We start from the raw sequence: 115,343 nt of genomic DNA on the forward strand, positions 1-115,343 counted from the left end.
GCAGAATAACGGCTACTCTTCGATCATAAGCCCCCTCCTCTCACAACAGGTTATAAATCTCCTTAAATATCACAACGCATATCATGCAAAAGACTAAAAGACAGGCTACATATTCTGTCATTACCATTGCATAAACATCTTACACGCTTTATGCTTTTCCATGAGAGCAAAAGGAAGATGTCAATGTCATCGAAACTAACGCGTAACCAAATATTGGTTTTGAACACTTTAAAGAATGCAAAAGGGCCTTTAAGTGCTTATGCGATTCTTGACCAATTACGCGAAGAAGGTTTTCGCGCACCTCTCCAAGTTTATCGTGCATTAGAAAAACTCGTACAATTAAAGTGTATTCATCGCCTTGAAAGTGTAAATGCCTTTATGGTCTGTTTACATCCTGAGAAATGTCAACATGAACTTACAACTTTTATAATTTGCGAAAACTGTGGCACAGTCAATGAAATACAAAATCAAATGATTGTATCGAGTTTAAAACAAATGGTTCAAGCGATTGACTTCCAAGCACACAAAAGCACCCTAGAAGTACGAGGACTTTGTAAAAAATGCGCAACAAAGTAAGACCTCTAACTTGCAAGCTTAGTATATTTAGTATTATGTATCGAAAATTAACTGATTGTTTGAAAAGCTCTTATCGCCCTTGCATGTATATCACACTACCCCGTAGTGATAGGCTTATTATACGCGTTGGAACATAAATATTGGAAGTATAAATCATGTCCATATCTGAGACAATTTTTTCAACAAAAAACCTCGATAAAACAAAACAAAAAAAAATAATCAAGGCTCTTTTTATCGTCTTTGCACTTTTTGTACTTTGGTTTGGCTATAAGTGGATAACGCATTGGCGTTATATGCTTTCTACTGAAGATGCCTATGTGCAAGGAGATATCGCAGCTATTGCTCCGAAATTAAACGGATATATTGAAAAAATTGCGATTAAAGCCAACCAAATCGTAAAAAAGGACGATATTTTATTTTACTTAGACAATGGTGATTATCAAATCGCCTTGGATCAAACAGAAGCGCGTCTTAACACACAGAAAAAAACACTTCTACGCATTGATGCACAAATCACAGCTGCTCACAGTAGCTTAGATGATGCAAAAGCGCAAAAAGCAGCCGCTTCAGCCATCGCAACCAATGCACAACTCACCTTAAAACGTGTAACAGAACTTAAAGAGAATCGTTATGCTCCCCAATCTGATGTTGATGATGCCAAATCAGCTTATGAACAAGCTATCGCAAATGTTAACCGTGCGGACGCACAAATCGCCGCAGCACGCGCCAATATCCAAGTGCTCGAAGCACAACGAAGTGAAACAGAAAGCCAAACAAAGAGTTTAGAACTTTCTCGTGAAAAAGCACAACGTGATCTTAATTCAACCATTATACGTGCACCATTTGATGGAATTATAGGAAATTTAACAGCAAAAACGGGAGATTTTGTTGTAAATGGCCAACGCCTTGCAGCATTAGTCCCCATCCATGCACTTTATATCGAAGCAAACTATAAAGAAACACAGTTGCAAAATATTCATGCGGGACAAAAGGCTTATATTTCTGTTGATGCCTTCGAAAAGGAGGTCTTTACAGGAACAGTGCTTTCTATTTCACCCGCAACGGGTGCTGTTTTTTCTCTTCTTCCTCCACAAAACGCGACGGGTAACTTTACAAAGATTGTCCAACGTATTCCGGTACGTATTTCTATTCCAGAGGAAATCTTAAAGACCGGACATATTCGAGCAGGAATGAGTGTTTCAGTAGAAGTTGATACACGGACAAAACCACAAGATAAAAGCCTCTTATAATAACAAGTAAATGACCTCATTATTATGACATCTTCGATACCAAAGCCCATACAGTCTCAAGAGCGCATAGAAATCCGTAACATTGTGATTTTCATCGTTATGGCCTTTGGCATGTTTATGGCGATTTTGGATATACAAATCGTTGCCTCCTCTTTAGCAGAAGTTCAAGCTGGTCTTGCTGCAAGCTCTGAAGAAATTTCATGGGTTCAAACCTCCTATCTCATCGCTGAAGTCATCATGTTACCTCTTTCTGGATTTTTAGGAAGATTGCTTTCAACACGCGTTTTCTTCACCATATCAGCAGTCGGGTTTACGATTACTTCTGTTCTTTGTGCAACAGCAACATCTATTGGAGAAATGATTATCTACCGCGCGCTCCAAGGTTTTATTGGTGGTGGAATTATCCCAAGCGTTTTTGTCGCCTCTTATGTTCTTTTTCCTCCTTCCAAACGCCCAGTTGTTACCCCTATTGTTGGACTCGTCGCAACGTTAGCCCCCACTATTGGTCCAACAGTCGGCGGTTATCTCTGCCATCTCTTATCATGGCATTGGCTTTTTCTCATCAATGTGCCTTTTGGGATTATTATTTCGATTCTCGCTTGGAAATTGATTGATTTTGATAAAGCCAATCCATCTCTCATGGCTAAATTTGACTGGTTGGGGCTCATTTCTATGGCTGTTTTTCTGGGAACTTTAGAGTATGTCCTAGAAGAAGGCGCACGTCATGATTGGCTAAATGATCGGCTGATTCGGGACTTATTCATTATCATGATCTTGTCTGCCGCCCTCTTCTTCTGGCGCGCATTTACCGCAAAAGAGCCTATTGTTGATCTTACAACCTTTTCTAATTTTAATTTTTCTGCTGCATCCATTTTTTCCTTTTCTTTGGGAATAGGCCTTTATGGGCTCACATATCTTTATCCTGTCTATTTGGGCCAAATCCGTCATTATGATGCGCTCATGATTGGAGAAACATTGTTCCTTTCAGGATTTGTCATGTTATTAACGGCACCTCTTGCTGGATATCTTTCCGCACGAATGGATGCACGTTTGATGATGGCGATAGGACTTTTGGGCTTTGCAATAGGAACTTGGATGGCGAGTTCTATCACAGATAACTGGGACTTTTGGCAACTCTTTTGGCCACAAGTTTTCCGTGGTGCTTCTGTAATGTTATGTATGGTTCCTGTTAATAACATTGCCTTAGGAACACTGCCGCCAGAACGCATGCAAAATGCTTCTGGACTTTTTAATCTCACACGGAATCTGGGTGGAGCTGTAGGGCTTGCCATTATCAGCACTCTCATGACAAAACGCACAGACTTCCATTACGAACGAATAGCCGAAACGCTGAACTACGCAAACAGACAAGCAACTGAAATGCTTTCAAAGTTTACTTTATTTTTCAAGACAGAAACCTTTGATTCGTATACGCTTGCTCTTTCTCAATTGTCTGGTATGGCACGCATACAAGCAATGATTATGGCTTTTAGTGATATTTTCTTTATTATAACCATTATCTTTGGTCTTTTGACATTTATGACCATTTTTCTCAAAAAAATACCGCCCCTCATTGATTCTCCACCAAATCACTAAACTTAATTAAAATTGAAGAATGCTTTTTATCTTTATCACTTTCTTCGATTTCTTTTCACTTTATCTCTTCTCAATAGACAATATGAATCAACACGTGCTTCTAAGTGATTCTTCTGATAAAAATTTTTTTCAAGATAAACTCTTTATGCACTTTAAAATAACATCTCACATGAAAACTTATTTTAGATGATAACAAACAAAGAGCTTATTTAAACTCTTGCACACCATAAAAACGAAGCAGCTATTTTTATAAGATTTTTGATCTTTCATCATAGAGTGAAAAAAACATTAAAAGAATATTTGTTCCTGCTATTTATTTTGCAGCCTCATTTTACGACCCACTTATAAAAACTATCCTATAAGATTCTTTATGCTTCACTTTTTGTAGCAGACTTTCAGTCAATTCTTGGGATGGAAACTGTTTTGGTTGTTTTTGCACTTTTAAAACTTACAAGAATATTTATATCATCGTTTTCTTTTCTGATTTCCCATGATTGCCTTCTTTTGGAGGAGATTCATAAAAGAGACTCTCGTGATTTTTATTTAGGTCCCCATTTCCCTAATAATAACATACAGGACAAAATTTTTTGATTCTGAATACGAAAATTTGAAATAAGAAAATCATCCTATCTTCGACACTTTCATGCTTATTGCAAAACAGTTTGTTTTTATAGCAAAAAAGTAATAATGGATTTTTTTCAAAAAAGCGGATATCTACACTTTTGATTCTACAGCCGCATTTTTTTCTTTCCTAAGCCACTTCCCTTTCAGCAAGCGCTAAAATGGTATAAAATTTCTTTCTTTTTAAATAAAATTGATCAATGAATGATCACCTTCTATGCCCTACTCTTACCATGGTAAGTCCACAACTGTTGACGACAGCAAAATTTCCCTCACATCTTCAATATAAACGTCCATACACCTATTTAATCCCTCAAAAACGCACATTCGTCCATATCGAATCTACCCCCAAATACCTTAGAAAAGCTTTCGATATCTTTTTCCCGATAGTCAAGTAATCATTTCTGATATGAAAAATTTAAGCGCACAAACGAGAAGCTCTCGCTGTCAGAATACATTGATTTATCATCATAGCTTATCATCGTGCATATTATTGCATATTATAATAAGCAATCTGAATATCGTAAATAGCTTCCTATTTGAAAGCTATTCATGATAAATCAATCAAAACCATACCCTTGTGCATCAAAAACAGGAAAATATAAACTGTCTCGATACAAGATCGACTAATGCGGCCAATGATATTAAAGCTAGAAAATTTTATGATGATAGCTAACGCATCCAAAATCACTCAAGAATTTGGTTCCTTTCAATTGATGATGCGGCTTTCTAAGAACGATTCTAATGATTAAAATTAATCATCCACAACGGAGGCGTTAGTTCATATACAAAAGGTATCATATTGCAAGCGCTCTATTAAAGATATGAAAACTTATCGAAAGGAATGTATGATGCGTATGATCTTTAATCACTCATTTGAATGAGAGAGCCTATAAATGCTTTTCTTTGCTCTCAAACGTATTAATCATAACACCCTCCTTTGTGAGGTGGTTATTTAAAACAAAGCACATCATTAAAATGCTTCTTTTAAAACGTTTCAATATACTAAGATCAAAATTGAATTGAGTGAATTCAAATAACTTACATTCTAAAATCAAAACCTATTAAACAAATCAAAACGCTTTTTAGATTCATCTCAATACAATCAAAAGAAAATGCCTCTTAAACAAATGAAAAAATAATAAGCTTATAATTGTTTATAAAACATCAGTTTCAAACGTTTCTTAAAATCATCTCATTTTATGTTTCAACGTTTAAACGTTCATTTAGAGAGGTTCTCATAAGCGTATTTTCACTTTTCATTAAAACTTAATTTCTTTAAAAATCAACAGCCCCAATTTTGGGGGCATTATCTTAGAATAGAGCATTCTTTAAACAGAGTGGCTTTTTCTAAAAATTTAGAAAAAGCTCATGCCTTATGATGTTACAATGGTTTTCAATTTTACTTGCTTCTCTTTGTCTCAATAGATGTCCCCAAATTTGGGGTGACTAAAATCACTCAGTCCATATTTGGGCTCTGTGCTTTAAATATAACTTTTAAAACGTTTTTTGCTTGCTTGCGTTATGTTACTAAAAGGCTTTTGATTTCATAAGATATAAAATACCTCTTTATCGTTTTCTAAATTTTTAGAAAGCATTTTAAAAGCGATCTTGTCCTTAATCCTTTTATGCAATCTTTATAAATTAAACCTATAAGCTTATAACAGTTTCAAACGATTATTCCTTTGAAGGTTTCGCTCAAAAAAGAGCAAAACTCATACCATTCTTTAAACGTATGCAATTTATGTTACCGATAATTCCAAACAACTAAATTTTTAATAATGCGATTTGTGCCGTGATAAAAAACGTATCATAAGATTTATAAACTGTTATGAATGATAACTGCTTTTCATTTTATTTGAATGCACACATGCGTTATAATATTTACATCATGATTTAATTTTTATGGTCTATTCATACATGGCAGTCCTATATAAAAAATGGTCAAATGAATCACGTATAAATGTGTAGATTCTTAAGTGGATTCATATAAAATAATTTCACGCAAACTATTGAATTTATTGTGTTTTTTTGATATTATATGCCATCATCTGAGAAAAGAACACTACCTCAAAAAAATGAGCTTTAAATATATTCCTACGACCTTAATTGAAACGATCAAAAACAAGAAATAGCTCTATAAAAGAGCCATATAAAATAATCGCAAAGCAACGCCCCCAAACTTTGTACAAACTCTTTACTATCAACCAATATGCTCTCTCTCAATCTAGCACTGTTGAAAAATGAAATAAATACAATCTTCAAGCCACTTTATGATGCTGAAAACGTTTAGAAACTTCTCGTTCTCCACGAGCAACCAAAGTGCCATAACATCCAGAAAGATAGTGTGGTATCAGTTCCAAAGCTTGAAAACGATGCTTTTCGTAAGGACCAGGCATTGCCAAATTTTCTGTTAAGCGATTTGAAAAACCAAAACGTTGATAAAATTCAAAATCTCCTACCAATAAAATAGCGCCATATCCTAATTTTTTGGCTGTTTCAATTGCATGGCGAACTAAAATTGACCCTATTCCCATACCAGCGCATTCAGCTGCAACAGCCAAAGGTCCCAAAAGTAAAGCATGTTGTGTTTCATTTTTTTCTTTTAAAAAAGCAACATGCCAAAGACGAACACTCCCCACAAGTTCTCCAAGTGCATTTTTAACCACAAAAGAAAGCCCTTGAGCCGCTAACCGACCACGACGTAAAGCTTCTGATGATTTACGTTTACGTCCACGCCCCATTGTTGCATCAAGCAAAATTTCTCGATAAGGCTTGTCTGCTTCTTGCTCCAATAAAAGTGTAAAACATGCCCCATTTTTTGTTTGAAAATTAATCATGTTCATCTTAATGATCCATCCTCTTATAGCGCAATGACGAGCATAGCAAAAAATCTAAAAAAACCTATAGTTAAAAGGAAATATCAGATCACATACGATCGTAAAGGTTCAAAACCATTAAAGGCGACAGATGCGTAAGTTGTTGTGTAAGCTCCCGTTCCATGAATCAATATCTTATCTCCAATCGTTAGAGATAAAGGAAGCGGATAAGGTGTTTTTTCATAGAGAACATCTGCCGAATCACATGTTGGTCCAGCCAAAATACAAGGCTCCATAACCTTATCATCATGAGAGGTTTCAATAGGATAACGAATGGCTTCATCCATCGTTTCGGCAAGACCATTAAATTTCCCAATATCAAGATAAACCCATCGGACATTATCATTGTCCGCTTTTTTAGAGATCAGAACAACTTCTGTGCGAATAACACCAGCATTGCCAACCATTGCACGCCCTGGCTCAATAATCGTCTCAGGAATACGATTACCAAAATGCTTTTTTAATGAATCAAAAACTGCCGTACCATAAACTTGTTCTGTAGGAACATCTTTCAAATAACGCGTTGGAAAACCACCACCCATATTCACCAACTTCAATGAAATACCTTCTTGTTCCAAATTTTTAAAAACGATAGCAGCATCCGATAAAGCACGATCCCACGCACTCAGATCAACCTGCTGAGAGCCAACATGAAAAGAAACACCATAAGCTTGCAAACCTAATTGGTGTGCATGTTTTAACACATCAACTGCCATAGCAGGGACACAACCGAATTTGCGTGACAATGGCCACTCTGCCCCTTTTCCATCGGTAAGAACTCGGCAAAAAACACGCGCTCCTGGAGCCGCACGTGCAATTTTTTCCACTTCTTCAATACAATCAACCGCATAAAGTGAAACACCCAATGCATAGGCTTGTGCGATATCACGTTCTTTTTTAATCGTATTCCCAAAAGAAATACGCTCTGGCGTTGCCCCTGCTTTTAAAGCCATTTCAATTTCTGCAACAGAAGCCGCATCAAAAGAAGATCCTAAAGAACTTAGCAAACGCAAGATTTCAGGAGCTGGATTGGCCTTTATTGCGTAAAAAATACGAGACTGCGGCAGAGCTTTTTTAAAATTTAAATAGTTGTCACGAACAACATCAAGATCAACAATTAAGCATGGACCTTCAGAACGATGCGTTGCAAGAAAATCGCGAATACGTTGCGTTGCCATCTGCAATTCTCCTTGAGGGAATGCTCCCCCACTCTATGCTTGGACAGCCAAAACTGCCAAAAGCCAAAGGACAAAAAACACACAACAACCATCCCCATTCTGATCACAAAAAACCAGAAATTAGCATTGCATGCAGCGAAAGAACAGCGCGAAAGCCGCGTCATTCTATATTTATCTGCCTTTTTGATTGGAGTTGAGAAAACCACTTCCGCACTGAAGGCAATGAGGTGTGCCTCTATAGTTATCCCAGCATTTGTATGGCTGGAAGACACCAGAAAGGCCCGCACCGTCGTTGCTTCAAGATGTCCTCATTCTTACAATTGGCTGTAAGAATGACTGGAGCGGTTAGTTCCAGGTACCGTACCGGTTGACCTCACCATTTGAGAACCAGCGGACACCCACAGGCACGTGCGACTTTGGGCAAGAATTCCTATAAAACGAATCCTTTCTCATTTCAATGATTTTTTTAATTTTAAGCATTTTTTAATTCTTAAAGAAAATATGATGCGAAAAAGCAACATTCCCCTCCACCAGATAAAGCCATCCAACCACTTTCATAGGATCATTCCCCTACACCATCTGCGCAACATAAATTACTGTCTTTCTTTAAAAGTGCCTCTTTTTTCAGCTTCCCTATGCAGTTTTCAAACATCATCCATGTCCATGGAAAATACCGTACTCACCTCATTAATTTATAATTTGATAATTTTGCCCCTAAACAAGAATCCCAGCGTAAAATGCTTTTATTTCCCCCTCTCTTATAATGAATCAATCAAAATCATATCTCTTGCACATCACAAGTATAAAACAGCATAACGGTTGAAAAAAGAGTAGAATACCTCTTATAAATCCTTTCAAAAGTAAGGAATACCAACATTAGAATCTAAGAATATCCTGACTGAAGCAGCTTCATCTTTAAAAATAATGATATCCTTGCCCCCAAACAAAGTACTATTATCTTGCTCATTGATATCCTAAAAAAACATCCGTGTTTCCAACGTCCATTTCACCGCATCCTTAAGCAAGATACCATGCAAAATCCCCCGCAGCTGGTATGGTATAACTCAACTGCATATTCATCTTCTTTATATTTATGAAATTATAAACAAACGCCCCCATTCTATCTGCTAACGCCTACTATTTCAGAAACACCGACATTGAGATGTACCATATTATCTTAAATGTTTTTCGCCACACATCACTCCCGCATGTAGTGTACAAATGAATGGGATTAATATGATTCGCCAGCATCCAGTCTGAAAGAAGTAAATTTCACAATATTCAAATATTTTAAAAAACTAAATTATCATTATAAATCAATATAATATATTTAAATTCTGAAATTATAATCACCTATCATCATTCTATTTCTCTTAAACCTTACAGCTGCTTTTTCATCTTCTCTTAAGTGAGTCATTTATTCATTCACACGCTTTTCCCTTAAGCTACAGATCTGCCTCCACTATAATGAAACGAAGAGACAGCCTAATTTGGGAAGAGTATGAAATTTCAAACCCTGTAGCCATTTTTACCATCATTTTTTCATTCAGCTTTACGGTTTTCAAAAGCATCTAAAGCAATGCCTTTTAAATCACGAAAATTAAGCATTACCTCACGCTTTTGTTTATCGCTTCTTTAATGGAATCACGTCCCTCATACAAAACAGAATACCCCAAACGGAATAGGCTTGGCTTGTATCTTCACGTGCTTTCTTTAAAGAAACTTTTCTTAAAGTGCTAGAATCCATTTCACACCAGCAAACGTAAATGATATAATGGTCCCCCCATAGCATAATATAAAATCTATTGGCCCCCACCATCTCTAGGCTTCATAAAAGAGCAAGCCGATCATCATCACACACTTAGCCTCCAATGTTGCGACAGCCCTTGATATTTGAGACGCCTCATAAAAGACATGTCTTTCTTGTATCGTTTTACGCCACGCGACTTTCCCCGCTATCATGTGGAAAAGATATGGTTTTGATTGATTCAATCACAAAAACAGACCTGGAATGAGAGAATCTTCACGATATTGAGATCTCTTATTCAACATGTAAACAGTCAATTATTATAAATCAATGTGCTAAACTGGTAGTAAACGACTTTTCCATTTTAAAATGAAAGTATTTGCACTACTCAATCCCATAAAATTTAAGAAGAGCGAACGATTATAATGATTACTTATAAATCAAATAATTTAACGTAAACAAAAAGACCGAACAATATCCGGTCTTATAAAACTTTTTCTAAGAGATCAAAAACCTCTTCTCTCTTCAATTTAAGAAAAAAACGCTAAAATTTAAAGCCCTAGACGACGATATTCTTACGTCCCTTGATGAGAATCAATTGCACGTAACTTCAACAATTGGAACTGCCTATGACGCTCACGAAAACGCTCTCTATCAGCTTCACTACGTGTGTTATAACAAGCCTCACAGGAAACACCTTCCTCATAATGAGGTGACAATTTGCTTTCAGCATTCAGAGGAGAACGACACGCACGACAGAGTTCGCGTCCACATTCTTCAAGACCATGTTGAACAGAAACACGCTCATCAAAAACAAAGCATTCTCCCCACCATAAACTTTCCTCTTTTGGAATTTTTTCTAAATATTTTAAAATCCCTCCTTTTAAATGGTACACTTGCTCATAACCAAGTTCACGAACATAAGCTGTTGATTTTTCACACCGAATACCGCCTGTACAAAACATAGCAATTTTCTTTTTTCTCTTTAAATCAGCTTCATGTTGACGCACCCATTCAGGAAATTCGCGAAATGTTTTAATCTGCGGATCAATCGCTCCTTGAAAACTCCCAATGGCATATTCATAATCATTCCGTGTATCGATCAAAATTGTCTCTTCATCTTGAATAAGAGCATTCCAATCTTCAGGGTCCACATAAGTACCAACAACTTTTAGCGGATCAACCCCTTCAACCCCCATTGTTACAATTTCTTTTTTCAACCGTACTTTCATGCGATGAAAAGGCATTTTTGATGCCCATGAATATTTAATCTCCGGTGTTTGAAACGCTGGCTCAGCCGTAATAAAATCCACCAACGCCTCAATCGCTTCACAAGAACCAGCAACAGTTCCATTAATTCCCTCTTGTGCTAAAAGCAGGGTCCCTTTGATATCCTTTGCTTGACATAAATCCTGCAAAGGCTTTTGTAATTGACGATAATGCTTCAAATCTGCAAAGCAATAAAGTGCAGCAACTTTAAAATTCTTTTCCATGTATTTTGCCATAACGCGCGTTTCATTCAATTTCAAGATCTATTCACGTACTCTTTAACATATTGTGCTTAATCAAACGATATAAACAATATCATTTCCAAAAAGAAAGAATATCATGTGTCAAAAAAGAGAAAAGCTTTTATTATATCTCCAAGGACAAACTGTGATACCTGTTTTGCTCATTGACAATATACAAAGTGCTATACCCTTAGCACGTGCCCTTGTCAAAGGTGGATTAAAAACAATTGAGATCACCTTGCGAACACCAAACGCCCTCCAAGCAATTAAGGCAATTACACAAGAAGTCCCTGAAGCAATTGTTGGAGCCGGAACAATTCTCAACACAACACACTACGAACAAGCTGAACAAGCTGGAGCAAAATTTATTGTAAGCCCCGGATTATCCAATGAAGTAATCAATTGTGCAAAAAATAGTGAAATTCCCCTTCTTCCTGGTGCAATGACCCCAAGCGAACTCATGCAAGCATTAGATAAAGGCTATTCATATCTTAAATTTTTCCCAGCTGAAGCCGCTGGAAGCCTTGCCTTCATCCAATCCTTAGCATCTCCTTTCTCTGAAATCTTCTTTTGCCCTACAGGTGGTATAACACAAAAAAGTTCTATACAATGGCTCCAACTTCCTAATGTCTTTTGCGTTGGCGGTTCTTGGATAGCGCCTCAACAGCTCATTGCAACAAAGGATTGGGATTCGATTAGTGCATTAGCGCATACTGCATCACAACTTTCCTCTCTCAAAAAAAGCGCACTCGACAACTTGAAGTTGCGGAAACATTATTAGTCCCTTCAACAAGACCAAAACCTTCACACATCCTTGTGCAATCTTTTAACACCTGCCATGGAACCACAAATCATCACCCACTCTCCATAGCAATCGTAATACGCCCCATATGCTCGGGGGGGGGCACGAGTCGTCATAGGGTAAAATTTCAACTGTTGTGCATATGTCCCAATAAGTGGATCTTGTTGCAAAGAACAAACAAGATCTTTTGCATAAGTCAACTCATTCTTTTCACGTGTTGTTTGAATAAGAATAACTTCTAAAAATTTCTCATAAGTGTCAGGATCACGAATAAGGCTTGCAAAAGGAGCAATCCTCGTACCGGTTGGAAGAAGATTAGGTCAGTTGTTGCAAAAAAACCAACCCCCACCATCACTCTACAAAAGCACGCTCTACGACATAAGTTGCGGGAGCATTATTGGCCCCTTCAACAAGACCAAAGCTTTCACACATCCTTGCACAATCTTTTAACATGGCCATGGAACCACAAATCATCACCCGATCTTCATCAGGATGAATTTTGGGCAGACCGGTTGTTTCAAAAAAGCAGCCACTCTCCATAACAGTCGTAATACGTCCCATATGCTCAGAAGATTCACGAGTGGTCATAGGGTAAAATTTCAACTGTTGTGCATATGTCCCAATAAGTGGATCTTGTTGCAAAGAACAAACAAGATCTTTTGCATAAGTCAACTCATTCTTTTCACGTGTTGTTTGAATAAGAATAACTTCTGAAAATTTCTCATAAGTGTCAGGATCACGAATAAGGCTTGCAAAAGGAGCAACTCCTGTACCAGTTGAAAGAAGATAAAGGCGTTTCCCAGGAATAAGAGCATCAAGAACCAGCGTTCCTGTAGATTTTTTACGCATGAGAACTGTATCACCGATTTTAATTTTTTGCAGATGCTCGGTTAATGGCCCGCCTGGAACTTTTATCGAAAAAAACTCAAGCTGTTCATCCCAAAAGGGGCTTGCAATCGAATAAGCACGATAAATCGGCTTTTCTGCATTTGGCAAACCAATCATAACAAATTCACCTGAACGAAAACGAAAACTTTCTGGACGATTCAAGCGAAATTTAAATAACCGATCGGTATAGTGACAAACCTCTTGAACAGTAAGAGCGAATACATTCGCAGGAATCGGAAAATCTGCAACGCTGCTGATGTTTGACGGAACATTGGTAGCAGACGTATTCATACTCTTCCCCATATCTTTATTGAACGTTAAATTTAGAATCCCTAATGTGGTATAGTCCTTGTATAATCATCTGCCAACAATTTTCTTAAATCAAAAGCCTTAAGATTAACACCTTTGTGTCAAATTTAATCCAATGAGAAAAATACGAATACACCTCAACCCCAAAGAAAAATAAAAACATTGGATATTAAACAATCACCACACTCTTTTCTGCTTTAACACATAATGCAATATGAGACATTATAATGCGACAGCACTCTTTCTCTTTGCAAAAATTATAACCGAAAACCTTAAAATTAAGAGAGAAAAAACTTCTGTGGATTGAACGACAAGCGCACAACTCCCCAACAAAATTTCCAGCATTACATCTATTTGTTTTCCTTACTAACCTTTTCTCACAATGTTCTTTCAGTCAATAAATGAGTCTAATGCTCTCTATGATCGATAAAATTAATTTCAATGAGAACCAACCAAAAGATAGAAAGCCAATATTGAATACCCAATCCATCTTGAAAACAAATAATATCCAAATCCACGGCTTTTAATGGATCAGCAAGTGTTTACATACTCTTTACCCATTTGATAAAAATAACTTTAAGTGCATGAGATAACGCTCCAAATTGCACATACGAGTGATCGCTCACCTCCGTGGAAAAAGGCTTGTAAGCCATTGCTTATAATTTATTACTTGAGAGTAGACAATTTATCATTTTGCATTCTCTTGCAATAAATAAGCCATGTCTGTTTATGAGCCCTCCCACAATAACAGCATGATATTGCGCTCTTCAAAAGAATACAATAAATTATGCTTTATTTTTTTAATATGCCTTAACAAGAGAAAATAAGTAAAAATCAAAAGTCTATGTTTCACAAGTTATCAGAAAATACCGTGTTGCTAACAACACAAATAAAACTAAAATATCTCTTAGATCCAAAGTACCATTTTAGATAAAAAATGGCTTTCATGGTACATAATTCAGTATGAGAAGCTTATGATTTTGACCGCAGCAAACAGTATCTTTTCCTATATCATAAGAAACCTCTGTGAAATAACTAAAGAAAAAAGCCATACTCACGAACCAAGATAAGATTTTAAAATGAACAAATCCGTTAATGATGAAATAAAGACATCACTCTATACAGCTGTAGCCACCATTGATGTCAGTGCCATTGTTGCCAATTATATCACTTTAGCCAAACGTGTAGCGCCAACAGAATGTTCAGCCGTTGTAAAAGCAAATGCCTATGGGCTAGGAGCGCACAAAATTGCTCCGGCCCTTTATCAAGCGGGGTGTCGTACTTTTTTTGTCGCCCAAATCAGAGAAGCATTGCACTTAAAAAGCATTTTACCATCCAATGTCATGATTGCTCTTCTTAACGGGCTTCCACACTTAGCAGAAGAGTTTGTTGCACAGTCTGGTATTGTGCCTGTTCTGAACTCTTGGAATGCCATTGAAAATTGGCAAAAAATTTGTCAAAAAAAAGATAAAAAATTTCCCGCAATTGTTCAAATCGATACCCATATGAATCGATTGGGACTTGATCAAAAAGAATTACAAAAACTCATCAAACGCCCTACAATTTTTGAAAACGCAAACATAAAATATATTCTCAGTCACCTTGCTAACGGAGAAGATAATACCCACCCATCAAATGATGCCCAATTAACCTCTTTCAAAACAATCCTTGCGCAACTGCCGCCTTGTAGAGCTTCCTTTGCCAATTCTGGAGGTATTTTTTTAGGCTCGGATTTTTATTTTGATCTTGTTCGCCCCGGTATTGCACTGTACGGAAGCGACCCTTCAGGAAAACACGCATCCCTTCTAAAACCTGTTTTAAGACTTGAAGCCCAAGTTCTTCAAAACCGTGTTGTTGATATAGGCACACCTGTTGGTTATGGAGAAACTTTTATTACCAGCAGACCAAGCACTCTTGCAACCATTTCTATTGGCTATGCAGATGGTTGGCTGCGTGCTCTTTCGAATAAGGGAACCGTTTATTTCAATGGATATAAACTTCCCATGGTTGGGCGCGTTTCTATGGATTCTATTATTGTAGATACAACCGATCTTGATCAAAAACCTCAAACAGGTGACTGGATTGAACTCATTGGACCCCATCAAACACTTGAAAAGGTGGCTACAGACGCCAACACCCTTCCCAATGAAATTCTAACATCTCTTGGATCACGCTATAGATACATTTACACATGAAAGACTTTTTAAACAAATAAACTGATAAAAATCATTATCTTAAAAAATCAGAAAGCTTTACCGAAAGATTTTACAACAATTAATCGCATAAAATGATCATGAGACACCGCATATTCACAAGTTCCCCCAATAGACAAGTTGATAGGCTATTTTATAAAAGTGGACTTCACCCAAAACACAAAAATTAAACCTCTTTTTCACATAAATTAACGGAAAAGAATTCATTGCCAAGTTTTTAAAATGAATGCCCAATTTGGTCAAAATATTCATTCTCTACATATGGAACAAAACAGCCAATCTCGTAAGTTTCTCTCGTTTTTAGCCTTTTTCCCTCGTTCATCGTGAAGCAATCAAAGTTATTTGCTTGCATGCCGTAAACTAGACTGTATAAAAATCGTTTAATAAGGAAATAAATACTTCTTATAAATCATCCCAAATCCCAAGGGTTTTATACCATTAAGCACTCTCGCGAAGTGTGTGAAAGCAGTATATGATGATGCCGGATTACGCCTTCACAAGCATAAAGATGGGATACCCAATAGATTTGTACGATATACCCTTCACGAACCGCCGTCGCAAAATAAGATTGGAAGCGAAAGGTCTCTTTAAAACAAAGTGGATTAACAACCCAAATATATTCTGTTTGGGGCATTCTATTTTACATGAGGGTCGTGACCTCATTAAAGAACACAATAAACAAAAGCATGAGGCAATGTGGAAGCTCCATTATTAAAAAACATTATTTTAGATGCTTTTGAAATCTGTAAAGCTAAATTAAAAGGAGATGACGAACTGGAGATTGATTTTTACCTTTACAGCTTTTACATTTTTCCAAAATGAAATTGTCTTCTAGTTTTAAAGATTACGCCAACAGAGAGACGCAATCCCCTCGCCCTCATCTGGCATAAAAAAGCTGGAACTTGCTCATAAAGCTCTTTTTCTCTTCAATCTCTGGCTCAAATATGCTGCTGTGTTAGATTTGGATGTGGATTGATAGGCAACAGCTAAAGCATACGCACTCTCAGGAAAATAATGCCATAAAGTCAAAAAATAACCTGCAATGAACTGGAAAGATATCCCGTTGTTTTACAAGAGGCTCTGTAAAAAGCAACCATGATAGCATTTGGCTTTGCGTTTACCTATTCTTACAGGGTTTCGTACATATTTTTGCGTCATATTCATAAAGAGCAGATTGAAGAGAAATATTGAGACAATTCTTGGCTCGAAATCTTAGCTCGAAAATATGAAAGACTGACGAGATGCGACAACAGGATTTCGCCTGCCTTTCTTATCAAAAGCACTCAAATTGATTTTATTCTTTCTGCAATGGGTCATGTGGGCTCCTTGGTAAGAGTAGTATCACAACCAACGCAATAAACTGGCCCCTGTCCCCATAAGTTTCGCTTTCGTTTATGTGGATTGTCTGACTAGAAACAACTGATGTGCCTCATCACTAAAACTAAATCATACGATAAAAGACAAAGGAGAGCATAGCTATCGCCTATATACCACAGCTTTTTTATCAACTTTTTCGATTTTGCTCATGTTATAAAAATAAGGGAAAATTCTAGAAAACAGATAAATAGCGCTAGAGTAACATGATCAATAAGTACAAAACCCACACAAAATGTGTGGGCTTTTTTTACGCAAATAAACAAATTGAATATATATTTTTATTTAATAGCTATTCCCCAATGGTGGACACGAACAAATAAGCATTCTGTCTCCTGCAACATTATCAATACGTGATACAGGAGGCCAATATTTATTGGCTGGATCAAGGGAGCTATTGGGAAAAGCAGCTTCTTGTCGCGAATAGGGTCGCGCCCAAGCATCATCTAAAGTATCTGCGACTGTATGAGGGGCATTCACCAATGGATTATTGTCTTTTGGCCAAACCCCGTTCCCAACCTTTTTGGCTTCTTCAGCAATAGAGAGTAATGCATCACAAAGTCGATCAATCTCTGCTTTTGGTTCTGATTCCGTTGGCTCAATCATCAAAGTTCCCGGAACAGGAAACGACATTGTTGGCGCATGGAATCCATAATCAATGAGACGTTTTGCAATATCATCAACACTCACCCCATACTGATCTTTCAACACACGTGTATCCACAATACATTCATGAGCAACACGTCCATGTTTGCCTCGATAAAGAATAGAATAAGCCGATGAAAGACGTGCAGCAATATAATTAGCATTTAAAATGGCTATTTGTGTTGCATACTTTAAGCCATCAGCACCCATCATTCGAATATACATCCACGTAATTGCGAGAATAGAGGCACTTCCATAAGGAGCAGCCGACACCGCATGGGTTGTGCCATCTTGTTCATGCCCTGGTAAAAAGGACGTAAGATGCGCTGCAACGCCAATTGGCCCCATACCAGGACCACCCCCTCCATGAGGAATAGCAAATGTTTTATGAAGATTCATATGACAAACATCAGCACCAATATCGGCGGGACGCGCAAGCCCCACAAGTGCATTGAGATTAGCACCATCAAAATAAACTTGTCCGCCATTTTCATGAATAATAGAACAAATCTCCTTAATGCTTTCCTCATAAACACCATGGGTTGAAGGATAAGTAATCATGAGAGCAGCCAATTTATCCTTATGCAATTGCGCTTTCATTTTGAGATCATCCACATCAACATCGCCATCGCTTAAACATTTTACGACAACGACTTCCATTCCTGCCATATGCGCCGAAGCTGGATTGGTACCGTGTGCAGACGCTGGAATAAGACAAACTGTCCGTTGATGTTCACCCCGTGAGTGGTAATAGCGTCGGATAGCCAAAAGCCCCGCATATTCACCTTGAGCACCAGAATTTGGTTGAAAAGAGACTTGCGCAAATCCTGTAATTTCACACAACCACGCATTTAATTGATTGATCATCTCCAAATAACCCGCCGCATCCTCTTGTGAAACAAACGGGTGTATATTGGCCATGCTCGCCCAACTCACAGGCATCAATTCAGCCGCTGCATTAAGCTTCATGGTACAAGAACCAAGAGGGATCATCGCCCGATCCAGCGCCAAATCTTTGTCTGCCAAACGACGCAAAAAGCGCATCATATCTGTCTCTGAATGAACCGCATGAAAAAAGGGCTGAGAAAGAAAAGCAGCATCCCGTTCTTTGCCAAAGAGTCGTGGAGAAACCTGATCAACCAGTTGTGCCCCCAAAAGCTTTGCTAAAGCACAAGCATCTTCTTCTGTCGACAATTCATCAAAATTGATTGCAATGGTGTCATCATCAAAAATACGAACAAGGCGTCCATTCATCTTGGCTTGACGCGCAATCTCTTGCGCTTTTCCCTTTACAACCACGCTGACACAATCAAAAAAAGACTCTGCTTCACAAGAAACACCTGCCGCCTCTAAACCAGCAACAAAACGACATGTTAAATGATGAATCCGCTGCGCAATTTCTTGTAAACCCTTTGGCCCATGCCAAACCGCATAAGCGGTTGCCATATTAGCCAACAAAGCCTGCGCTGTACAAATATTTGAGGTCGCTTTATCGCGCCGAATATGTTGTTCACGTGTTTGCAAAGCTAAACGAAAACCAACACGCCCTTCTGTATCCACAGATTGACCAACAATACGCCCTGGAATAAGACGCGTGAGTGCCTCACTAACCGCAAGGTAACCAGCATGCGGACCACCAAACCCCATTGGGACGCCATAACGCTGCATAGAACCAACAACAATATCCGCCCCCCATTTTGCCGGTGCTTCCATAAGAGTAAGCGCTAAAGGATCAGCCACAACAATAACCAGTGCTCCGTTTGACTTTGCTTCTTTTATGATCTCACTGTAATCATGAAAAGAACCTTTTGTATCGGGCCAAGAGAGAACAATTGCCGCTGTATCAGAACAAATTTCCCTCTCACGGCTAATTCGAATGCCTTGTGTTTCAGCACGCGTTTGCACAACACTCAAAGTCTGAGGATGCAAAAGACTCTGGAGAGAAATTTTTGTTTTTTTCTCACGGAAAAAGCGAAAAGCAAGAGCATTGGCTTCCGCTAAAGCGGTTGCTTCATCAAGAAGGGAAGCAGCAGCAACAGGCAAACCTGTTAGTTCACTAATCAAAGTCTGAAAATAAAACAGAAGCTCTAAACGACCTTGACTAATTTCTGCTTGATAAGGCGTATAAGCGGTATACCAAGCTGGATTTTCAAACAGATTTCGTAAAATAACCGGAGGCACATAAGTTCCATGATATCCTTGCCCAATAAAACTTTTATGCACACAATTACGCTCCATCATTTTGGAGAGTTCTTCTAAGGCTTGGTTTTCACTTGCAGCCTTGGGAAGGTTTAGTGAACGTCCCAAATGGATAGAGCTTGGAACCGCTTGAGAAATGAGAGTGTCAACACAATCAAGCTCTAAAACATCAAGCATTTTTTGTGTTTCATCAGGACGAGGCCCAATATGTCGAGAAGAAAAAGAACGCTCGATCATCACACTCATCCAATCAAAGCCTTATAAGCATCTTCATCCAACAACTCTTCCAGTTGTGTTTCATCCTGCAATGTCATTTTCCATAACCAGCCTTCTGTTTCGGCTTTTTGGTTTACCAGTTCAGGATTATCAGTGAGTGCCTCATTGATTTCGACCACTTCACCATCAAGAGGAGAATAAACATCTGAAGCTGCTTTAACGGATTCCACAACAGCCGCCGCCTCCCCTTTGGAAAGTTTTGTCCCACTTTGTGGTAAATCAACAAAAACCAAATCGCCTAATTGCTCTTGCGCATAATGTGTAACCCCAACAGTCACCATTTGTCCGTCAACGCTAAGCCATTCGTGGTCTTGTGTAAAATAAGTTTTAGACATAAAAAATCATCCTTTAAAATAACGTTGTTCAACAAAGGGAAGTGAATGAACTGAGAGTGCAATCTTTTTTCCTCGCAGTTCTGTAAAAACTTCTGTTCCTTCAACTTTATACGCGATAGGGACGTACCCCATCGCAACAGGACCATCAAAAGAAGGACCAAAACCGCCTGACGTTACCACGCCAATCTCCTTGCCCTGATCATCGAGAAGCACCGCACCGGCACGAATAGGTTGGCGCGTTTGCGGTTTTAATCCAACACGACAACGCGCAGGTCCTTTTTGCAGGGCTTCAAGAAAAGCCTTTGCACCGTAAAATTGTGCTTTTTCTCGAACACCTTTAGGAACAGCCCATGTTAGAGCCGCATCAATAGGCGTCGTATCAGGGGTAATATCATTTCCATGCAAACACAACCCTGCTTCCAACCGTAAGCTATCGCGTGCGGCAAGTCCAATCCACTCAACACGAGAATCACTCAGTAATTTTTCAGCCAACGCATGCGCATGCCCTATGGGGACAGCAATTTCAAAACCATCCTCTCCCGTATACCCAGAACGCGTTATAAACCAATCTTGTTGTGGTTCGAATCCCTGCATAAAGAACAATTCATTTCCTGGTAAATCCGCATCAGCAAGAACAGCAGCCGCTTCAGGACCTTGAAGAGCAAGCAATACCCTTTCAAGAGCAATCACGTGACATTCAAAATCAACAGCACGCTTTTCCAATTCTACAAAATCAGCCTGAGCATTCCCCGCATTGGCGACCAACATAAAACGGTCCTCTTCCAAACGTGTAATGATAAGGTCATCAAGAATACCCGCCTGCTCATTAAGCAAATAATTATACCGTGATTGCCCAATCTTTAAAGCTGCTGCATCAATAGGAAAAGCATAGGATAAAAATTCCACGGCTTGTGCCCCTTCAACGGCAATCAATTTCATATGAGAAATATCAAAAAGTCCTGCATATGCACGCGTATGAAGATGCTCTTTCAAAACGCCAAGAGGATAAGTTAAAGGCATATTCCACCCTGCAAAAGCACCAAATTTTGCTCCTGCCTTTTCATGCAGATCATATAAAGGAAGTGTTTTTAAAAAAGATGTTTCTTGTTCTGTGCCCATAATAACTCCAAAGCTGCGCTAACACCCACACAATATGGACGTCTCTGCACCCCTCTGTCATCAACCTGAGAGACTCGCGAAAAGACCTTTCGCTTACACCTTCGGCGCGGGCTCTCCCGACTTTCCAGATCTGCCTTCTTCCTTTTACGGTCCTTAAAGCCTGAGAGATTATGGGCTATTTCCCCTTCGGCGGCACTGCGAAAATTTGCAATCTGCACTCTCCCGCAAAAGAATGAAAGAAACGATAACGCTCTTTCCAGCATGATTTAATCTATAACCTATCTTTATCGCACTGTCATTAGTAAAGTGATAAACAGGCTCTCATTTTAAAACTTGCATAAGCTGCTTCAAAAGATTTATAATAGTATCCTTTTGAAGCTTACAAAAATTGTAAGAAACACATTTTAAAAAATTTAAGACAAAAATCAAAGGCTATAGACAAAAATGCCCCTTGAAAATCATGCAAAACGTCACACACTAAAAAGATCGCAAAGCAATGTTCTTTTTTGTGCAATTCAACCTTAACGATAGGGTTTCATATTCTTTTAAGAATAAGGAGTTCAAGTATTTTATAGGTATGATTTTAATGCACAAGAAGTGGATTTTTTGCTTTCTCAATAGTGTCATAAAATGCAATGATTGACAGACTAAAATTACCGAATAAAGGTCACAACATACTCATGAAAGCTGGTAATATCTCCTATAACTGCGAAAATGATCTTCCAAAACAAATTGCTCTTTTCCCTTTAGAAGGTGCACTTTTGCTGCCCGGTGGTTTTTTATCCCTCAACATTTTTGAACCAGAATCGCTTGAAATGGTTGAAAATGTTATGGTATCGGACCGTCTATTGGGTATTATTCAACCCCTTTCATCCGGTGCGGACCGCTTTTCTAAACAACTTTATAAAACAGGCTGTATAGGGCGCATTACAAACTACAGTGAAACAGGCAATGGACAATTGTTCATTATATTACAAGGTGTTTGCCGTTTCACCTTAAAACAAGAATTGACAAATACAAAGTCCTATCGAACAGCTCTCATCCAATCAAACATAAAAGACTTACAAGAACTCGATATTGAAGAAAGCATTAATCGAGAAAGCTTACTCGACGTTGTTGAGAAATATCTGACCATACATGAAATGGAATATAATTGGAGCAGTATCATAGAAGCCCCTACACCTATATTGGTGAATGCTTTTTCAGCTCTTATCCCCTTTACACCAGCAGAAAAACAAGCTCTCCTTGAAGCTCCAGATATCAAAAGCCGAGCCCAAACTCTTCTTGCATTAACAGAACGCTCACTGATGAAACAAACAGGAACAGATTACCGTTTAAACTAATGAACGTAAAAACATGAAAAAAATGACGACAGATCCCAAAATGCTCGAATTGCTTGTCTGCCCAATGACAAAAGGCACGCTCTCTTTCAACCGCAAAACACAAGAGCTTATTTCTCTCAAAGCCAAACTCGCCTATCCTATTCGTGATGGCGTTCCCATTATGCTTGCTTCAGAAGCACGCCCTTTGCAAAACGATGAAAAAATAACGCATAAAAAATAAAAAATCCTCGTTCATTTTTTCTGGAACAAGCTATTAGCAATCACTGCTTTATGAAAAGCTCTCTTGTGCTCATGCAATCTTTTAAAAAACTGATCCATGCCACGCCAGGACCAACATTCTCTCTTTACCAACACCCAATATTATCGTTACGCTAAAAAGTCTTTTTGCTTTTGCAAGCCGAAAACAAGCTTCCGTTTCTATACAAAAGAGATGGATAATGGATAAAAGTCATAGAGTTACAATTTAAAATATCCCCCATAATAATCACCAAGAAATTATCCAAAATCCCATCAAAATAAAAAGAGGCATTGCAACAGTTGCATGTAAATTTTGCAAAAAGCAATCAAAACAACTTCTATAGCTCTGGTTGACGATTAAAAGCAATTGCCTTATGAATAAAGCTTGTGTTTTTGGTCATATACGCGACGATTAATAGGGCTTGAAAGCCCTAAAATCATGTATAAAATGAACCCGCTTTGCGGACATCTCTGAGTTCCGGGGATTCTTGTTATGTCCAAGTACTTTAAGCACTAAAAGCAAGAGGCTGACTCGGTTTCAGCACTTCCAGATCCCGGAATGCCAATGCGAGGGCGCTCGCGACCAGTGGAAACATAAGTACAAACTAAACATCCACATTTTCATGACATTTCCATAGGTTAAAAAATGCGCTTTATTTGCTTGGAATAAGCAATTTGAATTTCGATTGACGATTGAAAATAATTCTCTTATGAATAAAACTTGTGTTTTTGGTCGTGTACGCGACGATCAATAGGGCCTGGAAGCCCTAACATCGAACGCAGAACAAATCTGCTTTGCGGATATCCCGGAGTTTCCGGGGGCTCTTGTTATGTCCAAGTGCTTTCAGCACTAAAAGCAAGAGGCTGATTCGATGTCAGCACTTCCAGACCCCGGATACTAATGCGAGGGCGCTCGCACCCATTGGGGGCTTTAAGTGCAAAAAGTGCAAACTAAAAATCCACATTTTTACGATATTTCTTTGGGCAAGAAAATTCGCTTCAAAAGAAAAATCATGGGGATTTCTCAAAAACAATTGGGAAATCATTTGGGGGTAACATTCCAACAAATACAAAAATATGAAAAAGGTTTAAATCGCGTAAGTGCAAGATGTTTGCAGGAAATTGCTGATAGACTCGATGTTCCCATTTCCTTCTTTTATGCCGATAGCGCACAAAAAGAAAATAGCCTCTGTTATTATGATGACCAAATATCGAGTAAAGAAGAGTATTTACTTTTGAAAAACTTCAGAATCCTTACTCGTAAAAAACAAAAGGCAATCTTGCAATTGATTTCTGATGAAAAAAACAGCCTCTTATTTTCATGAATTTACGGAAAAGAAATCAATGTGTTGAATAACATTGAAAAGCATTTTCAACTGTCTCCCCTAAAGGACAAAAATTTCTATCTGATCTGGAAACAGCCTGAGTAGAAATCTTTGTCTTTGGAGAGGGAGGGAAGAGATCAAATAATTGAACACTGAACAAATAAAAGATAAAAAATCTTCCAACGCGATGCATCATACCATCTTTTAAAAATTAAAGAACGTGAAGAGAAACAATTGACAGAAGATAAAAAATTCACTTAAGTGCACTCTCAAAGAGATGAAGACTTCGCATAAAATATTCAATTTTTTCAATTCTGAAAGATTAAAAAAGACCGAATTATTTGAAATAAAACTAATTTATTGTGCGAACGATTATGATTGATGTGCAAAAAATGAGATTGTTGAAGATATAATTTAATGATGTTCCTTGACCAACTCACTCTCTCCTGAGTATAGCGCGGGGAATAAACGTGGAGAGACACGAAGGAGTATAGAAAATGAGTTTTAAAGTTGCAATTGTCGGCGCAACAGGAAATGTCGGTCGTGAAATGCTCACAATTTTAGAAGAGCGTGGTTTTCCTGCACACGAAATTGTCCCTCTGGCTTCACGACGCTCATTAGGGCAAGAAGTCTCTTATGGGGATAAAACTTTAAAAGTAAAAGCACTGGATACTTATGATTTCTCTGACACAGATTTGTGTCTTATGTCTGCGGGGGGAAGCATTTCCAAAGAATATGCCCCTAAAATCGCTGCTGCCGGCTGTGTCGTTATCGACAATTCCTCCACGTGGCGCTATGATGCCAATGTTCCGTTGATTGTCCCTGAAGTCAATGCACAAGCTGTAACTGCCTTTTCTAAGCGTAATATTATAGCCAATCCCAATTGTTCAACCATTCAACTGGTCTTAGCTTTAAAACCTCTCCATGATGCTGCCACCATTAAACGGGTTGTTGTCTCTACATATCAATCGGTTTCTGGAGCTGGTAAAGAGGGAATGGACGAACTGTTCGAACAATCACGCGCAGTGTTTGTTGCAGATCCAATTACATCAAAAAAATTCACAAAGCGCATTGCCTTTAATGTCATTCCCCATATCGATATTTTCATGGAAGATGGTTATACAAAAGAAGAATGGAAAATGACGGCTGAAACGAAAAAAATTCTTGATCCCAAAATTAAATTAACAGCTACTGCGGTTCGGGTTCCTGTCTTTATCAGTCATGCAGAAGCGGTCCATGTTGAATTTGAAAAACCACTCAGCGTATCTGAAGCACAAGAGCTTCTCCGCGATGCCCCCGGTTGTCAGCTTATCGATAAACACGAAGATGGTGGCTATACCACACCTTATGAATGTACGGGAGAAGATGACACCTTTATTAGCCGCGTTCGTGAAGATATCACCGTTGAAAATGGTTTAGCTTTCTGGGTTGTCGCTGATAATTTAAGAAAAGGAGCCGCATTAAATGCCGTTCAAATTGCTGAATTGCTCATTTCTCTTAATTTGATAAAGCCTAAATCGGCAAATTAACCATTTCTCTATCCGAAAGAATGAACAGCTAAAGAGCCGGTCTGTCAAAAAGTCTGGCTTCTCTTCAAAAAAAATCTTCCCCTACTGTGGATTTATATCATCACCCTAAAGGACAGATTCAGGACATTGATAAATTCTACTCGTTAAATATCCTTGAATACCTTGCCACCTTAAAGAACGCAGATCTCTATCTACACTGCTCTTGTACACAATCGCACTTTGTTAACGCGTTTGCACCAATCACCGCCTTGATGCCGCCTTACGACACAACAGTAACAAGGAAAAAAAGCCCTGGCCAGTCTACAAAAAATACCGCTTTTCTTAAGCAAATTCCATCAAACATTATCCTAAAGGACAGTATCTCGAGGCGTTGATAAACTGGATTTGACCCTGAATATTCTTAACTCTCGCCACCTTAAGTTAACCCTCGCCGCCTTGATACCATTTTACAGTACAATAGGATCAGCAGCATAAAGCATTTTCTTCTTTATGCTGCCATTTTTTTGTCATCTCTCTTTTTTGTCATCCCTCTCGTGAGATTGACTTTATCCTTATCGAGCAGGATAGGTCACAACGCGGTAACGCGTTTCATTGCGTTCAAAATTTTTGTCATTAACCTTATCCGGAAAGAAGGGATTATAAGCATTGACGTGCTTTACAGAAACGCCTTGTGCTTTTGGAGATGGATTTAAAATTGTCCGTTCATCCCTTTTTTTGACACCTGTGGCATCGATAATCACATCGGTTCTGTACAGTTTTTGCATGTTTTTGCGTGTTTTTTGCATCACCGGAAGCGCCTTAAAGTCAGAAACAGCCTGTTTTACTTTTTCTTTTGGCGATTTTATTTCTTTTGGCGATTTTATAATGGCGTTTGATTTTGCAGACATCTTCTTCAAAGAATTTACGGGCATCTTTTTAAAAGCAACGGTGGGAACATTGTTGACATTGACATAACGTGCAGATGCCCAGCCAATTTTTCCACTATAACCAAGCGAACACCAAGTTTTATTGGATAGACAGCCATAAATTTGTACTTTTGCTCCCATTGGAACCATTGCGATCACTTTATAAGCTGTCGCAGGGCCTGTGCGTAAAGACACCTGACCTGATGCAACACGGGCAACTGTTCCAGCAATGGTTCCAGCTTGTGCATGAAAAGCAGTCATTGCCACCCCTGACGCTCCTAAAGCCCATAAAGTCATCATTGTTGATAAAAATCTCTTTCTTAACATTATTTTTTCCTCTCTAACATGTGAAGGGCAAAATATTCGCCTTTGCAAAATTTGCCGCGTTTAAATCTAATACTCACCGATCTTTCTTTTCCCCCAAAGCCCCTAATCCCATTGCAACAAAATCTCTCTTTGTTCCCTCCACCCCTCTACACGAACACGGTCTTTTGATCTTGATTGCACAGTCTATTCCTTATGAATTAACAGCGAAAACATTATCCGATTGCTTGACTCTTCAATCAATCGCCTCTTAAAGAAGTTTTTAAAGTGTCATTGGTTCCCTCAACAAAGGATGATATTTCTCCAAAACTGCCGAAAATGGAGAGAAAAAGAATACTCTTTTTTTAAATAAAAGTGATTGAATATTCTCTAAAGCTTGTATAGGCTCAGATTTTCTTAAAAAAATACAGAGTATATTGAAGATTCCCTCAAAAAATCTCTTATAAAAGAAAGTTAAGAGCACATGACATTAAATTTTTTTTCTCGTAGTCGTCTTAGAGGATTATTTCTCTCTCTCTTGGCACTTTTTTTGTCTACTGCTTTTTCCATGGCTGCAGACAAAACAAAAATCAAACTCGGTATTATGGAGGGACGGGATGCGATTATCTGGAAAGTTGCTGCTGAACAAGCTAAAAAAAATGGTTTAGATATTGAACTTGTTTATTTTTCTGATTACGCTTTGCCCAACGACGCAGTTAACGCAGGAGAGATCGATGCCAATGCTTTTCAGCACGCCCCTTATCTTAATGAACAAATGAAACAACGTGGCTATAAACTTTCAATTGTCGGCTATACATTTATTGCTCCAATCGGTATTTATTCACACAAAATCAAAGACTTAAAAGATCTGCATGATGGTGCACATGTTGGTATTCCTAATGACCCATCAAATGGTGGGAGAGCCTTACTTCTTCTCAATTCTTTAGGTCTCATTAAATTAAAAGATCCTCATAATATTCTCGCATCTCCCCTTGATATTATTGAAAATCCTAAAAACCTGCAAATTCGTGAACTCGATGCCGGTATGTTAGGCCGTGCAATTGACGATTTTGATATTGCAATTGTAAACACAAACTGGGCTATTGTTTCTGGATTAAACTTCGAAAAAGATGTAGTTGCATGGGAGAGCGCAAAAAATAATCCTTATGATAATATCATCGTTGTACGCACGAGCGAAAAAGATAAACCATGGGTAAAAAAATTAGTTGCCGCTTACAACAATGAACTTATCCGTGCAAAAATCAAAGAGGTTTTTGGTACAACAGCCCAAACATCTTGGTAATTATGCCAAACATCCCGGTAATCGTGAATGGAAAAACCTACTCTTATCTCCTTAAAAAACATCAGCCGTTGTTTTAACAAAACGGCTGGTGTTCCGGTGATTAATAATCTCTCTTTAAATATCCATGCTGGTGAAATCCTTGGCATTATCGGGCGCAGTGGAGCAGGAAAATCAACACTTATTCGCTGTTTAAATGGGTTAGAGAAAATTGATGCAGGGTCAATTTTTTTTGAAGGTGTTGATATTTCAAATCTATCAGAGATAGAATGGGCGCCTTATCGACAACGGATTGGAATGATTTTTCAACATTTCAATCTTCTCTCATCACAAAATATTCTTGATAACATTGCATTGCCCCTTAAATTAAGTGGTGTCAGTAAAAAACAACGCCACAAACGCGCCCTTGAACTGATTGAATTGGTTGGGTTATATGGGAAAGAATATTGTTATCCGGCACAATTATCCGGAGGGCAAAAACAAAGGGTTGGCATTGCCCGTGCTCTAGCCGCTAATCCTAAAATATTGTTATCCGATGAAGCAACTTCTGCTCTTGATCCTGAAACAACACAATCTATTCTAGAGCTCCTTGCGAATATTAACAAACACCTCAATCTCACGATTGTGCTCATTACCCATGAAATGGAAGTTGTACGCACCATAGCGCATCGCGTCGTTGTTCTTAATCAAGGACAGATTGTAGAAGAAGGACGTGTGAAAGACATTTTTACATCACCGCAAGATGATACAACTATCGCCATGCTCAAGCTTGTCACGCCACAACTTCCTGAAAAATTTGCAAAAAATCTCAAACCAATCGGGCGAGAAGCTGTCATTGAAATCAATATCGCTGGTGAAATTGCCCAGCAACCTTTTCTTCATCTGCTAGAAAATGAGAGTGGTTTAAAAGCACGTATTTTGCATGGTGGTATTGATACCGTTCAAGATGAAACCATTGGGCGACTCTTCTTGGCTCTTCCTGGAGAAGATAAAGAAGCTTTAGACAAAGCTGTTCAATGGTTAACGAAAAAAGGACGATATTGTGAGGTACTAGGTTATGTTTAATGTTCTCACGCATGAACTTCCCCAAGCTGTTATTGATACAATATTGATGGCACTTAGTGCATCTTTTATGGCATTTATTATAGGGCTTCCCCTTGGTCTTCTTCTTCATACAACAGCACGTGGAGGGATTTTTGCCTCATCTCTCATCAATCGCCCTTTAAGCATGATCATTGACAGTATTCGTGCTATTCCCTTTATTATTCTTGCATTTTATCTTCTTCCCGTTACGCGTATCGTTGTAGGAAAAGGAATAGGAATGCCTGCTGTAATTTTTATACTGACCATTTCAGCCATTCCTTTTTATGCACGCATGGCCGAACTCTCTTTTAAAACCGTTGAAAACGGCCTCATTGAAGCTATCCGCTCTATGGGTGCAAGCCGTCTTCAAATTATCAGACATGTTCTTATTCCTGAAGCTCTCCCTAGCCTAATTACAGGTTTTACAGTCATGGTCATTTCTCTCATAGGCGCCACCTCACTTGCCGGATATCTTGGTGGAGGCGGTTTAGGAGACATGGCAATCCGCTATGGCTATCAACGTTATAATACCTTCATCATGACCGTCGTCATTATCCTTTTGATTGTGCTCAATATTACAACCCAATGGATTTCCGATAAAATCGTACAAAAACTTGATAAAACAAAGCACTAAAAGACTTAGAATTTCACGAGCTTGCATTATCATTCTCTTTGCCACTTCCAAAGTGCAACACCTCGCAAGTGAAACACCCCTTGGTAATCGAAAACGCTCATAAGAGATTAGGAGCTTTTTTCTTAAACAGTTTTTATCTTTCTCCATCCGTCTGTAACCAAGCAAATAGTTTTAATGACTTCACTGTAAAAACGAGATGAAATGAGAGATCTTACAGCATTCAAAACTCTCTCTCCATAAAACGATAAATTATCATGTTAAATCACTCTCTTGATCATGATCTGATCGCAACTTAGACAAGATATTGATTTATAGTGATAATATAGCGTTATTCATATTGAATGAGAACACCGAATATCGTCAGATCTTTCATTTCAAAGCTCTCCATGTTGAATCAATCAAAATCGCCTGCACATTACAAATGGGATTAGCGTGTGGATAAAAAACTATTAAGAAAGGACTAAAAATGGCTCTTATGAACCGTCTTAAGAAAAGTCTGTCGCAATGGGAGCTGGCAAATATAACGATGGTACCGACTTGTTACTTCATAAACGTAAAGATGGGGGCTCAATGGCTTTATCGTTATACCATTCACGGGCACCGTCACGAAATGGGCTTGGATGCCTTGAGAAATGTTTCTTTTAAAAAAGCCAGTGAACGAGCAACCCAATAGCGTTCTGTTTTGCATGAGAGGCGTGACTCCATTAGCAACACCCCATCAAAACAATCGAACAGACAAAACAATCTGCTATCGCTATCAAGGCTATAACACCTCCACCATAATTATGATTGATCACTCTTAATGTATGATTGTTGTCTCCCAAAGTGTTTGATCAAAAATAGCAATCTCTTGCCAATCCATTGCTGGTCTATTAATGGTTTTATGACGTTGTTTTATTTTTTAAACAAAGTTTGTTCTTTAACTTTCTACTTATAAATCAAAATCTAAACCAAATACAACAGCCTATTTTAGAGACATATTGAGTTGGATAAAAGCTTTAAACACTGTTCCTTCTTTTATATGCCAAAGTGCAAGAGAACTTATTGCATATCTATCAAGCATAATTTCTAAAATGGGAAAACTGCCTAATTTTGGAAAAATATTAAAGGCGTAAAGGTGCAAACCAATTTTCATCTTTACCATCATTCTTTAGTTCGGCATGAAGGTTTTCAAAAGCGTCTAAAGCCATATTCTTTAAATAATGGAGATTACGCATTGCCTCACACTTTTTGTTTATCACGTTCTTTAAATGGGGCCCCCCTGCTTGTAAAAACAGAATGTCCCAAACGAAATAGACCTCGCGTCGCATATTCATGCGCTTATTTTAAAGAGGCATCAAAGCCCTCAAGCTCATTTCGCGATAGTATCCGTGAATGGTATAATATTCAATTCATTGAGACGCCATCTTTACACTTCATAAAAACGTAAACCGGCACATCATACACTTTGCCAAATCCCAGTGTTGTAAACCACCCCTTAACACTCGAGACAGTTCGGTATACCTTTCTTGTACAGCTTCACTCCATACAGATTTGACCGCTTTTAAACATGCAAATGAGTGGTTTTAATTATTTCAACATGAAAATAAATTTAGAATGAAAGCATCTTACGATATTCTAGCCTCGCATTCCGGATGAATGACACGATAAAACAATACATTCTCAATGCTATATCGAAGAAAATTCTAATAAAATTGTAGGAAAATCCTTATAAAATAAAGTACTCAAATAATTTTAAAGGTTGGAAAATTTTTCGCCCAGCACAGCAACAATAAGCCATTGAGCCGTAAGGGCTGGTTTTTTTAATTTTTCTACCTCCACTGTCACCCCATAATGGAAAACCACGCGACCAGAAGGGCGAATTTCGGCATCATCTAACAAAAAACGCGCACGCACCCGAGCTCCCGTTTTCACAGGACTCATAAAACGTACTTTATCGAAACCATAATTAATTCCCATTGCAGCTCCTTCTAACTCTGGAAGAGCTTCATAAGCAAGTGTAGACAAAAGCGATAATGTTAAAAAGCCATGAGCAATCGTTCCCCTAAAAGGTGTCTTTTTGGCTTTTTCCTCATCAACGTGTATCCATTGATGATCATCCGTAGCGCCTGCAAATTGATTAATCATATCCTGTGTAACAAGACGCCACTCCGATAATCCTATTTCTTTTCCAATAAAAGTAGCAACATCTTGTACTGCGATTTTTTGCTGCATAACGCTATTCCCATTTTATTTGATAAAAACAACCACCCCTCTTGCTTTTATAAAACCCATTGATTAGAGCATCAAGAATAAAAGATTAATTAATTGTCTTAAAAACAAATACACCGTATGAATAAGAAACCTTTTTTAACAGAATAGTTTTCAAATGGGAAAAAAGAATGGCAAGCAATGTGAACCTAACAGGTTTAGCGCATGATTTGAAGCAACGTGCAGAAAACCATCCCCCCATTCGTATTGGACTGATTGGTTGTGGTGAAATGGGCACAGATTTATTATCAAGTATTGCGCATATGGAGGGGATAACAGTCGCCGCCGTCGCCACGAGAACACCGTCACGTATTTTTGATGCTGCAACACTTGCCTATGGCGAAGAAGGACATGTCTGTGAAGTTGAAAATGCGCATGCCCTCACACAAAGCATTGAAAAAGGTTTGATTGCAGCAACAGACGATATTGACCTTGTTTTGCGCCATGAACAAATTGATATTATCGTTGATGCAACTGGTTATCCTGAAGCAGGAGCAGAAATTGGCTTTAAAGCGCTTGAAAACAACAAACATCTTGTCATGATGAATGTTGAAGCCGATGTTACGATTGGCGCGTATCTGAAACATGAAGCAGAAAAAAGAGGCCTTATTTATACCCTTGGTGCTGGTGATGAACCGACTTCCTGCATGGAACTCATCGAATTTGTTTCAGCTCTTGGGCATAAAATTGTTGCAGCGGGGAAGGGAAAAAATAATCCTCTCCTCTTTGATGCCACACCCGATGCTTACGAAGAAGAAGCACTCCGCCGTAATATGAATGTGCGCATGTTGGTTGAATTTATTGATGGTTCCAAAACAATGGTTGAAATGGCAGCAATTGCCAATGCCACTGGACTTCTCCCCGATTGCCCAGGAATGCACGGCCCCCAAGCAGCACTGCAAGATTTAAACAAAGTCCTTATCCCAAAACAAGATGGAGGCATCTTGCAACAATATGGTGTGGTGGATTATTCAATAGGTCAAGGTGTTTCCCCAGGGGTCTTTGTCATTGCAGAAATAGCACACCCACGTTTACGCGAGCGTATGGAAGATTTAAAAATTGGTCAGGGACCTTATTTCACCTTTCACCGCCCCTATCATTTAACAGCCATGGAAGTTCCCCTCACCTGCGCACGCGTTATGCTGTATGGCAAAAAAGATATGGTTCCCCTTAGCCATCCCGTAGTAGAAGTCTGTGCTGTTGCTAAAAAAGATTTACACCCAGGTGATCAGTTAGACTTCATCGGTCTTTATAGTTATCGCGCTTGGATCATGAATATTGCAGAAGCACGCGCTCACCACGCCATTCCTTGTGGTCTTTTAGAAAAAGCAACAGTAACAGCTGCAATTAAAAAAAATGAACTCATTACAGTGCATAATACGGCTATTCGTGAAGATCAATGGATTGCGCGTCTTCGTGCCAAACAAGACCTTTTACTTCATTGCCCTTCTCTCGGCTGATCTATAAATATCCTCTTCTTATCCTAAAAAATTCATTGCTTTACAAGACAACGCATTGATTTATAATGATAATCTATCATTATTCATATTGAATGAGAATCCCAAATAACGTAAGATTCTCTCATTTAAAATCTTCTTATCTTGAATCAATCAAAACCATTCACTTGCACATTACAAGCGGAGCTGGTGTGTGGATAAAAATCGTATAAGAAAAGACTAAAAATGGCTCTTATGAACCGCCTTAAGTGCTAAAGACTGTCACACATTAGAGGCTGGCAAAGTGTGTGATGGTGCCAGCTTGTTATTTCATAAGCGTAAAGATGGAGGTGCTCAATGGATTGCCGTTATACCTATTCATGATCACCACCATGCAATGAAATCGGCTGCCTTAAGAGATGTTTCTTTAAGGAACAATATTCCTTTTCTATATGAAAGTAACGCATAAAAAATAAACGCATTCTGGATTAAGAATACTTCCTTCGTGAAGATTCCGTGAATTGCAAATCTTTATATCAAACAAGACCTTATACTTGCCCTCTCCCTCATCTATCCCCTCCTTATCACCTTACTTAACAGCATCCTTTCCTTAGGCAACAGAACAACCCAGAATGTACTTGTATTGCAAATTCAAGTGTCTGTTTTAATAAAAATATTTTCCAACGCCGCGCATCAGCACCTCTCTCTCACAAGAAAGCCTGTAAATACTATAAAACCTCTCCATGAAATAATATTAAGATTTATTATATATCTCTATCTTTACGCCATAAAGATAAAAACCGGCATCATCGTTTTATTTTCCCATTCCCAATATACGATAGCCCTTGAGCCTTAGAAATAATTCATGAGAGAATTTTTACTTTTTTCTTAAAGAGTTGTTACCCATACAAGAATGCACCTTGTGATAGGAAAAAAATTCTTTTGATGGATTCAACATGAACAGACTTGCAATGATAAATATTTATAAAGCAATAAATTTATTTTTAATTTAATATATTAATTTATAATGATAATTTATCATAAACTACTTGTTAGAAGAGAAAATACAGAACTTTTGTTTTATCTCTTCTTGTTTTTTATTTTACAATATAAGAAATATTTTAAAAAGGATACATATAGCTTTGATGAATAACCTTTATATAAAAGTAGCAAAACAATATGAAAAGGCTGATAAAGAGGATGAAAATACTAGCCTTACAACAAGAAAATGGCCATAAACTGTAAAAAGTCAGGTTACCCCATTTTGAAAATGAAAAACATTAATTGCAAGGTGTTGAACTTTAATAACATCAACAAAAGATACGTTTAGTATTAATAATAGTGATTTTTTTCATTCAATACAGTATAAATAACTTCAAATAGTGATTTTTTCAAAATAATGAAGTGAACGAAAAACGCATCGACAAATTCAATGAATCTTCTACTAAGATCAGTATTCTCCTAAAGTGTACATAACATTCCTAAAATAGAGACAACAGCACCAACTATATCGCCACAACATAAAGAAGCAAGAAGTGATACAATACCTATCCCACCCCAAAAAGCTGAACCTGAATATGCAGAAACTTTTTCAGCCCTTCCAAAAGCAACGCTATCTTGTTCCTCAACACCGTAAATGATAGCGCTATCCACCACTTTAATAACTACATTGTTTTCTGCTGTAGAAACAATAACTGCCGTACTTTCTTGAAATTGATTTTTCACAAAACTTGCATTCCCCTCTATAATCTGTACAAAAAAAAGAATAAGTAGTGTAAAAGTAAATGAACATACACGATTTTTAAATATTTTAAACATAGCTTTCTTTGCTCCTCTTTTTCTTTGCAGAAAAAGTTAAATAATATTCATATATATAAAAATAAATAACACAATATGATATATTGTCTTTAGTTGCAAGACAATATATAATACATTATGTATTACATGTAAAGTGAAAAATATAATTTAAATTAAAAAAAATAAACACTGATGAATTAAAAATAATAATAGAAGTTTTTTTTAATATCATACTTGAGAAAAGTTATTTGAAAATAACTATAAATCCTAGCGAAAACAATTGCGTATAGTCTCATATTATGAATAATAATTTTATTAAAGTTATAATATATCAATAGTCTCTATATTCCATTATCACTATTTAAAGGTTTAAAAATTTGTTAAAATAAAAGATAGATTGTTATTTTTTCATAATAATAATTTATCAAATTCTGTATAAAAATAAATTTTAAAACGGTATAATATTAAAAATATGAAAATATAATAATACTTGTCGAGATACGAGAATGATGGAATAGTGTCTTGAAGATCCTTTATTACATCACTCATCGAATCTGCAAAGTTTTCTATCGGACACATCAAGAATAAAATTGGCTATCAAGTAAAAATAGCGATCTAAAACAAATATATCATCATAAATACGTCTCTTAAAATGGAGGACTATTTTTAAAACAATTACAAATTGTCAAAGAGCTATGAAAATCTCTATTTTCAAACAGAAAATACATTAACAAAATGAGTTTCACTTTTTATTAATATATAAAACATCTCATAGCACCTTTACAAAGATCATATAGCTCCCCCTATTTCGTATAGTATAAAACATTGAAAATTTTGATTTTCAAAATTAACAAAACGCACTTATAAAATAAATTGACCTCTCAGATTTACAAAAATATTATAAGAAAAATTGGAGTGATAAAAAACTACCTAAAACCAAATACAAAAATAGTCATAAAAAATGAGAGCATTCCCCAAAATAATGAAAAAAAACTTTCTTGCTTAACTTTCATAAAAGTTATTTTATTTGTTTCTATAGTAGTATAAATCAAATTCATATCTATATTTTTATTAAATATATTTTCTTTTTGATGATTAAAAAATATTTTACTTTGAAATAAATCTTTATCAAGATTTATATGACTCTCTGCAGTTTGTGCAAAAAAAAGAATGAATGCTATAAAAATATAGAAATAAAACTTATTTTTAAATATTTTAAACATAAATTTATGTTACAATATTATTTTTTTAAATAAAAGAGTAAAATAATAATAAAATTTGAAAAATTAAAAAAACATTATTTTATAGTTATTATTATACTTTAAAATTATATATTATTATTTAATGAAAGTATCATTAAAACTTGAATAAAAATTGATCAAATATTTTCAGTAAAATTGATAAAGAAAACTATTAGAAAGTCGTATTTTGAAGAACAAGCTTCAAGATAAGTATATTGAAAATATAGCTCTTGAAACCTGATATTAAATAATAAATTGATCAACCACTCATCTTAAAAGCGAGGGACTGATTGATAATCATAATATATCGTTTTATATGTTGAATACAAAGCCTGACGATTATAATTTTCTCTTAATTTAAACGCTGTTTATTTGAATCAATAAAATTTATTTGCTTGCAGATGACAAACGAAAGTGGTGTGTAGGTAAAAAACTTGAAGAAAAAATATAACTTTTGAGGTATTTTAAGAACCAAATGCTGTTGTAAAAATGCGAGTTGATAAAACGTACGATGGCGCCCCCCTTTTACCTCAATAAGTATAAGGATGATCGTGTAGAATGGTTTTGTTATGTATGTAGATTTACCATTATACCATTCACGAACAGCATAGACAAATAGGCTTGGATACCTGATGTTTCTTTAAAACAAGCGATGTCCAACACAAAATGGGGTTCTGTTTATCATGGTTTCAACGGTTTTTCTTTTTTATCATCTTATAAGCTCTTCAAGCTCTCTGTAATTTTGCAACGATGCCTATGAATAGCATAAGAGTAAATTCATTGAGCACCACCATCTTTACGCTTAATAAAAGAGCAAGCAGGCAGCACCATCACACACTTTGCCATTACCCAATGTTGCAAACCAACCCGTAGTACTTGATAAGGGTCATAAGAGGCATACCTTTCTTGCATAGTTTCACGCCATACAGCTAATCCGCCCACATAACTAATCCATTTGTGCTGTGCAAGAGGCATGTTTTTATTGACTCAACATGGAACAGATTTAAGATAAGAAAAATTTTATGATATTTGAGACTCTCATTCAAAACACTCTTTACAAATCAATATATTGTCATTATGCGATTTTACCTCACATAAATTCTTCTCATTATATTCATGTTTCTCATGAATACTAAAATGTGTTAAACCCCTGTTCAAAGTAAAATGAGTGAACAAACATTTCTATTCTTTTATAGATGTTTATGTAAACTTGAATTAAAAACGTAAGAATCCTAATTGAAACCAAAGTCTGTGTCCTCGTAGCCTTTGCTACAACACAAATGCTTTGGTTATCCTCGCTCCATAACAGAAAGAAGAATATTAAACTTCATCTAAACTTACCTTTTAAGACACAATGAAAAAAATATTTTTCATTCCATGATGTGTAAGTATTTAAACTTCCTAAATATTGGCTTATCAAAAATAAAAAGACGCATCAAAAACGCTTACAAAAGAGACCTATCTTTAGAAGGGGCACCGCATATTACATCAAAAACTGTGTTAGCTTCCCTTAATAAAACCTTCACTATTTTTCATAAAGCTCTCATTTTTAGAACATCCCCAAAAACACCTATTTGCGTTTCTCTTATAGATAGATTAATAGTGATAGCACCTTTGATCACTTTGTCTGTGTTAACTTCTCTTTTGGGCAATAATTTATGGTATCTAACACGCCTTTTCTCGCTCTTTTACCTTTGGGAGCGCACGAATATCACGGAGAGCACCTTCCCTTTGAAACCGACTGGATTATTGCTGAAGCTTTTTCAAAAGCCCTCATTTTACAAACAAAAGAACAATTTCATATCGCCCTTTTACCGGTTGAAAAAATTGGCTATTCTGTAGAACATATGGATGTTATAGGCACACAAACTCTTACCTTTTCTGATGCGATTAAGCGCTGGATAAAGATTGGTGAAAACTGCTATCACAAAGGGATCAAACGTCTTCTTCTTCTCAATGCTCACGGAGGCAATTCACCTTTAATGAACATTGTTATCACCGAATTGAGAAGGCGCCTTTCCATGCTCGCTGTCGCAACAAGCTGGAGCCGTTTTGGTTTGCCACAAGGTCTGATAGAGCCTGCTCAACAGCATCTTGATATCCATGGAGGTTTTATTGAAACCTCTCTCATGCTCTATTTAGCGCCAGAAAAAGTCCATATGGAAAAGGCAGCAAACTTTCATAATAAACAAGCCGATATGATTGCCAATTATCGCTATTTACGCGCTTATGGTCCCCATGCCTTTGGCTGGACAATGCGAGATCTCAACACGCACGGTGCAGCAGGAAATGCAAGCAAAGCAACACCACAAGCCGGTGAAGCAATCTTTTCTCATGTTCTGTCTCAGCTTCGTGATTTACTTGATGATATCAATCGATTTAACATAAACACATGGCGATAAAGAACAATAAAAGGTCCCCTCATGGAAACGACACCTCCCCAAAAACTTCCTGTTACAGTTCTCACGGGCTATCTTGGTGCAGGGAAAACCACCCTTCTCAACCGCATTCTCAGTGAAAATCATGGTAAACGTTATGCCGTCATTGTCAATGAATTTGGTGAAATTGGAATTGATAATGACCTGATCATTGAATCCGATGAAGAAATTTATGAAATGAATAACGGCTGTGTTTGCTGCACCGTGCGCGGTGATCTCATTCGCATTCTGGAAAGTCTGATGCAACGCTCCCATCGATTTGATGCAATTATTATAGAAACAACAGGGCTTGCTGACCCCATTCCTGTTGCACAAACCTTTTTCATGGATGATACTGTCCATGAAAAAACAGCTCTCGACAGTGTCATAGCGGTCGTTGATGCAAAACATTTTCCCTCTCAACTGAAAAAAAGTCGTGAAGTTGAAGAGCAAATTGCTTTCGCAGACATTATTCTTTTAAATAAGATTGATCTCGTCACAGCACAAGAACGTGCCCATGCTGAATCTCTTATTCTTGCCATTAATCCTCGCGCCATACTCTATACAACACAGCGCACCAATATTCCTCTTGATAAACTCCTCAATTGTGGTTTCTTTGATCTCCAACGCGCTTTAGACCATGAGCCTCATTTTCTTGATCACGAGCATACAGATCAACATGGAGATCATGTGTGTGATCCCGATTGCCATCATGACCATCATCATCACACATCGAGCATTCATGATATTACCGTCACTTCTATAAGTTTAAAAACAGGAGCCCTGCAACCAGAAAAGTTTTTCCCTTGGATCCAACAGGTTACGCAGCAACAAGGACCAGATATCTTGCGTCTTAAAGGCATTATTGCCTTTCAAGGAGATGATGATCGTTATGTCATTCAAGGCATTCATATGTTTCTTGAGGGACAACATCAACGCCCATGGCGTGAAGATGAAAAACGAGAAAGCCGCCTTGTTTTTATCGGACGCTGTCTTGATGCTGAAAAGTTAAAAACTGGTTTTGAAAATTGCGCATAAGCATAAAATGAGTGACAATGCCAAACATTATCCATTATGATCTCCAAAGTTACTGCCTTTCCTGTGGTTTTATAGGCAACAAACCAGCCTTTGTTTCCGTAGAAGGTTTGATTGTTTTTTTAACCCCAACCCCACAAACCTTTGAAGTTCACAAAGGAATAATTTCAAGTCATTTTTCCCATGACAATACCGCGATCATCACAGGAGGAGAAGATGGAAAAGTCTGTCAAACAAGAGCTGATGGTCACACAGAACTTCTCAGTCAAAAAGAACGCAAATGGATAAATAACGTTGCTTTTGGTCCCCAAAAAGCTTTTGCCTTTTCCGCCTCACGTCTCACATTTGTACATGTTGGAAAAGAACGACAAGAGTTTACGTATGAGCGCAGTATAGAAGGATTGGCTTTTGCCCCAAAAGGTTTACGACTTGCGGTTGCCCATTACAATGGCGTTACGCTTCATTGGCTCTCAACGCAAACATCTCCCACCACATTGGTATGGAAAGGCGCTCATTGTGGCGTCACCTTTTCACCAGACAACCGCTATGTCATTTCCACGATGCAAGAAAACGCCTTGCACGGCTGGCGTCTTACCGATCATCAACATTTACGCATGAGTGGTTACCCAAGCAAAGTCAAAAGTTGGTCTTGGAGTGCAAAAGGAAAATGGCTCGCAACATCAGGTGCTTCTGCAGCAATTGTTTGGCCCTTTCATACAAAAGACGGCCCCATGGGAAAAACACCCTTAGAACTTGGAACACGAGCAAATGCACTTGTTAGCACCGTTTCATGCCATCCAAGCAAAGAAATTGTAGCGATAGGCTTCAATGATGGAATGATTTTAGCGGCACATTTTCGTGATGGAAAAGAAGTCATTCTAAAAGGTTATGGGAAAAGCGCTATCTCAGCACTCAGCTGGGATCAAACAGGGCAAAACCTCACCTTCGGCAGCGAAAATGGTGAATGTGGTGTGATCAATATCACTGATTAAACCAAGTACCAACAAGTACAACCATCACCGATAAACACACACAATCTTCTAGAAATCTCAGCCCCGCACATCTCTAGAGCTTGCAGAAATCCTAAACACCTTCCCCAAAAATCTCTCAAAAAGTCTCTAAAATTTTTATAATCATGAAGTCTTCCATCTTCCTAATCTCCCCGCTTTAGACAAGAAAAGACCTTAAACATGTTTTAACCTCTTGGTATCATTCCTCCGTACAAAAATACTATACCTATAAGACCGCACCACCCCATTGCCTATAAAGCCCCCTCCCTCTATAATAATCTATGCTATGAGTTGCACACACCCATAAAAACACTTTTCTTAGAATTTGAGCAAAATATAGCTTACATTATTATCGAAAAAACTTATTTATTCCTACGATCAGAAGAAGGGAACTCAACATTATTTTTTTAAATAAAAATTTTTGACCTCCACCCCACACCTCAAGGGACGGAATTCTCAACTAATTCTGATTTACAATTCGACTTCTTGTCTCAACATATCCAGTTGATTTATAAAGAATATTCATTGTTTTACATATCGAATGAAAGCCCTTCAAATTGTAAAATTCTCTTATTTCAAATCTGTTTATATTGAATGAACAGAAACCTTTTGCTTGCACATTGCAAACAGGGAAACCGTATCAATACAAAACATTGAAAAAATGACTAAAAATACTTCTTACGAACACTTTTGAGAGCTAAAGTCACCGCAATATTGAAGCTGGAAAATAGAATGATGATACCCACTTATTACAGCAATAAAAATAATCTATATAAAATTACTCTTGGCATCTATCATTTGTAAAAAAAACACTCCTAAAAACACGATAAAGCCTTCTTTACTTTTTATGATAATCTGACCTCAAGTGCTCTCTGTCTTTTCTAAAAAAAACAAGTATCTCTCTAAAATTCTCAAGTAAATTTCCTAAAAAAGAAAACAAAAATATGCATATTGATGGATATAAACGTGAATGCAGTTTATATTTTTGTATAAAATTATATTTTTATCTAAAATAAAATTCAAAAGATACATAAAGATCATAAGCCTTAAACTTGCGATCTATAAAAAGTAATAAAGCAACGAACAAACATAACCATAAAAACTCTTAAAAAAATACCTAAAAACCAGCTCTCTTCAACTTTATATTAACAAAGCAACCATCAATACCGCCTCTTTTGAGAGATTAGTCCACAAGCATTCAAGCCTCTCACATTCACTATAAAATCTGTTTTTCATCTCATAACATCAAAAATTTTAGAAAAACTCTTCATCACAGATGAAGAAAGTCTATAACGAGCATTTTCAATCTATAAATCAAAAAAATCATTTATTGTAACCTTTTATATCAAAAAATAACTATATTGATGAAGCAAAATGAATTTTAACATAGTAAAAGGCAGTAAAACTTCTGCCTTTCATCATAGTTTATGTATAGCTAAAAAAGATGACGCAATCCGGCAGAGAAATGCGCTCCGGAAAAACCAACTTTCTTCAACCTATGTTGATAAGTAACATCTCCATGAAGAGAAAGTTTTGAAGAAAGACGCGCATCAAACCCAAGCCCTGCCTCCAAAGAAGAGCCAAAAGAACCTAACTGGAAATCGTTTTTAAAAGAAACAAATTGCTTATCTTCAAAACTATGCAAATAAGAAAGCTTACTATAAAAAGAAACCTCACGTCCCTTTTCGGAAATACCTAGCGTCTTGCTTAAACGCCCACCAACACGCCCCATCCATTGATGAAATTTTCCTAAATCAACATCAAGATTATCAACATCAAGCGCTTGATGAAATTGAAGATACTGATAAACAATCTGAACCTGCGGATCAAAAACAACGCCTTTATCGCCTATTGCAAACGTTCTACCACTCGTTAAAGAACCACTAAACTGTTTCCCCTTTAATGCAACAACTTTGCCTCGTGCAAGGGTCAAAACATCACCCTTAAAAAGGCCATACGATAACACCCCATCCATATAAAAACCGGTATCATGCTGCAAACTTCCATAAGCCCCAACAGACCATTTATGAAATGCGCTTTTTTTGCTTTGTTCAACATTCTGAGGGTGTAGAGAAAGGTTTCCATAGTTTCCCAAAGCCCCAAAGAATGTACGCGTATATAAACTCTCAATCTCATTTAACAAAACACCTGCTTGAAATGCATTATAATCGAGCTCAGCGCCATAGCCATATTCAAAAGCAGATAAATTGGAAGCATAATGATGGCTCCCCCCATAAGCACGCAGAAAAAAGGCTGTGTTTTCATCTTCTTTCCAAGAAGAGTGAAAAACACCCCGCATTGTCTCCAACTTTTTATTTTGCGTAGTCATATCCATCAAACCCGCATGGAATAAAGCATTTGGCAAAAGAAGATAAGTAGGCAATTGCGGAACAACGGCTCTAATACCTAGCTCAGGCTGAACATCAAGCGGCATAGGGAGATTAGAGGAAGGTTTCAAAGCATCAGAGGACGTAGAAGGCTTTGGTTCAACAGCATCAGAAGGAGGAGAAACAGGATCAGAATCCGTAGCTGAAGGAACAACCGGAACAGGTGGCTCAGATGGCAACGATGTAGGAAGTGAATCGGGAAGTAGAGGATCAACAGGATCAGAGGATGCAGAAGAAGGCGGGGAAGATATAAACGACGTAGAAAGCAAATCGGGAGATGGAGGATCAACAGGAGCGGAGGACTCAGAAAAAGGTGAGTCAGACATAAACGACGTAGAAAGTGGATCGGGAGGTGGAGGGTCAACAGGAGCGGAGGACTCAGAAAAAGGTGAGTCAGACATAAACGACGTAGAAAGTGGATCGGGAGGTGGAGGATCAACAGGAGCGGAGGACTCAGAAGAAGGCGAGTCAGACATCAACAACGTAGGAAGAGGATCGGGAGGTGGAGAGTCTACAGGATAAGATAATGAAAACGGAGAAGGTTTACCAAATGGACCATTATAAGAACCTAATCTAGAAGAAATATAGATACCTTCAAGACGAAAATCCCAAAAATCCCCCTCACCTTCCACTAATCTTTGCGTAGCATTCGCTTCTCCAAAGGGCGAACCTGGACCATAACCACGAATACGATATTGATAAGGAAAACCCTTCACCGTAGTATAATCATCATAACCATTGGCGAGTCGAAAAGAACCTGCCTGTGCTGTTCCAGCAACTTGAATGAGTGAAATGCTTTGATCTCTTCCCTCGTAGACTTCTTTACTTGCATATTTTGGAAAATTTTGCACACGAATGAATGTCGTTCCAGAAACATCACCATAGATCAATATGCGATCCGTCTTTTGGGAATCAAACAACCCCTCATCACTCAAAAATGCATTCAATCTAATCTGAGCATTTCCCTCAGCACTGTAGACTTTTTTATCTATTGAATCTGAAATGTTATCTCTTGCATCTATATTTGTTTTTTTTCCAATGCGCAGGGTTTGATAACCACTATCTTCATCAAAGATCAATGTGCTATTGGAAAGGTGTAGAGAAGAAAGTGATGAAACAGACTCCTGTAAACCATTGTATTTACTTTTGGTAAGATACCATTTTGAATAATGAACTAACTCTAAATCAATAACCGATCTATCCTCAACACGCGTCCCTCCTTTAAGAAAAGAAGAATTTGCTTTCACCAATAGAGAAGCATTATTTTCAGCTTTTAGCAACAAATCACCAGAGATTTTTGTTTCATCCGATAATTCAAGAGTGCCTTTTACTCCATAGTCTTTATTCCCCTTCGCATAAATCGCAATCCCGTCTGGAACTGTCATATTTGTCTCTGATAAATGAACAAATGCCCTCCCCGTGATAACTTTTTTGGTTTCTAAATTTTTTTCATCATCTCGTTGCCTCAACATTTTAGCAAACTCTTCTGAAGCTAAAACATTAAAATACAAACCATGTGCTCCCTCTCCTTTCACAGAAATATTATTTTTTTCTATCTTAATATTTGTATTTTTAAAGCCATTTGGTAAGATATGCCTTTGGATTAACCTACTATTATCATTGACATAACCTGAAAAGTTTTTAATCAAGAATGCATGCATAGAGTTAAGCTGAAAAAAGCCATTTTTTAAATAAACATCCCCCCCTTGAAAAACCTCAAAAGCTTCTGGCAATCCCCCCATAGCACTATCACCACCCGTTCCCGACTCTTCCCTCCTTCCTTGTCCCATAATACCTATATTATCAAGAAAATAGCGCCCCTCAAACAGAGTTGAAAATGAGCCAATCTGGTTAAAATTAACAGTACCGTCTGACATTCTAACCATTGCACCAAAACCACTCATAATACCGATACTTTTTACATTCGAATTATTGGGCTCAATATCGATATTTACACTCTCTAAAGCAATATTTGCTCCTCTCCCCCATGCATAAATAGCATGTGAAGTTCCCTTAATTTCCCCTAATGTCATGCTAATAACTGCATCTTGAGCACAAAGAGCAGGTATGTCCTTAAAATTTGAAATTGCTAGATTAAGTCTTCCACCATTTCTTACATACGCCCCATAAGCAGATGTTTTGTCTGGATTATCACCATAAACTGTTACCTGAGATGCATTAACAATAGTGCCTGCCTTTTCTACATATATAGCTGCAATAGGTGCAGTACTAGCAGACGCCTCCTGAGAACTTTTTAAGTAATAAACTTTATTTGCAAGGAAGTGTATTCTTTTATCATCACAATTATAAAACACCCCTCTTCGATCACTTGAAAAGTCCGTAGAACTAACATAAGTAACCTGTAAAAAATAAATAATAGCTGTTGTAAAGTTACATAAAAATACATGTTTGTGAAATAAATAAACCATAACTCTTCTTGGCTCCTATTCCCCTACTTTTATTCATTGAATAATAATAATTTATATTTAAGCTACAAAATTCTTAAAATACAACAAATATAAAACAAGACAGTTACTTTAATACTTAATATAACACTATATACTTATATATAAGTTACTATATAGTTTATGTATAGCTAAAAAAGATGACGCAATCCGGCAGAGAAATGCGCTCCGGAAAAACCAACTTTCTTCAACCTATGTTGATAAGTAACATCTCCATGAAGAGAAAGTTTTGAAGAAAGACGCGCATCAAACCCAAGCCCTGCCTCCAAAGAAGAGCCAAAAGAACCTAACTGGAAATCGTTTTTAAAAGAAACAAATTGCTTATCTTCAAAACTATGCAAATAAGAAAGCTTACTATAAAAAGAAACCTCACGTCCCTTTTCGGAAATACCTAGCGTCTTGCTTAAACGCCCACCAACACGCCCCATCCATTGATGAAATTTTCCTAAATCAACATCAAGATTATCAACATCAAGCGCTTGATGAAATTGAAGATACTGATAAACAATCTGAACCTGCGGATCAAAAACAACGCCTTTATCGCCTATTGCAAACGTTCTACCACTCGTTAAAGAACCACTAAACTGTTTCCCCTTTAATGCAACAACTTTGCCTCGTGCAAGGGTCAAAACATCACCCTTAAAAAGGCCATACGATAACACCCCATCCATATAAAAACCGGTATCATGCTGCAAACTTCCATAAGCCCCAACAGACCATTTATGAAATGCGCTTTTTTTGCTTTGTTCAACATTCTGAGGATGTAGAGAAAGGTTTCCATAGTTTCCCAAAGCCCCAAAGAATGTACGCGTATATAAACTCTCAATCTCATTTAACAAAACACCTGCTTGAAATGCATTATAATCGAGCTCAGCGCCATAGCCATATTCAAAAGCAGATAAATTGGAAGCATAATGATGGCTCCCCCCATAAGCACGCAGAAAAAAGGCTGTGTTTTCATCTTCTTTCCAAGAAGAGTGAAAAACACCCCGCATTGTCTCCAACTTTTTATTTTGCGTAGTCATATCCATCAAACCCGCATGGAATAAAGCATTTGGCAAAAGAAGATAAGTAGGCAATTGCGGAACAACAGCTCTAATACCTAGCTCAGGCTGAACATCAAGCGGCATAGGAAGATTAGAGGAAGGTTTCAAAGCATCAGAGGACGTAGAAGGCTTTGGTTCAACAGCATCAGAAGGAGGAGAAACAGCATCAGAATCCGTAGCTGAAGGAACAACCGGAACAGATGGCTTAGATGGCATAACCTCATCCGTAGAAGTCTCAACTGGAACAAACGGTGCAGGCATAGGTACAGTAGAAGCTTCCTCTGGAACAGTCGGTACAGAGGGAGGCTCAGGCGGAATAGGTTTAGAAGGAGTAGGCGTAGAATCCGTAGGGATAAATGTTTCAGACGGTTCAGTTTCTTCAGGCAAAGAAGGTATAGATGGCATAAGCGGAGGCTCAACAGAAGGAGGCTGCTCAGGTAAAATAGTCTCTGTTGGTCTTTCAGAAGGGATTGTTTCTGCTTCAGATTGGGGGGGGAAAACTGTAGACGTTGGCTTAGAAGCAGTCTCAGAAGAATCTAATTCAGGACCAATGTAAACACTTTCAAGACGAAAATCCCAAAAATCCCCTTCCCCAGCAACCAATCTATTCTTTGGATCTGCATTTCCAGAAGAAGAACTTGGACCATAAGCACGAAGCTTATATTGATAAGGAAATCCATTCACCGTAGTATAACTATTGTTTAACTTAAAAGAACTTTCCTCTGCCGTCCCAATAACTTGAACAAGTGAAATACTTTTATTCCCTTCATTGCTAGCTTCTCTTTCTGAAGTTTTTTGAAATTCTTCCATCCCAATAAGCGTGGTTCCCAAGACATTCCCGTAGATCAAAATGCGATCCGTTTGTTGAGAGTCAAATGAACCATCATTATTCATAAATGTGCTCATCTTAATCTGAGCATTACCACCTGCACCATATACGTACTCCTCCTCATCTAACTGGTTTACACTACTTTTTTTTCCAATGTGCAGCGTTTGATAACCAGCAGATTGATAGTGATCAAAAACAATGGTACTATTTTCAAGCTCCATACCTGAAAGCGATGAAACCGTGGCATCTGGGTTCTGCAAATCCTGATATTTACTTTTGGTAAGATGCCATTGAGAGCCATTCTTTAAATGCAAATAAATATCAGAGGTATCCTTGATACGAGAATCTCCTGTAAGTGTAGAGGAATTTGCTTCAACGAGAAGATAAGAATTATTTTCAGCTTTTAACAACAAATCACCGGAGATTCTTGTCTTTTCTAATCTAACCTTAGCTTGGGCTCTATAAACATGTTTTCCGACACTATAAATGGCAATACCATCCGGAACCGCAAAATTTGTCTCTGACAAATGAACAAATGCCTTTCCCGGAGCAACTTTCTTTGCTCGCGAAAGCGCTCTATAACCATTGTACATATTGCCCCATACATCTTCTGGATTTAACCCATAAAAATACAGACCATAGGTTCCCTTACCCTGAACGGAAACTTTGGATTTTTCAATCTTAATATTCGTCTTCTTAAACTCATCAGCTGAATTAAGTCCTTGCCACAACAACCTGCCTTTATTATCCTCTTCATCTGAAAAATTTTTAACCAAAAAGCCATGCATATCACTAAGCTCAATAGAACTATTATTCAATTGAACAAAACCATCTTGAGATATATCAAAAGCTTCTGGTAATTTATTGACACTTTTCTCACCAATGATAACAGTTTCTTGTTTTCCTTTGCCCTTAATGACAGAACTATCGAAACTATACTCTCCCCCATAAAGTGATGAAAATGCGCCTTTCCCATTAAAAGTAACGGTACTCCCTGACAGCCTAATCTTTGAACCAAAACTACTAATCAGACCTATCTCTACACCATTCAATTCTTTTGGTGTAGTTTCAATATTGACACGCACTAAAGCAATATCGGTTCCTTTTCCCAATGCATAAATAGCGTGAGAAACTTCCGTAATAGCCCCATCTATCATGCGAATAACTGCATTTTCAGCATGAAGAGCAGGTACATTCTTAAAATTTGAATTTGTTAAATTAAGACGAGCACCCTCTTTTACAGATGCACCATATCCGAATATTTCATCTGAGCTATCACCCGTAACTGTTATCTGAGATGCATCAACAACTGTACCTGCTTTTTCTACATATAGAGCTGAAATAGGAGTAGAACTAGAAACATATTCTTGAGAAAATTTTAAATGATAAGTTTTATTTTTAATCGTGTGTTTTTTACCATCATTGCATTTATAAAATTGAGCGTTTGGATCACAGAAGGTTGCAAAATTATTAGAATTTGCATTAACACACACGGTTGGCGAAAAAGAAACAATAGCCGTTGTGATAAATAAAAATTTATAACCCCTTAATACATTAACCATAATTCTATTCCCAATTTTTCCTTCTCCCCCCTTAACTTAAAAATAAAAAATACTCGCAATAACGTTAACTTAAACATACGAAAAATAAGAAGTATAAAACTTAGATATGCATTTTATACTTCAAACAACACTCTATAACTTATGTAAAAATTACTCTATATTTCATAGGCACCTAAAAACGATAACGTAAGCCTCCTGAAAAAATGGTTCCTAAAAAACCACCTTTGCTAAGACGATGCTGATAAGTTACATCTCCATGTAATGCAAAATTTGAAGACAACTGAGCTTTCAATCCCACTCCAGTTTCTAGAGAAGAACCAAAAGCGCCTAATTGGAATTCATCTCCAAACTGTACACGCTGTTTTCCTCCAAAACTATTGGTAAGATGAAGCTTCCCATTGAAAGAAACAATATGTCCTCCTTCAGAAGCAGCAAGCGTCTTACTTAAACGCCCACCAACACGCATCACCCACTGACCAAGTTTTCCCATTTCAATATCAAAGCCATCGATATCAGACGCCTTATCAAAACGTAAATTTTGATAAACGACCTGAACCTGCGGATCAAAAATAAGCCCCTTATGTCCTGTCATAAATGACTTACCGGCAATCACTGAAGCACTCAAAGGTGTTCCCTTCAATGTTGTTGTCTTGCCTCTTGCTTTTGTCTGAACATCCCCTTTAAATACTCCATAGGAAAAAAGGCCATCGATATAGAAGCCTGTATCATGCTGCATACTGCCGTATGCTGTAACAGACCATTTATCAAATGCACTTTTTTTGCTTTCTTCAACATCTTGAGGGTGTAGAGCAATCTTCCCATAGCTCCCCATTATTCCAAAGCTTAAAGTATGATGTGTATCCTCAATCGCATTGAGCAACACACTTGCCTCTAGTGCGTTATAATTCAAATTTCCACTATAACCATATTCAAGCTCGGACAGATCAGAAACATAATGATAACTTCCACCGTAACCTTGTGCAAAAAATGAAGGACTTTTACCATTTTCTTCTAAAGCCCCAGCAGTGGTACGCAATGTCTCCAGCTGTTTATTATAACTGTTCATATCCATCAAACCAACCTGAAACAAAGCATTAGGCATCAATAGATAAGTTGGAACTTGTGGAACAACAGCTTTAACGCCCTCTTCAGGATAATGAGCAGAAGTATCATGACTAGTAACAACATCATTATGATGAGCATGGACATTTAAAGAACGCGTCACACGGCGACGAGACACATCATTTTTCAACTGAGCGGTTTTCAATTGAGCAGTATGAGAAGAACGCTGAATATATTCATCTTCAAGTCGATAATCCCAAAAATCTCCACTATATCCAACACTTTTTCCTTTAGCTAATTTGTTTTCATCTTTTGCTTCTCCAAGAGAGGACGTTGGACCATAAGCACGAAGACGATATTGATAAGGTATCCCTCTTACAGTGACATAACCAGCCGCCAGTTTAAAAGAATCTTCCGCTGCTTTTCCATAAACCTGAATAATTGAAACGCTTTTATTATCTCCTTGCGTATCTTTATCTTTTTTACCACCCCTTTCCTTCCTCCTTGGATTTACTGAGTTCTCTACGAGGTATATTTTAGTTTTTCCATGGATATCACCGTAGATCATAAGTCGATCAGTTTTTACCTTTTTTCTTTTACCATTTGCCGCAAGAGATGCATTAAAAAAAAGGCGTGCATCATTCGCAACGTAAGCATATTCTAAGCCATGATCATCATCCAATCTTCCAATGCGAAGTGTATGATAATAACCATCTCTTGGTTTTTGAAAAACAATAGAACTATCAATAACCCTTACAAAGGAAACAGATGAAGCACGCCACTTATTACTCTCTCTTCGCATCACTGTCCATTGTGATTGATTAGATAATTCAACTTCAGCATAAGAGCCTTTCTCAACATGCACTCCCCCTATAAAAAAAGAAGCGTCAGCTTCAACGGCCACATGCGAATTAGCCTTAACATCTAAGAACTGATTAGCGAAGATACGTGATCCTTCTAACGCGGTAATATAAGGAAATCTTTTGACTCCATCGATATAAATAGCTGTATCACTAGAAACTTTAAAGTTAGTCTTCCTGAGCTGAATCCCCCCCAATGCCGCCACCATCTCTCCTTCTATATATCCCTCTTGTGAGGGATTTAAATAAAGCCCTCGAGTTTCACGTCCATTAAGAGCAATATCTGAATTCTTTAAAATAACGCCAGAATAACGCCAATCCCATAAACCATATAAATGTTTACCATCCAATACGCCATATCGAGTCGCACCACCAGGAATGAAAACGCCCTCCATGCTCTCCATAACGAGACCATAGATATTTGAAACATTAACCTTACCATCCTTAGCAAGAAGGGAGGCGCCTTGCTTTATACCCAAAGTAGCTTGATTAAAACCATAATCATAAGCACTTATATTTTCATCATTGACCGCATTCTTGCCACTCCCAGTAATGGAAATGTTATCCAAAACAATCTTCATCTTTTCTTGTATAAATACCTCTGATGGAATTATACCAGTGTTTTTTAACTCTAAAGCTCCCTGAATCCCAAAACACTCTTTTTCTTCCATCTTAATGTTTATCTGATAAAACTTTTTTACATTCGTCACCCCAGAAAAATCGCTATCAGCAATATCTAAACGAGTACTATTCGCACCACTAGGCTTCCCAAGAACATCAGATGAATAGGACTTTAAAAGAGAGCGACACGAAGACTTCTCCTGTGCATTCACCTCTATATTATGCACAAAGAACAAAACAGGCGTTGTAAAAGCACATAAACATACATGACGTTTTAATACTTTAATCATAATTTCCTCTAAATTCTCTTTATTTCATCTTTATCGAAAACCTAAAAGACATATCGGGCACGGTGTTATTATTATTATGTGCCGCCCACATAATTCGTTTTGTATTATATGTAAAGTTAAAATCAGAAAAGAAACACAATAAAGTTACATTTTGTTCTTATAATTTTCACAAAAGAAGCATTAAGAAAACACAATTAAAAATGATAGCTTAATCCACCAGAAAAATGCGTTCCAGAAAAGCCATCTTTCGTAAATTTATGCTTATAAATCAGATCGCTATGAAAAGTAATTTTTTGCGATAGTTGTGAATAAACACCAAATCCAGCTTCTAAAGAAGAACCAAAAGAACCAAGCTGGAAAGCATCTTTAAAATACACAAATTGTTTATCATCAAAATTACGAACAAAATGAAGCGTCCCATAGAAGGAGAGAACTTGTGCCTCTTTCGTAAATGTCAGTGTTTTGGTTAAATGTCCCCCAATACGCACCCCCCAATGATCTGGTCTTTGCATATCAATCTTAAAATTATCAATATCACGCGTGTTATGAAACTGAAGATTTTGATAAACAAACTGGACCTGTGGTTCAAAAATAAAACATCGGCAGCCTATCATAAATGTTTTACCAGCCGTTAAGGAAAAACTTAAGGGCTTGCCTCTTAATGCAGCCGTTTTACCTCGCTCACGTGTAAGAACATTGCCATTAAACAAACCATAAGAGAAGAGACCATCCATATAAAGACCCGTATCATGCTGCATACTCCCATAGGCTGTAATGGACCATTTATCAAAGATACTTTCTTGACGTTGTTTCACCTCTCGAGGACGCAAAGAAAGTTTGCCATAATTTCCCATAATTCCAAAGGATGTTGTACTGTATGCATTTTCGATTTTCTTGAGTAAAATACCTGCCTCTAGTGCATTATAATCGAGGTCGCTTCCATATCTATATTCAAATGCAGACAAATTTGAAGTATAACGGTGATGTCCACCGTAACCGCGCAAAAACAAAGCGGGATTTTCATTAGTTTTTAATGACTGACGAGAAAAAGTTCGCAGTATTTGCAACTGCTTATTTTGATTACTGATATCCATTAATCCAGCATAAAATAAGGTATTTGGTACAAGAATATAAGTCAGAATCTGTGGAACAACAACCCTCGTATTTAGCTCAAAATGAGAAAAAAACTCAGAAACAGAGGGGGTAACAGAAGAAACAGACGCAGGTGACACAACAACAGAAGGGGTGGGAGGAACAGATGGAGAAACAGGTGAACCAGACGCAAGCGGCACAACAACAGAAGGGGTGGGTGAAACAGATGGTGGAACAGGTGAACCAGATGCAAGCGGCACAACAACAGAAGGGGTGGGTGAAACAGATGGTGGAACAGGTGAACCAGATGCAAGCGGCACAACAACAGAAGAGGTGGGTGAAGCAGATGGTGGAACAGGTGAACCAGATGCAAGTGGCACAACAACAGAAGGGGTGGATGAAGCAGATGGTGGAACAGGTGAACCAGATGCAGAGGGAGAAATAACAGAAGGAGTGGAAGGAACAGATGGCGGTATAGGTGAACCAGATGCAGGAGGAGAAACAGGAGGATGATTTGGAACCTCTAATACAAAAACATCAGATGTATCAGATGTGGTCGTAAGATGGGAATCCTTATCAGGAGAATCTACAGGAAAAGAAAAACTTGGCTTCTGAGTTTTTTTCTGAGAATTAGAATCGATAATCTTCTCTTCATCTCCAGTAGTATTAGGATGAGTTTTCGGCACAGAGGGAATATCATTAGAAGCAGGAGGAACAACGGATTCAACCACTGGAACAATTTTTGTGGAATCGAGAGAGGAAGAATCAACGAATTTACTTTCAAGACGGAAATCCCAAAATGTTCCAGCGTTTTTAAGCACTCTTTGATTGGAAGCTGCCACCCCTAAAGCAGAACTTGGACCATAACTCTTTAGATGATACTGATAGGGGGAGTCTTCAAGTGTGACATACCCCCCCTTTAACTGAAAAGAATCTTCAGTCGCTTGTCCATAAACCTGAACAATGGAAATCCCCTGATCATTACCGCCCTCTCCCGTCAATGCCCCTGGGCTTCCAGGAACCTTATAAATATGGACTGTTGTTTTTCCGTCAAGATCCCCATTGATTAAAAGTCGATCAGTTTTTTGCTTCTCAAGCTCTCCCCCTTTATCCAAATATGCATTAAGATAAAGATTCACATTACCGTGCGCTTTATAGACAGTCCCTGTTCCTTTTCCTATGAGAAGTGTCTGATAACCATTTGTTGTGCTAGACTTTAATTCTTCAAAAATGAGAGAACTATCAGAAAGTTCGACCACTGAAAGAGAAGAAGTATCTTTTAATCTAGAACCAGACACATTAGAGTTTTGTAATTTTTCATATTTTGGTCGCGCTAAAATCCACTTTGAACCATTTTTTAACACGATCTTGGCTGTAGAACTTTCATCAACATATGCGCTTCCTACAAGGATAGAAGCATCAGCCTCAATCTTGACATTGGAATTTTCAACAGCTTTCAGCAGTGAATCACCAGCAACTGTTGAATGTTGTAAGAGTTTAACAGAACTTTCAAATTTGCGGCTATAAATAGCCGTACTTTCTGGAGCCATAACGGTTGTCTTAGTTAAATGGACAGCCCCTTTTCCTGGTATAATTGTTTTTGTCCCCTCCAAAACAGCTTCCCAAAAAAAGTGCATACCATGAAATGCCTTCCCTCTCACAAAAACATTGGAATGTTTAATATAAGCAGTAGCATTATTATTCCCTTGCAACACAATGCCATGAGCAGCGTTAACATTAACGTTTCCCTTCTGGAAATGAATCATGCCTTTCCCCTGAAGCATACTAAAAGCAGAACCTTCACGATGATTATCTGTATTTGTCCCTTGTTTCCCCTTTCCGGTAATAGAAACACCCTCTAAATTAATTTCTCCATCTCCTCCTGTTTGAACGCCAATACCATCAGCAAAGTCAATCTTTCCTCCTTTCATATGCATTTTTGCACCATTATGACTCAAAAGACCGATCGCATCAGAAGGTATCTTAATCTCTGTTTTGGTCAAAGAAACCAATGATTTTTCACCCGCAACACTAATCCCTATTCTAGTTGCTTTAATCACCCCATCCTGCATTTCAAAAGCCCCATCCTCGTCAATATCCGCCCCTATCGACACATCATTTAACATGGAATAAAAGAGAGCAACGCCTCCCCCTTTTGAGGCTTTCACAGCTGTTGTCCAAGCGCCTTTTTCGGAATGGCCATTGGTATTTGAAACACCGTTAATGATTATCGCCGTTCCTTCAATGAGTGTATTTTCCTCTGATGCCTCTAAGGCAGCATCAGAACTTTCACCCGTGAGTTGATAAGTTTTCTGAGAAATTTCATGGGTTTGACCATCGTTACAGTGATAGAATGAAACACTTTCGTCACATGAATATTGCTTCTTCTGAGAAAAAACTTCACCAGCATCAGCATTGTGTACAAAGAAAAAAATAACCGTTGTAAAACGCCATAAAGAGAGATGATTTTTGAACATAATTTTCTACAAACTTTCTTCCCCTTCTCTAAAAACAAAAAAACACGCATTCTATTGAACAACTTTGATTTTGCGTGATAATTTAAAAAATACATTTTGTATTTTATATATCCACGATGCTTCTTATGTAAAGCCAGAATCTAAAAAATCACAATTTTAAATTGTATTTTCTTTTAAAGACGCGTAAAAATAGATGTAATAAATCCCCCACATGCATCAAAGCAGTGATTTCAAGAGAATTTTTAAAATTACACAAAAGAGAGATGACACCTTGCCTCACGCTTTTGTATTTATCGCGTTCTTTAATAGAATGATAATCATCATGAAAAACAAAACTCACCAAACAGAATATAGGTATGTTGCCAATTCACGTACTTGTTTTAAAAGCACGCTTCTCAGCGCATCGAAGCCCATTTCGCAATGGCATCCGTGAGTGGTATAATGGTAATAAATTCATTGAGCATCCCATCTTTACGCTTATAAATAAGTAAGCCGATACCATCACCTACTTTGCCACTCCTAGAATGTTGCAACAACCCTTAGCTCTTGAGATGGTTCATAAGAGATATTTTCTCTCCTTTCTTGTCCAGTTTTTATCCACACACTTCTCCCCACTTATAACCTAGAGACAAACGGTTTTGATCGATTCAACGTGAAACAAATTTGAAATGAAACAACCCCATGATATTCGCATTTTTCATTCAAAATAAAAGACAACGACTATTATATAAATCAGTATCTTACATAGAGGAAGATACAGTATAAAAAGCAAAAATAGAAAACCAGAAAGCTTTATCTCGTTTCTAAAAAGAAACAAATTTACTCATGCAAAAAACATTCTTTTAAAAATTTGTTTTTAAAATTGCAAACCAAACAATAAAAAACCACAAGCGATGCTTGTGGTTTTGCTTGTGTTTTTTTAATTTCCTCCAAAGGCAATCATCCTAAAAACGATAGCGCAATCCACCAGAAAAACTGATTCCAGAAAAACCACCTTTGCTCAACTTATGCTGATAAACCAAATCACCATGAAACGCGAATTTTTGAGACAAACGGGCATTAAGACCCAATCCAGCTTCTAGAGAAGAACCAAAAGCTCCTAATTGGAAAGAATCTTTAAAGCGCACAGATCTCTCTTTGCCAAAATCATGAGCAAAGTGAACCTTCCCATAGAAAGAAACATCACGATCCTTTTCAGGTGCAGCAAGAGTCTTCGTCAAACGGCCACCAATACGCACCATCCATTGATCAAACTTATCCATCTCGATATTAAAATTATCAATATCACGGGTCTCATTAAACTGAAGATATTGATAGACAACCTGAGCTTGTGGATTAAAAACAACGCCTTCATATCCTGTGGTAATTTTCTGACCACTCATCAAGGAAAGACTTAGGGGATTACCCTTCAATGTTGCTGTCTTACCCCGTATTGGAGTAAGAACATCACCCTTGAACAGACCATAAGATAAAAGACCATCAATATAGAAACCTGTATCATGCTGCATACTGCCATAGACTGTAGCCGTCCATTTATCAAATGCACTTTTTTGACTTTGTTCAACATCTTTAGGCTGTAGAGAAAGCTTTCCATAGGACCCCATAACCCCAAAGGATATGACACTCTCAACATTTTCAATTTTTTGAAGCAAAACACCTGCCTCTAGTGCATAGTACCCTAGATCTCCTCCATAGCCATATTCAAGTGCGGATAAATCTGAAGCATATCGATAATTCCCCCCATAACCACGCAAAAATGAAGCAGGATTTTCAGGAATTTCCAACATTCCACGAGGATTAGCACGCTGTGTCTCCAACTGCTTGTTTTGATTACTGATATCCATCAAACCAGCCTGGAGCAAACTATTGGGCAAAAGCAAATAAGTTGGAACTTGCGGAACAACAACCTTAACGCCTTGCCTAGAATGACGCTCACCACCTAAACCAAATTTAGAACCCTGAGTTAGCCTAAATGTAGTATTGGAATCAATAGATCCATTTTCGAGGCGGAAATCCCAAAAATCTCCTTCACCTTCGACTAATCTTTGAGACGCGCTCGCTCTTCCTAATTCAGAGCTTGGACCATAAGCATGGAGCCTATATTGATAAGGTAGACCATCCAATGCAATATAATCACCATCCAGCAAGAAAGAATCTTTCTCTGCCCTTCCAGAAACCTGAATTATTGAGATACCTTTGTCATTTCCATAACGCTCCGTACCACCTCCTGGACTTCCTGAAATAGCACGTACATGAACCATGGTTTTTCCTTTAACATCACCATGGACTAAAAGGCGATCTGTTTTTTGATTCTGAAGAGCTCCCCCCTTATTCAAATAGGTGTTGAGATAAAGATGTGCTTTACCTCGTGCATTATAAACTTCACCTGTTCCTCTCCCAACACGAAGTGTTTGATAGCCATCAACTATGTTCGTTTCTGGTTGTTCAAAAGCAATAGAACTGTCAACAAGATGTATTAATGAAATAGATGAAACACCGATAGAATGAGGAACTTGTAAATTTTTATTTTTCGGTCGTGATAAAATCCATTTTGAACTATCTTTCAAGCGAAATTCAGCAGAAGAGCTTTCATCAATACGTGTCCCCCCAACAAGGGTAGAAGCATCCACTGAAACCTTCACAAAAGAGCCATCCTCAACTTTCAGCAATAAATCTCCAGAAAGTTTAGAATTATCTAACAGCCGAACAACACCACCAGATTTTCTGCTATAAATAGCTGCACTATTTGGAACCGTAAAAGAGGTTCTTGTCAAGTCAACAAGCCCTCGCACAGGTAAGTTCTTTTTCGGAAGACTTCCGAACATCTCTTTCTCACCCGTAAAAATATAAAAAGGATAGGGATTTTCGTGATCCTTCATTTCCTCACTTCTGTCTCCTGGTCCCTCCCAAAAACGCAGACCATAAGACCTATTACTTTCTACTGAAACCGTAGAATCCACGATAGTTATAAACCTACCATTCCCATTGATATTATTCCCATGCATTGAAAAACCATGAGCATTGGCTAGATTCACTTTACCTTTCTCAAAATGGATAAACCCAGAACCAGACGCATGAAAAGCTAAATTTTCACTATGGTCATCTATACGCATCCCCTGACCACCTTTTTCGGTAATGGAAACACTCTTTAAAACGACCTTTCCCCAACTTCTGACTTCAACACCGATACCATTTGTAAAGTTAATCCCCCCTCTTTCTATAGTTACTTTTCCATTTTCACTTGCGACAACCCCATACTTCCAAAAATTTTCTTTTGAACTAACAGCACTTGAAGCATCCTTAACAGTTATATCTTCCCCTACGAGAACTGTATTTTTTCCAGACGCTTGTATAGCAACAGTTTCATGCGTATTTTTATCAGTTTTTTGATACGTTTTATTGGAAAAGCCGTGGGTGTTTCCATCCTTACACCGAAAAAATGTACTATTTATATTACATGAGAATTGGTCCGGATTATTTTGTGTCTTACCATTAACACCAGAACGAACTTGTGCTCCAGCATTACCAATAGCACCATCTTGAACCTTAGCATCGATATGATGTGTCAAAAAAAGAAGCGCTGTCGTGAAAGTATATAAGGAGAAACGATTTTTTAATAAGTTGACCATAATTCCACCATAATTCTGCCCCCCTTATTAAGAGCAATACACAACGTATCAAAAAATTTAACCAAGAGAAAAATTTAATACGTTTTGTTTAAATGTGTTAAGATTATTATTATTTTTTGTGTTTTATGTAAACATGGAATTAAAAATTTACTAAAAAATACTCCCCTGAATCTGTCATTTTTACAAAGAATTTTTCAAAATAGAACTGAAAAATGAGAAACAATCATCTCTAAAATTGTTATTCAAAAACAGCATTAGAGGTTTACATGCATTTAAAATACCTACTTTAACGACTGCCTAATCAATCCCCAGAACAGGTACATTCAATAATTTCGATAAATATTGTATTGAAAAGATGGGCACTCTGTAAGAAAATAAAATATATGTCTAAATTGGAAAGCAAGGGGGATATATATCTGTTTTTAGGTAATCTTTATGGAAATTAGCTTCATTTAGAAAGAATAGGAACGTGTAAAAGTCAAAAGAAATTCCTATTTTTATCAACTCTTTATTCGACTTTACAACGCTCAAAAGCACTCAAAGCCGTATCTTAAAATATCAAGATCACCCATGACTTCATCCTGTTATTTATTGCATTCTTAAAAAATATATTTCTCAAAAAACGATATGATGTTTCTCATTCCCAATTTTCTCAGATACCTTCATCCCTTCCACCTCCATTTCACAACAGCAGCAGATATAGAATATAAAGTATTATCGGATACAGCCTTCATTGCGCTTGAACAGCATCTTTCTTTCAAACTTCTAATGGTGTAAATTCTCTCCTCTTTATACAATTCTCAAAACGATATCGTCTCCTTTCTTAAATGATTTTTTATCCATCTGCCAATCCTACACATGCAAACGAATGTTTTTTATAGATTTAACAGCATCGAAAATATTTTTAGTATTTTGAATTAAATAATATCTTTTATAAATCAGTATGTTATAAAAAATATGAAGAAACTCTAAAAGACATGTTTTGAAACGATAACGTACAAATTTATCCAATTTTTCAAGAAAAATAAAAGAAGCCCCGCCCTAAAACATATTAAAAAGAGATGTAAAATCATACTCTATAAAAAGCTTATAACAACAAAATGAATAAAGAACAAAAAAAACCACAAGTATAACTTGTGGCTTTTTTAAAAATTAATTCAAAACAGGAACAAATACTAGAAATGATAACGCAATCCACCCGAAAAACTCGTTCCAGAAAAACCAGCTTTCGTTAGCTTGTGCTGATAAATCAAATCACCATGAAGCGCAAAATTTTGAGACAATTGAGCATTAAAACCTAATCCAGTTTCTAATGAAGAACCAAAAGCTCCTAGCTGAAAAGCATCTTTAAAATGCACAAACTGTTTTCCTTCAAAACCATGAGCAAGGTGAAGCTTGCCATAGAAAGAAATAACTTGAGCCTCATCACCAGCAACCAGCATCTTTGTTAAACGCCCTCCAACACGCCCTACCCACTGATGAATCTTTCCTAAATCAATATCAAAGCCATCCACATCACGCACTTTATTAAATGGAAGATATTGATAAACAACCTGAACTTGCGGATCAAAAACAAAACCATCCTCCCCCACCATAAATGTTTTACCAGTCGTCAATGAAGCACTTAAAGGATTTCCCTTTAATGTTGCCGTTTTACCCCGTGCTGTTGTAAGAACGTCTCCCTTTAAAAAACCATAAGACACAAGACCATCAACGTAAAAACCTGCATCATGCTGCATGCCCCCATATGCCGCAACGGACCATTTATCAAATGTACTCTTTTGACTCTGTTCAACATTCACAGGTTGCAAAGAAAATTTCTCATAAGACCCGATAATTCCAAAAGAAGTCGTCCCATACATATTTTCGATTGCTTTCAGCAGAACACCTGCCTCTAGGGCATTATAACTCAACTCGCCGTCATAACCATATTCAAGCGCAGAAAGATTTGAAATATAACGCTGATTACCACCATAACCGCGTACAAAAAAGAAAGGCTTTTCGTGACTCTCTAACAAGCCGCCAGCGGCAATTCGCAAAGATTCCAATCGTTTATTTTGATTGCTAACATTCATCAAACCAAGATGACGTAAGGCATTAGGCAAAAGGAGATAAGTCGGAACCTGCGGAACAACAGCCCTAACTCCCGGCTTAGGTACAGGATGAGGCTCTGGAGCTGGAGAGGGCGTTGGACTAGGGGGAGTTGGAGCAGGAGGGGTTGGACGAGGATCTGGTTTAGGCTTAATATCAGAATCTATAGATCGACTCTCGAGACGGAAATCCCAAAATTCCCCGCTTCCTTCAACAAGCCTTTGACCAGCATTGGCTTTTCCTAAATCAGATTCTGGACCATAACCATAGAGCTTATACTGATAAGGTAATTCATCTAACGCTACATAACCACCTTCCAACTGAAAAGAATCCTGCTTTGCTTCTCCAGAAACCTGAATAATTGAAAGTCCTTCATCATTTCCCCCTCTTCCCGTGTATCCTCCCGGACTCCCTGCAACAGCATGCACATGGAGCATTGTTTTTCCCGAAACATCCCCATGAATTAAAACACGATCAGTCTTTTGATGATCAAGAGCACCACCACTATTCAGATAGCTATTAAGAAAAATAGAAGCCCCCTCTCGTGCTCTATAAACTTCACCCTTTCCCTTTCCAATACGAAGGGTTTGATGATCATCAACAGAAGAAGGTTCTTGTCTTTTAAAATGAATAGAGCTCCCCCCCATAAGACTCACAAGTGAAATAGAAGAATCATTTGCAACCTTATGTTGATCTTTTGGCAACTGTTGTTGTAAAATCCATGTAGAACGACCTCCCAAATAAAGTTCTGCATTAGAATTTTCATCAACGTGAGCACGACCTTCAAGAGTGGAGCCATCAGCCAAAACCGTTATAGAAGCCCCTTTCTCAGCTTTTAATAAAAAGTTGCCTGAATGAAGAGTACTTTTCATCAAACTCACCGCACCAGAAATAAGGTTTTCACCATAAAGAGCCGTATCGTCTGAAACAGAAAAGTCTGTTCTATCCAAATTAACAATTTCTAATCGTGGTGGAGATTTTTCTTCTCCTAATGAAGTCCCCTCTTTTTTATCTCCACCTTCGCTCCATGGCTTCTCTCCCTGAAAGTAGATACCATAAGATCCAGCGCCATTTATATTAATAGTAGAGGATTTAATATTGACTTCAGTCACAGGAACCCCAGACTCAGAATGAGAATCCTCATTTGATAAATCTTTAACTTCCTGCAAAGGAATAGAATTGACTTTATTTTCTAATAATATACCATGGACATCCATAGCACGAATGGTAGTACCTTTTAAATTAACGGTCCCCTCTAAATCCGCACGCACAACTGCATGATTATCCGAATTTTTTTCTTTACCTTTCCCTGTAACTTTAACATTCTCGAGGTTTATCTTCCCACCTAACATCGAAGAAACCCCGTGGCTGTTCATAAAATCAACTGATCCACCTGACATCCAAACTTCTGAATGCTCATAACTTAAAAGACTTGCATTCCCATTAGCCGTATTAATTTCTGTATCTTCTAAAAGAACAAATGACCTATCTGCTGCATCAACACCTTCATGACTTTCCCCAATCTCTCCATTTTTTACCTCAATCACTCCATTACTCGCACGAAGGCCTATAACTGTATTTTTGATAATCGGATCTTCCAAAACAATCTTACCGTTCTCTAATACGTGCACCCCCATTAGAAAAGTCTCATCGGCAACTTGACTGCTAACCGTTACATTCTTCCCACGAACTTCTGTCCCTATTCCCTTCACCGTTATAGCAGTAGGACCTGGGGGGTAGTTGGAAGCATTTTCATTCGTAATCCTATAAGATTTATTATCAATTTTAGGCCCCTCCCCTGTGGACTTCACATTGTTAGGACCCGTTCCGCAATTATCACATACATAATATAATCCACTATAGTAATAAAACGCAGGATTCACACCTCTTTCATCAGAGTCCTCATTTCTAACCGTATTATCGATATTTTTCTCATACCCTTTCCCCCCATTTTGATGCCGTTTCTCTCCCTCTTTTCCACTCAGAACACGATAGTCATCCCCCCCACTAATACCCTCATCGTTATTGCCAATATTAATCATACTAGGAGAATAATTCCCCCCACTCTCTCCCTTAAGAGGAAGCTTATGCTTATTACTCCCGCTCAGCTGAGGAGAAGAATTAGCAGAGACAACTGGAATAACCTTTATAACATAAGGTTTACCTTCCTCCTCCTGTGTCGCCGCATAAACTTCTCTTCCATTTTGGAGCAAAGAAAGGATAGCTGTTGTACAAGCACATAAACATACATGATTTCTAAAAACTTTAATCATCGTTCCCTCGAAACTTTCCTTCCCCTCTCATTAAAAATAAAAGCACTTGCAAAACATCCCACTGCGCACCTCAAAATACGAAAGGTGTAACAAAAAAGACATGCCTCATGCTCACTTGAACCATGCAATGAATTATTCCTATAAATTCGTCAGAAGCTCTACGCTCAAAACTATCTATAAGAGAACAACAACAAAGCACACTTTATAAGTGTATAATGCATTCTGTATTTCGTGTAAAGAAAAAATAAAACCAGTGCGTGCAATTAATTAAAGACACAATCTAACCTTGTGAACTTTAAAAATTAATCCACAAAGAGATGAATGAAAAAATGATTTAAATCAGTGAAAAACAAACTCTCGAAAACGAGCTTTAGAAAGCATCAAATATTATATCAAATAATATCAATATGATACAAAAAAATAGAACTCATACTGGACTCCTGCACACTGAAAAGTCCATACAAGTGAGTCACTCTATCGTATCAGCAGCAGCAAAATTTTTAAGAAAATTCGCTTTAGCGTAGAAAAACGCGCTCATGCGCATAATAAACTATGTCTTTTTTCATATCAAGAAGACGAGAATCTCTTAAGAACAACACAAGTTGTTATAAAGAAAAAAGGCAGCACAATGTGCCGCCTTTTCTAAAAAGTACATCATGTACCTTATATTAGAACTGATAACGCACGCCTCCGGAGAAACTTGCTCCAGAAAAACCAGCCTTATTAAGCTTATGTTGATAGAGAATATCAGCATGCAGAGAAAACTGAGGCAACAATTTGGCATTAAATCCTAATCCCGCCTCGAGAGCAGAACCAAAAGCCCCTAACTTGAAAGCATCATTGAAATGCACAGTCTGTTTTCCTCCAAAACCATGCGCAAGATAAAGCTTACCATAGAAAGCAACAGCATCCACACCTTCAGAACCTGTAGGAGTCTTGGTTAAGCGTCCACCAACACGTGCCACCCATTGATCAAGGTTACCCATTTCAATATCAAAATTGTCGATATCGCGGGCCTTATTAAACTGGAGATGTTGATAAACAACTTGAACCTGCGGATCAAAGACAAAGCCCTTATATCCTGTCGCAATTGTCTGACCACCGGATAAAGAAACACTCAAAGGATTACCTTTTAATGTTGCTGTCTTACCGCGTGCCGTAGTCAGAACATCACCATTGAATAGACCATAGGATAAAAGACCATCGACATAGAAGCCAATATTATGCTGCATGCTACCATAAACTGTAGCCGTCCATTTATCAAATGCACTCTTCTGACTTTGTTCAACATCCAAAGGCTGCAAAGAAAGTCTTCCATAAGTTCCCATAACACCAAAGGATAGAACACTGTCAGTATTTTCAATAGTTTGCAACAGCACGCCTGCCTCTACACCACGATAGTCAAGCTCGCCGCCATAGCCATATTCAAGAGCAGATAAATCTGAAGCATAACGGTAACTTCCACCATAGCCGCGCAAGTATAAAGCAGGATTCTCACGAGCCTCTAGCATTCCAGTAGAAGTCATCCGCAAAGTCTCCAACTGTTTGTTTTGATTGCTAATATCCATCAAACCGGTATGAAATACGCTATTAGGCAAGACGAGATACGTTGGCACTTGTGGAACAACAGACCTCACAAATTGTTCAGGAAGGCCAGCAGATCCAGCAGACTTAACATACTGATTTTCTAAGCGGAAGTTCCAAAACTCTCCACCATCTTTAACAAATTTCTGCTGAACATGCTCCTGTTTCGAAGTCATTTCTGGACCATAAGCACGAAGAGTGTATTTGTAAGGTGAGTTAGTCAGTGCAACATAATTGCCATCGAGCTGGAAAGAATCTTTCTTCGCTTGACCATAGACCTGAATAACCGAAACACTGTGAGCAATCTTGGCATTCGCTTGACCATTTCCACCATTGCCCGCATCTCCTCGTACATGTATTTTTGTTTTTCCAGAAACATCGCCATGAATGATAAGTCGATCCGTTACTTGTTGACCACTCGAATCATGAGGATTTAAACGTGCATTGAGATGAATTACAGCATCCCCCTGCGCCTCATAAACTGTGCCATTTCCATTTCCAATATGGAGAGTCTGATATTTCCCTGCAGATTCCGAAGATGCAAAATTAATAGCACTATTAATAAGTCTTACAGAAGAAACGCATGAATCCACACATCCTAAAACTGATGCACCCAAATCCTTCTGCACACTTCTTTTGAGAATCCACTCTGAACCATTGGCCAAGTCTAATTTTGCATAAGAATCTTTATTAACGCGAACACCACCTGTAACAATAGAATTATTAACTGAAACCAATATATGAGAATCATTCTCTGCCTTCAATAACAAGTCACCAGCGAGAGTTGTTTTATTTTCTAACGAAACATGGCCACCAGAATTATTACCATAGATCGCTATACCCTTGGCAACTTCAAAATCAGTTTTTTTCAACGAAACTGTCCCTGTTATGCTTACAGGTGTTTTTTCCTGTTTGGATACAGCGTTCCGCTTAACAACATTTGCTCTCTCAGTTGCTAAATCCTTACTCTGACTTTGTTCACTCTCTTCCTTCTGTATTAGCCCATCAAAATATATGCCATAGGTTCCTTCACCTTCTACTCTAACAGTAGAAGATTCGATATTCGCGTGATTCATAGCAGAACGAACCTCAGGAGATCTTCTTCTCCGAGTAGAACCCGCCTCAACCACACTATCATCATTTATAAACCACAAAGCATTTGCATCAGTCGTAATGCTCCCATTCCTAAAATTAATAGAAGCATTATCACTCAACAGAAAAGCTGCACGCTCTAAATTCTCTGCAGAATCCAATTTTCCTGCTTCTTTTTTCAGAGTAATATCAACTTTGTCTAACCTAACGCTGCCCCCAGCTTCTGACCTCACTGCCACACCCTTTGCCAAAGTAATAGCTCCAGTATTCATGGTTATCTCACCAGCTTCACTTGCCAGCCCCGCTGCAGCAAATTTTCCTGTCACATTAATTGTTGTATCATTTAAATTAATAGATGACCTAGAACCAGCAAAAGCACCAACATAATGAGCATTGACTGTCCCACCATTCATCGTAATCTTCCCGCTCCTTTGCGCTTCAAGCCCAATCACAGAAGATGTAATTGCTGATTTATTATCCAAAACGACTTCTGCTTTGTCTTCTGCAAGAACGGCACTCACAGCCTGTCTTTCAGTAAAACCAACATTATTTTCACTCTCAGAAAAATCTACACCACTAATTGTAGTTCTCTCCAACTTAATAACCGTATTCTGATTTCTCACATGGATAGGACGCTGAATTTTATCACTTACCTTCAATGTAAGGTCTGTTATTATCCGAGATTGACCATCACTACATAAATAAGAAGTTTGGGATCCTCTCGCACCATTTTCTCCTGCAGTATCACCACATGTAGAAGAGGCCGTTCCCTTAGTAGAAACACCTCCATTATCAGAACGACCGATCATAAAAATACGCCCGACAGCTCTATTAGAAGATGTAACAGACGTCTCGGAAGCTACAGGAGAAGAGGCACCATTAGAAGATACAACAGACATCTCGGAAGCTGCAGGAGAAGAGACACCATTAGAAGATACAACAGACATCTCGGAAGCTGCAGGAGAAGAGACACCATTAGAAGATACAACAGACGTGTTAGAAACAACAGGAGCAGAAGACTTCATAACAGCAGCTGATTTTATAGGTGCTGGCCTTCTAGGTACAATATACCCAGGTGTTACAAAAGTCTCATCTGCAGATATTATCCCCCTACTACCTGTATCAAGGCTCCCAAGTGAACTAACTCTTGGAGGTACCAAAGATCCAGGATCTCCAGATGAAGGAGGAGTAACAAGTGAAGAGGTTATAACCTCAGATGTATCAGATTCCTCGAGAGATTCTTCTTCATCATCTTCATAAAATCCATCAGATGATTCAGATCTCAAAAGCGAATCTCCTCGAGCAGGAATTACAGATGCCGATTCCCCAGATACAGAAAGAGTTATGGATTCATTATTTAATTCACCAGCACCAGTATCAGCATCTATTTCAGTCTCAGTAGAAGAAACTATACTACGCGGCTTAGCTTTAAAAATAGGCTGAAAATCAGCAGTAGCAGTATAAGCAGAAACGAGAGGTATAAAATATTCATTTTCTAAACGAAAATCCCAAACATCTGTACTGTTTATAAGCAATGTATTATCAAAATACTGCATTTTCGGAGGAATAGTTGGACCATAAGCGCGAAGAACATACTTATAAGGCAACCCTTCTCGCGTAATATAATCGCCTTTCAGCTTAAAGGAATCCTTCTCTGCTTTTCCAAAGACCTGAATAATTGAAATACTATGAGGTGTATCATGATTTTGTTGTACACCATTAGAAGTATCATTCACAACTACAAACGTTTTTCCAGAAACGTTACCATGAATCAACAATCTGTCAGATATTTGAGAATTATCCGTATTGCTAGGCATCAAATTTGCATTGAAGTAAATTATAGCACTAGGAGTATCAGAAGCAGTATAAACTATTCCCTTCCCATCTCCTATGCGAAGAGTTCGATATTCAACATTCCCACCTTGACTGGATTCTTCATCTTTCAAAGAAGTAAAAAATCTAACATTACTATCTACAAGTTTCAGAGACGAAAGACATGAATCCACACAAACCATATCTGAATTTCCCAAACTATTATGCAGATTCTTTGTTAAATACCACTCTGATCCTCCAGATAGAAAAATCCTAGCATGAGATTTTTTATCAACGTAAGCTCCCCCCATGATTACAGAGTCCTCAACAAAAACCGACAAATCGGAACCCTCTTCAGCTTTCAACAATAAATCACCCGAAAGAGTTGATTCATCTTTTACAACGACGTAACCACCAAAACTATCACCATAAATAACCACACCGTCAGGAACTCTGAGAGCAGTATTTTTCAAAAGGACTGCATGCCATATATCTTCATTGCCTTTTCTTCCATCGTCTACTAGATTCTGAAGTCCATCTTGATCATTTCTTTTCTCCACACTTTGATGGATATCTCCCTCAAAAAATATACCATAAGACTTACCTTTTACTTTAATAGCTGAATTTTGAATATCAGAAACCACTAAGCTTACAATCCTAGAGTCTGAACTCTGCCGATCCACAGAATCTCCATCGACGACTTCAGAAGGTGCGTCAGCACTTCCAGAAGATGTATCACTCTCTAAAAAACTCTCTATAGAGGTCAAAGCCTCGATATACGCAGAGCCAATATTATTAAAGACAACGCCATCTTCAGATCCAATAGAAACTACTTCACCAGCGACAGCATTAACGTCAGAAACCTGCACACCCTCATTGGGATTCACATCCTGTACTTCTATTTCATTCGGAACTCGAAAGGTATTACTATCAAAGTTGTCACTTACCCAGAATGCAATAGCATTAGAAGCTTCAAATTTCCCATTTTTAAAAGAAATAACACCTCCACGTGACAATAAACCAATGCTCATCTCCGGAGTATCTTCTTTTTTAGCTTTTTGCTTCTCAACAACTTTAATAGTCACCCCATCTAAATGAACAGTACCACCCTCTACCGATAGAACTCCTACTCCACCCTCTTTTACAGTAATTTTCCCAGAGGTCATTCCTATAATAGACGGTCCCAAACTCATCAAACCGATTCTATTTATATTAACATCTACATTCTCTAAAAAAATCATCCCACTATCAGCAGCAAGAGCGCCTACATACGCACCTCTGATACCCCCCCCCCTCATTGTAATCTTTCCTGCCGCTTCAGCTTGAAGTCCAACAAAAAAACCCTGAATATTTGAATCTTTCAAATTAGCTTCTGCACTTCCACTGTTACTATCACCATTTACTCGTACACCAATATAAAGGGGGTTCTCAGCACCTACACTATTCATAGATAAATTAACAATGTTCTTCATTTCTACTTTAAACAAACTCTCAGAGAGGTCTTGCTCATTTTTTACACTCTGAATGGATATTTCATCCAAATTAACGATTATTTTTTCTTCTTGTCCGCCTTGAGAGTACCCATTCCCCTCCACATCTACAGCAATCTCACTTGGTTCTGCTATAATAGTTCCACCTTGTAGGCTATATACTCCACCTTCATTACAGGATACAGCCCCATATACACTCTGATCACCATTGAGCAAATCAACTAATTTTTCACCTGCCTTCGAAGAATCTATAAATCCTATAGCCCCCACACCGTCATCAATTGGCATAGATACACTCACACCAGCCACTAGAGAACCTGAGCTATCAGGTAAGAGAGAATCCAATACAGCACTTGATATACCTGACATCCCAGCAACAGCATCTGTAGCATCTGTACTCACTTTTTGTGCTTTTTGTACGCTTAGAACATCTTCCCTCACTGCAAAATATGGTTGCCCCTCACCGTTTAAACTATTTTTTCGAGGAATATTAAATAATCGCCGACTACTTACAGTTTCTGGAACATCTAATACACTAACTAATTCTCCACCTAATCCACTTGGTACACCCGCTTTCCCCGCAACTGCTTTCCCCACTGCTCCCCTTGCACTTCCTCCCCCCTCATCTACTGATCTTGCTTGCCTAGTATGTTGAGAGCCTGAAATATCTTGCATAGTGTCCAAAGTATCCGAAAGTTCCATATTAGGAAGACTACCAGTGCCCGGAACACCTGGAACAGCAGCAGGAACAGCACCTGGAACACCACCAACACCTACACCACCTGGAACACCACCTGGAACAGCACCTGGAACACCACCAACACCTACACCACCTGGAACACCACCTGGAACACCACCTGGAACACCACCTGGAACACCACCTGGAACACCACCTGGAACACCTGGCACAGAATTTGCACTACTCACAACACGAGGCGCAGCACCTACACCACTGGCAACACGAACACTACTATCTGAAACATTCCGTATCATGCCAGGAACGAACACATTATCTTTTCTAGAATGACAAGCACTAATAGGTCGAATCTGATTCAAAACAGGTATAATCTTAGCCTGAATCTGAATAGAAGCAGCACCCCCAGAATTATCTGCTCTAGATTCTCCTCCTGTAGAGGAAACCATTTCTCTCGATGTTACACCCTCTGTCGCTGTTACAAACCCTGTGTCCGTCCTTGTACTAAAAGGATTGCCCAATGAGAATGATGGCAATGAAAGCGAAGGAATGAAGGAAAACCAACTTGCCATAGAAGTATCTACACCTTGTAAAAAGAAGAGAGCACTTGTCGTCAGTGCGTACAAACGTGTACGCTTTTTAAATACATTGATCATATGTCAAACTTTCTAAATAATGTTGCAAAAACACTAGAATTAAGTGAAAATGAGATAAGTGGACAATTTGTAACATATGTTAGTCAACTTTACAACATAGTGTTATTTATTAACACTTCATTTTGTGCATAAAAATACCCAAATTAAGGTTTTTAAATGCACAACCCCTTGTAACATCAGATAAAAGGATAAAATCACGATGATAAAATATATGAAATGGGTGACTTCTGTTTTACTGGTTGCAATCAGCTTTGCAACAGTTTTATGGACTCATACGAGTATTGCAAATACGAATCCCAAAACAAATATAACAATTGATCACGTTTCAGGCACGACTTCTGTTCCCGCTTCTCCACAAAAGGTTATTGTCTTTGATCTTGCCGCGCTTGATAATATGAAGCGTCTTGGTATCAAAGCGGTTGTCGGCGTTCCTGAAGGTAAAAAACCTTCCTATCTGCAACAATTTGATGATGCAAAATATGAAAAAATTGGTACTCTTTTTGAACCGGATTATGAAAAAATTGCTACTCTTCAACCCGATTTGATTATTATTTCCTCCAGAACCCAAGCAAAATATAACGATTTATCCAAAATCGCTCCAACAATTGATCTCACAGTAGGAAACGACAATTCTCTTGAAGATATTAAACGAAATGTGTCTATCCTTGGAAAAATTTTTGGTAAAGAACAGGAAGCAGAAAAGGAAATTGCAAAACTCAATGAAACTTTAGCTGAAGTCCATAAAAATACACAAGGAAAAGGCACTGGGCTCATCCTAATGACCTCTGGTGGAAAAATCAGTGCTTTAGGACCAAAATCACGTTTTGATATTTTCCATTCCGCTTTTGGAATCGCCCCTGCAACCGATAAACTCACCGTACAAAAACATGGACAACTTATTTCTCCTGAGTTTATTCTTGAAACAAATCCTGATTGGTTGTTGGTGATTGATCGCGATGCAGCTATTGGACGAGAAGGACAATCTGCAGCACAACTGCTCAACAATGAGCTTGTGCACCGCACAACAGCAAGCAAACAAAACCAAATTATTTATTTGGACTCTTGGAGCTGGTATCGTGCAAGTGGTGGTCTAACGGGACTCTTTGAAACTGCGCAGCAGATTAATGAAGCTTTTAAAAAGAGCAAATAAGCGCACAAAAGAGCTTGATTGCTATATGAATAAAATTTAAAAGCAGAGGTTGTTGATAAAACAACCTTTGTTTTTTATTGAGTTTTATGAGAAAATGACGTGAGGAATTATTGGATAACCATAACACTTCTAATTTTCTTATCCATCTTCAGCGTTTTTGTTGGTTATTCTGATGTCACACCGTCTAGCCTCTTCACAGCTGATCCCTATGCATGGTTTATTTTTTGGCAAACGCGTCTTCCTCGTACCATTTCGATTCTTTTAGTAGGCGCAGCGCTTGCACTTTCAGGCATGATTATGCAACTGTTGACACGTAATCGCTTTGTCGAGCCATCAACCGCTGGGACCGTCGAATCGGCTTCCCTTGGCATTCTTTTTATTATGATTTTTTTGCCCGATATTCCTGTTTTAGGAAAAATGGTCGTTGCGACACTTTTTGCCATGACAGGCACTTTACTTTTTATGTTTTTATTACGCCGTATTCATCTAAAATCTTCTCTTATTATCCCCCTTACAGGGATTATGCTGAGCTATATTATTGGCTCTTTAACCAATGCCATTGCAGATTATGAAATGTTACTTCCTTCCCTTCAAGCCTACTTATTTGGTAGTTTTTCCATGATTATTGAGGGAAAATATGAACTTTTATGGCTATCTCTCCCCCTTTGTATTCTGGCCTATTGCACGGCTGATCGCTTTACGGTTGCAAGCTTAGGAGAAGATTTAACCAATAACCTTGGATTGAATTATCGTATTGTTATGTTTTGGGGTCTTTTTATTGTCGCTTCAATCACTGCTGTGGTTGTTTGTACCGTCGGCCGTATTCCTTTTGTTGGATTGATTATTCCGAATATTGTTTCAAGTTTCATGGGAGATAATATGCGCTATACCGCTCCTTGGGTAGCCATCAGCGGTGCAGGATTGATTTTGATTTGTGATCTTTTAGGACGAATCATTCATCCTTCTTTTGAAGTTCCCATCAGCACCATAATGGGCGTGATCGGTAGTTTTATTTTCATGATACTTCTTTTACGCTGGAGAAAGCGTCTTGGATAAAAGAAAAAAAACAATATGTATACTAACAACGCTTATCATCATGGCATGTACTGTCATGAGTCTTTACATGACGTGGAATATCAATGTTTATACATGGACATTTCGTCTTACAAAGCTTTCCTCTCTACTTCTTGTTGCCTATGCAATCAGCGTTTCTACGGTTTTATTTCAAACAATCACGAATAACCGCCTTCTGACCCCTTCAATTATGGGATTTGATCAGCTCTATATTTTAATAAAGACTGTTCTGATATATTTTTTAGGCTCTCTTTCTTTGCCTTTTTTGAATGAACAAGGACAGCTTATTCTCGAAGCGCTCATTCTCATTCTTTTTTCAATAAGTCTTTTTCGCTGGCTCTTTTCAGGAAGCTTAAAAGGACTTCACTTGACGCTTTTAATGGGTGTTGTTTTAGGTGGCTTTTTTTTCAGTTTACGGATGTTTATGCAATTGCAACTCAATCCAGACCAAATGATGAGTTTAACCGATATTATGTTTGCAAATTTTAATAAATTTAATACGTCGCTCATAAGCTTTGCCACGATCATTATTTTCGTTATGAGTCTGATTGGATGGCGTTCACGTCATTTTCTTGATATTTTGGCTTTGGGACGTGAAAATGCTCTTAATCTTGGCGTTAATTACCATAAAAGTGCGACAGCTATTCTTATTTTTGTTTCTATTCTCGTCTCTATTTCCACCGCATTAGTAGGCCCCGTCACCTTTTTTGGACTGTTAGTTGCCAACCTTTCCTATGAACTCTCTCCTCAAGCAAAACACGGTGTTGTTGTGCCAATTGCAATATTATTAGCGATTATTTGTTTGGTGGGAGGACAATTTATTTTAGAGCAAATTTTTCACATGGCAGGACGTTTAAGTTTTATCATTGAGTTTTGTGGAGGGATTGTTTTCTTAATATTACTGATGAAGGGAAAAGTAAAATGATTGAGATCGATCATCTTTCCAAGGCTTACGGAGCACGATTGATTATCGATAATTTATGCCTTCATCTGCCCAAAGGGGGGATTATTTCTCTTATTGGGCCCAATGGTTCGGGAAAATCAACGCTTTTAATGCTAATAAGACGTCTTTTACCACACCACCAAGGAACAATTCATATCGACGGTTTTGATATTGATAAAATGCCCCATGACATTTTGGCTCAAAAGCTCTCAATTTTGCGTCAAGATAATCCTTTATCCTTCCGTTTAACCGTGTACGATTTAGTGAGTTTCGGTCGCTATCCTTATTCAAAAGGCTGGTATACACATGAAGATAAACAATTTATTGACAGTGCACTACGCTATCTCGGCTTACAAGATTTAAAAGATTGTTTTTTAGATGAGCTTTCTGGAGGGCAGCGCCAACGCGCTTTTATTGCCATGGTCATCTGTCAAGATACCGATTATCTTCTCTTAGATGAACCATTAAACAATCTGGACATGAAACATGCCGTTTCTATGATGAAGCAGCTACGCCGCACAGCTGATGAACTGAAAAAAACCATTCTTATTGTTATGCATGATATTAATTTTGCCTCATCTTACTCAGATATGATTGTAGCATTAAAAAATGGGAAAGCGGCCTATTGTGGAACTCCCAAAGAAATCATGCAACCAGAAATTCTTAAAGATATTTATGATGTCGATATTCAAATAAAAACAATCAACGACATCCCTATTGCTCTTTATTATCGATAAATTCTTCTCATCATCAATAATCGGAAAGTTTTTCTTTTGTCCTTGCTTGCACTCTAAAATCTGATAAAAGTGGCAATATTGGTTTATTGGGGAATAGTTTAATGGTAGAACAGCGGACTCTGACTCCGTCAATCTTGGTTCGAATCCAAGTTCCCCAGCCAATGTAGCTGTATGTAGCTTGTAGCTTGCCAGCGTGTTTTGTATATTTTGACACTATGTTTTGTACCAATTTATTTTCTTTTAGATGATTTTAAGAGGTTCTCAAAGGGTCTTCAAAGACCTTTCAAAGATTGTTTAAATCCCTTTAATAGATCTTTTTCTCTTCTCCTAAATATCACAATTGGTAATGATGAGTTCCTTTGCCGGAATCGCATTATTTGACAAATTACAGGAATAAATTGTTCTTACCTCTTTTATATGGAATTGACTGAAGGTTTTTCGAATCTCTGGCACATCATTGAGAGAGAGAAGAAACTTCCCCTTTAATTGTGCAAGCAGCATAGACATCGTCTGGTAATCCTCCCGCTTAAACAAGTCCTTGCCATAATAATCCTCAACACCAAAATAAGGTGGATCAAGATAAAACAAGGTATTTGGCCGGTCATAACGCACAATAAAATCAGACCAATCTAAATGTTCAATGATAACTCTCGCTAAACGGCGGTAAATAAGCTTTAATATACCTTCAAGTTTGAAGGGATTAAACCGTGCACACCGGTCTGTCTCAACTCTAAACGTACGCTCTGCTACTTTCCCACTAAAACTTAAACGCTGCAAATATAAAAACCGCAAAGCCCGTTCTAAATCCGTAAGCGTTTCTGGATTTTGTGTCTGTAAGCGTTCAAACGTCTCACGGCTGCTTATTTGAAACGCTAACAGTTCTATAAAAGGGTGATAATGGCGTTGTAACACCCGAAAAAAATTCACCACATCTCCTGAAAAATCATTGATAATTTCAGTTGATGGTATCAGTTTCCGTCTAAAGAATATTCCACCCATACCAACGAAAGGCTCGGCATAAATGCTATGTGGAATATCTTCAATGATTTTGACAATGGTTTTGGCTAATCTTCTTTTGCCCCCAATATAAGCAGCAGCTGGTGAAATAGGTTCAACAGATTTTAATTTTTCCTTATGAAGTATATCCATTATTTTTTAACACTCTTTCATCTATGTTAACCGTCTTCTCATTGCTTTAAGTGATAAGAAGTAGCTGTGATGTTAAGTTAAGTTGCATCGGACGGGGTTGTCGCAAAACTTTCTCCCGTTGCCTGGGTGACCAGCCCAGCCTCTATTTTTGTTCCTTTCCTTGATTTGGTGCCTCAAAGGTAATTTCTGTTGTGTAACCGCTTTGTTTTTCATAGCGGTGGGTGACGGTAGCGGCTTTCCATGACCCATTAATTTCTTTACGGAACCCTTGAAGCAGCAGCGGTTGATCCGCCATGATTTCAGGGCGTCCCGCAAGAGTTAAGGAGCCACTGCCTACAGCACGGCATAAGCGATCCGACTCGGAGGCAGCCGCCGCTTGTGCTTCTTCTTGACTTGGATAACAACTGCGCAGACGACGTACGGGACCAGTAAACCCTGTTTGATGCTTGACTTGGCATTGTTGCCCTTTTGCGCGATCAAAATAAGAAGTTTCGATGGTGCCGTATTGGGTGCGCGGCTCTAGGGTGAATTCCCAGCTGGAACAGTCATGCTTATGGATGTCGAGTGCTGGTAAATTATCCCCGCTTAAAAATAAAAACTTATGGTCTTTGATTAAAAAACGCGCCCGCATGCGGTCCGCAAGGCGGGTTAAAAAGTCAACCGCCGATTGATCGGTGCGCACCACATAAGGCAAGGTTTGTTTGGTAAATTGTGGACTGACCTTTGCTTGATAACCATGGCGTTTGGCAAGGGCCTCAACAATCTCAGCAATGGTTTTGTGGTCAAAATGTTCACTCGCCTGTTCTTTAAGTTCTTTGCGCATCGAGGCACTTTTGCCACAAAGGCGTAAAATCTCTCCATCACTGCCCCCAATACTCACCACCGACTCAACAACAAAACGCCCCATAAAGGCACGGATGCTGTTTTGATAGCCAAAGGTGACATGGAGTGCGCTGTTACTGGAGGGAATCTCTAAATCATTGCCACTATCATCAAACTCCGCTTCAAATGTATCGGCTTCATTGCCCACATGATCGGTAATGGTTGCCGTTAAAAGACGCTGGTAAAAAACCTCATGGACAAGATTCTCCCCCACCCTCACCTCAATAAAAGGATGTGTGCGCATTAATCCCATAGCCTTTTGACCACGCTGTTCTTTTCACATGATAAAAATTCAGGCAGAATGACCTTTAAGCCCCGCGGCAACAGAGCACCATACCCTGCAATACCTGGATTGGCTTGCAAAGTAGCTTCACAATAACCTTTGATCGCTCCAACTTGAGAACGGTCTCCTAATACAGCCATAGCATGTTGAAAGCAGATTAGATCAAGACTCATATCCTCTAGCTCTACCACGAGATGCTTTTCTGGTATCTTCATGGCGTTTCTCCTCCTTGGGAATATTGATCATATCCCTCTTGGTATTGTCCTTGCGGTTTTCCACCATCGAAAAACGGTAACAAGCTAATGGCATAGCGAATACGCCCCGATTGACCAGAGCGACTGATGTAATCATGGTCTTTCGTGACACTGGTGATCACTACAGATCCATGGAGAATGGCACTATAGCCGTTGTCACTCATCCAACGAATCATCTGAACGGGCTTGGCTGCACGAATGGTTCTGGTGATGGCATCTATCGCTACCCGGTCCCCAAACTCTTCTGGAAACAACACCCCGTGGATGGTTTTGGGATCATTGCCATAGCCGGTAAATTGCAAACCAGGAGCCTCACCAAAACGCTCTAAGCAAACCCAGGAGGCAGAGAACTCTTCCTCAAACGATTGGAAATTAAGCCAGTCTACATAAAAGAGATGTGGACCTAACATCAGCAAAGGATCTCTCATAGACGCCCTCCCATTGATTGTATCCCTTCCAGCACGTCATTTCTTTCGAAACGTATCATTGCATCTCTCCTACCATTGCGCCATCCTAGCACTTCATCCCTCCCCTCATTGTGTTCTTTCCAGCACGTCGTCTCTTCCCTTATTCTGTCGTCCTTATCATTCTGTGCCACCATGCAGCGCATTGGCGCGTGCCCGTTGCAAAGCATGAGCAACCGCACGACCGGTGGCCATGGGGTCACGCGCCCCATTAACATGCACTGTGACATTTTGATTGTGGGTGATGGGGGAACGGTCTTTGTCTCTTGGTTCTCTGGCAGATGAATTTACAGGAGAAGCCCCCGCAAATTGTACTATGGGTTGGATGGACGTTTTGCCTCCTAAAAAACTTGGCAAAAAATCTCTTACATCAATCGACCCAATCCACCCCTTTATGCGGTGAGGTAAAGATTTACAATAATCCATCAATTGTGAGATGGACGACATAAAACCATCAACAATCCAACTCGCTAAATCTTCACCGGCTTGTTCCATACCAACCTTGGCACTCTCTGTGAGCTTTTCGCGGACAAAAAAGCTTCCCAACCATTGCCAAAAGTTGGAAAAGCTTTGTTTAACACCCTCCCACAAACCAGCAAAGCTTTGAGAAACAGAGGAAAGTCCTTGTTTAAACTTTTGCCAATGGGAAGAGAGATCAAAAGCAGCAGCAATGATATTTTTCCATTTGGTGATGGTTGCCGTATCGGCACCAAAAAAACGCATAACGGCTTCAAAGGCTTGGCCCCAAGCCCGTGTTATCCCCCGTGCAAAACCTTTGACAAAAGAAGAAAAACGATCCCAATATTTCCACAAAGCAAAACCAGCAGCAAGGATGACAGCCACAACAGCAGCAATGAGAGCCCCTATTGGGGTAAAAATCCCCCCCACAACAGAGGCAATAGCTGCCCCAACCACTTCGATGACTGTCCCAATAAAGCCAAAAGAGGCAGAAAATGCCGCACCTGAAACGGCTATCCCCCGTAAAGCCCCCACAAGTAAAGTCATGGGGCGAAGAAGACGCAGCGCACTCCCACCAAGCCCTGCTGCCATTAAACCCAATGAGCGCCCTGAAGCGACTAATCCGCGCCAACTTGCCTTCAGCGTGCGGCTCACAACCCTCATCTTGATAAAAGAGCCCATCAATTGAAGAAGCCCAAGGCGGGTTCCCGCCATGGTAAAACGTACAACCCGCAAAGCAATATTAAAAGCCATCAGGGCGGCAATGGTTTTGATGATCACACCGGTTAAAACAGGGTGTTCATTAGCCCACGCCATCAAACCATTGACAAATCCCCCAACACTTTCCATGAGACTGTTGAGAGGAGGCAGGAGCACTTCACCAATGGTGATCCCTAAAGCCACAATACGGTTTTGCAACAGTTCAAATTGCCGCATGGCACCGGTTGCTTGTTTATCGGCTTCTTGTTCTACAGAGCCTTTAAAGACTTGTGGATCTTTCACATAATCTAAAGCTTGCCCTAACAATTGGGGGTTCCCCACCAATTTGGCAAAATCACCGGTAAACTCCCGCCCTGCAATGGCAATCAGAGAGCGCATCCCTTGTTCAGATTTGCCCAACACATTAAAAAAGCGCACCAAGGTACCGGTGGCATCTTTCTCCAAATCTTCCATGAATTTCTGGCGTGAGAGCCCAATATTGCTAAAGGCATCTTCAATATGTTTGCCTCCTGCTTGAATGCGCGCACTCATCGTATTAAAACCACGCGCCGCACTCTCTGGAACAATCCCAGCAGAAATCATCGCTGTACCAAATGCCGCGGTTTCGCGCGCTGTCAACTTAAACATAGTGGCTGCACCGGTGGCACGATTGGTAAAATCAGACACCTCACTGGCCTTTGCTGCCATGTGGTTAGAGAGATGGTTGATGGCATCCCCTAGATCTTCAATACCTTCCTGATTAAGCTTAAAGACATTGCGCAATTTGGCAAAGCGTTCCCCAATCTGATCCCCTGTCATATCAAAAGCAACAGCCGCTTTGGCCGCATAAATGCTAAAAGCCTCGAGATCTTGTTCACCAATGCCTGCTTGGCTAGCACTGGTCATCAATTCTAAGACTTCACGGGCAGCCAAAGGGATCTTTGTAGAGGTTTCCAAAGCAAAACGGCGCAATTCTTTTAAACGATCAAGGGGAGCATCCAGAACCTTTTCCAAGCCCTTCATTGATTGATCAAATTGCATGGCTTTATAAAGAGGGGCAATCAAGGTTGCGGTTTGCGCAATCGCCCCCACCATGCGCCCACGCGCATGGATAAAAGCATTTTCTGCATGGGCTGTGGCTTCCTTAAGATGCTCAGGGTCAAACCACCCTTTAAAATGTTTTCGTGTCTGGTTTTGGAAATGCGCAACATCTAAACTAAAGGCTCTTAAGTCTCGCTTGGCAGAAGCGATCCCCTCTTGCAGATGATTAACAAAACGCACAACAAGGGAAACATCCATGATTGCATCTTATCCTAACATTTGGCTTTCATATTCTTGTTGTTTAAGGCGCGCGAGTTCTTCTCGATAAGCAATCACATCAAGCCAATCCATCTGGTTAATCTCTGAAGGCGCCCAGTGATAATAAAGGGCTAGTTCTGCTCCAAATTGTCTGGCAGAGAGGATTGGCGTGTGGGAAAAAAAGCAAAAAATGCCTTCAACACTGCCATAATATCGATAACATCAAGACGATTAATGAGTTCAACAGATTCATGAGACATATCGGCTAAAAGCACGGCTATTCCTTCCATCGCCTCATGGGTAAGCAATGCCTCACAAACTTTAAGAATGAGCACATCATTGCTCAATGTTGTTTTATCCTCTTCTAAGCCAAGCAGAACAAGCTTTGCCAACTGCGGTCCAATCAACACGGCTAATTGGCGTGCTTGCTTGAAGTTTGGGCGATAAAAGGTCAATTTGTGCCGTGTCAATTCTTTGCCATCACTCTCCTTATAAACAAGGGGAACTTGGAGCTCTACATCAAGGCTGGTTTGTAAACTTGTCATGATCAATTCCTATAAATTGAGAATAGAGCGGCGCCGTTCACCAATCTCTTGTCCATTGCGCACAAGCCAACCGCCCCGTTTAAAAGAAAAGCGGTGTAAAACAGAACCATCCCAAAATTCCGTATAGTCCCAAATATTTTTGATCTCGCAATCATAGCCTGTGGCTTTTCCTGCCGTTAAGCCTTCGCTATCCACCTTGACCAACCGCCCTGTCACATCAATGGAATGTTCATGCTCGCGTCCATCTTCTTCAGACACCACATGTTTTTTGCCGGTAAATTTATGACGAAGACCAGGAGGACCACCAAAGATACCAATCACTTCAGGGGTGTGGCTGCGGATTTTCATTTGCAAATTTAATGCTTTGACACCAAGACCGCTCACATCAATTTGCATATCAGAGCCCCCTGGTTGATAGGTTTCTGTGATTTCTTCTAACGTAGGCAATTTGAGGGTTTCAAGATCAAGATGGAGATTGACATCATCATCAACAATCAGGGTAAAACCACGAACAATTCTTAAAGTCATATGTCACTCCTTGCTGCTTTGCGATACCCCTCTAGCGTATCACCAAAAGCATATGTCATTTTCTTTTGGATATCTTGCGCCAGCCGATTAAAGTAAGCACCATTGCGCCGGCTGCCAAAGCTTAAATCTTCGAGAGGGGGCACTTCTTCTGCATCAAATTCCACCCGCAATTTGCCAAGTTGTAAATTGCTGTTTGAATTTAAATCCCGATCAAACCAAACCCGCCCACCAAGCAGTGCACCGCGTGCAATCATATCATCAAGAAAGCTGGTCAAAGAGCGGGTAATGGCAATAACATGTTGACCGGTGAGATTCTCATCATTAGCCCAAGGGCGTAAATTGTTCATGATGGTTTTTTCCAGTGCCGCACGGGTGCGCACCACATTGACAAAACGCCAAAGCGGATCACTGGAGGTGGTATGATTGCCCCATAAAATGCGCCCATTGGAAGCTACTTCTCCCTGCCCATTTTGACTAAGGCGCGCGGGAATAAAGGTCGCAATATCGGCTTTATTGAGACGGTTTGCCTCATGATCAATTTCCCCATCAAAATAGCTAATGGGGCGTGCTGTCCCTAAAATACCATGCACATCTTGATTGGAGGGAGACCAGAAAACACCGCCCCTTTGCTTGTCACGTTTGATAAACATGGCGGCGGCAAAAGGACTTGCGGGTTTTATACTCACACCTCCCTCACGATTTGCCACCCGTACAAAGGGATCAATCAGATAACAAAAGCGTGAGGAAAAATCTGCACGATAGGCAAGGCTTTCTTGCGTATTTTTACCCCCCGTATCAAACACAGCAATGGCTTGTAGCTTTTCTGCCACCTGTTCCAAAGCATCTGCCACAGGGTTTTTGCCATTATCAAGGCGCCCTGCACTATAAGCTGGTGCAAGTAAAATTCCAGGTTCCACCCCCAAATGCCCCCGCGCATGAGCCAAGGCATGCACACCGGTCAAGTGAGTATTTGATCCCACCATTTCAGCTTGTGTCTCAGCAATGGTTGACTTTTCTTCCACCCGCACAAGGATCACTTGTGCCTCAATCCCTTGCGCGCGCACGGCATTGATAACATCAAGAGCTGTGCCCCGTGTCCCAAGCTTTTGGATTTTGTCTGTCTCATGGGTGAAGACCAACACGGGCTCGTTAAGGGGAAAAACTTGGTTGTCAGCATCAGGGGCTGTAACAACCGCCCCAAGGGCGGTTTGGCTAAACATCTCTAAGGGCCGAGAAGCTTGACCATCCTCAATGAGGCGGATACCATGATTAAATTCTATTGCCATTTTGCTCTCCAAATCAATGGAGAGACCATAACAACAAGAGCTCCCTTTCATAAGTCTGACACTGTCAGTCAAAAAAGCCCTTTAAAAGGGCTTTGAAAGAGATTTTAAAAACATATCAAGCATCATTACACTATTGTTTGAGTGTCTAAGCTTCTTCACCTTTTTCTTGTGATTTATGCCTAGGCTCTGCCATTGTGTCTTTATCCACCACGGGAGGAGAGAACACTCCGTCTTTGTAAGTCCAGCCGATTTGTGCTTCACTTGAGCGGATAGCTTCACCATCAAAGGCATGGACATAATTCTCAGATGCGACAATAATATTCGTTACTACACCATTTTCAACAACTGCATATTTCATGAAAAACTCCTATATAAAAAATCTCAACAATATTGCGCCATTTCCACCGTCACCACTGTTGTAATTTGCTGCATCCTTTCCAGGAAAATAACCGCCACCACCACCACCTGCATCAGCTTGGTTATGGCCACCTTTACCACCTTTACCACCTTTGTCACTTTCACCACCACAGCCACCATTACCATTATTAGATCCCCCGCCGCCGCCTCCACCTCCAAAAAGAGAACTTCCACCCGAGTAGCTTCCGCCATCTCCACCATCACCGCCAGAAAAAATAAAGTTTTTAATGCTTGTGTAACCTCCTCTTCCTCCTTTTCCTACTGTTTCGGTAACTCCACTACCATTAGAGCCTATACTCCCACCATTGGCGATGAGAACCCCTTCAATAATCGTGGCACCACCATTACCATTTTTACCACCACCACCAATTTGAATATTTTTTGCTTTTCTAAGCTGAGATCCTTTGATTTTAACGCGTACACATTGCCCTCCACCGCCTCCACCTCCACCATAATAGGTGTATGTGATACGACCGTTATAAGTAGTTTTTAACCGGACTCCAGTCCCTCCACTGCCTCCACCTCCCCATGCCCATATTTCTACCTCTGTGTCATCAGTGACATCTGCGGGAAATGGAAGTGTACCACTTTCTGTAATGAGAATTTCAACCGGTTTTTTGACTAATGAAGCTATTAATTTATCTATTTCTGATTTCGTATAAACAACATCACCATCCACTTTAAGCGGTCCTTTCAACGTGCTTCCCGTTGTGCTTAAACTTGTCACCGTTTCACCATTATGAATAAGGCTAAACGGCGAATTATCCAAAAGTTCTAAGCCACCACTCATGGTGACTTTGCTGGTAAATTTATTGTAATTTTTCCATTCATTTGGGCTTGTGAGGCGCCCATAACTTGTTAGATCTTGATTAATCTTAGCTCTAAAATCATCAAGCCCCACGATATCTTCGGTTTTATGCTGGTGCGCGCCTAACAGGGAGACAGCACTACCAAAGGTAAAATTGTTGTTGCTTGATTTATAGAGAACATAATTATTTGCTGCATCTTTTGCCCCCTCGATATCGCTTAAATCAGCAAATGAGAAAGTTTTATCGGCTGCCATCTTGCCATTGAGAGTGCTTTCTAGATCTGTGATTTCACTTATGGTATGCGTGTGTTGTAAAGGCGCTTTTTCGTCTATTTTTTCCTCAACAGCCACAAGCGCTTGATCAAGTTTATTGAGGTTTTCACGCAAAATAGGGAATTCAGAACTGATAAAACGCCCTTCTTGTGGCAATTCCATGTCGAGTTTTTTGGTTTTTGTCATCTCTTATTCTCCCATCATATGATGCCGGCGCCAAAATCACACACCATGGAACGCGCCGCCGGTCCACCGGTAAGGGTGAGTTTAAGGCGTGCTTGTTTGGCTGTTTTGTCACCACTAATAAATTTGCGCTCTGTCCAGAGAGGCTCCGATAACTGTTCTGTTTCATCGAGTTTCAAAGGGACAAACGCCCCATCATCCAGTTGCATCTCGAGGGTGAAAGAGGAACCGCCCGGCAAGAAGGTTTTGATATAGCTGGTCAATCTTGCCTTTTCCCCAAAGGCAAAAGCCCGCGTGATATAAGTTGCTGTTTTATGAATCTTTCCTGCAATCAACTGAACCGGGGCAAATAACACCGGAGAGAGTTTCTCTGTGCCTTTAAGAATGGCGCGAAGCTTGACCTTTTCACTGATATATTCGCTAAGGCTTAGCAATTGAAAGGGTAGCAGTTGGTAAACCGTGCCGTTGTTGCGTTCAATTTCAAAGATGACAGAGCAATCGCTTGAAGGCAATTCTACCGCTGCACGCACTTGCAAATCAGAACAATCCACAAGATCAAAGGTGCCTAAATCAACCATCTTTTCTGTTTGCCTGTAGCGTGCAGCCAACACCCGAAAGGCTAATGCTTCATCTTGATGGGCGCTCCAGCTTTGTGCATTGACAGAAGAAAAGCGCGGACCCGTCACATAGGGGTGGCTTGAGACATATCTTTGGCTGTCTTTATCAAAATCCCCAAGTTTAGCCAGTGATACGGAATGATCCGCATCATCGGTTTTAATGACAAAGGCGGTCAGACGGTCATCAGGGACGGTTAAGGGTACATCATAGCGTGCGCTAGCCCAGCCGGTTTTGGCACCCTTCATGGAATAAGATGTTTGGGCTTGAATATCAGCGGTCGGATAACCGTTTTCGGTGGTGACCAAATCAATCACCAGATCATGGGCTTGATTGCCTATTTTACAAAGATGGAAATCAATCCCCGTGATTTGCCGTGTTTCATCAGGGGTAAAGACTTGGGCTTGCGGGTCTACTTGTGTCCATATTTTCACCGTGGTGGTACGTCGCATCACCTTTACATCAATCACCCCTTGACCGGTAAAAAGCCCTGTTGCAACGGTGCCCCCTCTGCCTCGTGCAATCACATTCTTTGTACCAGCCGTAATATTCGCAGGAATGCTAAAGATGCCTTCAAGGGTGCCTTTGCTATCGGCAACAAGGCGGCTGTTGGGTAAGACATCCACACCATCAAAGGTAAGGCTTTCCAAGATTTCACCACGACCAAAGCCTTCAATCTTAAAATTCAGCTTAATTTGTCTTAAAAAATCGATTTGCTCTCGAGTCTCATTGATGAGGTCATCACGTACTTCCGTGTTACGGATAGTTCTCCCGCGATTCCATCCCATATTGAGTTGATTGGTGACACTTGAGAGCCAATCGGTGCGCTGTTCATGCCAAAAATCTGTTGCGGGGGTAAGGGAGACAGTCCCGGGGAGAGGTGCAAAATTTTGATAGGGGTTGATCTTTTCGCAAGCCGTAGTCAATTCTTGCGCAATGATCACTTCATTGGTCCAGTCAAGTGTGACAGGGGCGTTCAGGGGGGCAGTATAAAAGGTTGGATCAATGGCAAGCTGTAAAATGCCATGACCAATAGCCCCTGTTTGGGGAAACCCTTCATCGCGATAACTGTCATCGAGAAAAGGGTCTGCAAACATGCCTTTTTTGGCAACAGGCTCTTTAGAGTCAACATTGCTTTTAATGCGCTCTAATTGCATGAGGCGGTCAAGAGAGAGCACCCGTTGAAAATAACGCCACATCTCATCATAAGGGGCAACACGCGTGCCATCATTAGCCACTTGGGGGGTGCTAAGCCAATTGTTGGTAATGGTAGCAAGGGAGAGCACATCATCCGGGACACTGGGAGCCATGGGTTGGTCTGCCGAGACGCCTTTGATATAGACAACATTGCCTCCTGTGTTGAGACCAATACGGTCAATGCGGGGGAGTTTATAAGTGTAGCTTACAATGATATCACCTCCCTCAGCCCCTCCTGAGACGGTGATTTCCTGCGCTGTTACTTTATCCGCTTTTATGCTCGCGCGGTATCGATAGGTCACTTTATAACTACTGCCGGGGAGTGGTTCATCGCCCATGGGCGCCCAATCAATGGTGTCTCCGGTTTTTTTGAAATCCTTGCCTTCTTTAAATTCCTTGGTTCCTTGAACAATTTTGATAAAAGCGGTGATACTTTTGTCCGCCACCCCATCACGCCCGGAGGCAACTGCACCGCGAGTGATTGTCACGGTTTTTTCTTTCGTCAACAAAAGGGAATGAACAGCGGCAATGGGGGTATAATAGGTTTTAAAGGTAAAGCTTGTCTTGCCCTTTGGAGGTGCAAAAATATGGGTTTCACTAGGAACGGCACTTGTCGAAAAGTCCTCGAGTTCTTCATAGCGCAAAGCAGCCAAGCGCTTGCGTTTGAAACCATTGATATTGGCTTCTCCCTCTTGAATACTGAACACTTGCTTTTGTCCCTCTTGCCCCAAAGCTGTGACACGGCATCCCCCCACGATATAGTGTCCATGGGAGCGATCATACGTCGCAATGGCTTGCATAGCGGGTTCAAGTAATGAGGGGGATTTTTGATCAATCAAAACACCATCTTGCAAGATATAGACCGGAAAAAAAGTCCCTTTCTGGTCATCATCTTTGAGAGCCCAGACAAGTTTTGCGACCTCGCGTGCCGCACCTCCTTCTCCTTCTGCCAAGGACCCTGTAACTTGTCCTAACAGTTCTGGATCATCCTCATAGGTCACCCATTTCTTTTGCAACTTTACACCGATTTCCACGCGCCCCATCATGGAAATATTCGTGAGAACAGCATTTGAGACGGGAAAGATATCGCCTGCAATATAAATCTTACCCTCCGTTAAGGTAACGGTCTTTGTGTCTTTGTTGACAAAGGCATCTGCTCGTTCAACGCGGTCTCCTTCTTGTGCCACAAGGCGCCCCAAACGGTCATGACGCCCCCTGATGATGGTTTGCATTTCATTGAGTTCACCACCTTGAAGAAAAGAGCGCCTGCCATAAAACACCACGCTTTGTTGTTCATCTTTGCCGACCGATCTATCAATTGCAAAGGGTAGTCCGCTTTCATGTTTCATGTTAAAACCTCAATAAAATCTTGAATTGTTCGCGAACATCGGCACGCAAAGGAATATTAATGGGCGTTTTGAGTATCTCGACACCGCCATTGAGTTCATCAGGCTCCAACCAAAGCTTGCCAACCGCTATGTTTTCTGCGGGGGTAGCGTGAACGAGAATGGAAACAAAAGCTGCTTGTTTCCCGTCAACATCGTGAAAGTCTGTACGGGCAGCAAGAAACAACAGAGTGCCTGTTGGGGAGGGATTAAATCTGTTTCCGCAATGGTTGTAAACACCCTCTAAAACCTGTTCGACAGGCGCTACAGCATAGCATCTGCGATACCCAATCACACCATCTTGGCTGTCTCTTAACACGAGATAAAGCGTGCGACCATGAAACCACTCTGCCATAAGGATATCGCGTTCATGTTTTTTAACCGAACACCAAGGAAAATTTGCCAAATCCCAAGGGTAATCGATTTGGTTCCAGCTTAATTCCTCGTCAAAGTCATCAATCCAGTTGCCAATAAGCTTGCCTTCTTGTTTTGTGAGCGTGTGATTAATTTCTGTGGTGCGTCCAAAGGAAAACAGAGTGTCACGAGCTGTTAAGCGCACGCCACTTTCAAAATCCAGCATGCTGTCATCAAGGCGTGACATATCGCCTTCTATAGCTCCCACATCATAACCATAGGTCCCACGGCGAAAATCAGAGCGAAAGCTTTTGGAAAGGTCGACAATGGCTTCAATGGCTTCAAGGCTGCTTTGTTCAGGCAATTGATCAAAATCAAGTTGAAAGGAATTCCACCATGCACGCCCTGACCATGCGGGTGTAAAGTGTGCAGAAAGCTCTAACCATTGAAGTCCCAACTCAATGGCTGCAACAGAACCACGCAAGCGCTGCCATGCAAGCCCTTGGTCAATCAGATCATAAGAATTCGAGAAATAAGGCGTGAGTTCTTGTAAACCATATTCATCAATGAGAGAGGGCAACCAAGATGGAGGGCGCGTGATTAATTTGGCACGAGAAATATCTTCGAGTGCCCTTTTTACTTGAACATCAACAGCCATTGCATCAGCAAGGCAGCGTTCAAACAAGCTTGAATTTGGCGGCAATAACAACGAGACCATCAATAAGCGTGCCCCCGTAATGATAAGGCAATTTCCCCTAGTGCTATCGCCTCATGAGGGGCGACCAGAATATCCTTGCACGGTTGCGTTATCTCCACATGATGCACACCCTCAACCATCAGGCGACTGAGTATCCAACTTAAAGAGAGATCACGCCCTAGTCTCCATGTACGCGCCCACTCTTCTCTCAAATTCTGCTCTGCCTTTTCTAAAACAAGAAAACCTTCATGAGGCAACAACCAAAGATCAGCCGAAATATCGATCACCCGCTGCACGGCACTTTTGACCAAGAGAGTATCATTGGTCATTTTTACCTGTTCTTCATCAAGGGCTGCTTGCACCTTGGCAATCAAAGCCTCATCAGCCACCCCTGATGGGCTGTCACTAAAAAGCGCCACATGAATGAGCGGGCTTTTACCCTCACGATAAACAAAAGCATCTTTGACATGGATATCGCTGGAGAGGGCAAAATATTGGTAGCGGGGCACTGTGCCCCCTGTGGAATGCCCTTGCCTATTTAAGCGAATGCGGCGGCGAAACCGCGCATCATCTTCATCTAAAAGGCGCGTAACCCCATGAAAATCTCCCAAATGGTCTAAACTTGTCCCACGCGCAAATTCCAGTAAATTGTCTCGCGCTACTTCATTAATCCGTTGGCGCAACAGCAACTCTTCATAAGCAGCCGCTTGTAATTGTATGACCACGGGGTCATAAGCGGTCTTTTCCACATTATAGGGAATATGATGAGCTGCAAAAACATCCACCAAACGCGCAATCTTTTGCTCTAAAATTACTTCAACACAAAGCTCTTCAATAATTTGTGGCAGAGGGAGTTGTGAAAAGGGTAAATGTTCAAGCTCTGCCATAAAAAACCTCTAAAGGAAATTGCCTCTCTTGCCCATGGGACCAATCCCCCAAATGTCCATCGGGATAAAAAACACCCCTTAAAACAAAGTGGAATGTCCCCTCGCGCGTTGCTTTGGTCAGATCAATCCTTTGCAATGAGAACCCAGGCTCTCCGCATTCTGGATTATCGAGCGCGCAGGCAATGGCTTGATAAAGACGTAAGATTGTTGCAGGATCAGCATTGGCATCTTGGAATTCTCTGACATCACACCCATAATGGCGACGCAAAACCCGTGTTCCTATCCTTGTCATTAAACATTTATGGAGTGATTGTTGGCAATGATCCCAACCATATAAGAGAGAGCCATCCTTTTCGCTCACCCCACAACGCATGGTTTAAGCCCCTTTGCTTGTCTTTGTGGTAGAAACGGTTGGGGCCGCAGCAACAACGGGGGCTGTTTTTTCAGCAATCTGACCAAGAAGCAAAGGGTATTTTGCTGCCTCACCGCTTAAACGGATTTCTTCACCCTTGCCTGGTGAACGGTTGCCTGCAACAAAATCGGCATTGGTTAAAACAACATAAGTGTTCTCATGCATGATAAAACTCCTTTAAAGGGGGGAAGAGGTTGTGGAAGGACCGATTTTGACCCCGCCGTGTTTATGGCTTGCGCCAACAGAAATTTGATTGTGCTGCAAATCTTCTGCTTCAATCTGTACACTGCCCGTTAATGCAACACGGGTTGCTTGATGAGAAAGCACCAGACCTTGTGCACTCAAATGGATTTGGTTTTCTCCATGGGAGAGAATAAGTTCATCTTTTGTCATCCGCAAAGCGCCCCCCGCATAACAGAGCGCAAGCTCTTGCGGCGAGCGTGCGGGGTTAGGCATATCCTCACTATAGCTATCGCGTACAACCAGAGAGGCGGAGCCAATTTCACCATGGGGGTTCAACAACCGCACCGGATCACCAACATTGAAAGGCATATTGCTGGAAACAGCCCCCGCCGCTTCTTGTGCTTGCAGCCAAGGCGATAAAACCGCTTGTCCATTGGCACTCTCAGAGAAAAGTTTCACCCGCACCCTATGACCATCAACTTCTGCAACCCGCCCGATCATGTGTTGGTTGGCAAGACAGCGTTCAAGCGCATCAAGACGCTTCATAATTTGTCGAAAGGTATCGCTTAAGAGATGTGCATCATTCATGCCCCCACCTCATTGTCTAAATAAATCAACCCAGCTTTGAGTTGTCCCGCATCAGCAAAAATATCCTGTCCCAAATGATATAAATCTTGGTGCCATTCCACCACACTGATCGATACACCACGCTGCTTAATCGCCGCAGAGATAATGGGATCAATTGACACATCCCGCGGGGCACTTAAATGTGTCAATCCCCACAATTGTCCGCTATGGCATAAAACCGCGATAGCTTCTGCCAAAAGCCAACTTTGGATATCACGCTCTTTACCCGTGGTAATAATAAAAGCCCCTAAATGGAGATCCGCACTCTGCTGTCCAGACGCCACAGAAGTTAAGCGACTTTCTAAAACCGCAACACGCACAGCTGGTGCCACAAGCATTTGTGTTTCAAGCTCTTCTAAATTAAAGCGTCCAAATTGACAGGCACAATCGCGCACATCTGGCAAAGCGCGTTTAAGGCTCTTTATCACCGCCTCACGAAACGCATTAATACGCCCTGCTTGCTTGATCATTTGACTCACGAAAAGATCCTTCCCAACCAATCCTCTGCTGCTTTGACAATTTCCACTTTATTTTGCTCTGAAAGCCCCAAATAAGGGCGCGCCGGCATGGTCACTTGCGGCACACACACAAAACGCTGTGCTTTGCTGCTTTTCAGAAAAAAGCGAAGGGTTTTGCCATTTTTGGGGCGAATAACCCCACCCAATTGATGAATCCGCGCATAAACCAACCCACTCCCCACCATCACCTTTTCTGGTGAAGCTTTCATATCAATGGAGCGTGAGAGCGCCCCACTGGCAAAAAGAATGGAGGTACGGGCATGATTGTTTTTCCACTTTTCTCCTTGGGGAGAGGTTTTTTCACTTTGAATCCGCCGCCTTGTGCTCTCTTGAATGAGGCGTCCAACCCCTTGTGCTAAAGTCCCCATCGAGCTATCAGCTCCCTTTTGTAAAAAGGATAAGGCCGCTTCAAGCCCTGTCTCTTTAATCTCAATATGGGTTGAAACAGACATGTTACCTTCCCATCAAACGCGGTTTAGCAGTAAAAAAAGCCCCATCACGCACGGGACCATCTTCGCTCATAATTTTAGGCTCATCGCCCCCCAAACCCGCCTTGCCTTCCGCAATGCGTTTCAGCAAATCAACCGCCTGTTTGTAACGATCTTCAATGGTGGTGGTCAGTGCCGTATGGCGTATGGCTAAATTATAAACAGCAATATTGACACAAATCATGCTGAGAGCCGCCGGCTGTCCAACAATGGGGACACAGTAGCGATGAGACAAATGCACATCAATCTCACCACTTGCTTGGTTTAGAGCAAGGGCAATAGCTTGATCTAAAAGCACTGGATCAGAATTCTCATCATCAAAAGCACATAAGTCTTTTAAGAAATCATCACCCCAGAGCTCTTCAATCAATGTTTTGCTTGCATACGCCATCTTTTAAAGATTCCCTTAAACAACATCTTGCAGCAACACACCGGCATCTTTTGCAGCGACCAATTCACACACCCGTTCACCCACACGCACCCGTTTACCACCCGATAAACCAATATCTGGATCAGAGATCACCCCAGAGATACGCTCACCCAATTGAGCACTAAAGCCCCAGCTAATCACCGAACCATCCGCCTGTTGCTTGGTAGGATCAATATAAAGCAGAGCAATCTTATTGCCCCAAACGCGCGCCAATTGCGCCGTACGCCCTTTGCGAGCTAAATTCACTTGCGATTCACCAATGAGTAAACGATCGGGGTGTATTTCCATCAGATCAGCAAATTGCGCTTTGGTGACAAAACCATCAGCAGTACCACCCCCTTTAACGGCTTTGATGATTTTAGGGTGGCGTTTGAGTTTTGACCAAACAACTTTGCCCATCACAAGGGTGTTGGGCGTATAGATGAGACTTTTATCCATGGCCTCATCTAAAACAGCATAAGGGTCTGATTTCTCATAATCACTAAACTTATCCTCGCCTTTAAGCGTCATCACCCGCTCTGGCGCATAATTTTTATTGTCTTGCACAAGCGCTGCCACCCGCACTTCACGCCCCAATTCCAGCAAATTGGCAAGTCCTTCCACAGCTGTCTTTTCGGGGTTATAACGAGAGCGCTTTTCTGCCCGTGCGCGAGCTGCTGCCTCAATATCGGAATTGGGAATGAGATCATCAAGCCCGTAATCTTTGACACTGGCTTCCCGTTCAAAGGCAGAAAATTCTACCACATTCGGGCGTCCTTTTCGCCCAACCTCAAGTTCAGGAACGGTAAAATTTTCCGCTAGAGGAAACTCACTATATTTAAACACCTCACTTAAAACAGAAACGCGGGGCAAAACTTTATCGCCAATAAGAGAACCTGCTGGATTGCGATACCCAATAGCAATGGCGGTAAGTGTTGGATCAATGGGAAAAGGTCTATTCATTTTTAGCCTCGATTAATTAATTTTAAAAGAAATAACATCACCAGCAGAGCCATCACTCATGGCAATACCAATGGTGCGGTCTGCTGCTTCTGCCTTTATGGCGTGCCCTTTGGGGTCAGAGGTCAAAAAATCACCAAAGGAAACATTGCCCCCACAGATCACTTCGCCCCAGCCACATTGACCAACATCAAGCATCTCACCAGCCTTTGCACTCAAAGAGCCGGCAGTGCCTAATAATTTATCACCCTTTCCAGAAGCCGTTGCCACCATTCCCTCAGTTCGTGCTGCAACAATGCAATAAGGTGAAATTTCCCCAGCAGCGCGAAAAGATTTAATCAAAATCATCGTACTCATAATGGGCGCTCCTTTTGTTCACAAATATGATCGACCGCTTGGCTAATAGTGATGTCGAAGCCTTTTTTCTTCTGCTCTTCCTGATAATGACGTGCCGCAACAGCAACCTCTTCTGGCGCAAGCTTTGGTTCTTGTGCTAAGGCACACACTTCTAGAGGGCTTGTTGAGGCAAGCGCCGGCAATTTTTCTATCAAACTTTTAAAATGCTCCATCCCCCCTTCAAGGCTACAGAGCGCACGATATTCTGCGCGGGCTGCCGGCAAAATCTTGCCCTCTTCAATGGTCTTGTCTAAAAGACTCTCAATGGCACTGTTTTTTTGCTCTTCTTGCAAAAGCGCTAAATCTTCTCGCGCTTTTTTTAATTGGGTGCAAAGTTCCACGCGTTCCTTTTCGCGCGCTTTAAGCGTTGCTAAAACCTCATCCGCTTTAGCATCTTCTGCCAACGATAGTGCACTGGCAATGGCTGTCAAATCCATCATTTTCTCCGTCAAAGTTATAGGGGGTATTTTGGGCTGTTCACGGCTTAAAGCCGTCATCACAAGGGCTGGACGATTGACCAGTCCAGCACCGGCTAAATTTAAAATTTCACCTTTCTTGGAATGGCGAAACTCAGGCGAAAGATAGCGATATTCTCGAGCAATAATTTTTTTGGTAGCCATATCTGTCCATTTAACCCGTCCCCAAATCGCACCATCCCGCTCTGCTAATTCTTCAATCCAGCCGCTTGCCGGCGCTTCCAAGCCATTTCTCGCACGGTGATGTTGTCCATGCTCATAATCAATCACAAGCGGTCCTTTATTGGCTGCAAAGGCTTTTAAAATAGTTTGCGGATTATAATGCCATTGTCGTCCATCACGTGCCTTCACATGGGGCGCTTTGGGCAACAACTCTACCCACTCAGGCGCTTGGCTAATGGTGGCGTCTTCAAATGAAATGTCTTGGCATAAAACGTCTGGACAGAGATCTATTAACGCAGCATGAAATGTCTCATCATAAAATGTCTGGGCATCCCCATCTTTTTGATCTTCGTGAAATTCCTGTTCCATACATTGCCTATTGCTTTACAATTGTCATTGGCAATACAATGCATGAAACCGCTTCACCTTATAAGTCTGACAGTGTCAGTCAAAAGAGCATTTCTCAAAAAAGCACTCTTTTCCCTATTATTCTCCTTGTGAGAGAAACCCCCGTGCTAAACCATCCCATAAAATCGTTTTCAAAGGCACTTCAAAGGCGATAGAGCGCCGTTGTGAAGTGAGAGGTACAAATTATCACTCCACACAACAAAGCCTCTCTCAAGCCGTTTTTTTTTAAAGATTGCTTTTGAACGTTGAAACTGTTAGATTACCCACGAGGCGTGAGCCAGTTTTGCCAGGACGGTTTTACCGGATCTGCGAGGAGTTGACCGCCCTCCACGCCTTCCCGTTTTCCCCATCTCGACCCTTCTCCGCAAAGCCAACATGGTTTTTCTCAAAGTGCGTTTTTTTAAAGATTGCTTTTAAACTTTTAAACTGTTAGATTACCCGCGAGGCGTGAGCCAGTTATACCAGGACGGCTTTGCCGGATCTGCGAGGAGTTGACCGCCCTCCACGCCTTCTCATTTTTCCTCACACACCAGTTCCTTCTTTGCAAAGCCAACAGAGCTTTACGGTGTTCTTTACAACAACCGTTCATCCTTCTTTTCAGCCGCATCCAATAAGCGTCCAATTTCTCTAGAGCTCTTTTTATGCATGGAGGTCAACCACCATTCTTGTTTGCTTGCTACCCATTTGACCACAAAGCGCCACCATGCCCCACCACTTTCACCAAAAAACATAACACCCTGCGTATCTTTGCGTCTGATAACGCCATGGGGGCGAATGAGTGTTTGAATGGCACCACGAAAATCCTCCAAGTGAAGAGCTCGTGCTTGATGCTCTAACAAAATATGTTTTACGCTGTCTGAAGATAAGCGAATAAGAGAGTCCTCCGCTGCAAAAACATCACGCACCTTTTGGATCATGGGGGCAATGGGAATAAATCCACGTGGCATATGTCCTTCAAACATGGCTTCCAAAAGGGGTGAGCCCACAATATCTTCAATGGCAATGCGTTTCTGATTGTCCCCCATGGCGTCAATTTTATCACTCAAAAAATTGCTTAAATTTTGCGCACGATGTTTTCCAGGATTCAAATGCCAACCAGGATCAATCCCCTTTGGTATCTTTTCAACGCGCCCCGTCCGCTTATTGCGCCAAACCCGCGTCTCCACATGGGGTGGCGCTGCCCCCTCTTCATAGCCTAAATTGTCTGCTTCATAACGGCTTACCTGTCGCACACTGCATTTACACCGCCAGCCATTGGGTGGATAAAGCCAATCCCAAATGGGATCATCAACAGGTGCCGTAAACCCCACCCAACTTTCATGTTCCAAACGCTTATGTTCTGAACTCGACAACGCATAGGTGAGATAAGGCAAAAATTCTTTATTATTTTGTGTGCGCTCCCACTCACCTGCCGCATGCGCACTCATGGTATTGGCCCAATAAACCGTTTCTAAGCGCCGCGGGCTGCCCAATTGCACCACACTCTTTTCACCCGTTTTCGGATCACGCGCTAATTTTTTCCCCCACCACCCTTTTTCCTGCAAAATCGGCATTAAATTTTTTTGAAACTCTTGAAAAGGAACTTGATGCTTTATCGCTTCTCCAACCGCTTGCTTAAAATCCTCTAAAATATCATAGCCTACCGATTTTGCCACCGTAAAGGAAAAGGCATGTTCTTCTGGTGCTATATCCCGCCAATCAAAACTTGGAACAAGCGCTTTGGCTTCAAAATAACGGGTCACCTCTTTAGGGGCCGTTTTAAAAAGTTCCTCATCCATGATACCCCAACCCACGTGCAATCATCTGCACCTTTGCCAAGCGTGCTGCCAAGGCATGATGATCCATCTCACCCAACAATTCATCTAAGCCTTTAAGGATATCCTCATAACTTTTAGCCTCTCTCACAAGCTTTTTAAAAGGTTCTAAAAGGGGTTCTAAATCCTCTTCCCAGTCGCTTAAAGCTTCTTCAGAAAGCCGATCCAATTCGTCGTGATGTTTCACGCCCTGCTCTCTTTCGCCCTGCTTTCTTGTCACAGAAATATCAACAACACCCCCACAATCAGCACAAACATCTGCCTTTTGTTGCCCGGCATCATCAGCTGTAAGGGAAGGAGCCTTTAAAACATCCTCTCCCTTTTTGGGTTGCGAAAAGCCAATCTTATTGCGCACTTCTTGCGCCCCCACACACAATCCTAAAGGAACAAGTTTTTCCAAAGCATCACTGATGGCTTTAATATCTTCATTTTCCGAAATCGGCCAATAGACAAGCGGAGTGCGCTCTTGGGGTCCAAAATTAATCTCAACAAAGGGAACGATTAAATCACGATTAGTGGTCAAGGCTAATTGGCGTGCATCAGCTCTAGCAATATCATGGCGTACATTTTCATGAATGCGGGCTTGCGAAAAAGACGAACCATCGTCTGTCGTCATGGTTTGCCCCAATACCCCTTTAGAAATCTGCCGATCTAAATATTCAGCCTTCGCGGCAAAAACCGCATTGCCACTGCCCCCTGCTGCTTCAATAAACTCAATCTCCATCTCTTTGGGAATAATCGCCGCCGCATCACTGGATAAATCACGTACCGCTTGAATCAGAACCCGCCGCTCCTCATGAGAAGAGCTTGCCCCATATTTACCAACACGCAAAGGCATGCCATAAACTTCTAAAAATGCCATCCAATCTTTCAGCGTATAAGACTTGAAGAGAAAAGCCCAAGCCGCAAGACGTGCAAGTCCAGAACGAATAGGCAAACCGCTTTTAAGCTTGGGTCTGTGAATAGAAAATTTATAAGCAGGCAATTCACTTCCATACAAAGACCCCTCTTCTTTTAAACGCAAATGAAAGCCATCCCGCCGATCCAATTGAAAAAACCGCTGGTCACGCCATTTCCAAGCAACCGGCCACCATTCCTTAGCACTCTTGTCCCACAAAGTTTCAACAACCGCATAGCCTTTTCCCAAAGCATCTAACAAATCCGCCACATAATCATCAACAAAAGTCGGTGCACTGATCACTTCCCGCACCGCATCCGCTATCTTTTTATCCAATGCACTGTTGCTTGCGGCAATCACCCCAGGCTCCACCCCTGTGAGAGCATTTTTACGCATGCCAAGCACAGCACGATAATGCAAATCGCGCTCTTCCATATCATCAGCAAGTTGAAAAAACTGTTCTGGAGCCCCCCTTGCTGCCTGCTGCAAAATATCAGCAAGTTGCGCAGGCGTCAAACCACTCACAACAGTTTGTGACCACACATCACGAACACCCCCAATGGTAGGGCTTGCAACTTCCCGTTCCAATCCCTTTATCTTAAGAGCCCTGCCCCATTGGTCTAAAAGTTGTACCATTTCATCATCCCATCAATAAATCTTTGATCGCATCGTTGAAACAAAAGCGGGTGAAAAGAGCGGACTTTCATCAAAACCATAAACCTCTCTCACAGGCGTATATTCGTAAATTTCCGGCGTCTGCCGGCTGGCAAAATAAGCCAAAGCGCAAGCAATCGCGCTATCACCATGACGCATAAAACCATCACTGCCTTTAAAACGATGATTGTCTGGAATTTTCACAATGCCATTGACATAAGCAAGCGCTTGATGATCCGCAACAATATCGCTATCGCGCGGCAAAACAATGGACCCATCCCCAAAAGCTTCCAAATAAGCCGGCATTTCCTTGCCATACCAACTTTGTGACAAGGACACTTCCTTGACAAGACCCCCATAACGCTGTGCCGCTTTTTCCGCTAAATAAGCCCCATTGCCCCGCGCATCTAACGCACCACCCAACAAACGTGGCAAACCACCCACAACATAAAATAAAATCTCTCTTTGTTGATCAAACGGCATATTGCGCAATTCCACCATAAACCGCACACGGCGCACCAAATCTTGTCCCACTTCCATCACCACAATGGAGGTGGCATCACCAGACCTAGCAAAATCAACACCAAAAACATGTTGACGCCGCCGATCAAGCCTAGAATGCAAAGGCTTGATATGCTTCTCACACCAAGAAAAAGCAACAATACTTCGTTGTTGTTCCGATTGATTTTTAAAATCATCCACACAAGCAAAACGCAACACCGCAATATCTTTCGCACAACAATTTTCAATCTGCAAACGCGTTAAAGCCGCCCCTTCTTGATCCGCCGGTATGGCATCTAACTCTTGGCGCATCGCACTCAAACGCACCCCATAAGAGGCACGAATTTGCTCTTCCCATTGTTGTTCTGCTCCCCTACTCCACACCGCCCCCTTCATGGCACAAACCCGTTTAAACAAACCATTTTTAACAGCCTCACCAAAAGGGTAACGATGCAGAGAAAAAGGAACCTTGCCTGCTTTTGCCTCACGGATCAGTTCATTGAAAGGATTAAGCACACCATTATGGGTGGAGATCACACGGATTTTACCCCCCCAAATAAGCAAAGCATTCACCGCATCTAAAACAGCGCGCACATCTTGATGAAACGCCGCCTCATCAATCACCACAATGCCCTGTAACCCCCGAATATTTTCAGGGCGGCTTGAGAGCGCTTCAATACGAAACCCAGAAGCAAAGCGCACCCGATAAGCAGAGATATATTTCGTGGAACCATCCGCCCTTTGATCTGGAAATAAAAATTCCTCTACATCACCACTGTGGCTTGTGATTGCCGAAGCAAAATTGCTCACATAGCCAATAAATTCACGCCCCTTATCTTTGGTGTCACCAATATAAAAAACATTATCGCCCCCAGCCTTAACGCTCGCTGCCGCAATCAGTGTATCATCCAAAGCTTCTGCAAAAGTAATGCCGGTCCGCCGCCCCTTTTCCACCAATTTTAACACAGACTTATCCTCAATCCATGCCCGTTGATGCGCCATCAAAACACCTTCCGCTAAGGGATCACTCTCTTTGGGAAAAGTGCTCCTCTGCCAAATGTCAAAGTGTGCCTGATCTTCAACAGCAGGGCTTCCACCCATCTGCCCTTCAGCCATGTTTTACCCCCAACACCTGCGCACGAATAGCCCGCGCACGCTCTTCTGAAAGCCCCGCCGCTGCCGCTGCAGCGTCAACCGCTTTGCTTGCTTTTTGGGTAAAATCCTTTTCTAATCTTTGCCGTCTGGTGGTCGACAAATGTTCAGCCGCCAAAACCCCTTTAAGCGCATTGGCCAATTCTTGGGCTGCCTTTGGTGAAAGGCTTTTTCCACTGCTCAACGTGGAAAAAATCAGCTCTTTAATCGCGGCGGCCGTCAACAGAGTAATATTATCAGAAGCCTTGGCATCAAAGCGTTGCGAAAGGCTTGCGGCAATTTCACGGGTTTGCTCCAAGCGCCTTGACATCACAGCCAAACGCAAAGAATAACGATTAAAACTGGAAAAGGAGGGAATAGAAAAATTGAGACCCGTTTCTTTTTTTAAAGCCTTCAAAGCCGCTTTAAATTCATCATAAATGGCTTTTTGCGTCTTTTCACGCCCATTTAAAGCCTCAGCCGCCTCTGCAATAATTTGATCACAAGCTTGCGGCAATAAATCAATCGCTGTTAAGCGTCCACGCCCGACCTTGCGCATCCCTCACCTCGTCTTTTATCGATGAACGTTTGGGGCGTTTAATCCCCTCAATGAAAAAGCTCCGGTCTAAATGACGTGCCCCCCGTTCCGTTAAAGCCGCAAGCAAAACAGAACCCACACATTTTAACGTAACAGCCCCTTGCTCTTCCATAAAAGCCAATTCATTCCGGACAAAATCACCATCCCGCCGGATACCGTAACTGTATAAAAGCCGCTCAATCATCGCACTCGATAAGGTTTCGCTCCGCTCACAAGCAAGCCCTTTTAAAATAATCAACCGCGCTTCTTCACGGATGATTTTATCCATATCTGCTTTCATTTCTTGGCATTCTCCAGTAAAAATTCTTGCAAGCGCTCACCAATGGCTGCCACCGGTTGTAATTGCGCAGAAAGCGTATTGAGGCGACCATTCAATTTCTCCATATTCACTTCCAACCTCTGCAGCGCATCACGATCAGGCAAAAAATCTATCTCCGTCTCTAACTTTTGCACACGCTCTTTAAGCGCCGTGATGTCTTTCAACATTTCCCGCGCACCAGAAGAAAAATAAGCTTTCAAAACCCCACAAATGGCAACAATGGATAACAACAAAGACAGCCAACCATTAGCCACACTAATATCTAAATTCACGCCCCCTCCTTGACCTCATTAAAACTGCTTTAACCGCAGCTTTTCTACGCTGTTCACAAATCAATAAAGCAGCACGATCACGGCTCCAATAATGCACCACTTCGCGCGTGTTCAAAGCATGTTCCGGCAACAAAGAAGGCTGGTGACACGCCATGCGAACAACAGGTGGCAATTCAGCCGATAAAAACGAATAAGAAAAGCTATCTCTTAGCTTGGGTGTTGAGCAAGCGCACACGCTCAAGCCCAAGACAACCGCTAGGAACAGTTGGCAAAACTGCATTGATCTCCTCCATTTTTGTAAGCTTTTGTTCCAAACTAGAAATCACCGCTTGTGCTTGAAGCCCTGCTTTTTGCGCAGCCTCTCTTTGCCTCTCTTGTTCAAGCCGTGCTTGTAAAGAAATCTTGGCAATCTCCAAGCGCCAATACACATCACGCGCTTTTTCCGCCTTTAAAACTTGCGCTTTCATAAAGCCAAAAGCCGCCAACATCACACCGCCCCAAAAAAGCAAACCCAAAGACAGTTTCAAAACAGGGCTAAACATGGCGCTTATCACTCCACCCCGTTATCTCCACCCCATCATAGACGCTGCTATGCTGCTTATGAGAATGTTTCCTATTGGAAAAATCCAACGAACCAAAACCACGATGCACCCCCAAATTCCCAACGATAATCGCCACCATGGAAGGAATAGAAATCGCTGCCATATCAACAATACGTGGTGCTCCCCACAAACCACCAGCAATCAGCAAAAAAATAACCCCCCAAGCAAACCAAAAGGACCACCATAAATAACGTTTCGAACCACGATAAGAGGGTTTCATGCTTCCACCTCGCCTCCAATCCCCAAAAGCTTTTTGGCGCGGTTCAAATAGGTCAAGCGGTGCACAAGTCCATTTCTTCCCCCATTAATTGCCTTGGTAATCCCCACGACATCATCTCGATCAGCAAGCTTATTTAAGCCTTTCATCTGCCAAAACCAAACAGCCGACCAAAGGGCTGCAGGAAACTTTTCCAGCACTTGCGGAAATGCCTCACAATCAACCGCTTGTTCATCGATTAAGCGCCAAAACTTCGTAAAACGACGGTAATTATTGCGCCCCGTCAACTGGATCAAACCACGTCCCTTAAAATGCACCCCATCACCAGGGTTGACATTACCTAAATCACGCCGCCCCTCATAAGCGCGCCCTGAGGCATATTCACGCAGGGTAAAAAAGCCATCACTCTCATGCGCACATTGGCTTAAAAAATGTGCAATACGCAAATGCGTCGTGAGTTCCCCATAAGATAAAGCTTTAGGCAACACGCGTGCCATTTCAACAATAATAAAATCTTGGCGCGCATGATGCGTCAGTTTAGGCGCAAGGCAATGAAGAAAAGAGGCATCTATTGAAATCATAACAAACCACTCAATGAATAAAATTCATTCGCAGTTTACGAAATCTCACGCCCCCCATATAAGCCTGACACTGTCAGTCAAAACCCTCAATACTCATAAAACTCTGGAAATAATAAACCTTGGGGCTCTTTTGAAGAAATTCTCTTCTTTAAGCGATAGGCTGTACGCACATGCATACCAGAAACTGCTGCTGCAGCATCTACCGACCAGCCTTTTTGCAGCGCTTGCATCATTTTTTGCCGCCGTTCAGCATCTCTACCAAGGGGGATAAGAAGGCGCACACCCGAACCATTAAAACAAAAATGGTTGATCAATTGCTCCGCCTCTTCAAACCCAACAATTTCAATCAACCAATCCGCATTCTCAAGACGCCCAGGGATATAAACTTCTCGTCCGCCAAAAGCACGCATCATATTCCATGCCGCCTCACTGCCCGCAACAGCGGCTATTTCACGCAATAAGGCAGGAAAATCGCTATAGATTTCCTCGTGCATGCACGCTTACCCCTCGCTTTGAACACCTTTTCGGATTTTCCGCCCCCAAACATTCATAACACGCATAAAATCGCCCCCACTCATCTCACAAAAAGCTTTACCACTCACCGCCATCACACTTTGTTGAAAAGCTGTCTCATCAAACAAGCAACCCTGATGCAAACGCTTCCATTGGGCACACAAAATGGCAATGCTTGGGTGTATTCCCCTTGAATCTTGGCGGACTTTTCCTCTCCAGTCAACCCCACCCTCACGCTGCAACCAGCTTTTCAACGCCTCAATGGCTTTTGCAGCATCATCGCTATCGCGTAAAAAGCGAATATGATCAATCCCTGTCTGTCTTTTGACAAAGGCAAGCAATGCCTTATCACAACGCTCGCGGATAATGCCAAGATTCCACCCTGCAATCCATAAGGCTTGAAGCTTTTTGGCATATTTGCCTCTCAAAAGCTTGCCATTGACCCCACCCCCATAGGCGCGCATTTCTTGCATCACCAAGCGCTGTTCTGAAACATTCAAATCTTTTGCCGATTGCTTGCCCGTCAATCGAAAAAGCAGGGCGCGATAGGTCTCATCATCAAGACCTAACGCGCGTTTGCCCATATGAATAGCCGCTAAAGACATGGTATCCCCTTACTAACTCCCTTTATGTCTTCGCCAAATCAAGCGTTACAGCCCGCCAAGGGCTTTCTAGGCTATCACGCTCATAAAAACGCACATATTCTTTAGATGTTGTCACACGAATAGCTTCACGGATCGCCCGCATCGCCTCATTCCAGCGAGGATCATCAATATCCAAACGCAACAGCATAAAGATTTCGCCGCGATTCACCTTGCCTTCCTTATCCGTATTGAAAGCACGCGTAATAATCGCACGGATTTCAGGGCGCGCATCCGCAGACCATTCATTCAAACACTCATCAAGAAGGCTTTTGGCAATTTGCAATTGCGGTCCAAAATCAAAGCTTTCTTGTACCTGCACCTTAATACGCTGCAAACCATCAAAACTGGTGTACGTACAATTGCCCTTTTTACCACGCCGCTCCACACCATATTCCTGCGCAAGCAAGCCATCAAAAGCACTCAAATCCGCAAGCGTATGGCTGTTAAAACGCGCAATCCTTGCCGATAATTCCTTCGCATATCCCATAACCTTACGCACCGTTTCATCCTCAAGCAAATCCGCAGGGCGGATCAGACTTACCGGCACCAAAGCCCCTTTTGCATCTCTCATATAATGCACACCTTCAAGCTCAATTTGTTTATTCATCGCAAAACTCCTCCTGTGTTTCTTGAAACCGGCGAAACGGCACAACTTCACCTCGATGAGGCACACATCCCGCTTTCAATTGCCAACGACACCGCAAAAGCTCATGACCTAAAATGTGGTTATAGCCCGCAAGGCGACGCAAATACTCAGTCAATTCTCGAACATCTTGTGCATGCAAAAAAATACCATTCATCTCATACTTCAAAAAGCCAGAGCGCAAAGCAATCAAGCAATCTCTTACCATATAAGGGTTACGTTCCATCATTTGCTTCCTCCAAAATCCATATAAATCACACGATTGCTCTTATCTTCATCTCGATCAGAGCTGTCACACTCAGCCAAAACTTCTGCAACTTGGCCTTCCAAAACCGCATCCGCTTCCCCCAAACGGTGAACACTCAACTCCAATTCAAGCAATAACGCCAAATCAACACACAATTTAAGCTTTTCTCCAATATCAAAACCGCATTGATAATCGTCATAAAGACCAACAAGCGTATCGGATAATTCTTTGTCGCATAAAGAGATCATGCCAATTCCTCCACATCGCGGTTTTTCCATGCCGCTTTGACATGTTTCAAAGTCACCTCACACCCATCTCCAAGCGCTGCCATGCGTGCTAACATCATCGTCTTATCAATCTGCCGTAAAGCCCCAGCTTTCAAACCAATCCCTGTCAAAAACTTTATTGCACCAGCATCTTCAATTCCCCAATCGTGAATGCGCGCCGCAATATCTTCGCTATAAGGCTTGCGACGCTTTAGATGCATTGCCAAGCGGCTTTTAATTTGTGCATAAGAAGGACCATTTTGACGATGAACAAGGCGCCCTGAAATCTCATCATTCCCCACCAAAGCGAGCCCTGTGCCATTGATATCAACAAAATGACGCAACTGATTAATCGCCTCATCTGTTAAATTTTGCGCTTCATCCACAATCAGCAGTGTCCCCCCACCAACACGCTCTAATCTCTTGCCAATCGCACGCGTTAAGCGGGTGGGGTTATATTCCACCACTTCCAATTCCGCTGCCATATCATTCAAAATACCATGAACACTGCGCGTATGCGGGCTTGCTGTCACAAGGTAAACATGCGGGCGGGTTGCGCGGTAATGCCGGCAGGTTTCTGTCTTACCATTGCCCGCATCAAGCGTAATCATCACCATATCACCCGTACTTTGCGCCAGTGTTAGCGTGTCAATGATTTCACAAGCTATACGGTTCTTTTGAAACGCAGGCTTTTCGGGGATCTTCTCCAAAAATCCCGCTGTTTCTTTTAAAGCCTCAACCCATTGGTGAACCTTCGCATTCTGTTTACCCAATTGCCCCGCATAACTGCCCGCATACCACTGCGAAAACGTCCCATCCGGCATGCCGATGCGCCGCGCCACTTCTGCTTTCGTCCAATCATTCATTTGTGCCAGAGCTCTTACCGAATCCACAAGCGTGTTCCATAAAGCAATATCATCACTATTGCGGTTTTGCGCTGCCCCATCGGGCTGCTTTTTTGGGCGCGCCCAAGGATTTTTTTCAACCGTTGCATTTATCGCGTACTTCATGTATATTCCCCTTTCGTATTGATTTAGATATCGAATGGGTAGGGCTCCAACCTACCCATTCATTTTGCTCCTCAAGCCGTACGCGATACAAAATCGGCTTCCTTGAAAATCCCCCTCTCCTTTTGGGAAAGTTGAATCACTCCATGTTCCTCACCTGGTCAGGCAAAGGCATCTGAAGATTTGCCTAAAAATTTGATCGTATTGATTGAAAGATTGAAAGGATTAAGACTCCTCCCCCCTTTCTTTAATAAACGCTTCAAGCCGTACGCCATACAAAATCGGCTTCCTTGTCCCCCCTTTCCTTCCTTCTCCCCTTTTCTTGTGAGAATTCTTGGCAAATCCCCCCCCTTTCCTTTCCTATCGTTTAGGAAACTTTATCACTTCACGCCCCTCATCAGAGGCGGAAAACCGTCTTAAAGCTTTGTGCAAATGTTGACTAAATTCTTGGGGTTCCAAAGCCTCATCATCCTGCACTTTCACGGCTAAATTCCCCGCATGGTTTGGCATCAAGCGGCTAACCTTTGGCTTAACAACAAGCTTGGATTTTGAACCATCATCCTTTTTCTCAAGGCGCCCATAAACATCAGCCAAGTGATCAGGTGCAAGCTTTGCTGCCAATTGTTTTTCTGCTTTAACAGCTCTCACATATTCTTTACGCAAACGCCCATTCAAACGCGCTGCCTGCTGGTCATAAAAGCCCACATCTGCAAGACATTCTGCCATGCAAAGCAACCGATTGTTCAAATCATAAACCCGCAAATCTTGGTGCAAATAATCCGGATCAAAGCGTACAATAACCTTCTTCCCCGCATACTCATTCAATGCCCGCGCCCAATAACGATTGCCATAAAAATGAATCTCCCCCGTCCCCTTTTGTGTACGCAATGCCTCTGAGGTCAAAAGCCATAAAGCACGCTGTGCTGCCGTTGCCTGCCGAATAATCGTCCCCTCTGCTGTCAAACTTTCTGCAAAAGTCTCATCAAAACTGCGCCCCGCACATGTCAGCGCCTTGCGCCCTGCTTGTGCATTATGCGCCACAATCTGCGCACCAACATGGGCTTTAAACGCTTCAAATTCTATCGCACGTTTGCCATAATCTTCAGGCTTGGCATCCGGCTTATTGCCCGTATAAGCCCCCGCACAAAAAGGATGCTTCGAAATCGCCTCTGCCAAATCACGCCATGCCCGCTCAATCGGTTTCGACTGCCCGCTATAAGGAGTCGTCCATTGCAATTGAATGCCCAAACTGGTCAAAAGACCCTGCGGTTCATCCGCCTTAATCTTAAAACGAAAGCGGTTTTGCACACCCCCAGAAATCCACTTGCTGGTAAAAGCACGCCCATTATCTAAGGTCATACGCTCCGGTATCCCATAAGCCTCCACCATATCACCAATCACCAAACGCACGATTTCCCAAGTCTCCGCATCCGATAGGCGCCATGATAAAATCTTGCCTGAATAAAGATCTTGTATCGCTATCAGATAAAGCCGCACTGGCTTTAAGCTCCACGGAACACGCACAAAAACATCCAACTTATGCCCGTCCATATTCACCGCTTGCAAAGCATGCAAACTCGAGCGATCACGCCGTTGTGCCGGATAAAGCTTCTTGGCCTTCTCCTCACCCTCACGCGCCAACACCACAACCGCTTTGGAAACTTGCGCTTTAAAACGCCGCCGTAACGCCCGCTCTGAAGGAATAGGCTCCCACCCTTTCTCACGCGCCACCAAAACCATACGTCGATAACATGCCGAAAAAGCAGGGCGGGACGAACGCAAATAATCCGAACACAAAACCTCCCATGCCTCCTCATGACACTCAGCCCATTGCGAAAAACGCTCCTCACCATAACAAGGCGCCAGCGCCGCTAACCAATCAGTGCGCTCATACCCTTCCACCATCTGCCGCCAATTAAAAAGCGACATCCGGCTCACCCCAAACTGAACCGCGCACAAACTTGCCGCATCATGCACCCCCATACCGGCTTGAAGTAAATCCTCCATAGAACAAAGCGCCTTCAAACGCTCTTCACAGCGCCTTTTATGCACCTTTGAAAGCCCTTCATAACGCCCCCAAATACTTGTCTTTTGCTCCCCTTGCGTTTGTTTCACATCAACAGCCCCACCAAACCGCACCAACAATGCCGCCCGCGCCCCCTCCGGCAATAAGGAAATGTGAACTTCTACAATAGGTCGAGAAACCCCTTTAACTTTACGTGTCAATTCACTTTGATGACGCCATGTGGTTGCTAAAATTTTACGCAATCCACCTTTACTTTTCGGCAACCCTGGCAAAGCTGCTTCAGCCAATTCGGCAATACGAAACCATTCCTTCATGGCTGCCCCCTTTTAATGCGAACCGGCGTTGCGCGCATGGCTTTCAATTGCGCTGCAATCTCCCGCTGTTCCTGCTGCAACCTTGCAATTTCTGCTAAACGTGCCTCATCCCCTTGCAACAGCAACAATCCATCTTCACTCACCACCTCATCCCAGAGCCAAAATGCCTCTGTCGCCCGCACAAATGCCTTAAACCGTGGCAGGGAAATATCAACCTGCTTACTTTCTGCCACATAAGCATCCAAACTCGCCTTACTTAAACACCCAATCCCTAAATAATGCGCCATACGCTCCGCAATCACACTGCGCTCATGCCGGCATTCTCTCAAAGCCCGCGCCATCGCTCGCTTAATGCGTGAACGAAACCGCCCTAAATCAATCTGCGCAACGGGTTCGCGGCAGGGAAAAACCGGCTTTTGGAAAAAATCAAGCTGCCCGCAACCATGCCTCTTCATGACAGCACCTCCCCCGATTGCTTGTTCAAATAATCACAAAACCGCGCCTTTGTCTGCGCATCCGCCCTCTGCCAAACACCCAATAACTGAGCAAAAACCCGCTCTTGTTCATTAATTTGCGGCGGCGTATTAATCCCATTGACCAAATCAACAGCCCGCCGTAAATCCCCCTCAACCTGTTGCAAAGCAATTGCCACACGCCGTTGCGCAACCGGCTCCATCTTCGCAAGCTTCAACAATTGCGCTTGATTATCCGCCAAAGCAGTCCCCCGCAAAACAGACCGCAACTCCGGCTGTAAATACTTGGAGATGCGATTGAGACGTCTCACTGACTCTTCAGATAAACCAATACGATCTGCCACATGTCTAGCAAAGCAAAAAGTAACTCCCTTATCACTTTCTTCATCTGTATGAGCAATTCGGTCAAGTTGACCGAATTGCTCTTTTTTGACTTTATATTGATTACTACCATCCCCACCAACCTTAATCTCCCCATACTTCTTTTCCCACAATTCACGGTAAGTCTGCACAAATAAAGCGCGGTCAATCACTGATAATTCATTGCGAAACAAGTTTTCTGCCACTTCTAAAAGCGCAGCATTGTCCTTATCCGCTTGCACCACAACCGCATCAATTTTGCTATAACCTAAAAGCTCCGCAGCCCTCAGCCGGTGCGCGCCAGCAATCAGCGTGTAATTGCCTTCCTTAGCATTGGGGGTATGGCGCACAGTAATCGGATTCATCAATCCCTCCCGCGCCATGGATTGTGCAAGCGCCTTGGCATGCTCATCATCTACAGGGCGTATACGTTCGGGAACAACAATCAAATCTAAAGCAATCTCTTGAAACTGTGCCATCACGCCGCCGCCTTTTCCATTTCTCGTAAGAATAAATCCATCGCACGACCCGCCCATCTTCGATAGGCTTTCGCAAAAACGGGTTCTTCCAAACGCCGATTAATTGTACGCAAAGAACGAGCAACAGCCGTGCGTTCGCGCTCTTGCATAGCAACAAGACGCCGCCGTGGTACCTCAAATTGATAATGCAAAATATGGATAACAATCTGTCGTGCTAGCGCCGCATCAAATAAGCCATGCGGTGGGTCAATAATATACCGGATCGGCAGATGCTTAAATCCTCCACTTACCGCCTTAAAAGAACAGGCAAGCATGGCTTCTAACCGTTCAACTTCCGAATAAGGATTAACGATATCGCGTCTGACATCTGGGGTCCATAAATTATAAGCAGCAACCATAACCACCCCCGATAAAGAAAACTTGACCAGTTAATCCTAAAAAACAACCCATCCAATCGGCTGCCCCATGATGCAACGCTATGCAATTTATCTGGCCTATTTCGTATTGATCTTTAGACATTGATAAACCTTTTCATCTTATGGTATTTAAATGCATGGCAAATGCGCAAAAACGCAGAGCCGTGTAACGAAGTTTAAGCAGCATTACCGCGCAAAGCAGAATGCGCACGCGAATCTGTATTGGCATGTTTTGCTGCTTTAAAAATGCGACGGCGACTTTTGGGGTAGCGGTCGCTAAATACTTGCTCGACGGGCAAACCGATAAAATCGGCAATAGCACGTTCGGCTTTCTCGTTAGACCGTGTCCAGATATGTTGAACACTGGATGACGAGAGTTGATAAGCTTTCGCGAGCTCCGCCAAGGTCATATTACGGCGGCGTAGCTCGGCTAAAATACTATGGCGATCCCATACTTGGATGCATGTTTGGGTGGTTGTCATAACTTTCGCTCCTGCTTCAAACGGATGCTCCCACATCCGTTTTTTGTGGGGTTAATTGTAAAATATCTGCCCTCTATATCGGGCGGTAATAACAGTTAAAACCATTTTACGGGTTTGTCAACCCATAAAATGGTCTTAATGGGTATTTTTTTGGCACGTTTAGAAACAGAACCTAAAACACCATTGGCAAAACGCCTACGTGAAATAAGACGAATCCTCGGAAACGAAGAACGCGGTGCTTTTGCCAAATCTCTTAATTTGGCAAAAAATACGCTTGCAAATTATGAGCTTGGTATAAATGAGCCACCAGCATCTATCGTAATTGCCTATCACAAAATTTATGGCGTAGACTTTCATTGGCTTCTCACTGGAGAAGGCGAAATGTTTACAGACATGGAAAAGGCGAAAGCAGCTGGTTTTAAACCACAAACTATCCCTACTGGTCTCATGAAAAAGCTTGGTCGCATAGCTTATACAACTTATCGCGATGCAAATATAAAACTCCCCCCTGAAGATATAGCGGAATTAGCGGCAGAGCTTTGTATAAAGTTGCAAGAGCTTGTTCAAGACATCAACGACACGGAAGAAGTAGAAGCGACTTTCCCTCTTCTTAAAATTCATTTAAAGCGTCAAATAGAGGCTGAAAGAGTACATCTAGAAACTACACAAAATACGGCTTAATGCCTCTCTAAAATGAAAAATACAGGCGCGTTTCTCTTTACATTAAGAAACTTAAATAACACATTGTTTTTAAATAATTATATTTACAAAAAATAGAAACGCGCCATATGGCGCATATCTTTTTTGCTTTTTTGGTCATTTTTGGCTGATTTTGGAGTAAGCTTCACAATTTACCGAATTTTTTTCACGGGGTATTCAAAGGCAGTTTTCTGGGCTTTTACAGACTTTTCAAAATTTTTCACAGGGTTTTCAAAGACCTTTCAAAGGCTTTTCTCATTTTTACAATGAAAACGCGCTTTTTACCATTTTTCGCATTTTTTGATCATTTTAGGTGTCAAAATCTATTTTGACAAAACGCGCATTTAATGCTAAATTTTATGCATAAAAACAACAAATTATCACCTATTCCTAACTAATCCCACCTCTTCCCACTTAATCCAAAACCTACTGTCAAACTACAATCCCTTTAATAGATCTTTTTCTCTTCTCCTAAATATCACAATTGGTAATGATGAGTTCCTTTGCCGGAATCGCATTATTTGACAAATTACAGGAATAAATTGTTCTTACCTCTTTTATATGGAATTGACTGAAGGTTTTTCGAATCTCTGGCACATCATTGAGAGAGAGAAGAAACTTCCCCTTTAATTGTGCAAGCAGCATAGACATCGTCTGGTAATCCTCCCGCTTAAACAAGTCCTTGCCATAATAATCCTCAACACCAAAATAAGGTGGATCAAGATAAAACAAGGTATTTGGCCGGTCATAACGCACAATAAAATCAGACCAATCTAAATGTTCAATGATAACTCTCGCTAAACGGCGGTAAATAAGCTTTAATATACCTTCAAGTTTGAAGGGATTAAACCGTGCACACCGGTCTGTCTCAACTCTAAACGTACGCTCTGCTACTTTCCCACTAAAACTTAAACGCTGCAAATATAAAAACCGCAAAGCCCGTTCTAAATCCGTAAGCGTTTCTGGATTTTGTGTCTGTAAGCGTTCAAACGTCTCACGGCTGCTTATTTGAAACGCTAACAGTTCTATAAAAGGGTGATAATGGCGTTGTAACACCCGAAAAAAATTCACCACATCTCCTGAAAAATCATTGATAATTTCAGTTGATGGTATCAGTTTCCGTCTAAAGAATATTCCACCCATACCAACGAAAGGCTCGGCATAAATGCTATGTGGAATATCTTCAATGATTTTGACAATGGTTTTGGCTAATCTTCTTTTGCCCCCAATATAAGCAGCAGCTGGTGAAATAGGTTCAACAGATTTTAATTTTTCCTTATGAAGTATATCCATTATTTTTTAACACTCTTTCATCTATGTTAACCGTCTTCTCATTGCTTTAAGCGATAAGAAGTGGCTGCGATGTTAAGTTAAGTTGCATCGGATGGGGTTGTCGCAAAACTTTCTCCCGTTGGCTGGGTGACCAGCCCAGCCTCTATTTTTGTTCCTTTCCTTGATTTGGTGCCTCAAAGGTAATTTCTGTTGTGTAACCGCTTTGTTTTTCATAGCGGTGGGTGACGGTAGCGGCTTTCCATGACCCATTAATTTCTTTACGGAACCCTTGAAGCAGCAGCGGTTGATCCGCCATGATTTCAGGGCGTCCCGCAAGAGTTAAGGAGCCACTGCCTACAGCACGGCATAAGCGATCCGACTCGGAGGCAGCCGCCGCTTGTGCTTCTTCTTGACTTGGATAACAACTGCGCAGACGACGTACGGGACCAGTAAACCCTGTTTGATGCTTGACTTGGCATTGTTGCCCTTTTGCGCGATCAAAATAAGAAGTTTCGATGGTGCCGTATTGGGTGCGCGGCTCTAGGGTGAATTCCCAGCTGGAACAGTCATGCTTATGGATGTCGAGTGCTGGTAAATTATCCCCGCTTAAAAATAAAAACTTATTGTCCTTGATTAAAAAACGCGCCCGCATGCGGTCCGCAAGGCGGGTTAAAAAGTCAACCGCCGATTGATCGGTGCGCACCACATAAGGCAAGGTTTGTTTGGTAAATTGTGGACTGACCTTTGCTTGATAACCATGGCGTTTGGCAAGGGCCTCAACAATCTCAGCAATGGTTTTGTGGTCAAAATGTTCACTCGCTTGTTCTTTAAGTTCTTTACGCATCGAAGCACTTTTGCCACAAAGCCGTAAAATCTCTCCATCACTGCCCCCAATACTCACCACCGACTCAACAACAAAACGCCCCATAAAGGCTCGGATGCTGTTTTGATAGCCAAAGGTGACATGGAGTGCGCTGTTACTGGAGGGAATCTCTAAATCATTGCCACTATCATCAAACTCCGCTTCAAATGTATCGGCTTCATTGCCCGCATGGTCCGTAATGGTTGCCGTTAAAAGACGCTGGTAAAAAACCTCATGGACAAGATTCTCCCCCACCCTCACCTCAATAAAAGGATGTGTGCGCATTAATCCCATAGCCTTTTGACCACGCTGTTCTTTTCACATGATACAAATTCAGGCAGAATGACCTTTAAGCCCCGCGGCAACAGAGCACCATACCCTGCAATACCTGGATTGGCTTGCAAAGTAGCCTCACAATACCCTTTGATCGCTCCAACTTGAAAACGATCCCCTAACACAGCCATAGCATGTTGAAAGCAGATTAGATCAAGACTCATATCCTCTAGCTCTACCACGAGATGCTTTTCTGGTATCTTCATGGCGTTTCTCCTCCTTGGGAATATTGATCATATCCCTCTTGATATTGTCCCACCTGATATTGACCTTGTGGTTTTCCACCATCGAAAAACGGTAACAAGCTAATGGCATAGCGAATACGCCCCGATTGACCAGAGCGACTGATGTAATCATGGTCTTTCGTCACACTGGTGATCACTACAGATCCATGGAGAATGGCACTATAGCCGTTGTCACTCATCCAACGAATCATCTGAACGGGCTTGGCTGCACGAATGGTTCTGGTGATAGCATCTATCGCTACCCGGTCCCCAAACTCTTCTGGAAACAACACCCCGTGAATGGTCTTGGGATCATTGCCATAACCGGTAAATTGCAAACCGGGCGCCTCTCCAAAACGCTCTAGGCAAACCCAGGAGGCAGAGAACTCTTCCTCAAACGATTGGAAATTAAGCCAGTCTACATAAAAGAGATGTGGACCTAACATCAGCAAAGGATCTCTCATAGACGCCCTCCCATTGATTGTATCCCTTCCAGCACGTCATTTCTTTCGAAACGTATCATTGCATCTCTCCTACCATTGCGCCATCCTAGCACTTCATCCCTCCCCTCATTGAGAGTATCCCTTCCAGCACGTCGTCTCTTCCCTTATTCTGTCGTCCTTATCATTCTGTGCCACCATGCAGCGCATTGGCGCGTGCCCGTTGCAAAGCATGAGCAACCGCACGACCGGTGGCCATGGGGTCACGCGCCCCATTAACATGCACTGTGACATTTTGATTGTGGGTGATGGGGGAACGGTCTTTGTCTCTTGGTTCTCTGGCAGATGAATTTACAGGAGAAGCCCCCGCAAATTGTACTATGGGTTGGATGGACGTTTTGCCTCCTAAAAAACTTGGCAAAAACTCTCTTACATCAATCGACCCAATCCACCCCTTTATGCGGTGAGGTAAAGATTTACAATAATCCATCAATTGTGAGATGGACGACATAAAACCATCAACAATCCAACTCGCTAAATCTTCACCGGCTTGTTCCATACCAACCTTGGCACTCTCTGTGAGCTTTTCGCGGACAAAAAAGCTTCCCAACCATTGCCAAAAGTTGGAAAAGCTTTGTTTAACACCCTCCCACAAACCAGCAAAGCTTTGAGAAACAGAGGAAAGTCCTTGTTTAAACTTTTGCCAATGGGAAGAGAGATCAAAAGCAGCAGCAATGATATTTTTCCATTTGGTGATGGTTGCCGTATCGGCACCAAAAAAGCGCATGACGGCTTCAAAGGCTTGGCCCCAAGCCCGTGTTATCCCCCGTGCAAAACCTTTGACAAAAGAAGAAAAACGATCCCAATATTTCCACAAAGCAAAACCAGAAGCCAATATGACAGCCACAACAGCAGCAATGAGAGCCCCTATTGGGGTAAAAATCCCCCCCACAACAGAGGCAATAGCTGCCCCAACCACTTCGATGACTGTCCCAATAAAGCCAAAAGAGGCAGAAAATGCCGCCCCTGAAACGGCTATCCCTCGTAAAGCCCCCACAAGTAAAGTCATGGGGT

At 40.8% G+C, this 115,343-nt stretch carries 91 protein-coding genes, 1 tRNA gene, 2 pseudogenes and 2 riboswitches (1 of these 96 only partly in view); of the genes and pseudogenes, 24 read left to right on the forward strand and 70 right to left on the reverse strand.

The window, feature by feature from the left end:
- Nucleotides 1-183 precede the first annotated feature (183 nt).
- The 3 genes from BTR_RS08250 (at nt 184) to BTR_RS08260 (ending at nt 3,422) form a co-directional block, all read left to right on the forward strand.
- Complete coding sequence (locus BTR_RS08250) at nt 184-576, forward strand: Fur family transcriptional regulator (protein WP_012232148.1); 393 nt, start codon at nt 184-186, stop codon at nt 574-576.
- A 155-nt stretch (nt 577-731) separates the two neighbouring features.
- Nucleotides 732-1,826 carry an HlyD family secretion protein gene (locus BTR_RS08255; protein ID WP_012232149.1) on the forward strand — a complete coding sequence of 365 codons (1,095 nt, stop codon included), beginning with the start codon at nt 732-734 and terminating at the stop codon, nt 1,824-1,826.
- 24 nt (nt 1,827-1,850) lie between these two features.
- Nucleotides 1,851-3,422 carry a DHA2 family efflux MFS transporter permease subunit gene (locus tag BTR_RS08260; RefSeq protein ID WP_012232150.1) on the forward strand — a complete coding sequence of 524 codons (1,572 nt, stop codon included), beginning with the start codon at nt 1,851-1,853 and terminating at the stop codon, nt 3,420-3,422.
- Between the two features lie 2,882 nt (nt 3,423-6,304).
- Here the strand turns inward: BTR_RS08260 and BTR_RS08265 are convergent.
- From BTR_RS08265 to trhO, 3 genes are all read right to left on the reverse strand, one after another.
- The gene (locus BTR_RS08265; RefSeq protein ID WP_012232151.1) at nt 6,305-6,889 is read right to left on the reverse strand and encodes a GNAT family N-acetyltransferase; all 585 of its coding nucleotides are present in this window, start codon (nt 6,887-6,889) and stop codon (nt 6,305-6,307) included.
- Nucleotides 6,890-6,966: 77 nt separating this feature from the next.
- Entirely contained in the window at nt 6,967-8,100 is a 1,134-nt protein-coding gene (locus BTR_RS08270) for a type III PLP-dependent enzyme (RefSeq protein ID WP_012232152.1), read from the reverse strand.
- A 2,322-nt stretch (nt 8,101-10,422) separates the two neighbouring features.
- The gene (gene trhO / locus BTR_RS08280; RefSeq protein ID WP_038474647.1) at nt 10,423-11,340 is read right to left on the reverse strand and encodes an oxygen-dependent tRNA uridine(34) hydroxylase TrhO; all 918 of its coding nucleotides are present in this window, start codon (nt 11,338-11,340) and stop codon (nt 10,423-10,425) included.
- A gap of 115 nt (nt 11,341-11,455) precedes the next feature.
- Between trhO and eda the strand changes: the two genes are divergently transcribed.
- Nucleotides 11,456-12,139 carry a bifunctional 4-hydroxy-2-oxoglutarate aldolase/2-dehydro-3-deoxy-phosphogluconate aldolase gene (eda, locus tag BTR_RS08285; protein ID WP_012232154.1) on the forward strand — a complete coding sequence of 228 codons (684 nt, stop codon included), beginning with the start codon at nt 11,456-11,458 and terminating at the stop codon, nt 12,137-12,139.
- Here eda and BTR_RS13485 read toward each other — a convergent pair.
- Both BTR_RS13485 and BTR_RS08295 read right to left on the reverse strand, forming a co-directional pair.
- Nucleotides 12,120-12,474: pseudogene (locus tag BTR_RS13485) on the reverse strand (ferredoxin reductase domain-containing protein); the annotation flags it as partial. The gene eda and the pseudogene BTR_RS13485 sit on opposite strands and share 20 nt — an antisense overlap.
- A gap of 37 nt (nt 12,475-12,511) precedes the next feature.
- Nucleotides 12,512-13,339: a ferredoxin--NADP reductase gene (locus BTR_RS08295; RefSeq protein WP_038473839.1), complete on the reverse strand. Its 828-nt coding sequence runs from the start codon at nt 13,337-13,339 to the stop codon at nt 12,512-12,514.
- 1,097 nt (nt 13,340-14,436) lie between these two features.
- Between BTR_RS08295 and alr the strand changes: the two genes are divergently transcribed.
- Nucleotides 14,437-15,552, forward strand: coding sequence for an alanine racemase (gene alr / locus BTR_RS08300; protein ID WP_012232155.1), 1,116 nt, complete (start codon nt 14,437-14,439; stop codon nt 15,550-15,552).
- 1,677 nt (nt 15,553-17,229) lie between these two features.
- On the opposite strand, the gene gcvP is transcribed toward alr, so the two are convergent.
- The 3 genes from gcvP to gcvT are packed head-to-tail and all read right to left on the reverse strand — an operon-like array spanning nt 17,230 to nt 21,518.
- Nucleotides 17,230-20,025 carry an aminomethyl-transferring glycine dehydrogenase gene (gene gcvP / locus BTR_RS08310; protein WP_038474649.1) on the reverse strand — a complete coding sequence of 932 codons (2,796 nt, stop codon included), beginning with the start codon at nt 20,023-20,025 and terminating at the stop codon, nt 17,230-17,232.
- 5 nt (nt 20,026-20,030) lie between these two features.
- On the reverse strand, nt 20,031-20,399 hold the full coding sequence (gcvH, locus tag BTR_RS08315; RefSeq protein ID WP_012232158.1) for a glycine cleavage system protein GcvH: 369 nt from the start codon (nt 20,397-20,399) through the stop codon (nt 20,031-20,033).
- Nucleotides 20,400-20,405: 6 nt separating this feature from the next.
- Entirely contained in the window at nt 20,406-21,518 is a 1,113-nt protein-coding gene (gene gcvT / locus BTR_RS08320; protein WP_012232159.1) for a glycine cleavage system aminomethyltransferase GcvT, read from the reverse strand.
- A gap of 44 nt (nt 21,519-21,562) precedes the next feature.
- A riboswitch (glycine riboswitch) is annotated at nt 21,563-21,654 on the reverse strand.
- Nucleotide 21,655: 1 nt separating this feature from the next.
- Nucleotides 21,656-21,753: riboswitch (glycine riboswitch) on the reverse strand.
- 445 nt (nt 21,754-22,198) lie between these two features.
- Here gcvT and BTR_RS08330 point away from each other — a divergent pair.
- The 4 genes from BTR_RS08330 to BTR_RS08345 all read left to right on the forward strand — a co-directional run bounded on the left by BTR_RS08330 (nt 22,199) and on the right by BTR_RS08345 (nt 25,952).
- The gene (locus BTR_RS08330) at nt 22,199-22,861 is read left to right on the forward strand and encodes an LON peptidase substrate-binding domain-containing protein (protein ID WP_012232160.1); all 663 of its coding nucleotides are present in this window, start codon (nt 22,199-22,201) and stop codon (nt 22,859-22,861) included.
- 13 nt (nt 22,862-22,874) lie between these two features.
- On the forward strand, nt 22,875-23,081 hold the full coding sequence (locus BTR_RS08335; RefSeq protein WP_012232161.1) for a Trm112 family protein: 207 nt from the start codon (nt 22,875-22,877) through the stop codon (nt 23,079-23,081).
- A gap of 961 nt (nt 23,082-24,042) precedes the next feature.
- On the forward strand, nt 24,043-24,423 hold the full coding sequence (locus tag BTR_RS08340) for a helix-turn-helix domain-containing protein (protein ID WP_038474653.1): 381 nt from the start codon (nt 24,043-24,045) through the stop codon (nt 24,421-24,423).
- A gap of 497 nt (nt 24,424-24,920) precedes the next feature.
- Nucleotides 24,921-25,952: an aspartate-semialdehyde dehydrogenase gene (locus BTR_RS08345; protein ID WP_012232163.1), complete on the forward strand. Its 1,032-nt coding sequence runs from the start codon at nt 24,921-24,923 to the stop codon at nt 25,950-25,952.
- Nucleotides 25,953-26,503: 551 nt separating this feature from the next.
- Here the strand turns inward: BTR_RS08345 and BTR_RS08350 are convergent.
- Entirely contained in the window at nt 26,504-27,184 is a 681-nt protein-coding gene (locus BTR_RS08350; RefSeq protein ID WP_012232164.1) for an SH3 domain-containing protein, read from the reverse strand.
- 460 nt (nt 27,185-27,644) lie between these two features.
- Between BTR_RS08350 and BTR_RS08355 the strand changes: the two genes are divergently transcribed.
- The 4 genes and pseudogenes from BTR_RS08355 to BTR_RS13070 all read left to right on the forward strand — a co-directional run.
- On the forward strand, nt 27,645-28,463 hold the full coding sequence (locus BTR_RS08355) for a MetQ/NlpA family ABC transporter substrate-binding protein (RefSeq protein WP_012232165.1): 819 nt from the start codon (nt 27,645-27,647) through the stop codon (nt 28,461-28,463).
- 27 nt (nt 28,464-28,490) lie between these two features.
- Entirely contained in the window at nt 28,491-29,525 is a 1,035-nt protein-coding gene (locus tag BTR_RS08360) for a methionine ABC transporter ATP-binding protein (protein ID WP_012232166.1), read from the forward strand.
- Nucleotides 29,518-30,177: a methionine ABC transporter permease gene (locus BTR_RS08365; RefSeq protein ID WP_012232167.1), complete on the forward strand. Its 660-nt coding sequence runs from the start codon at nt 29,518-29,520 to the stop codon at nt 30,175-30,177. The genes BTR_RS08360 and BTR_RS08365 overlap by 8 nt, the downstream gene beginning before the upstream one ends.
- Before the next feature lie 466 nt (nt 30,178-30,643).
- Nucleotides 30,644-30,916: pseudogene (locus BTR_RS13070) on the forward strand (integrase arm-type DNA-binding domain-containing protein); the annotation flags it as partial.
- 995 nt (nt 30,917-31,911) lie between these two features.
- On the opposite strand, the gene BTR_RS08375 reads toward BTR_RS13070, so the two are convergent.
- On the reverse strand, nt 31,912-32,391 hold the full coding sequence (locus BTR_RS08375) for a MaoC family dehydratase (RefSeq protein ID WP_012232171.1): 480 nt from the start codon (nt 32,389-32,391) through the stop codon (nt 31,912-31,914).
- Nucleotides 32,392-32,558: 167 nt separating this feature from the next.
- On the opposite strand from BTR_RS08375, the gene BTR_RS08380 reads away from it, so the two are divergent.
- Together BTR_RS08380 and BTR_RS13075 are read left to right on the forward strand one after the other, a co-directional pair.
- Complete coding sequence (locus BTR_RS08380) at nt 32,559-33,887, forward strand: NAD(P)H-dependent oxidoreductase (RefSeq protein ID WP_012232172.1); 1,329 nt, start codon at nt 32,559-32,561, stop codon at nt 33,885-33,887.
- A gap of 280 nt (nt 33,888-34,167) precedes the next feature.
- Nucleotides 34,168-34,332, forward strand: a complete 165-nt coding sequence (locus BTR_RS13075; RefSeq protein ID WP_012232173.1) for a hypothetical protein — start codon at nt 34,168-34,170, stop codon at nt 34,330-34,332.
- A 992-nt stretch (nt 34,333-35,324) separates the two neighbouring features.
- On the opposite strand, the gene BTR_RS08390 is transcribed toward BTR_RS13075, so the two are convergent.
- The 3 genes from BTR_RS08390 to BTR_RS08400 form a co-directional block, all read right to left on the reverse strand.
- Nucleotides 35,325-35,588: a hypothetical protein gene (locus BTR_RS08390; protein ID WP_244393430.1), complete on the reverse strand. Its 264-nt coding sequence runs from the start codon at nt 35,586-35,588 to the stop codon at nt 35,325-35,327.
- Nucleotides 35,589-36,586: 998 nt separating this feature from the next.
- Nucleotides 36,587-36,883, reverse strand: coding sequence for a hypothetical protein (locus BTR_RS08395; protein ID WP_038473849.1), 297 nt, complete (start codon nt 36,881-36,883; stop codon nt 36,587-36,589).
- Between the two features lie 795 nt (nt 36,884-37,678).
- A complete protein-coding gene (locus BTR_RS08400; protein ID WP_038473852.1) occupies nt 37,679-37,876 on the reverse strand; it encodes a hypothetical protein in 198 nt (65 codons plus the stop codon).
- Nucleotides 37,877-38,559: 683 nt separating this feature from the next.
- Between BTR_RS08400 and BTR_RS08405 the strand changes: the two genes are divergently transcribed.
- From BTR_RS08405 to BTR_RS08415, 3 genes are read left to right on the forward strand one after another with little or no spacing between them, the layout of a single operon-like run.
- Entirely contained in the window at nt 38,560-39,303 is a 744-nt protein-coding gene (locus tag BTR_RS08405; RefSeq protein ID WP_012232175.1) for a creatininase family protein, read from the forward strand.
- Between the two features lie 21 nt (nt 39,304-39,324).
- Nucleotides 39,325-40,356, forward strand: coding sequence for a CobW family GTP-binding protein (locus BTR_RS08410; RefSeq protein ID WP_012232176.1), 1,032 nt, complete (start codon nt 39,325-39,327; stop codon nt 40,354-40,356).
- A gap of 17 nt (nt 40,357-40,373) precedes the next feature.
- On the forward strand, nt 40,374-41,345 hold the full coding sequence (locus BTR_RS08415) for a WD40 repeat domain-containing protein (RefSeq protein ID WP_012232177.1): 972 nt from the start codon (nt 40,374-40,376) through the stop codon (nt 41,343-41,345).
- 1,453 nt (nt 41,346-42,798) lie between these two features.
- Here BTR_RS08415 and BTR_RS08420 read toward each other — a convergent pair.
- From BTR_RS08420 to BTR_RS08455, 8 genes are all read right to left on the reverse strand, one after another.
- A complete protein-coding gene (locus tag BTR_RS08420; RefSeq protein ID WP_012232178.1) occupies nt 42,799-46,179 on the reverse strand; it encodes an autotransporter outer membrane beta-barrel domain-containing protein in 3,381 nt (1,126 codons plus the stop codon).
- A gap of 167 nt (nt 46,180-46,346) precedes the next feature.
- Complete coding sequence (locus tag BTR_RS08425; RefSeq protein WP_012232179.1) at nt 46,347-49,652, reverse strand: autotransporter outer membrane beta-barrel domain-containing protein; 3,306 nt, start codon at nt 49,650-49,652, stop codon at nt 46,347-46,349.
- A gap of 172 nt (nt 49,653-49,824) precedes the next feature.
- On the reverse strand, nt 49,825-52,485 hold the full coding sequence (locus tag BTR_RS08430; protein ID WP_012232180.1) for an autotransporter outer membrane beta-barrel domain-containing protein: 2,661 nt from the start codon (nt 52,483-52,485) through the stop codon (nt 49,825-49,827).
- A 194-nt stretch (nt 52,486-52,679) separates the two neighbouring features.
- On the reverse strand, nt 52,680-56,054 hold the full coding sequence (locus BTR_RS08435; RefSeq protein ID WP_012232181.1) for an autotransporter outer membrane beta-barrel domain-containing protein: 3,375 nt from the start codon (nt 56,052-56,054) through the stop codon (nt 52,680-52,682).
- Nucleotides 56,055-56,449: 395 nt separating this feature from the next.
- Nucleotides 56,450-56,587, reverse strand: a complete 138-nt coding sequence (locus BTR_RS13080; RefSeq protein ID WP_171815223.1) for a hypothetical protein — start codon at nt 56,585-56,587, stop codon at nt 56,450-56,452.
- 411 nt (nt 56,588-56,998) lie between these two features.
- Nucleotides 56,999-59,683 (reverse strand): autotransporter family protein, encoded by a 2,685-nt coding sequence (locus BTR_RS08445; protein ID WP_012232182.1) that lies wholly within the window; start codon nt 59,681-59,683, stop codon nt 56,999-57,001.
- Between the two features lie 1,175 nt (nt 59,684-60,858).
- Complete coding sequence (locus BTR_RS08450; RefSeq protein ID WP_012232183.1) at nt 60,859-64,047, reverse strand: autotransporter family protein; 3,189 nt, start codon at nt 64,045-64,047, stop codon at nt 60,859-60,861.
- A gap of 668 nt (nt 64,048-64,715) precedes the next feature.
- Nucleotides 64,716-71,375 carry an autotransporter outer membrane beta-barrel domain-containing protein gene (locus tag BTR_RS08455; protein ID WP_244393432.1) on the reverse strand — a complete coding sequence of 2,220 codons (6,660 nt, stop codon included), beginning with the start codon at nt 71,373-71,375 and terminating at the stop codon, nt 64,716-64,718.
- A 199-nt stretch (nt 71,376-71,574) separates the two neighbouring features.
- Between BTR_RS08455 and BTR_RS08460 the strand changes: the two genes are divergently transcribed.
- The 5 genes from BTR_RS08460 to BTR_RS08480 all read left to right on the forward strand — a co-directional run bounded on the left by BTR_RS08460 (nt 71,575) and on the right by BTR_RS08480 (nt 75,440).
- Nucleotides 71,575-72,525 (forward strand): siderophore ABC transporter substrate-binding protein, encoded by a 951-nt coding sequence (locus BTR_RS08460; RefSeq protein WP_012232185.1) that lies wholly within the window; start codon nt 71,575-71,577, stop codon nt 72,523-72,525.
- Nucleotides 72,526-72,624: 99 nt separating this feature from the next.
- Complete coding sequence (locus tag BTR_RS08465) at nt 72,625-73,581, forward strand: ABC transporter permease (protein WP_012232186.1); 957 nt, start codon at nt 72,625-72,627, stop codon at nt 73,579-73,581.
- Nucleotides 73,574-74,524: an iron chelate uptake ABC transporter family permease subunit gene (locus BTR_RS08470; protein ID WP_012232187.1), complete on the forward strand. Its 951-nt coding sequence runs from the start codon at nt 73,574-73,576 to the stop codon at nt 74,522-74,524. The genes BTR_RS08465 and BTR_RS08470 overlap by 8 nt, the downstream gene beginning before the upstream one ends.
- Nucleotides 74,521-75,279, forward strand: coding sequence for an iron ABC transporter ATP-binding protein (locus BTR_RS08475; protein WP_012232188.1), 759 nt, complete (start codon nt 74,521-74,523; stop codon nt 75,277-75,279). The genes BTR_RS08470 and BTR_RS08475 overlap by 4 nt, the downstream gene beginning before the upstream one ends.
- 87 nt (nt 75,280-75,366) lie before the next feature.
- Nucleotides 75,367-75,440: transfer RNA gene (locus tag BTR_RS08480), tRNA-Gln, on the forward strand.
- Between the two features lie 166 nt (nt 75,441-75,606).
- Here the strand turns inward: BTR_RS08480 and BTR_RS08485 are convergent.
- From BTR_RS08485 to BTR_RS08700, 44 genes are all read right to left on the reverse strand, one after another.
- On the reverse strand, nt 75,607-76,428 hold the full coding sequence (locus tag BTR_RS08485; RefSeq protein ID WP_012231790.1) for a DNA adenine methylase: 822 nt from the start codon (nt 76,426-76,428) through the stop codon (nt 75,607-75,609).
- Between the two features lie 142 nt (nt 76,429-76,570).
- A complete protein-coding gene (locus BTR_RS08490) occupies nt 76,571-77,554 on the reverse strand; it encodes a phage late control D family protein (RefSeq protein ID WP_012231791.1) in 984 nt (327 codons plus the stop codon).
- Nucleotides 77,554-77,808, reverse strand: a complete 255-nt coding sequence (locus BTR_RS08495) for a tail protein X (RefSeq protein ID WP_012231792.1) — start codon at nt 77,806-77,808, stop codon at nt 77,554-77,556. The genes BTR_RS08490 and BTR_RS08495 overlap by 1 nt, the downstream gene beginning before the upstream one ends.
- Complete coding sequence (locus tag BTR_RS08500; protein ID WP_012231793.1) at nt 77,805-78,275, reverse strand: phage tail protein; 471 nt, start codon at nt 78,273-78,275, stop codon at nt 77,805-77,807. The genes BTR_RS08495 and BTR_RS08500 overlap by 4 nt, the downstream gene beginning before the upstream one ends.
- 156 nt (nt 78,276-78,431) lie before the next feature.
- Nucleotides 78,432-80,768 carry a phage tail tape measure protein gene (locus BTR_RS08505; RefSeq protein ID WP_012232189.1) on the reverse strand — a complete coding sequence of 779 codons (2,337 nt, stop codon included), beginning with the start codon at nt 80,766-80,768 and terminating at the stop codon, nt 78,432-78,434.
- A gap of 131 nt (nt 80,769-80,899) precedes the next feature.
- Nucleotides 80,900-81,313: a hypothetical protein gene (locus BTR_RS08510; RefSeq protein ID WP_012231795.1), complete on the reverse strand. Its 414-nt coding sequence runs from the start codon at nt 81,311-81,313 to the stop codon at nt 80,900-80,902.
- 9 nt (nt 81,314-81,322) lie between these two features.
- A complete protein-coding gene (locus BTR_RS08515; protein WP_012231796.1) occupies nt 81,323-81,841 on the reverse strand; it encodes a phage major tail tube protein in 519 nt (172 codons plus the stop codon).
- Nucleotides 81,838-83,127, reverse strand: a complete 1,290-nt coding sequence (locus BTR_RS08520) for a phage tail sheath C-terminal domain-containing protein (protein WP_012231797.1) — start codon at nt 83,125-83,127, stop codon at nt 81,838-81,840. The genes BTR_RS08515 and BTR_RS08520 overlap by 4 nt, the downstream gene beginning before the upstream one ends.
- Nucleotides 83,128-83,272: 145 nt before the next feature.
- Entirely contained in the window at nt 83,273-83,485 is a 213-nt protein-coding gene (locus BTR_RS08525) for a hypothetical protein (protein ID WP_012231798.1), read from the reverse strand.
- 9 nt (nt 83,486-83,494) lie between these two features.
- A complete protein-coding gene (locus tag BTR_RS08530; protein WP_012231799.1) occupies nt 83,495-84,811 on the reverse strand; it encodes a Bgr_08870 family protein in 1,317 nt (438 codons plus the stop codon).
- 14 nt (nt 84,812-84,825) lie between these two features.
- Nucleotides 84,826-87,969 (reverse strand): DUF4815 domain-containing protein, encoded by a 3,144-nt coding sequence (locus BTR_RS08535; protein ID WP_012231800.1) that lies wholly within the window; start codon nt 87,967-87,969, stop codon nt 84,826-84,828.
- A gap of 1 nt (nt 87,970) precedes the next feature.
- On the reverse strand, nt 87,971-89,077 hold the full coding sequence (locus BTR_RS08540) for a phage tail protein (RefSeq protein WP_012231801.1): 1,107 nt from the start codon (nt 89,075-89,077) through the stop codon (nt 87,971-87,973).
- Entirely contained in the window at nt 89,077-89,943 is an 867-nt protein-coding gene (locus BTR_RS08545; RefSeq protein ID WP_012231802.1) for a baseplate assembly protein, read from the reverse strand. Before BTR_RS08545 ends, BTR_RS08540 begins: the two co-directional genes overlap by 1 nt.
- Nucleotides 89,930-90,316 carry a GPW/gp25 family protein gene (locus tag BTR_RS08550; protein ID WP_012231803.1) on the reverse strand — a complete coding sequence of 129 codons (387 nt, stop codon included), beginning with the start codon at nt 90,314-90,316 and terminating at the stop codon, nt 89,930-89,932. Before BTR_RS08550 ends, BTR_RS08545 begins: the two co-directional genes overlap by 14 nt.
- 3 nt (nt 90,317-90,319) lie before the next feature.
- The gene (locus BTR_RS08555) at nt 90,320-90,520 is read right to left on the reverse strand and encodes a hypothetical protein (RefSeq protein WP_012231804.1); all 201 of its coding nucleotides are present in this window, start codon (nt 90,518-90,520) and stop codon (nt 90,320-90,322) included.
- A gap of 12 nt (nt 90,521-90,532) precedes the next feature.
- Nucleotides 90,533-91,126, reverse strand: a complete 594-nt coding sequence (locus tag BTR_RS08560) for a phage baseplate assembly protein V (protein WP_012231805.1) — start codon at nt 91,124-91,126, stop codon at nt 90,533-90,535.
- A complete protein-coding gene (locus tag BTR_RS08565) occupies nt 91,123-91,644 on the reverse strand; it encodes a hypothetical protein (RefSeq protein WP_038473602.1) in 522 nt (173 codons plus the stop codon). Before BTR_RS08565 ends, BTR_RS08560 begins: the two co-directional genes overlap by 4 nt.
- On the reverse strand, nt 91,641-92,135 hold the full coding sequence (locus BTR_RS08570; protein WP_012231807.1) for a phage virion morphogenesis family protein: 495 nt from the start codon (nt 92,133-92,135) through the stop codon (nt 91,641-91,643). The genes BTR_RS08565 and BTR_RS08570 overlap by 4 nt, the downstream gene beginning before the upstream one ends.
- 1 nt (nt 92,136) lies before the next feature.
- A complete protein-coding gene (locus BTR_RS08575; protein ID WP_012231808.1) occupies nt 92,137-92,562 on the reverse strand; it encodes a gp436 family protein in 426 nt (141 codons plus the stop codon).
- Between the two features lie 15 nt (nt 92,563-92,577).
- A complete protein-coding gene (locus BTR_RS08580) occupies nt 92,578-93,543 on the reverse strand; it encodes a major capsid protein (RefSeq protein ID WP_012231809.1) in 966 nt (321 codons plus the stop codon).
- Nucleotides 93,544-93,555: 12 nt separating this feature from the next.
- Complete coding sequence (locus BTR_RS08585) at nt 93,556-93,897, reverse strand: DUF2190 family protein (RefSeq protein ID WP_012231810.1); 342 nt, start codon at nt 93,895-93,897, stop codon at nt 93,556-93,558.
- A complete protein-coding gene (locus BTR_RS08590; protein WP_012231811.1) occupies nt 93,894-94,943 on the reverse strand; it encodes a phage protease in 1,050 nt (349 codons plus the stop codon). Before BTR_RS08590 ends, BTR_RS08585 begins: the two co-directional genes overlap by 4 nt.
- A gap of 611 nt (nt 94,944-95,554) precedes the next feature.
- Entirely contained in the window at nt 95,555-96,760 is a 1,206-nt protein-coding gene (locus tag BTR_RS08595; RefSeq protein WP_012231812.1) for a phage head morphogenesis protein, read from the reverse strand.
- Nucleotides 96,753-98,330: a DUF935 domain-containing protein gene (locus BTR_RS08600; RefSeq protein ID WP_012231813.1), complete on the reverse strand. Its 1,578-nt coding sequence runs from the start codon at nt 98,328-98,330 to the stop codon at nt 96,753-96,755. Before BTR_RS08600 ends, BTR_RS08595 begins: the two co-directional genes overlap by 8 nt.
- Nucleotides 98,331-98,342: 12 nt before the next feature.
- Entirely contained in the window at nt 98,343-99,965 is a 1,623-nt protein-coding gene (locus BTR_RS08605; RefSeq protein WP_012231814.1) for a hypothetical protein, read from the reverse strand.
- The gene (locus BTR_RS08610; RefSeq protein WP_012231815.1) at nt 99,958-100,539 is read right to left on the reverse strand and encodes a phage protein Gp27 family protein; all 582 of its coding nucleotides are present in this window, start codon (nt 100,537-100,539) and stop codon (nt 99,958-99,960) included. The genes BTR_RS08605 and BTR_RS08610 overlap by 8 nt, the downstream gene beginning before the upstream one ends.
- Nucleotides 100,502-100,858 carry a VpaChn25_0724 family phage protein gene (locus BTR_RS08615; RefSeq protein ID WP_012232190.1) on the reverse strand — a complete coding sequence of 119 codons (357 nt, stop codon included), beginning with the start codon at nt 100,856-100,858 and terminating at the stop codon, nt 100,502-100,504. Before BTR_RS08615 ends, BTR_RS08610 begins: the two co-directional genes overlap by 38 nt.
- On the reverse strand, nt 100,855-101,169 hold the full coding sequence (locus BTR_RS08620) for a DUF2730 family protein (protein ID WP_012232191.1): 315 nt from the start codon (nt 101,167-101,169) through the stop codon (nt 100,855-100,857). Before BTR_RS08620 ends, BTR_RS08615 begins: the two co-directional genes overlap by 4 nt.
- Entirely contained in the window at nt 101,153-101,404 is a 252-nt protein-coding gene (locus BTR_RS08625) for a hypothetical protein (protein WP_038473872.1), read from the reverse strand. Before BTR_RS08625 ends, BTR_RS08620 begins: the two co-directional genes overlap by 17 nt.
- Nucleotides 101,370-101,711, reverse strand: coding sequence for a hypothetical protein (locus BTR_RS08630; RefSeq protein WP_012232192.1), 342 nt, complete (start codon nt 101,709-101,711; stop codon nt 101,370-101,372). The genes BTR_RS08625 and BTR_RS08630 overlap by 35 nt, the downstream gene beginning before the upstream one ends.
- A complete protein-coding gene (locus tag BTR_RS08635; protein ID WP_012232193.1) occupies nt 101,704-101,991 on the reverse strand; it encodes a hypothetical protein in 288 nt (95 codons plus the stop codon). Before BTR_RS08635 ends, BTR_RS08630 begins: the two co-directional genes overlap by 8 nt.
- On the reverse strand, nt 101,988-102,569 hold the full coding sequence (locus tag BTR_RS08640; protein WP_012232194.1) for a glycoside hydrolase family 19 protein: 582 nt from the start codon (nt 102,567-102,569) through the stop codon (nt 101,988-101,990). Before BTR_RS08640 ends, BTR_RS08635 begins: the two co-directional genes overlap by 4 nt.
- A gap of 86 nt (nt 102,570-102,655) precedes the next feature.
- Nucleotides 102,656-103,063: a helix-turn-helix domain-containing protein gene (locus tag BTR_RS08645; RefSeq protein ID WP_012232195.1), complete on the reverse strand. Its 408-nt coding sequence runs from the start codon at nt 103,061-103,063 to the stop codon at nt 102,656-102,658.
- A 6-nt stretch (nt 103,064-103,069) separates the two neighbouring features.
- Nucleotides 103,070-103,687, reverse strand: a complete 618-nt coding sequence (locus BTR_RS08650) for a regulatory protein GemA (RefSeq protein ID WP_012232196.1) — start codon at nt 103,685-103,687, stop codon at nt 103,070-103,072.
- Between the two features lie 22 nt (nt 103,688-103,709).
- Nucleotides 103,710-104,333 (reverse strand): DUF3164 family protein, encoded by a 624-nt coding sequence (locus BTR_RS08655; protein WP_012232197.1) that lies wholly within the window; start codon nt 104,331-104,333, stop codon nt 103,710-103,712.
- Nucleotides 104,326-104,595, reverse strand: coding sequence for a hypothetical protein (locus BTR_RS08660; protein WP_041582725.1), 270 nt, complete (start codon nt 104,593-104,595; stop codon nt 104,326-104,328). Before BTR_RS08660 ends, BTR_RS08655 begins: the two co-directional genes overlap by 8 nt.
- The gene (locus BTR_RS08665) at nt 104,595-104,864 is read right to left on the reverse strand and encodes a hypothetical protein (protein ID WP_012231825.1); all 270 of its coding nucleotides are present in this window, start codon (nt 104,862-104,864) and stop codon (nt 104,595-104,597) included. Before BTR_RS08665 ends, BTR_RS08660 begins: the two co-directional genes overlap by 1 nt.
- Nucleotides 104,861-105,892, reverse strand: a complete 1,032-nt coding sequence (locus BTR_RS08670) for an AAA family ATPase (protein WP_012231826.1) — start codon at nt 105,890-105,892, stop codon at nt 104,861-104,863. Before BTR_RS08670 ends, BTR_RS08665 begins: the two co-directional genes overlap by 4 nt.
- A 357-nt stretch (nt 105,893-106,249) precedes the next feature.
- Nucleotides 106,250-108,229 carry a transposase domain-containing protein gene (locus tag BTR_RS08680; protein ID WP_012232199.1) on the reverse strand — a complete coding sequence of 660 codons (1,980 nt, stop codon included), beginning with the start codon at nt 108,227-108,229 and terminating at the stop codon, nt 106,250-106,252.
- Nucleotides 108,226-108,684, reverse strand: coding sequence for a hypothetical protein (locus tag BTR_RS08685; protein WP_012232200.1), 459 nt, complete (start codon nt 108,682-108,684; stop codon nt 108,226-108,228). The genes BTR_RS08680 and BTR_RS08685 overlap by 4 nt, the downstream gene beginning before the upstream one ends.
- A complete protein-coding gene (locus BTR_RS08690; RefSeq protein WP_041582684.1) occupies nt 108,681-109,541 on the reverse strand; it encodes a ParB/RepB/Spo0J family partition protein in 861 nt (286 codons plus the stop codon). The genes BTR_RS08685 and BTR_RS08690 overlap by 4 nt, the downstream gene beginning before the upstream one ends.
- Complete coding sequence (locus BTR_RS08695) at nt 109,541-109,939, reverse strand: hypothetical protein (protein WP_012232202.1); 399 nt, start codon at nt 109,937-109,939, stop codon at nt 109,541-109,543. The genes BTR_RS08690 and BTR_RS08695 overlap by 1 nt, the downstream gene beginning before the upstream one ends.
- Complete coding sequence (locus BTR_RS13170; protein WP_169309790.1) at nt 109,923-110,060, reverse strand: hypothetical protein; 138 nt, start codon at nt 110,058-110,060, stop codon at nt 109,923-109,925. The genes BTR_RS08695 and BTR_RS13170 overlap by 17 nt, the downstream gene beginning before the upstream one ends.
- Before the next feature lie 73 nt (nt 110,061-110,133).
- Entirely contained in the window at nt 110,134-110,439 is a 306-nt protein-coding gene (locus BTR_RS08700) for a helix-turn-helix domain-containing protein (RefSeq protein ID WP_005864619.1), read from the reverse strand.
- 150 nt (nt 110,440-110,589) lie between these two features.
- Here BTR_RS08700 and BTR_RS08705 point away from each other — a divergent pair, with 150 nt between their 5' ends.
- Nucleotides 110,590-111,120 (forward strand): helix-turn-helix domain-containing protein, encoded by a 531-nt coding sequence (locus BTR_RS08705; RefSeq protein ID WP_041582726.1) that lies wholly within the window; start codon nt 110,590-110,592, stop codon nt 111,118-111,120.
- Between the two features lie 489 nt (nt 111,121-111,609).
- Here the strand turns inward: BTR_RS08705 and BTR_RS08710 are convergent, their stop codons facing one another.
- From BTR_RS08710 to BTR_RS13490, 5 genes are all read right to left on the reverse strand, one after another.
- Entirely contained in the window at nt 111,610-112,431 is an 822-nt protein-coding gene (locus BTR_RS08710) for a DNA adenine methylase (protein WP_012231790.1), read from the reverse strand.
- Nucleotides 112,432-112,573: 142 nt separating this feature from the next.
- On the reverse strand, nt 112,574-113,557 hold the full coding sequence (locus tag BTR_RS08715; protein WP_038474666.1) for a phage late control D family protein: 984 nt from the start codon (nt 113,555-113,557) through the stop codon (nt 112,574-112,576).
- Nucleotides 113,557-113,811 (reverse strand): tail protein X, encoded by a 255-nt coding sequence (locus BTR_RS08720; RefSeq protein ID WP_012232099.1) that lies wholly within the window; start codon nt 113,809-113,811, stop codon nt 113,557-113,559. Before BTR_RS08720 ends, BTR_RS08715 begins: the two co-directional genes overlap by 1 nt.
- Nucleotides 113,808-114,293 carry a phage tail protein gene (locus tag BTR_RS08725; RefSeq protein WP_012231550.1) on the reverse strand — a complete coding sequence of 162 codons (486 nt, stop codon included), beginning with the start codon at nt 114,291-114,293 and terminating at the stop codon, nt 113,808-113,810. The genes BTR_RS08720 and BTR_RS08725 overlap by 4 nt, the downstream gene beginning before the upstream one ends.
- A gap of 160 nt (nt 114,294-114,453) precedes the next feature.
- A protein-coding gene (locus tag BTR_RS13490; protein WP_244393434.1) for a phage tail tape measure protein crosses the window boundary here: on the reverse strand, nt 114,454-115,343 show its 3' portion. It continues 103 nt past the right edge of the window; the window shows 890 of its 993 coding nt (coding positions 104-993); the start codon falls outside the window, past its right edge; its stop codon occupies nt 114,454-114,456.

Origin of the sequence: Bartonella tribocorum CIP 105476 (assembly GCF_000196435.1) — a bacterium.
Classification (GTDB): domain Bacteria; phylum Pseudomonadota; class Alphaproteobacteria; order Rhizobiales; family Rhizobiaceae; genus Bartonella; species Bartonella tribocorum.

Bases quoted from the DNA above. Each gene is read 5' to 3' on its own strand.
- BTR_RS08725 (WP_012231550.1), bottom strand. From the start codon at position 114,293: ATGAGAGATCCTTTGCTGATGTTAGGTCCACATCTCTTTTATGTAGAC.
- BTR_RS08520 (WP_012231797.1), bottom strand. From the start codon at position 83,127: ATGGCAATAGAATTTAATCATGGTATCCGCCTCATTGAGGATGGTCAA.
- BTR_RS08610 (WP_012231815.1), bottom strand. From the start codon at position 100,539: ATGCGCAAGGTCGGGCGTGGACGCTTAACAGCGATTGATTTATTGCCG.
- BTR_RS08490 (WP_012231791.1), bottom strand. From the start codon at position 77,554: ATGCGCACACATCCTTTTATTGAGGTGAGGGTGGGGGAGAATCTTGTC.
- BTR_RS08585 (WP_012231810.1), bottom strand. From the start codon at position 93,897: ATGAGTACGATGATTTTGATTAAATCTTTTCGCGCTGCTGGGGAAATT.
- BTR_RS08700 (WP_005864619.1), bottom strand. From the start codon at position 110,439: ATGACAACCACCCAAACATGCATCCAAGTATGGGATCGCCATAGTATT.
- BTR_RS08250 (WP_012232148.1), top strand. From the start codon at position 184: ATGTCATCGAAACTAACGCGTAACCAAATATTGGTTTTGAACACTTTA.
- BTR_RS08545 (WP_012231802.1), bottom strand. From the start codon at position 89,943: ATGGCAGAGCTTGAACATTTACCCTTTTCACAACTCCCTCTGCCACAA.
- BTR_RS08525 (WP_012231798.1), bottom strand. From the start codon at position 83,485: ATGAAATATGCAGTTGTTGAAAATGGTGTAGTAACGAATATTATTGTC.
- BTR_RS08260 (WP_012232150.1), top strand. From the start codon at position 1,851: ATGACATCTTCGATACCAAAGCCCATACAGTCTCAAGAGCGCATAGAA.
- BTR_RS08395 (WP_038473849.1), bottom strand. From the start codon at position 36,883: ATGTTTAAAATATTTAAAAATAAGTTTTATTTCTATATTTTTATAGCA.
- BTR_RS13170 (WP_169309790.1), bottom strand. From the start codon at position 110,060: ATGTCTAAAGATCAATACGAAATAGGCCAGATAAATTGCATAGCGTTG.
- BTR_RS08680 (WP_012232199.1), bottom strand. From the start codon at position 108,229: ATGAAGGAATGGTTTCGTATTGCCGAATTGGCTGAAGCAGCTTTGCCA.
- BTR_RS08630 (WP_012232192.1), bottom strand. From the start codon at position 101,711: ATGTTTAGCCCTGTTTTGAAACTGTCTTTGGGTTTGCTTTTTTGGGGC.
- BTR_RS08270 (WP_012232152.1), bottom strand. From the start codon at position 8,100: ATGGCAACGCAACGTATTCGCGATTTTCTTGCAACGCATCGTTCTGAA.
- BTR_RS08435 (WP_012232181.1), bottom strand. From the start codon at position 56,054: ATGTTCAAAAATCATCTCTCTTTATGGCGTTTTACAACGGTTATTTTT.
- BTR_RS08375 (WP_012232171.1), bottom strand. From the start codon at position 32,391: ATGCAGCAAAAAATCGCAGTACAAGATGTTGCTACTTTTATTGGAAAA.
- BTR_RS08715 (WP_038474666.1), bottom strand. From the start codon at position 113,557: ATGCGCACACATCCTTTTATTGAGGTGAGGGTGGGGGAGAATCTTGTC.
- BTR_RS08570 (WP_012231807.1), bottom strand. From the start codon at position 92,135: ATGTCTGTTTCAACCCATATTGAGATTAAAGAGACAGGGCTTGAAGCG.
- BTR_RS08575 (WP_012231808.1), bottom strand. From the start codon at position 92,562: ATGGCGTATGCAAGCAAAACATTGATTGAAGAGCTCTGGGGTGATGAT.
- BTR_RS08500 (WP_012231793.1), bottom strand. From the start codon at position 78,275: ATGAGAGATCCTTTGCTGATGTTAGGTCCACATCTCTTTTATGTAGAC.
- BTR_RS08450 (WP_012232183.1), bottom strand. From the start codon at position 64,047: ATGATTAAAGTTTTTAGAAATCATGTATGTTTATGTGCTTGTACAACA.
- eda (WP_012232154.1), top strand. From the start codon at position 11,456: ATGTGTCAAAAAAGAGAAAAGCTTTTATTATATCTCCAAGGACAAACT.
- BTR_RS08580 (WP_012231809.1), bottom strand. From the start codon at position 93,543: ATGAATAGACCTTTTCCCATTGATCCAACACTTACCGCCATTGCTATT.
- alr (WP_012232155.1), top strand. From the start codon at position 14,437: ATGAACAAATCCGTTAATGATGAAATAAAGACATCACTCTATACAGCT.
- BTR_RS08645 (WP_012232195.1), bottom strand. From the start codon at position 103,063: ATGCACGAGGAAATCTATAGCGATTTTCCTGCCTTATTGCGTGAAATA.
- BTR_RS08345 (WP_012232163.1), top strand. From the start codon at position 24,921: ATGAGTTTTAAAGTTGCAATTGTCGGCGCAACAGGAAATGTCGGTCGT.
- BTR_RS08655 (WP_012232197.1), bottom strand. From the start codon at position 104,333: ATGAATAAACAAATTGAGCTTGAAGGTGTGCATTATATGAGAGATGCA.
- BTR_RS08695 (WP_012232202.1), bottom strand. From the start codon at position 109,939: ATGGTTGCTGCTTATAATTTATGGACCCCAGATGTCAGACGCGATATC.
- BTR_RS08615 (WP_012232190.1), bottom strand. From the start codon at position 100,858: ATGAAAGCAGATATGGATAAAATCATCCGTGAAGAAGCGCGGTTGATT.
- BTR_RS08670 (WP_012231826.1), bottom strand. From the start codon at position 105,892: ATGAAGTACGCGATAAATGCAACGGTTGAAAAAAATCCTTGGGCGCGC.
- BTR_RS08515 (WP_012231796.1), bottom strand. From the start codon at position 81,841: ATGACTTTAAGAATTGTTCGTGGTTTTACCCTGATTGTTGATGATGAT.
- gcvH (WP_012232158.1), bottom strand. From the start codon at position 20,399: ATGTCTAAAACTTATTTTACACAAGACCACGAATGGCTTAGCGTTGAC.
- BTR_RS08600 (WP_012231813.1), bottom strand. From the start codon at position 98,330: ATGGTACAACTTTTAGACCAATGGGGCAGGGCTCTTAAGATAAAGGGA.
- BTR_RS08540 (WP_012231801.1), bottom strand. From the start codon at position 89,077: ATGGTCTCGTTGTTATTGCCGCCAAATTCAAGCTTGTTTGAACGCTGC.
- BTR_RS08400 (WP_038473852.1), bottom strand. From the start codon at position 37,876: ATGCCTCTTGCACAGCACAAATGGATTAGTTATGTGGGCGGATTAGCT.
- BTR_RS08710 (WP_012231790.1), bottom strand. From the start codon at position 112,431: ATGGATATACTTCATAAGGAAAAATTAAAATCTGTTGAACCTATTTCA.
- BTR_RS08650 (WP_012232196.1), bottom strand. From the start codon at position 103,687: ATGTCTTTAGCGGCTATTCATATGGGCAAACGCGCGTTAGGTCTTGAT.
- BTR_RS08635 (WP_012232193.1), bottom strand. From the start codon at position 101,991: ATGAAACCCTCTTATCGTGGTTCGAAACGTTATTTATGGTGGTCCTTT.
- BTR_RS08665 (WP_012231825.1), bottom strand. From the start codon at position 104,864: ATGATCTCTTTATGCGACAAAGAATTATCCGATACGCTTGTTGGTCTT.
- BTR_RS08590 (WP_012231811.1), bottom strand. From the start codon at position 94,943: ATGGAACAGGAATTTCACGAAGATCAAAAAGATGGGGATGCCCAGACA.
- BTR_RS08685 (WP_012232200.1), bottom strand. From the start codon at position 108,684: ATGAAGAGGCATGGTTGCGGGCAGCTTGATTTTTTCCAAAAGCCGGTT.
- BTR_RS08690 (WP_041582684.1), bottom strand. From the start codon at position 109,541: ATGGCACAGTTTCAAGAGATTGCTTTAGATTTGATTGTTGTTCCCGAA.
- BTR_RS08455 (WP_244393432.1), bottom strand. From the start codon at position 71,375: ATGATCAATGTATTTAAAAAGCGTACACGTTTGTACGCACTGACGACA.
- BTR_RS08430 (WP_012232180.1), bottom strand. From the start codon at position 52,485: ATGATTAAAGTATTAAAACGTCATGTATGTTTATGTGCTTTTACAACG.
- BTR_RS08425 (WP_012232179.1), bottom strand. From the start codon at position 49,652: ATGGTTAATGTATTAAGGGGTTATAAATTTTTATTTATCACAACGGCT.
- BTR_RS08355 (WP_012232165.1), top strand. From the start codon at position 27,645: ATGACATTAAATTTTTTTTCTCGTAGTCGTCTTAGAGGATTATTTCTC.
- BTR_RS08560 (WP_012231805.1), bottom strand. From the start codon at position 91,126: ATGAATGATGCACATCTCTTAAGCGATACCTTTCGACAAATTATGAAG.
- BTR_RS08405 (WP_012232175.1), top strand. From the start codon at position 38,560: ATGGTATCTAACACGCCTTTTCTCGCTCTTTTACCTTTGGGAGCGCAC.
- BTR_RS08410 (WP_012232176.1), top strand. From the start codon at position 39,325: ATGGAAACGACACCTCCCCAAAAACTTCCTGTTACAGTTCTCACGGGC.
- BTR_RS08380 (WP_012232172.1), top strand. From the start codon at position 32,559: ATGGCAAGCAATGTGAACCTAACAGGTTTAGCGCATGATTTGAAGCAA.
- BTR_RS08550 (WP_012231803.1), bottom strand. From the start codon at position 90,316: ATGCGTTGTGGGGTGAGCGAAAAGGATGGCTCTCTCTTATATGGTTGG.
- BTR_RS08530 (WP_012231799.1), bottom strand. From the start codon at position 84,811: ATGACAAAAACCAAAAAACTCGACATGGAATTGCCACAAGAAGGGCGT.
- BTR_RS08460 (WP_012232185.1), top strand. From the start codon at position 71,575: ATGATAAAATATATGAAATGGGTGACTTCTGTTTTACTGGTTGCAATC.
- BTR_RS08535 (WP_012231800.1), bottom strand. From the start codon at position 87,969: ATGAAACATGAAAGCGGACTACCCTTTGCAATTGATAGATCGGTCGGC.
- BTR_RS08350 (WP_012232164.1), bottom strand. From the start codon at position 27,184: ATGTTAAGAAAGAGATTTTTATCAACAATGATGACTTTATGGGCTTTA.
- BTR_RS08720 (WP_012232099.1), bottom strand. From the start codon at position 113,811: ATGAAGATACCAGAAAAGCATCTCGTGGTAGAGCTAGAGGATATGAGT.
- BTR_RS08360 (WP_012232166.1), top strand. From the start codon at position 28,491: ATGGAAAAACCTACTCTTATCTCCTTAAAAAACATCAGCCGTTGTTTT.
- BTR_RS08605 (WP_012231814.1), bottom strand. From the start codon at position 99,965: ATGGCTGAAGGGCAGATGGGTGGAAGCCCTGCTGTTGAAGATCAGGCA.
- BTR_RS08640 (WP_012232194.1), bottom strand. From the start codon at position 102,569: ATGATTTCAATAGATGCCTCTTTTCTTCATTGCCTTGCGCCTAAACTG.
- BTR_RS08415 (WP_012232177.1), top strand. From the start codon at position 40,374: ATGCCAAACATTATCCATTATGATCTCCAAAGTTACTGCCTTTCCTGT.
- BTR_RS08335 (WP_012232161.1), top strand. From the start codon at position 22,875: ATGAAAAAAATGACGACAGATCCCAAAATGCTCGAATTGCTTGTCTGC.
- gcvP (WP_038474649.1), bottom strand. From the start codon at position 20,025: ATGATCGAGCGTTCTTTTTCTTCTCGACATATTGGGCCTCGTCCTGAT.
- BTR_RS08660 (WP_041582725.1), bottom strand. From the start codon at position 104,595: ATGGAACGTAACCCTTATATGGTAAGAGATTGCTTGATTGCTTTGCGC.
- BTR_RS08475 (WP_012232188.1), top strand. From the start codon at position 74,521: ATGATTGAGATCGATCATCTTTCCAAGGCTTACGGAGCACGATTGATT.
- BTR_RS08445 (WP_012232182.1), bottom strand. From the start codon at position 59,683: ATGGTCAACTTATTAAAAAATCGTTTCTCCTTATATACTTTCACGACA.
- BTR_RS08265 (WP_012232151.1), bottom strand. From the start codon at position 6,889: ATGAACATGATTAATTTTCAAACAAAAAATGGGGCATGTTTTACACTT.
- BTR_RS08505 (WP_012232189.1), bottom strand. From the start codon at position 80,768: ATGGATGTTTCCCTTGTTGTGCGTTTTGTTAATCATCTGCAAGAGGGG.
- BTR_RS08595 (WP_012231812.1), bottom strand. From the start codon at position 96,760: ATGGATGAGGAACTTTTTAAAACGGCCCCTAAAGAGGTGACCCGTTAT.
- trhO (WP_038474647.1), bottom strand. From the start codon at position 11,340: ATGGAAAAGAATTTTAAAGTTGCTGCACTTTATTGCTTTGCAGATTTG.
- BTR_RS08365 (WP_012232167.1), top strand. From the start codon at position 29,518: ATGTTTAATGTTCTCACGCATGAACTTCCCCAAGCTGTTATTGATACA.
- gcvT (WP_012232159.1), bottom strand. From the start codon at position 21,518: ATGGGCACAGAACAAGAAACATCTTTTTTAAAAACACTTCCTTTATAT.
- BTR_RS08330 (WP_012232160.1), top strand. From the start codon at position 22,199: ATGAAAGCTGGTAATATCTCCTATAACTGCGAAAATGATCTTCCAAAA.
- BTR_RS08420 (WP_012232178.1), bottom strand. From the start codon at position 46,179: ATGGTTTATTTATTTCACAAACATGTATTTTTATGTAACTTTACAACA.
- BTR_RS08510 (WP_012231795.1), bottom strand. From the start codon at position 81,313: ATGACAAGTTTACAAACCAGCCTTGATGTAGAGCTCCAAGTTCCCCTT.
- BTR_RS08485 (WP_012231790.1), bottom strand. From the start codon at position 76,428: ATGGATATACTTCATAAGGAAAAATTAAAATCTGTTGAACCTATTTCA.
- BTR_RS08495 (WP_012231792.1), bottom strand. From the start codon at position 77,808: ATGAAGATACCAGAAAAGCATCTCGTGGTAGAGCTAGAGGATATGAGT.
- BTR_RS08295 (WP_038473839.1), bottom strand. From the start codon at position 13,339: ATGAATACGTCTGCTACCAATGTTCCGTCAAACATCAGCAGCGTTGCA.
- BTR_RS08255 (WP_012232149.1), top strand. From the start codon at position 732: ATGTCCATATCTGAGACAATTTTTTCAACAAAAAACCTCGATAAAACA.
- BTR_RS08555 (WP_012231804.1), bottom strand. From the start codon at position 90,520: ATGCATGAGAACACTTATGTTGTTTTAACCAATGCCGATTTTGTTGCA.